Genomic DNA, 112064 nt, shown 5'->3' with positions numbered 1-112064 from the left:
AAGCGTCGATAAAAGCCCCGCTAAATGCGGGGCTTTTTCATGGCTCAAGGACTAGACGCTATGAAACTCAAGTGGTACATTCGGCCCCGCACTGGTTTCTCCATTGCCCCCTGCAAGCCGTCGCCGACGCACTCCTTATCGAATTAGTACGCGATCCTGTCGCCTTCTCTGCGGCGCGGCCTCATTAAGCCCAAAGCTTAATTTCCCTCCCCATAAATGATTACGTCATTCCTATATGAACCTGACTGAACTCAAGCAAAAGCCGATTACCGAACTGCTCGAATTGGCCGAACAGATGGGCATAGAAAATATGGCCCGTTCGCGCAAGCAGGACGTGATTTTCTCCCTGCTCAAAAAGCACGCGAAAAGCGGCGAGGAAATCTCCGGTGATGGCGTGCTGGAGATTCTCCAGGACGGCTTCGGCTTCCTTCGCTCCGCTGACGCCTCGTACCTGGCAGGCCCTGACGATATCTACGTCTCGCCTAGCCAGATTCGACGCTTCAACTTGCGCACCGGCGACACCATCGTCGGTAAAATCCGCCCGCCAAAAGAAGGCGAGCGTTACTTCGCACTGCTGAAAGTCGACACGATCAACTACGATCGTCCCGAGAACGCGAAAAACAAGATTCTCTTCGAGAACTTGACCCCGTTGTTCCCGACCGTACGCATGAAGATGGAAATCGGTAACGGTTCCACCGAAGATCTGACCGGTCGCGTGATCGACCTCTGTGCTCCGATCGGTAAAGGTCAGCGTGGTCTGATCGTTGCTCCGCCAAAAGCGGGCAAGACCATCATGCTGCAGAACATCGCGTCGAACATTTCGCGTAACAATCCTGAAGTGCACTTGATCGTTCTGTTGATCGACGAGCGCCCTGAAGAAGTAACCGAAATGCAGCGTACCGTTCGCGGCGAAGTGGTTGCTTCCACCTTCGACGAGCCACCAACCCGCCACGTGCAGGTTGCCGAAATGGTGATCGAGAAGGCCAAGCGCCTGGTCGAACACAAAAAGGACGTGGTGATCCTGCTCGACTCCATCACCCGTCTGGCCCGTGCCTACAACACCGTTATCCCGAGCTCCGGCAAGGTACTGACCGGTGGTGTCGATGCTCACGCCCTTGAGAAGCCAAAGCGTTTCTTCGGTGCTGCGCGTAACATCGAAGAAGGCGGCTCGCTGACCATCATCGCTACCGCGCTGGTTGAAACCGGCTCGAAGATGGATGAAGTGATCTACGAAGAGTTCAAAGGCACTGGCAACATGGAACTGCCTCTGGACCGCAAGATCGCTGAAAAACGCGTCTTCCCTGCGATCAACATCAACCGCTCCGGTACCCGCCGTGAAGAGTTGCTGACTGCAGACGACGAGTTGCAACGCATGTGGATCCTGCGCAAGCTGTTGCACCCGATGGACGAAGTTGCAGCCATCGAGTTCCTGGTCGACAAGCTTAAGCAGACCAAGACTAACGATGAGTTCTTCTTGTCGATGAAACGCAAGTAACACGGTTTCTCGCACAAAAATCAGGCGCCCCGCGAGGGCGCCTTTTTTTATGCCAAAAAAAAGGAAGGTTTGTGCTTAACTTCGGTCAATAAAAACAATGTATTAGCGAAATTGAGCGTATATGACTTCTCTTGTTTATCGCAGGGACATTGATGGCCTGCGAGCTGTTGCCGTGATTGCCGTAGTACTGTTCCACTTTGGTGTGCCGGGTTTTTCAGGCGGATTCGTTGGCGTCGATGTGTTCTTCGTCATTTCCGGTTATTTGATTACCTCGATCATCTGGCGCCAGCGTGAGGCGGCACGCTTCAGTTTTGTCGAGTTTTGGGCCCGTCGCGCGCGGCGAATCCTGCCGGCCTTGTTCGTGATGATGGCCGCCGTGCTGGCTGTGGGCTGGTTCCTGATGGCACCCAAGGACTACGAAGAGCTGGGGCGTTCGGTGCGCTACCAGGTGATGTTCGTTTCCAACCTGCTGTTTATGCGCCAGGAGGGCTATTTCGATGCGGCCAGCGATCTAAAACCGCTGCTGCATACCTGGTCGCTGGCGGTTGAGGAACAGTTCTATATTGTCTTTCCCTTGCTGCTGACCCTGCTGTCCAGCCGATTCAAGCACTGGCGGCTGGCTTTGTTCAGCCTGTTGCTGGTGTCGTTCGGGCTCAGCGTCTGGGCCGTGGCCCAGCATCCCGAGAAAGCGTTTTTCCTGTTGCCGATGCGGGCATGGGAACTGCTGGCCGGTGCCATGCTGGCGATTGCGCCTGCCAGCCAGAAGCGCCTGACCCCGGCGGCAGCGCAAGCTATCAGCCTGTTGGGCATGGGGCTGATTCTTGTTGCCGTGTTCGGCTATGACAACAGCACACCGTTCCCGGGTGCCGCAGCGTTGCTGCCCGTGCTGGGCGTGGTGGCCCTGATCTGGGCCAATGAGCATCAGAGCACCTGGGTCGGGCGTGTGTTGAGCACGCGGCTAATGGTCGGGCTCGGGCTGATTTCCTATTCCTGGTATTTGTGGCACTGGCCGGTTTTCGTGTTTGGCAGTTATGCCGGCGCGGAGGAGTTTGGTCCCGTGCTGACGGGCGGGTTGATTGCGCTGACGTTGATCCTCGGCTATCTGTCCTGGCGTTTTGTCGAAACGCCGTTTCGTGAGCGTCGAATATTGGCTGGCCGTCGTCAGATTCTCGTCGCGGCGGGCTTGGGCATTCTGGTGTTGGGTATCGCCGGCCAGGCGCTGCGCTGGACCGATGGCCTGCCGTCGCGTTTGTCCGAGCAGGCGTTGCAATATGCGCGGGCCAGCGAATGGCGACCTGAGCTGATGGCCTGCATCACCGATGACAAGAGCCCGGCCGACACGCCGTTCTGCCGTTACGGACAATCGCCCACCGCGCCGGCTCAGTTGCTGGTGTGGGGCGACAGCCACGCCACGGCCCTGATCCCGGCACTGGAAGAAAGCGCCCGCGAGCATGGCGTCAATGTGATGTTGGCCAGCTCGGCCGGTTGCCTGCCGCTTGAGGGGCTGGAGCACGGTACGCGGTGCGCCGATTACAACCGTCGTGTCGAGCGCACCCTGGCGACCGAGCCAGTGCGCGACATCCTGTTGGTAGCCCGCTGGAGCCTGTACTTGTATGGCGATGCCAAGGGCGATCACGGCCATGCGTTGCGCGATGGCAATGGCCACTATAACCGCGCGGTCGCCGAACAACGGTTGGCCGATGGCTTGCGGGCGAAGGTCGAGCAATTGCGCAAGGCCGGGTACCGCGTATGGCTGATGAAGGAGGCGCCGTTGCAACCGTTCAATCCGCCGTACCGCCTGAGCCGCCTGGCGATGCTGCACCAGCCAACCGCCGAAGTCGGCATGCCGGTTGAAGACCACCTCAGGCAAAAAGCGTTTATCAACCGGCTGTTTGCCGATATCGCGGCTGCTGATTCCAATGTGCAGGTACTGGACCCGACCCCGCAGCTGTGTGATGCCTCGGGGTTGTGCCGGGCCGAACAGGACGGTCATTCGTTGTATACCGATGACAATCACTTGTCCGAAATCGGCGCTCGCCTGGTTCTCCCGGCATTGGCCCCGCTGTTCGATGATCTGGCGTTGCGTGCCCCGGAGCAGGCCAATACCGCCCGCTGAGCAGCGATAAGCTGCCAGCGGCCGGCATAGCAGGTAGGATGTACGCCTATTTTAGGGGTGCCACCGTCAATGAAATTCAAGGATCTTCGGGATTTCGTGCAGCAGCTAGAGCAGCGCGGAGAATTGAAACGCATCCAGATTCCCGTTTCTCCAGTCCTGGAGATGACTGAAATCTGCGACCGCACGCTGCGTGCCAAAGGCCCGGCTTTGCTGTTCGAAAACCCGACTGGCCACACGATTCCGGTGCTCGGCAATTTGTTCGGCACGCCAGAGCGCGTGGCAATGGGCATGGGCGCCGAGTCTGTCAGCGAGCTGCGGGAAATCGGCAAGCTGCTGGCGTTCCTCAAGGAGCCCGAGCCGCCTAAAGGTCTGAAGGATGCGTGGTCCAAGTTGCCGATCTTCCGCAAGATCATTGCCATGGCGCCGAAAGTCGTCAAGGACGCGGTGTGCCAGGAAGTGGTCATTGAGGGGGATGACGTAGACCTCGCCATGCTGCCGGTGCAGCATTGCTGGCCTGGCGACGTGGCGCCCCTGATTACCTGGGGCCTGACCGTGACCAAAGGCCCTAACAAGGACCGGCAGAATCTCGGTATCTATCGTCAGCAGGTGATTGGCCGCAACAAGGTCATCATGCGCTGGTTGAGCCACCGAGGCGGTGCACTGGACTACCGTGACTGGTGCGAAAAACACCCCGGCCAGCCATTCCCGGTATCCGTGGCCCTGGGCGCAGACCCGGCGACCATTCTTGGCGCCGTGACCCCGGTGCCCGACAGCCTGTCGGAATACGCTTTTGCCGGCTTGCTGCGGGGCAATCGTACCGAACTGGTGAAGTGCCGCGGCAACGACCTGCAAGTGCCGGCCACTGCCGAGATCATCCTTGAAGGCGTGATCCACCCTGGCGAGATGGCGCCCGAAGGCCCGTACGGCGACCACACCGGTTACTACAACGAAGTGGACAGCTTCCCGGTGTTTACTGTCGAGCGCATCACTCATCGGGTCAAACCGATCTATCACAGCACCTACACCGGCCGTCCACCGGATGAGCCGGCAATTTTGGGCGTGGCGCTCAACGAAGTGTTTGTACCGATCCTGCAAAAGCAGTTCCCTGAAATCACCGACTTCTACTTGCCGCCCGAAGGCTGCTCGTACCGCATGGCCATCGTGACCATGAAAAAGCAGTATCCGGGGCACGCCAAGCGCGTAATGCTGGGTGTGTGGTCGTTTTTGCGCCAGTTCATGTACACCAAATTCGTTATCGTGACTGACGACGACATCAATGCCCGCGACTGGAACGACGTCATCTGGGCCATTACCACGCGTATGGACCCCAAGCGCGACACGGTAATGATCGACAACACGCCAATCGACTATCTCGACTTTGCCTCACCGGTTTCCGGCCTGGGTTCGAAGATGGGCCTGGATGCAACCAACAAATGGCCGGGTGAAACCACCCGTGAATGGGGTCGGGTCATCGTCAAGGATGAGGCGGTCACTCGCCGGATCGATGACATCTGGAATCAATTAGGAATAGATTGATGCGTGTAACCTTGCAGCCTTCAGGTGCGGTACTGGAAACCTTGCCTGGCGAGCGAATTCTGGATGCGGCGCAGCGTCTGGGCTATGAATGCCCGCAGAGCTGTCGCAATGGTAATTGCCACGTGTGTGCGGCCTTGCTGGTTGAAGGCCAGGTCGAGCAGGCGGGAGACGTGCGTGATCATGGCGAGTTTTATACCTGCCTGGCGGCCCCGCTTGAAGACTGTGTGGTGTTATGGGATGGCGTGCTTGCGTTGGGAGAATTACCGGTGCGTAGCCTGGCGTGTCAGTTGACCGAGTGTGTCGATATGGGGGGCGATGTGTGGCGGGTGCGCTTGCGCGCACCTGCGGGCAAGCCGCCGCGTTATCACGCCGGGCAATACGTGATGCTGGAGCGTGAAAACGGTGACAAGTCGGCATTCTCGCTGGCCAGCGCACCGCACTCGGGGCGCGACCTGGAGTTGCATGTACTGGTGCGTGAAGACAGCGCCCGCAAGCTGATCGAGCAGTTGCAGCGCAACAGGATGGTTCGCCTGGAGCTGCCGTTTGGTGACACGCACTTGTCTGAATTGCCGGACGGGCCGTTGGTGCTGATCGCGGCGGGCACCGGCATGGCGCAAATGCACAGCCTGATCGAACATTGCCGTGCCAAGGGTTTCAAGCATCCGGTGCATTTGTACTGGGGCGTGCGTCGCCCGGAAGACTTCTACACCCTGGATGAATGGGCTGAATGGGAGAAAACCCCCAACCTGTTCCTGCATAAGGTAGTGAGTGATTTGTGTGGTTGGGAAGGGCGCTGCGGCATGCTGCATGAAGCCGTGTGCGAAGACATCAGCGATCTGGCCAGTGTGCATGTATATGCCAGCGGTTCGCCAGCGATGATCTACGGTACTCTCGACGCGTTGGTAGCTGCCGGCATGGACGCGCACCAGATGCGTGCCGACGTGTTTGCCTACTGCCCACGACCTTAAAACCGCACGCCAGTGGTAATCATGGCGGCATTGAAGCCGAGCAACACCAGCTCGGCGGCTACCGGGCCGTAGTGGGCGCCGACTGAGGGAATGATCACCGGCGCAATGCCGAAGCGATTGAGGGGAATCTTGTTCTTGTACTCGCCGCGGTAACCTTGCAGCAGGCCGCCCGTCAACTTCAAGTAAACAGGATAAGTGTCGCTATCAAAGCGTTTGCCCGCGTAGGTGTAAAACGATCGCTGGCTGAATGAGTTGCGAAAGGTGGCCACTCCATAGACCAGCCCCGAATCTTCATTGCGTTCAATGCCAATCAAGTCCTGATTGTTGTTGTGCTTGGAGTCAGGTGAAAAGTGCCGGGTATACACGCTGGTTTGCAGATACCAGAACCCTTTGTCGTCCTGTGTTGTATTGTCTTGCGCCAGGGTTGTGCTGGCGTATGCAAGTATCGGTAAACAGTAGCAGAGAACTTTTTTTCGCATTTTGCACCTTCTGGTGGTTATTTGAAGTGTGCGTAGGGTGCACAGCTATCCAGAGGTACCTATCCTGTTTTAATTGGTGTAGGCAGTACCTAAGCAATGTCATATATGCTTGTAGGAATTTTCTTTTTCTTATTGGGTGTTTGTGCTTATTTGGCGCGTAACCGATTCTCGCCTGGTTTGAGTCGCTGGCTTGATTATCCTGTTTCGCGCCTGTCAGCAGCCTGTCCGGTTGGCCAGATCATTGAGTGTGCAGTGATATAAGATTGGTGGATTAGTTTCTGTTACGTCATGTTTGCAGGATCCATTTCCCCGTTATGACTGTTATTGAATCTGCTGGTTTAAACTCGATCTACCCCCCGCAGCTTGATCTCGGGGCACCGTTGACTCCAGAGCAACTGCTCAACTCCGTGCACAGCACCATGGCGCGCCATCAGGGCGGGCCGGTCTGGTTATTTGCTTATGGTTCATTGATCTGGCGCCCTGAGTGCACGGCGGTCGAGCGCGTGCGTGGGCGGGTGCATGGCTACCATCGCGGGCTGTATCTGTGGTCTCACGAGCATCGCGGCACACCGCAGTGGCCAGGTCTGGTTTTTGGTCTGGATCGAGGGGGGTCGTGCAGTGGCTTTGCCTATCGCTTGCCGGAAGAAAACCTGGACGCCTCACTGCATGCCTTGTGGCTTCGCGAAATGCCGGTGCCCTCGTATCGCCCGCACTGGCTGACGTGCAGACTGGACGATGGCAGTCAGGTGCAGGCCCTGGGCTTTGTGCTGGAGCGGCATTTACCCAGCTATGCGGGCAACCTGCCGGATGACGTGTTGAGCCAGGTGTTGGCCAACGCCAGCGGGCGCTACGGCACTACTCGCGATTATGTCGAGCAGACCGTAAGTGCCCTGCGCAGCCACGCCATGCCAGATCGAAACCTGGAGGCGCGGCTCAAGCGCTGCGTACCGATTGCGCCTTAAGCGGGAGCGGTTATCGCACGTTCTTCGCTGGCCTGGTTCTTGTGGCGCAGCGTCGGGATCATGAATGCGATGGCCAGCAGGCACGCGCTGATCAGCAGCACAAAGCCGCCATCCCAACCGAAGTGGTCAACCAGATAGCCCATGGCCGCACTGGCCGCCACCGAGCCACCCAGGTAGCCGAACAGCCCTGTAAAGCCTGCGGCAGTACCTGCGGCTTTCTTCGGTGCCAGTTCCAGTGCCTGCAAACCGATCAGCATTACCGGCCCGTAAATCAGGAAGCCGATTGAAAACAGCGCGATCATGTCCACGGTCGGGTTGCCTGGCGGGTTAAGCCAGTAAACCAGGGTTGCGACGGTCACCAGCGACATAAAGACAATGCCGGTCAGCCCGCGATTGCCGCGGAAAATCTTGTCTGACATCCAGCCGCACAGCAGCGTGCCCGGAATTCCCGCCCACTCGTAGAAGAAGTAAGCCCACGAGGTGGTGTCCACCGTGAAGTGCTTGGCTTCCTTCAGATAGGTCGGCGCCCAGTCCAGCACGCCGTAGCGCAGCAGGTAGACGAACACGTTGGCCAGGGCGATATACCAGAGCATTTTGTTACGCAGCACGTATTTGACGAAGATCTCTTTGGCGCTGAATTCGTCTTCATGGCTGGCGTCGTAACCCGCCGGGTAATCATTCTTGTACTGCTCGATCGGCGGCAAACCAACGGACTGTGGGGTGTCGCGCATGGTGACAAACGCAAACAGCGCCACCAGCAGCGCCACCGTGGCAGGCACATAGAAGGCCGCGTGCCAGTCGTTGAACCAGGCCATACCCAGTAAAAACAGCGGGCCGATCAGACCACCGCCCACGTTGTGGGCCACGTTCCACACCGATACCACACCGCCGCGTTCCTTCTGCGACCACCAGTGCACCATGGTACGGCCACTGGGAGGCCAACCCATGCCCTGCGCCCAGCCGTTGATAAACAGCAAAATGAACATCATGGTCACGCTGGATGTTGCCCAAGGTGCGAAACCGAAAATGAACATCACTCCCGCTGAGATCATCAAGCCAAAGGGTAAAAAGAAGCGCGGGTTAGAGCGGTCGGACACCAGCCCCATGAGGAACTTGGATAAGCCGTAGGCAATGGCAATCGCTGACATTGCTACACCCAGTTGACCTCGGGTGTAGCCCTCATCGATCAAGTAGGGCATGGCCAGAGAGAAGTTTTTGCGCAGCAGGTAGTAACCCGCATAGCCAAAAAAGATACCGGCAAAGATTTGCCAGCGAAGTCGTCGGTAAGTGCTGTCTATTTTTTCTTCAGGCAGAGGCGCCTGGTGTACGGCAGGTCGGAAAAAAGCAAACATTCAAGAGCTCCAAATTTCTTGTTATATCGGCGGTGCCGAACGTTACATTTTCGTTACTGAAAATGACAGGCCTTACCCTTTAGAGCTGAAGGAAAAATCCCACATGCGATTTTCGCTTATGAACATGTCGCTTGGGTATAAAACCCCATACAGGCTGGCTTCGCTGCTCGGGTCTATCTGAAAACTATCCACAGGCTCGGCGAATACAGCGGCAACAAATGTTTTCGTAGGGTTTAAATGCAAGTTCAATAGGAGCAATCCCACGCTGGAATCGGAGCTCCAGGACTGAGCTATTGGCCTGCACATCAATAGAATTTCCCCTTTGCAGCCCTATGGGGTGCGCCGCTGGGGAAGGCTATGAAGCTTGTGCTGGGGTTTGTGGCGTTTACTGCGTGGGCTGGCGAACCTGCGCCAGATATCAACAGTGTCACCTGCCTGAAGTTAAACCGGGAAATCAGGGGCTATATGCGTCGCGGGGTCGACCTGCCTCTGGCTGAGTTGACGCTGTTCAGGCAAACCCGCAACCGGTTGATTGAAGGGTTTGAGGACGGGCTGTATTCACGCGACCAGCTATCGACTGCCATGTACGAGCTATCAAGGGATGTGGAAAAGGTGGTCAAGACCTGCCGGCGCATAGGCAGTCGTCCATTTGTGGACATGTTGCCCGCGAGCGTTCAGAAACTGCTGATGGCAACCACAGGCACAAGTAAGTCACCCGCTGGCCGATAACGCTAGATAGGCCCTCAAGCAGCCCCGTATGCTTGCCTCCACACCGAATGAAGGAGCGAATTGTGAAAGCGTGGATCATGTTGATGCTGGCCCTGGCTTTGCCGATGGCGGCGGTCGGGGAAGAGGCGCAGGAAGGTGGCGACAAGGTCAGCTACATCAGTCTGAGCCCGCCATTTGTGGGTAACTACGGTCTGGATGGCAGTTCAAGGCTCAAGGTGTACAAGGCTGATATTTCCTTGCGCGTGACGGGTGCCGATGCAGCCAGGGCGGTCAAAGCCAATGACCCATTGATTCGTAATCAACTGGTGGGGTTGTTTACCCAGCAGACCAGCGAAACCCTGGGCAGTGTCGAGGCCAAGGAGAAGCTGCGCCAGGAAGCCTTGAAGCAGATCCGGCAGGTGATGAGCGATGAAACCGGCAAGCCGATGGTGGACGATCTGTTGTTCAACAATTTGATCGTTCAGTAAAGGCGCAGCTACGGGCTTGGCTTTTGTGTGGGAGCAGGCCTGCTCGCGATGCAAGCGCCTCGGTACTTCAGATACGTCGAGGTGAAGCTGTCGCGAGCAAGCCCGCTCCCACATAACCCGTGCCCGTGGTTACGACGCCAGACTCTTGCGAAACCGCGCCAGGGCAATGGCGAAGAACACCAGGCCGATGCCGGCCAGGGCCAGCAAGTCTGGCCACACTACGTTCACACCCGCACCGCGAAACAGTATCGCTGCGCTCAGGCTTACAAAGTGGGTCGACGGCGAGCACTGCATCACCCATTGCAACCACACAGGCATGCTGTCCAGCGGCGTACTGCCGCCCGAGAGCAAGAGCATCGGGATGATCACCGGGATGGCCAGCAAACCGAACTGCGGTGTTGAGCGGGCCAGGGTCGCAAGGAATATCCCCAGTGCGGTACTGGCAAACAGGTACAGCGCGGTAACCAGCAAAAACAGGGTCAGCGACCCCGACAGTGGCACGCCCAGCGCCCATTTCACGATGACTTCCAGCGACACCCAGGTGCACAGCACCACCACCAGCATGTTGCTCCAGATTTTTGCCAGCATGATTTCCAGCGCCGTCAGCGGCAGTACCAGCAAGTGGTCGAGGGTGCCGTGTTCGCGCTCGCGCAGCAACGCGGTGCCCGTCAGCACAATGGCCAGGATGGTAATGTTGTTAACGATCTGTATCACCGCCAGAAACCATCCGCCTTCCAGATTGGCGTTGAACAATGCCCGGCTGGAGATCAACGCCGGGGCTTTCGCCGCTGCGTCACCCTGGCCGGCATAGTTGAGCAGCTCACGCTGGAAAATCTGCCCGATATACCCTGCGCCCATAAAGGCCTGACTCATGGCGGTGGCATCGACGTTGACCTGCAGGCCGGGTTGGCGGCCTGCCAGCAAGTCGGCCTGGAAGTTGGCCGGTACATTGATCACAAAGGTGTATTGGCCGTTATCCATGGCCTGATCGAGCTGGTCATAAGGCAAGGCTTGTGGGGTTTTGAACTCCGGGGGCAGCAGCGATTCACTGAGCTTGCGTGACAGAGGGCTATGGTCTTCATCAATGATGGCAACGCTGGCGTTGTGCACGCCGATGATCGAGCTCGATGCTGGCATATAAATCGCCACGGTAAAGGCATAGAGCAAGAACATCAGCAGCACGCTGTCATGGCGCAGGCTGGTGAGTTCTTTAAGGCCAAGGCGCAGGATGTGCGAGAACTTGTGCATCAAACCTCCTGCTTCTTGAGCATGATCAGGCTCAACCCGGTAAACGCCACAAAAAAGCCGAACAACGCCAGGCATTGCGGCCACAGTTGGCGCAGGTCGAGCGCTTTGGTGAAGGTGCCTACTGCGATATCAAGGAAATGCCCGGCCGGGAACAGCATGCCCATTACCGCCGAGGCTCCTTCGAGTGAGGAGCGCGGCACCAGCAACCCGGAAAACTGAATGGTCGGCAGGCTGGTGATGATCATGGTGCCCAGGATCGCGGCGATCTGGGTGCGGGTGAAGGCGGAAATCAGCAGGCCCATGCTGGTAGTCGACAGTACATACAGCAGCCCGCCCAGCGCCAGGGTCAAGCCGCTGCCCTTGAACGGTACGCCAAACAGCCAGCGGTTCATGGCCACCAGCAACGCCAGGTTGACCAGGCTCACCGCCAGATAAGGCGCCTGTTTGCCCAGCAGGAATTCAAGGCGTGTCAGGGGTGTGGCGTAGAAGTTGGTGATGGAGCCCAGCTCTTTTTCTCGCACAATGCCCAGCGCGGTCAGCATGGCCGGGATAAACGCCAGGATTAGAGCCATGACGCCGGGGCCGATGGCATTGACGCTGATCACATCCTGGTTGTAGCGGAAACGGGTTTCCAGTTTGACTGAGGCTTGCCGGTTTTGTGCCTGGCTACTCAATGTGGCCAATTGTTCCAGGTTGGCCTGATGCACGGCCTGCACATAACTGCGGCTGGTTTCGGCGCGAAACGGCATGCCGCCATCAAGCCATGCGGCAACCGTGGGCTGGCGCCCGGCATACAAATCCCGGCCAAACCCCGGGGGGATTTCCAGGGCAATTTTTATTTCCGAGCGTTGCAGGCGTTTGTGCAACTCATCTGCACTGCGGATCGGCGTGTGTTCTTCGAAATACCGGGAGCCGCGGAATGCCTCGAGATAGGCGCGGCTTTGCGGGCTCTGATCCTGGTCGTAGACGGCGAAGGCGAGGTTTTCCACGTCCAGCGAAATGCCGTAGCCAAAAATCACCATCATGAACAGCGCGCCCAGCAAGGCAAAGGCCATGCGCACCTTGTCGCGCAGCAACTCTTTGGATTCGCGACTGGCCACGGCAATCAGCCGGGTCAGGCTGAAACCCCTTTTGCTGACCGGTGGCGGCGAATTGACCGCAGGCGTGGCGACAGGCTCGGGAGAAGAGGCCGCGCTGGCGTCCTGGTCGTTCTGGGCCTGTTCCAGGCAGGTGACAAACGCCGCTTCCAGCGTATCGCCGTGGAACTGGTGTTGTAGCGCATCGGGCGTGTCGCAGGCCAGCACCTTGCCGGCGTGCATCAACGAGATACGGTCGCAGCGCTGGGCTTCGTTCATAAAGTGTGTGGACAGGAAGATGGTCACCCCTTGCTCGCGGGACAACTCGATCAGCAAGCGCCAGAAATCATCGCGGGCGGCCGGGTCCACGCCCGAAGTGGGTTCGTCGAGGATCAACACTTCCGGGCGATGCAGCACAGCCACCGCCAGAGACAGGCGCTGGCGCAAACCCAGGGGCAACTCGCCGGACTGTTGTGTGGCCACGTCGCCGAGATCGAAACGCTCGATCAATTCTTCGATACGCGGCTCGCTTTCGGCCTTGGGCAAGTCAAACAGTTGTGCGTGCAGCACCAGGTTTTGGCGCACGCTCAACTCGCCGTACAGCGAGAAGCTTTGCGACATGAAACCCACGCGCTTGCGGGTGGCCAGATCCTTGGCGTTTACCGGGTTGCCCAGCAATTTGGCGCTGCCTTCGGTGGCCGGCATCAACCCGGTGAGGACCTTCATGGTGGTGGTTTTGCCGCAACCGTTAGAGCCCAAAAAGCCAAAAATTTCGCCCCGGCCAATGGCAAAGCTGACGTTGTTCACTGCGGTGAAATCGCCGAATTTCAGGGTCAGGTCGTGGGCTTCAATGGCGATATCACTGTTGTCGCTGGTGCGCGGTGGAATCACCAGTGGCTCGCTGCTGTGGCCGCTGTCACCCTGATAGTGGGTGAAGGCCTCGTCGAGCTTGCCGGTTGTGGTGACTGCCGCCAGTTCCTGGCTCAGACCGGTGGCAATCAACTTGCCGCGATCAAGCATCAGGCAGTGTTCGAACTGCTCGGCCTCTTCCATGTAGGCCGTCGCCACCAGCAGCGTCAGTTGCGGGCGCTGGCGGCGCACATCTTCCACCAGCTCCCAGAAGCGTCGGCGTGACAGCGGGTCGACACCTGTGGTGGGCTCGTCGAGGATCAGCAGGTCGGGCTCGTGAATCAATGCGCAGCACAGCCCAAGTTTTTGTTTCATGCCGCCCGAGAGCTTGCCCGCCGGGCGCTCGGCAAAACGCTCAAGGTCGGTGGCCTTGAGCAGTTCGGCCATGCGTTGCTCGCAGTCGTCTTTCGACAGGCCAAACAGGGTGCCGAAAAAGCGGATGTTTTCGCTGATCGACAGTTCCGGGTAAAGGTTGCCACCCAGGCCCTGGGGCATAAACGCGATCAGCGGGTACAGGGTGTTGCGATGCCGGCGGTTATCAATCGGGCCGCCGAGCACCTCAAGGGTGCCCTCCTGGAGCTTCTTGACCCCGGCAATCAGCCCCAGCAGGCTCGACTTGCCCGCGCCATCAGGGCCGATCAACCCGCAGCGCGTGCCTATGGGCAGGCTGAACGTGATGTCCAGCAGCGCCTGCTGGCTGCCGTACCTGTGGCTGATGCCACTGGCGTTTAGCGCCAGATCACTCATTGCAGATTAGCCGGCCATGGTACATCGGCGGTTCGCACATAACCGGCACCCGGCATGCCCGGTTTGGCCTGGGGCACGGCACCCGGGTCGGTGAGGCGCAGCTTTACCCGGAATACCAGTTTTTGTCGCTCGTCGCGGGTTTCAACTTCTTTGGGGGTGAACTGGGATTTGGCTGCGACAAAAGTGATTTTGGCCGGCAGCGCCCGGTCGGGCAGGGCGTCGAGCACGATGCGTGCCTCAGAACCCACAGTCAATTTGCCGACCACCGAAGCGGGCATGTACAGGTTCATGTACTGGTCGCCGGGGTCGATCATCATAAATACCCGGCCGCCCGAGCCGAGGACTTCGCCAGGTTCGGCCAGGCGCAGCTGGATCACGCCGTTGATCGGTGCGCGCAGGCTGCTGTCGTCAATTTCGCTGGTCAGCTGTGCGACCTGAGCCTGGGATGAACCAATCGCGGCCTTGGCAGCCGCTACCTGGGCCTGGGCGGCGACTACTGCTGCGTTGCTGGTGTCGAATCGGGCTTGTTGCTGATCCAGTTGCTGACCGCTGGCAAAACCGCGCTGGGACAGTTGGCGAAAGCGCTTGAGTTCCTGGCTGGCCAGCAGTTTTTCGCTCTGGCGCAGTTGCACGTTGGCTTCGTTGGCGGCCAGGGTCTGGCGGGCGCGCAGCACTTCGGCTTCAGCTTGCGCACGACTGGCTTCCAGGGTGCGGGTGTCCATGCGGGCCAGCAGTTGGCCCTGGGTTACCCGGTCGCCTTCGTCAACCAGCACTTCAGCCAGACGCCCGGGGATTTTTGCTGCGATTTGCACTTCTGTGGCTTCGAGGCGGCCGTTGCCCATGCTGATGCCTTCGGGGAGGCGGTCGTGCTGGGATTTCCAATAACCGAACCCGCCTGCTGCGATCAGCAAGACAGCCAAAGGGATAACGAAATAATGGGAAATACGGTGATTGCTAGACATGCCGACATCCTGTGTCACAGAGCGCTCTAGTTTGACGGTTTCAAGCCGATTGCGACTTGATGCCAGTCAAAGGAAGTCCAGAGCGTAGACGCTAAAATCGGATGCTGCTTGTCAGGTGCAGAGCCGGAGTGTTGTAGGAGCGGGCTTGCTCGCGATGGGATCGCTGCGGATCACCTTATAAACCACACCGTCTGAATCGAGAGCAAGCCCGCTCCCACACCAAGCCCTCTCCCACAGCGATTCGCTTTACAGCAACCCCATCACCACAGCCCATTGCTCGCCCGTCACTGGCATCACTGAAAGGCGGCTGCCTTTTTGCACCAGCGGCATTTCGGCCAGAGCGCTTTGCTGTTTGAGGTAGTCGAGTTTGATCACCCGGGGAAAGGTCTGCTCATGGGCGACCTGCAGTGCGCTCCACGGGTTTTTCTCGACGCTGGCCTTGGGGTCGAAGTAATGACTTTCAGGGTCCAGGGCCGTCGGGTCCGGATAAGCGGCCTGGACGATTCGGCCTACTCCGGCAATCCCTGGCTCGGGGCAACTGGAGTGGTAGAAAAAGAACAGGTCACCCACCGCCATGGCTCGCATGAAATTGCGCGCCTGATAGTTGCGCACACCGTCCCAGCGAGCTTCGCCGAGCTTTTGCAAATCCTTGATCGAAAATTCGTCAGGCTCGGATTTCATCAGCCAATAAGCCATCTTCTATACTCCAGAAACATGCTGTGATTATTTTGTCCGGCAACATTTTGCTAAACCGACAGTCGGTTGACGTCAGCGTTTGCTTGCGTGTGCGTGTTGCCGCAAAATGCCCGCCTTTTAAGCTTGACGCTGCTGCACGGCCTATAACAAAAACCGTTGCTGTCATCGTGTTGATTTGCCTGAAGGAGGGCAATCGATGAAACGCAAACCGGATTTACTGTGGATGCTGGTTATTTTGTTCGGTTTGGGTGTGGTTACAACAGGCTACGCGCAAAGTCTCTGGTCAAATTCGACAGACGCGCCGATTGAGCTGGCGCAACAGCAAGTACAACCCTTCAAACGCTAAAAACTGATTCCTGGGCATCGCTTTGTCAGTGATGCCTTGATTGTCAGTGGGCGACGTACCACTGCCTGTCCGAGACCGTGCCCTGCAAAGGGACATCCCAACTGGCCTGGTCCAGGCACGCCACTTTCTGACATTCGTGGGCCAGCCCCAACAGTGTCGGCTTGCGCCAGCTTTGGCGTCTTGCCTGATAGGCCAGGCTGCGGTCATAAAAACCGCCGCCCATGCCCAGCCGTCCCCCCGTCGCATCAAACCCCACCAGTGGTAGTAGCACCAGGTCCAGCGCCCAGACCTTGCGTTGGCGTGCGCGGTTGATGCGGGGTTCAAGAATGCGGAAACGGTTGGGGATCAGCTTTTCGCCGGGGGCGACCCGCTGAAAGACCATTTTAGTTTTCGGCCAGGCACTGAGAACCGGCAGGTAGGTGATTTTGCCCCGACGCTGAGCTTCGCGCAGCAGCAGGCGCGGATCGATTTCACCGTCAGTGGGCAGGTACAGCGAAATGTGTTTGGCGCGGCGAAACAGCGGGTGTTGCGCCAGTTGCCGGTACAGGCCACGGGCTGCCTGGCGTTGCTCGCAGGGCGACAGGTCGCGGCGGGCTTTGCGCAGGATTCGGCGAAGTTGCGGGCGGGAAGGCGGCGCAGGTTCGTTCATATGGCGTGCTGTTCAGGATCGAGACACCGGGTGGTGGCTCGTGCAAGCCAATGCCAGCAGTTGGCTGGCATTGCGCTAGGAAATCAGGCTCCCCGACGTACCGCTGTCGGCTTGGCCCTTGAACCCGAAAGTTCAAGGTGGAAGTTGCAGTAGACCTTAAGGCTTTCCGTCTAGCGGACATGCACACCGGCCCAACGTGCAAGCTCCAGGGTAGTGCGAATCGGCTCAGGGACATCGCTAACTGGCGAATACTCCAGGGAGTGGCGCGAGTATACCCCAAAGTAACGATTTGAATCAGCTTTGGCGTTCGTTCGGATCAGTGGCCAGCACCAGATCAACGCGATCGAGCAGGTCGCGTACCTGTTCTCGGGTAGTGCTGCTGGTCTGAACTTCGGCGACTTCCTGCTTGTGCAGCAGATCATGGGTAATATTCAGTGCAGCCATTACGGCGATACGGTCGGCGCCAATGACTTTGCCGCTGCTGCGAATTTCGCGCATTTTGCCGTCCAGGTAGCGGGCGGCGCTCACCAGGTTGCTGCGTTCTTCCTGGGGGCACATGATCGAATACTCTTTATCGAGGATGTGCACGGTGACGCTACTGCTTGAACTCATGAGTCTTGCTCCAGGGCTTTGAGGCGCGAAATCATCGATTCCACCTTGTTTCTGGCGATTTCGTTTTTTTCAATGAGGTGCGCGCGTTCCTCGCGCCAAGTCTTTTCCTGAGCAGTTAAGAGTGCGTTTTGACGGTTAAGTTGCTCGACTCGGCTAATCAGCAACTCGAGTCTAGCCATCAGTGCATGCAGGTCGGTGTCTTCCATTGTGTCCTACTGTGTATTTTCTGATGGGCGGTGACTGTCAAACGAGTTGACGCCTCGATGGTCTGGCACGGCTGCCGATGCTAGGATACAAGCCCTCCATTCTAGACATAGCGCCGCTTGGCGCCTAGCTGACCATGCCTATTCAGAATTCCCCGTATCAAGCCTTTGTAACCCTGCTGACCGCCAACGGCCACTCCGTCTCGCCTGCCGAACTGCATGGCCACCTGCTGGGTCGCAGCTGTGCCGGTGCCGGTTTCGATGCCGACGCCTGGCTGGTCGAAGCTGCCGAACTGTTGGCTGGTGAGCCACAAGACAACGTACGCAATGCCTTGATCGGATTGCAAGAGATGGTCAAGGGCGAGCTGACCAGTGACGACATGACCGTCGTGCTGTTGCTGCCGACCGACGACGCACCATTGACCGAGCGCGCTGCTGCCCTGGGCCAGTGGTGCCAGGGTTTCCTGTCCGGTTTCGGTCTGACCCGCCGCGCCTATTCGCTGAGCGATGAAGCCAACGAAGTGCTGCGCGACCTGGCCGCCATCGCTCAGGTGCAAGATGCCCTGGAAGAGTCTGAAGACGGCGAAAGTGACTATATGGAAGTGATGGAATACCTGCGCGTCGCGCCGCTGTTGCTGTTCACCGAAACCAAAAAAACTGCTGACGCCGCGCCAGCCAAGCCTTCGCTGCACTGATTGATCGACAAGAGGGAAACCGTCTGCCCATGATCCATATCCCGAAATCGGAATACGCACGTCGCCGCAAGGCACTCATGGCGCAGATGGAGCCCAACAGCATTGCGATCCTGCCCGCTGCGGCGGTGGCCATTCGCAATCGCGATGTCGAACATGTTTACCGCCAGGACAGCAATTTCCAGTACCTGAGCGGCTTTCCCGAGCCTGCGGCCGTGATCGTCCTGATTCCGGGCCGGGCACATGGCGAGTACGTGCTGTTTTGTCGCGAGCGCAACGCCGAGCGTGAATTGTGGGACGGCCTGCGGGCCGGGCAGGAAGGCGCAATTCGCGACTTCGGTGCTGACGATGCGTTCCCGATCACCGATATCGACGACATCCTTCCGGGGCTAATCGAAGGCCGCAGCCGGGTGTATTCGGCGATGGGCGGCAATCCCGAATTCGATCGCAATCTGATGGAGTGGATCAACGCGATCCGCTCCAAGGCCAGCCTCGGTGCCCAGCCGCCCAACGAATTCGTTGCTCTGGATCATCTGCTGCATGACATGCGCCTGTATAAATCGGCGGCAGAGCTCAAGGTCATGCGCCATGCGGCGCAAATTTCGGCTCGCGCCCATGTGCGTGCAATGCAGGCCAGCCGCGCCGGTTTGCATGAGTACAGCCTGGAGGCAGAGCTGGATTACGAATTTCGTAAAAGCGGGGCAAAAATGCCAGCCTATGGCTCGATCGTCGCCTCTGGCGATAACAGCTGCATCCTGCATTACCAGGAGAATGATGCACTGCTCAAAAGCGGCGATCTGGTGTTGATTGATGCTGGCTGCGAGATCGACTGCTACGCCAGCGATATAAGCCGTACGTTCCCGGTCAACGGCCGTTTTTCAGCGGAACAGAAAGCGATCTACGAGCTGGTTCTGGCTGCACAAGAGGCGGCATTTACCGAAATTGCCCCTGATAAACACTGGAATCAGGCCCATGAAGCCACAGTCCGGGTAATTACCGCCGGGCTGGTGGAGTTGGGGCTATTGCAGGGTGACGTTGACGAACTGATCGCCAGCGAGGCCTACAAGCCGTTTTACATGCACCGTGCTGGCCACTGGCTTGGGCTCGATGTGCATGACGTGGGTGAATACAAGGTCGAGGGTGAGTGGCGCGTGCTGGAGGCGGGCATGACCCTGACCGTCGAGCCGGGTATCTATATCAGCCCCGGCAACCTCGATGTCGCGAAAAAATGGCGCGGCATCGGCGTGCGAATCGAGGACGACGTAGTGGTCACCAAACATGGCTGTGAAATCCTGACGGGCGACGTGCCAAAAACTGTCGCCGAGATCGAAGCGTTGATGGCAGGCGCGGCATGAGCCGCGTCAATCTGGCCATCATCGGTGGCGGTCTGGTGGGGGCGAGCCTGGCGCTGGCGTTGCAGGCCGGGGCCAGGGCCCGTGGCTGGAAAATCGTATTGATCGAGCCGTTCGCCCCCGGCAACGCCTACCAGCCAAGCTACGATGCCCGCTCTTCGGCGCTCAGCTATGGTGCCCGGCTGATCTATGAACACTTGGGCCTGTGGCAGGCTATTGCTGAACGCGGTGAGCCGATCAAGGATATTCATGTATCCGATCGCGGGCGCTTCTCGACGGCTCGCTTGTCGGCCAGTGAAGAAGGCGTTCCGGCGCTGGGGTATGTGGTCGAAAACGCCTGGCTGGGCCAGTGCCTGTGGAAAAGCCTGGACCCGGACGTGATCAGCTGGCGTTGCCCGGCTGAAGTTATCCACATGCAACCGCTGGATGATGGCTATCGCCTGACCCTCAACGACGAAACCACGCTGGACTGCGATCTCGCCGTCCTGGCTGATGGCGGGCGTTCGGGCTTGCGCGAGAAACTGGGCATCCATGTGCGTCAGCAGCCCTACAACCAGAGCGCGCTGATAGCCAATATCACGCCGAGCCAGCCCCATGCTGGCATGGCGTTCGAACGTTTTACCGAAGAAGGCCCGATGGCTCTGCTGCCATTGCCTGACAACCGCTGCGCGCTGGTGTGGACGCGTTTGGGGATGGACGCGCAGCGTCTGGCAGCCCTGGATGAGCGCAGCTTTCTCAGCGAGTTGCAGGGCGTATTTGGCTATCGTCTGGGCACCCTCAAACAAGTGGGCGCGCGGCACCTGTATCCTTTGACGCTGATTGAAGCGCAGGAGCAGGTACGTCCTCATCTGGCGGTGCTGGGCAATGCGGCCCACAGCCTGCACCCGATTGCCGGACAGGGTTTCAACCTGTCCCTGCGCGATGCCCGGGCGCTGGCCGACGCCTTGTTGGGCAGTGACAAGCAACCCGGGGATTTCGCCACCCTGCTGAGTTATCAACAGGCGCAGCAACTCGACCAGCAACTGACCATCGGCTTCTCCGACAAGGTGACGCGGGTGTTTGGCAGTGAGCAGCCACTGGTGTCCTTTGGTCGCAACCTGGGCCTTCTAGGCCTTGACCTGTTGCCACCGGCCAAGCGCTGGTTTGCCCGTCAGGCAATGGGCCTGGGCACCCGCGCAGACAGTTGATCACGACCGGGGCGAGTTTGCCCCGTGTCGATCCATTTTTTCAGGTGCGGCGTACGCCGCTAGCGAGACAGGCTTAAAGCATGGAAATGCGCGCAGATCTGCTGATTGTTGGGGCCGGAATGGTCGGAAGCGCACTGGCGCTGGCGCTCAAGGACAGCGGGCTGAAAATCCTGCTGCTCGACGGTGGCCCGCTGAGCGTCAAGCCGTTTGCCAGCGAAGCGCCGTTCGAGCCTCGGGTCAGTGCCCTGTCGGCGGCCAGCCAGCGCATTTTGCAGCGTCTGGGCGCCTGGGACGGCATCATCCACCGCCGTGCCAGCCCGTACTCGCATATGCACGTGTGGGATGGCAGCGGCACCGGGCAGATCCACTTTTCGGCAGCCAGCGTGCATGCGGACGTGCTGGGCCATATCGTCGAGAACCGTGTGGTGCAGGACGCACTGCTGGAGTGCTTGCAGGGCAGTTGTATTGAAATGCTGGCCAATGCACGCCTGGAGCAGATGCGCCGTTCCGGCGACGACTGGCTGCTGACCCTGGCCGATGGCCGCACCTTGCGGGCGCCGCTGGTGATTGCCGCTGATGGCGCCAACTCGGCCGTACGTCGCCTCACCGGCTGTGAAACCCGTGAGTGGGATTACCAGCACCACGCTATCGTCACCAGCGTACGGTGTGCAGAACCGCACCAGCAGACCGCCTGGCAGCGTTTTACCGACCAAGGGCCGCTGGCATTCTTGCCGCTCGAGCGTGACGGTCAGCAGGACTGGTGCTCGATCGTATGGTCGACCACCCCCGAACAAGCCCAATACCTGATGACGCTGGATGACGCAGCGTTCAGTCGTGAGCTGGAGCTGGCTTTTGAAGGTCGTCTTGGCAGTGTGCTGAGTGCCGATCCACGGGTATGCGTGCCACTGCGCCAGCGCCATGCCAAACGCTATGTCGCCGAAGGCCTGGCGTTGATCGGTGATGCGGCGCACACCATCCACCCGCTGGCCGGGCAGGGCGTGAACCTGGGCTTCCTGGATGCAGCAGTGCTGGCCGATGTGCTGATGCACGCGGTGGACCGTGGCGAACGTTTGGCGGATGTGCGTGTGCTGAGCCGTTTCGAGCGGCGGCGCATGCCCCACAACCTGGCGCTGATGGCGGCGATGGAGGGCTTTGAACGCTTGTTCCAGGCCGACTCCCTGACCGCCCGCCTGTTGCGCAACACCGGTTTGAAATGGGTGGATAAAATGCCCGAGGCCAAGGCCTTGTTTGTGCGTCAGGCACTGGGCCTGAGTGGCGACCTGCCGCCGTTGGCCAGGCCGTAACATCTGGTAACTCCTCCGGGGCGAGTTAGGTTGAGATGGCAAATGTGATTCACTACCATTTACGCCCGATTCGCATTAAGAGAGACCGCCCCTCATGTTGGCACGCAAGCGTCTACTGACTGCCCTGGCCCTGACCGTTTTTGCGAGCGGTGTTTCTGCTGCCGATGAGGTGGTGGTTTACTCCTCGCGTATCGACGAACTGATCAAACCGGTATTTGATGCCTACACCGCGAAAACCGGGGTCAAGGTCAAGTTCATCACCGACAAGGAAGCGCCGCTGATGCAGCGCATCAAGGCCGAGGGGCAAAACGCCACCGCCGATCTGTTGCTAACCGTGGATGCCGGTAACCTTTGGCAAGCTGAGCAAATGGGCATCCTGCAACCGTTCACCTCCGAGGTGATCGACAAAAATATCCCGCCGCAATATCGCTCTTCTTCTCACGAGTGGACTGGTCTGAGCCTGCGCGCACGGACTATCGCCTATTCGACGGACCGGGTTAAACCAGAAGAACTGTCGACCTATGAGGCTTTGGCCGACAAGAACTGGGAAGGTCGCTTGTGTCTGCGCACTGCCAAGAAGGTTTACAACCAGTCGCTGACCGCCACCATGATCGAAGTGAATGGCGCCGAGAAAACCGAAGAAATCCTCAAGGGCTGGGTCAACAACCTGTCCACAGACGTGTTCTCGGATGACATCGCCGTGCTTGAAGCCATCAACGCCGGGCAATGTGACGTGGGCATCGTCAACACTTACTACTACGGTCGCCTGCACAAGCAGAAGCCCGATCTGGCGGTGAAGCTGTTCTGGCCCAACCAGGCGGATCGTGGCGTTCACGTCAACTTGTCGGGTATTGGCCTGACCAAGTACGCGCCGCATCCTGAAGCGGCCAAGGCATTGGTGGAGTGGATGACCACCCCTGAAGCCCAATCGATTTTCGCTGGCGTAAACCAGGAATTTCCGGCCAACCCAAGCGTTCCACCTTCGGCGGAAGTGGCGAGCTGGGGTAGCTTCAAGGCCGATGCACTGCCGGTTGAAGTGGCAGGCAAGCGCCAGGCTGAAGCGATCCGCATGATGGACCGTGCTGGCTGGAACTGATCAAAATCTGAAGTAATACCTGTGGGAGCGGGCTTGCTCGCGATAGCATCGCCGGGGTTTCATTGGAAACTGCGGTGTTTGCATCGCGAGCAAGCCCGCTCCCACATTTGTTTTCACGTCGTCCCATCCACCTCCGAGAGTTTTTCGTGGCCCATCCTGCCCAACGTCGCTGGTACCCGCTGGTTTTTGTCATTGCTGCCCTGGTGCTGCTGCCGCTGAGCGTGTTGCTGCTGTCCTGGCAAAGCATTGATGCCCAGATCTGGAGCCACTTGTGGGACACGCAGATGCCGCGCCTGCTGGGCAACACCCTTACACTGATCGTCGGTGTGGGCATCGGCGTCACGCTGTTGGGCGTAAGCCTGGCCTGGTTGACCAGCCTCTGTGAGTTCCCTGGCAGGCGCTGGCTGGACTGGGCGTTGATGCTGCCGTTTGCGATTCCCGCCTATGTGCTGGCGTTTGTGTTTGTGGGCTTGCTGGACTTCGCCGGGCCCATACAGACCCTGCTGCGCGAGTGGTTCGGCATGGGCTTGCGGCTGCCTCGGGTGCGCTCAACCGGGGGGGTGATCACCGTGCTGATTCTGGTGTTCTACCCCTATGTCTACCTGCTGGCGCGCACGGCGTTTCTGGCCCAGGGCAAAGGCCTGATGGAAGCGGCACGGGTGCTGGGGCAAAGCCCGTGGCAGGCATTCTGGCGCGTGGCATTGCCGATGGCGCGCCCGGCAATTGGTGCCGGCGTAGCGCTGGCCTTGATGGAAACCCTGGCTGATTTCGGTGCTGTGTCGGTGTTCAACTTCGACACCTTCACCACGGCTATTTACAAGACCTGGTACGGTTTTTTCAGTCTGTCGACGGCAGCACAACTGGCCAGTTTGCTGTTGCTGGTGGTCATGCTGGTGCTCTACGGCGAGCGCCGCGCCAGGGGGGCCAGCCGTGCCAGCAACGAGCGACCACGGGTCACTGCCCTTTACCACCTGAGCGGGCCCAAGGCATGGCTGGCCAGTGGCTGGTGTCTGCTGGTGTTTGCCTGTGCATTCGTGATCCCGATGTTGCAACTGGTGGTGTGGTTCTGGCAGCGCGGGCGCTTTGATCTGGACGAGCGTTATGTCGGTTTGATCGTGCATACCCTGTATCTGGGGGCAATGGCGGCGCTGATTACCGTCAGCGTGGCGCTGGTGCTGGCCTTTGCCCGACGCCAGGCGCCAACCCCGGCTATCCGTGCCGGGGTCAGCCTGGCGAACCTGGGCTATGCCTTGCCGGGTTCGGTGCTGGCGGTGTCGATCATGCTGGCGTTCAGTTATCTGGACCGCGAACTGGTGATCCCTGTTTCGGGGTGGCTGGGCGGTGCGGGCAAACCGTTGCTGCTGGGCAGCCTGTCGGCCCTGTTGCTGGCGTATCTGGTGCGATTTATTGCCGTGGCCTATGGGCCGCTGGAAAACAGCCTGGCGCGGATTCGTCCGTCTTTGCCCGAAGCCGCCCGCAGTTTGGGCGTCAGTGGCCCGCGACTGTTTTTCAAGGTGTATCTGCCATTACTGCTGCCGGGCACCTTGAGCGCTGCGCTGCTGGTGTTTGTTGATGTGCTCAAGGAGATGCCGGCGACCTTGCTGATGCGCCCGTTTGGCTGGGATACGCTGGCCGTACGCATCTTCGAGATGACCAGCGAGGGTGAGTGGGCGCGGGCTTCGCTGCCGGCCTTGACCCTGGTACTGGTCGGTTTGTTACCGGTCATCGGTTTGATTCGACGCTCGGCCCATCGCATCGGTTAGGTGTCAGTCCTCCTGCATGCGGCTACAATGCGCGGCATTCGGTGCGGTCTGTCTGTCAGGCCAGGTTTCTGCGTGATGTAAAAAAGCCGCTTGTTTGGCTTGAAATGCTCCGCAGCCTGTCCGCACCTTCGCCAAGCCCGGAAGGAGAAACCCATGGGACAGCGTACGCCTCTGTATGACCTGCATCTCGCCCTAGGCGCGAAGATGGTCGATTTTGGCGGTTGGGATATGCCTTTGCATTACGGCTCGCAGGTTGAGGAGCACCATGAGGTGCGCCGCGACTGTGGGGTTTTTGATGTCTCGCATATGACCGTGATCGACATCACCGGGCTTCAGGCCAAGCAATGGTTGCAGTATTTGCTGGCCAACGATGTCGAACGACTGAACACCCCCGGTCGCGCCTTGTACAGCGCCATGCTCAACGAGCAGGGCGGCGTGGTCGACGACATGATCGTCTACCTGATGCCTGGCGGTTATCGGCTTATCGTCAACGCCGCCACTCGCGATCAGGATCTGGCCTGGATGCAGGCTCAGCTTAAGGGCTATGACGTGCAACTGCAGGAGCGTCCAGAGTTGGCCCTGCTGGCCATTCAGGGGCCACAGGCGCGACATAAGGTCGCCGAACTGGTGAGCCAGGCCCGTGCCCAACTGATCCAGCAGCTCAAGCCCTTTGAAGGGCAGAGCTGTGGCGACTGGTTTATTGCCCGCACCGGCTACACCGGCGAAGACGGCCTTGAAATCGTGCTTCCGGCCGATCAGGCCCCGGCTTTTTTCAACGATCTGGTCGGCGCCGGTATTTCACCGATCGGCCTTGGCGCCCGCGACACCTTGCGCCTGGAAGCCGGCATGAACCTCTACGGGCAGGATATCCACCTGTCGGTGTCCCCCCTTTGCGCCAATATGGCCTGGACCATTGCCTGGGAGCCTGCTTCACGCAAGTTCGTGGGGCGCGAAGCGCTGGAGGCCGAAAAGGCCGGTGGCGTGCAGCTCAAACTGGTGGGTTTGGTGCTTGAAGAGCGGGGTGTTTTGCGCGCCCATCAGGTGGTTCGCATCGCCAATGTTGGCGAAGGAGAGATCACCAGTGGTAGTTTCTCTCCCACGCTAAGCAAATCGATCGCTCTGGCGCGAGTTCCGATGGCAACGGCTGACCGTGCCGAGGTTGAGATTCGTGGCAAGTGGTACCCGGTTCGCGTAGTCAAACCGACTTTTGTTCGTCTTGGCAAAGCCTTGATCTAACGTTTACTGGCGGGCGTGCACAGAGTGCATGCCGCTGACATTTATACTTGAGGACACTGAATATGAGCCTGATCCCTGCCGAGTTGCGCTTTGCTGAAAGTCACGAGTGGGCCCGTCTGGAAGCAGATGGCACGGTTACCGTAGGCATCAGCGATCACGCTCAGGAAGCCTTGGGGGATGTGGTGTTTGTTGAGCTGGCTGAAGTTGGCAAAGTATTCGCTGCTGGCGATACCGCGGGTGTTGTGGAGTCGGTAAAAGCCGCTTCCGACATCTACTCGCCGGTGTCGGGCGAAGTGATTGCCGTCAATGAAGCGCTGGCTGACAGCCCTGAGTCGCTGAACAGCGAGCCGTACACCAGCTGGATTTTCAAGCTCAAGCCAAGCAACACCGCCGAGCTGGAAAAACTGCTGGACGCTGCCGGCTACAAGGCTGCAATCGGCGAGTAACGAGCAAAAGAATATCAACTGTGGGAGCGAGCCTGCTCGCGAACAAGCTTCGCGAGCAGGCTCGCTCCCACAGGGAGGTCAGGCGTTTTGCAGAACTGCTTTCACCGCTGCCACCGAACGCTCTACATCGGCCTTGGTCATCGCCGTAAACATCGGCAATGATACGATCAGGCGCCCGACACGTTCGGCCACCGGGAACATCCCTTCTTTAAAGCCCTGCGCGCGGTACAGGCTGAGCAAGTGAATTGGCGGGTAGTGGTAACCGATGCCCACGCCCAATGCCTGCATTTCTTTCATAAAGGTCGCCCGCGCCGGTTGACCATCCTTGCGCTCAGGCAGCACGAGCTGGAACAGATGCCAGTTGGTGTTGTTGAAATCCGCCACCGGCAGTTGCGCGCCGTATTCCGCTTCAAAATCCGACCCGAAGCACTCAAAGTAATGCTTGGCCAGCGCCCGACGATGGGCGGTGATGGTTTCGATATGGGCGAACTGGCCCAGACCAATCGCAGCCGCAATGTCGGTCATATTGAACTTGCCACCCAGCACGTCGACATCCAGGCCGTCGAAACCGGTACGGGTAACGCCTTGCAGGCGGTATTTTTCGGCCAGCCGCGCTTCTTCTTCATTGTTCAGTACCAGGCAACCACCTTCGGATGAGGTGATGTTCTTGTTGGCCTGAAAACTGAAAGAAACGAAATCGCCGCGTGCGCCAATGCGCTCACCTTGCCAGCTGGAGCCCAGGGCCTGGGCCGCATCTTCAACCACGCGCAGGTTATGCTTTTTGGCAATTGCGTAGAGCGCGTCCATGTCCACTGGCAGGCCCGACAGGTACACCGGAATGATGGCCTTGGTGCGCGGGGTAATGGCTGCTTCGAGCTTGTTAAGATCGATATTGCGGGTTACCGGGTCGATATCGGCAAACACCGGCGTGGCACCGACTTCGATAATCACATTGGCAGTAGCGACCCATGAAATAGGCGTGGTGATGACTTCATCGCCGGCTCCGATTCCGGCAATGCGCAGAGCGATTTCCATGGTGCAAGTGCCGGAGTTGAAAGTGCGCACCGGGCGCCCGCCAAAATACTCGGACAATTGTGCTTCGAATGCCTGCACCTTGGGCCCGCTGGTGATCCAGCCCGAGCGCAACACGTCGCCCACGGCAGCAATGGTGGCTTCATCAATGGTGGGTTTGGAAAACGGCAGGAAAGGCAGCGAGCTCATAGAGGCATGACGTCCGATGTGAGTGAATTTGAGTAACCAAAGAGCAACAGCATAGCGCTCAAGATCATACCCGCAGGATCACTCACAGCTGGTGAAAATTCTGTATGGCGGCTGAATGAGCAAGGGCCGTATTGCGTAGCAGCTGCTTTCGGCAGCTGCTACAGGAAAACTGCAACTGTGGGAGCGAGCCTGCTCGCGAAGGTCGTTCGCGAGCAGGTTCGCTCCCACAATAAGGCTTGACCTGCAACAGAGAATCCACAGATGGAGGTGTTTACTCAGCCGTGGCGTTTTTAACCAGAATCGCGTTAGCCAGGTCCATATCGCTGACTTTCAGGTTCGGGTTATCGGCGCGCACTTGTTGCATGGCCGACTCCAGGTACGGGCCACGAATTGATCCGTTACTGGCGACAAAACTGCCGGCGTCATCTTGAGCTGCGATGACTTTGCGGTCTTTTTTGAAGGTCAGGTAAGTGGACCCGGTGGTTGCGCCGGAAGACAGCACATTACGCCAGAAGCTGTCGGCCATGGCCGAACCAACAGGCAGGGACAGCAAGGCGATAGCGGCAACAGCATATTTGAGACGCATGACGGTGACTCCGGATAGATTAGCTATAGTATTTGATTGCCAATAGTGCGCAGGAGTTCCGTAACCTTACGGCACAATTTCTACGCTCAACACGGCTCCGTTTTGTTCGGTTACGCGTACCGATGTTCCCACCGGAGCGTCAGGCCCTACTGCCATCCATACGCTGTCCCCTACCTTGATTTTGCCCCGCCCTTCGACAATCGCCTGTTGCACGATAAAAGTACGACCGATCAGCTCATGACCGCGGCGGTTGAGGTTCGGCTGGTCGCCACTCTCCCCAGTGCCACGTTGGCGCCGCCACCAGAATACCGCCGTGAGGATCGCCAGCACGCCAAACAGCGGCAATTGCAGTGTCTAGGGCAGCTCCGGGGCCAGGAACGTCAAGCCGCCCACAATAAGGGCAGCAAGGCCCACCCACAGCAGATAACCACCGGCGCCGAATACCTCCAGAATCAGCAGTACCGTGCCAAGAGCCAGCCAGTCCCAGAAGTTCAGGTCTTGCAGAAACTCCCACATGTATCAGGCCTTCCTGGTATCAAAGGTGGCTTTGACGATTTCGCTGATGCCTCCCACGGCGCCGATCACCTGGCTGGCTTCCAGCGGCATGAGGATGACCTTGCTGTTGTTGGCAGAAGCCAGTTTGCCCAGCGCATCGATATATTTTTGTGCAACAAAATAGTTGATCGCCTGTACGTTGCCTGAGGCAATGGCTTCCGACACCACTTGTGTGGCGCGGGCTTCGGCTTCGGCCTGGCGTTCGCGGGCTTCGGCTTCGAGGAACGCTGCCTGGCGGCCCCCTTCGGCTTCGAGGATCTGTGCCTGTTTTTTGCCTTCGGCGGTGAGGATTGCTGCGGCCCTTAGCCCTTCAGCTTCAAGAATTTGCGCACGCTTGATACGTTCGGCTTTCATTTGCCCGGACATGGCGGCCATCAGGTCGGCCGGCGGGCTGATGTCCTTGATCTCGATACGGGTGATTTTGATGCCCCACGGTGCCGTTGCTTCATCGACTGTGCGCAACAGTTTTTCATTGATGCCGTCACGCTGGCTGAGCATGGCATCCAGCTCCATGGAACCCAGCACGGTGCGGATGTTGGTTTGCAGCAGGTTGCGAATGGCATGCTCGAGGTTGTTGACCTCATAGGCGGCTTGCGCCGTGTTGACCACCTGGAAGAAACACACGGCATCGATTTGTACTGTGGCGTTATCGGCGGTAATCACTTCTTGTGGGGGGATATCCAGCACGCTTTCCATGACGTTGATCTTGCGTCCGATACGATCCATCACCGGGATGATGATATTCAGGCCCGGCTTGAGGGTATTGGTGTATCGCCCGAAGCGTTCCACCGTCCATTGATAACCTTGCGGCACCACCTTGAAGCCCATAAAGAGCACGGCAATGGCCAGGGCGACAAATAACAGGATCACAGTACCCACTTGCATAACCATTCCTTGTTTTTGAGGTGTAAGAAACAAACGAGCGTGAAGCGTAGCGATCTAGAAAATTGTCCAACTCCCTGGATTTTAGTCAAAACAACTCAAGCATGCGGGGTGACTCGCAGTGCTTCTTGCAGTGAGGTCACCCCGTCTGCAACTTTTAGGGCCGCAGCAAGCCTGAGGCTGAGCATTCCTTGTGCACCCGCCTGGCGACGAATGGCGTTGAGGTCGGTATCGCGGCCAACCAGCTCCCTGAGTTTTTCGCTTATGACCATGACTTCGTAAACTCCGACCCTCCCGGTGTAACCGGTTTCGCGGCACTGCGCACAACCAACGGCCCGGCAGATTGTGTCCGGTGCTGCCCCGGCCCAGGCCGGGGCAAAATCCTGCCATTCGTCGGGAGCCGGCGGATGTTCGGTCTTGCACTCCGGGCACAAGGTTCTGACCAGTCGCTGGGCCATGACACCCAGCAATGTGGCCTTTATCAGATAGGGCGCTACCCCGAGTTCTTGCAGGCGGCTGATGGCGCCGGGAGCGTCGTTGGTATGCAGGGTCGAGAGCACCAGATGCCCGGTGAGTGCAGCCTGAACAGCCACTTCGGCGGTTTCCAGATCACGTATCTCACCGAGCATGATGATGTCCGGGTCCTGGCGCAGCAGCGCCCGCACACCGTTGGCGAAGGTCAGGTCAATGTTGGTCTGAACCTGCATTTGATTGAACGCCGGCTCGATCATTTCGATGGGGTCTTCGAGGGTGCACAGGTTGATTTTGGGGGTGGCCAGTTGCTTGAGCGTTGCATACAGGGTGCTGGTTTTGCCCGAGCCGGTGGGGCCGGTAATCAAAATAATGCCGTTGGGCCGGGTGGTCATGTGCTGCCAGCGTTGCAAGTCGTTCGGGGAGAGGCCCAACTGGTCGAAATCTTTGAGCAGGACCTGCGGGTCAAAAATACGCATCACCATTTTTTCGCCAAAGGCCGTGGGCAGGGTGGCGAGCCTCAGTTCCACTTCAGCACCCTGGGGCAGGCGGGTTTTTATCCGGCCGTCCTGGGGTTTGCGTTTTTCGGCAACATTCATCCGGCCCAGGCTCTTGAGGCGACTGACAACGGCCATCGTTACCTGTGGCGGGAAGTGGTAAACATCATGCAGCACGCCGTCGATCCGAAAGCGCACGCAACCCTGCTCACGGCGGGGCTCCAGGTGGACATCGCTGGCGCGTTGTTCAAAGGCGTACTGAAACAGCCAGTCGACGATATTGACGATGTGAGCATCGTTGGCATCCGGTTCCCGCTCGCCTGCGCCCAAGGTCAGCAGTTGTTCGAAATTGGCCGGCGGGCTGGTCTTCTGATCGTTGAGTACAGCCCCAGTGACCGATTTGGCCAGCTGGAAAAACTCTACGTTGAGGCGCTGGATTTCCAGGGGGTTGGCAATGACACGTCTGATAGGGCGCTTGAGCGACTGGCGCAAATCGGCCTCCCAACTGCTGACCCAGGGCTGGGTGTTGGCAACTGTGATGGCTGAGGCATCGGCCGCCACCGCGATGATTCCATGCCGCTGGGCGAAGGCAAAGGACATTGCTCCGGTCACGGTGGCGACATCGACCTTGAGCGGATCAAGGCGCAGGTAGGGTTGCCCTGCATGGTTGGCGAGCCAGGCAGTGAGGGTTTCAAGATCGAGAATCCTGCCTCCCCGATCGGGATCGCAGAATTGTTGCTGCGCAAGAAATACCAGGGGGTGGAGGGTGGCACTGGACGCTTCGCGACTGCGTACCATTGCCTGCGTGGCGCAGCTTTGCTGGATACGATTTTGCGCCAACAGCGCGGATAACAGATTGTTGAGGTTCAGCCACCGGTCATGGGACGGGGTGATGCGCATAACGGCTCCTTGAGGCATCGGCGCAGACAGGTCCTTGTCTGGCCATGTACCTGATAAAGCCTAGTTGCGCCGTGTTGGCCCGCCTGCCACCAATGGTTGCGAACTATTACCCGCAAGCTTGCATTGCCGGGTCCTTGGCGGCCTGCACGGGTTGCAGCTGCATGTCGAAGACGCTGATCAGGCTGCGCAGTTTTTCGCCGATGATCCGGGCACGGTGCCAGCTCTGTTCGTGACTGCGGATGTCAATGCTCAAGGTGTCCCCGTCACGTACCACATCCACTTGCTGCGGGATCAGTTGCTGCAGGGCAAACAGATTGAGCACCCGGCACAGCACGTCGGCATCGGCTTCGGCCTGGATACGGAAAAGCACCTGGCAAGGGGCTGCATTGCTGGCCCATACGTCGGGGCGAGGGGCGTGGGTAATGACTTCAAGATGCGGCATGCAATGGCTCCTGTTCAGACTGGAGAAATATTTACACGTCGCGGGAGAATTTTTTTATCTAAGATGTTTTGAATTGACGATAAATAGACTCGAACAAGTCTCAGCTTATTCATTAATGGGTATTTTTATGCAAAGCGAGCTGGATGCTTACGACCGACGCATATTGGCGCTGCTGCAAGAGGACGCTTCGCTGTCCAGCGCGCAGATCGCGGAGAAGGTGGGGCTTTCGCAATCGCCCTGCTGGCGGCGGATCCAGAAGATGAAGGACGAGGGCATCATTCGTGGCCAGGTCACCTTGCTCGATCGCAAGAAAATCGGCCTCAATACGCAAATTTTTGCCGAGATCAAACTCAATGCACACGGTCGCTCAAACTTCACCGAGTTTACTGACGCGATCCGCGGTTTCCCCGAAGTGCTGGAATGCTATGTGCTGATGGGAGCGGTAGATTTTCTGCTGCGTATCGTGACGGCTGATATCGAAGCCTACGAGCGGTTTTTCTTTGAGAAACTGTCGATGGTGCCGGGCATTCAAGAGGTAAATTCGATTGTGGCGTTGTCCGAGATCAAGTCCACCACCTGCCTGCCGGTCTGAATCCCGGAAAACAAAACGGCCTTCTCAAGGAAGGCCGTCGGCTGGGTTTGCGCACTGTTATCAGTGAACAAACAACGCAATCAGAATAATGATCGGAATTGGAATACCGAGGAAAAACAGCAGAAGTGAGCGCATTTTATTCTCCAGTCAACGAATAGCCCGGGTTAAACCAGCGGGGTTGTGGTGGTGGGGGTCAGATACGTCACGGCATCGCGGCGACGGCCGCCGAAGGTGGCGCACAGGCTGGCAAAGAAAGCGCCGATCAGCAGTGTGATAAACATCCACAAGGTGGACCAGGCGGCGACCTTGGCAGCGGTATCAGCGGCTTCCTTGGCTTTTACCTTGGCCTCTTCAACAGCCTGATGGGCCTTGGCGTAGACCTGGTCGACCCGTTGTTCGGCTTCAGGTTGGCTGAGGTTGGTGCGCTGGGCGATGATTTGGGCCAGGTAGGTACGGTCTTCACTGCTCAATTGGCCGTCATTGGCCAGGCTGTGGGCGAAGATGCGGGCCACGGTGCCATGGGCTGCGTCTTCGCTGACAGCGGTGCCGCGGTCATCGCGAAACAGGCTGTCGATAAAATAGTCCGAACCTTTGTCGCCATTGTTGGCTGCGGCACTGCCGGCTGCACTGCTGATCGCCGTTGCGGCACCTGAAGCCACGCTGGCCCCGGCTTGAACGCCGCTGCCGATCACGCTGCTGACCGAGCCTGCAACCAGGGTAGCGGTTACCAGCGTGGCCACGGCCCATGCCAGAAAACCATGGGCGGTGTCGCGAAAGTAGGCTTCATCGCCATGCAGGTTGGTCCATTTGACCCGCAAACGACCGGCCAGATAACCGCCCATGCCGGAAGCAATGATCTGGGTAACGGCCAGCCAGACGATGGCGGTAATACCCAGGCCTTTGGCGCCCACCCCTTCATTGGCCCACGGAGAAACCGCAGAAAACCCAAGCCCCGCCCCCAGCATCAGCAGCAGCAGGGAGAGGACGGCAGCAGTGGCGGCGCCGGCAAAGATGGCGGCCCAGGAAACACCGGATTGACCGGAGGAATCTTGCAGGGCTGCGGGATAGTGTTCAGTTGTCCCGATCATTGTTGTTGTGCTCCTGAATGGTAGGAAGTGCAGCGTTCATTCAGGTAATTGCAGGGGATGTGCCAACCCTGTGTTGCAGGTAATTCCATATCTTTCAATGGCTTGCAAATGGTTGGTTTTTTCGGTGCATGCAGATTGCATGATCAGGGGCAAAACAGGCGGGCGTAATGCATTGAAACAATTTGCCCGGAGCAGGCGCAGGTAAAAAAAACGGGAGCCTTTCGGCTCCCGTTGTACGCATCAGTCGTGACGATGCTTGTTTTTGCGATGGCCATACGCGTGGCCACGGCCGCGATGGTCGTCGCGGTAGTAGCGACGGTTATCGCGGTCACGATAGCGGCGATCGTCGCTGTCGCTTTTATTGCCCATATAGTTGCCCAGCGCGCCACCGGCACCACCGCCAGCGGCCGAGCCTACCAGTGCGCCTGTGCTGCCGCCGACACTGCGGCCCAGCACGTTACCGCCTGCCGCACCCAGTGCGCCGCCAATGGCGGCTTCACCACGGCTGCGTTTGTCGGCACCTACGGCACTACCTGCCGCACCACCCACACCTGCACCAATCGCAGAACCGGTCGAGCCGCCGAGCTGTTGGCCAACAACGGCGCCAAGAACCCCGCCTAATGCGCCGCCTACACCGGCTTCGGTGGTGCCACCGGCCGAGGCTACGCCACTGACCAGGCCAAGGGACAACAAGAGAATCGAGGTGAGCTTCATGGATGAGCCTCAAAGAGATGACGGCGCGATCCTGAGGCTGCAAGCGGTTGGTGACAATCGAAATCCGACGAGTAGCACGAGTTGTACACAATTCTATAAGTTGTTGTTTTTACTAGGGAACTTAATCTGTTTTCGAGGGTCTGTTAGCTAGTTCGGTTAGGTCGTTTTCGTAGGAAAACGGCCTTTTTTGTGCCTGAAATTTGAAGAGCCCCTAGCCCTCTCACGGAGGGATAGGGGCTTGATCGTACGCGTCCTTAAGCGCTCTACAGAGAGCGCTTTTGACTTATCCCGCTTTGGCCATGATCAGCGTTGACGGGCTGGCTGCCTCCAGGCAAATCGCCACGAACTTGGACGTAGGCGTATGGCTGCCATCGCCCGTGCTTTCCAGAGGCACCAGCGGGTTGACCTCCGGGTAGTACGCCGCAGCTTGCCCGGCAGGAATATCAAACGCCAGCAGGGTGAAATTTTTCACCCTGCGCTCGTGCCGGTCATCCCAGATCGAAACGATATCGACCTTCTGCCCCGGCTTGAAGCCCAGGCGGATGATGTCGGCTTCGTTGACGAACAGCACATCACGCTGGCCCTTGACCCCGCGATAGCGGTCATCGAGGCCATAGATAGTGGTGTTGTACTGATCGTGAGAGCGCATGGACTGCAAGATCAGGTCGGGCAGCCGGCCTGTGGCGCGGGTGCGGGCATCTACCAGGTCTTGAGGCAGTGCGTTGGGGCGGAAGTTGGCGCGCCCGGACGGCGTGTTCCACCGTCGCGCACCGGCCGAGTTGCCCAAATAGAAGCCGCCCGGGTGTTCGATGCGCGTGTTGAAGTCCTTGAAACCGGGAATGGTGTCGGCAATCAAGTCGCGAATGCGTCGGTAGTCAGCGACGACCCAGTTCCAGTCAATCGGGTGGGTGCCCAGTGTGGCCGCAGCAATGCCGGCAATGATTGCGGGCTCCGAGCGCATCTGCCTGGACAGTGGCTGCAACTGGCCATTGGAGGCGTGGACCATGCTGAACGAGTCTTCCACGGTCACCGCTTGCGGGCCTTCTGCCTGAATGTCGATATCGGTACGGCCCAGGCATGGCAGGATCAGCGCTTGTTTGCCGTGCATCAGGTGGCTGCGGTTGAGCTTGGTGCTGATCTGTACAGTCAGGGCGCAATTGCGCAGGGCCTGTGCGGTGCGCGGGCTGTCTGGAGTGGCCTGGGCGAAGTTGCCGCCCAGGCCGATAAACACCTTGGCTCGGCCTTCAAGCATGGCGTGGATGGCTTCAACCACGTTGTGGCCGTTTTCACGGGGCACCTTGAACTGGAAGCGACGCTCCAACGAATCGAGGAAGGCCACCGGCGGACGTTCGTTGATGCCCATCGTGCGGTCGCCCTGTACGTTGCTGTGGCCGCGTACCGGGCACAGGCCGGCGCCGGGGCGGCCTATATTGCCGCGCAATAGCATCAGGTTGGCGATTTCCTGGATGGTCTGCACCGAATGACGATGCTGGGTGATGCCCATCGCCCAGCACATGATTACGTTCTTGCCCTTGAGGTACATGCGTGCGGCGCGTTCGATATCAACAAGGGTCAGGCCCGATTGCTCCACGATATGGTCCCACGAGGTGTCGTCGAGGCTGGAGATGTAATCGAGAATGCCCGCAGTGTGCTCATTCAAAAATGCATGATCGAACACGGCCGGTTCGCCTGCGGCCTGGGCATCGCGCTCCCACTGCAGGAGGAACTTGGCCATGCCGCGCAACAGCGCCATGTCGCCGCCCAGTGCCGGGCGCAGGTAGGCCGTGTTGGTCGGACGGTCGCCGTTGGTGAGCATTTCCAACGGATGCTGCGGGTGCTGGAAACGTTCCAGCCCGCGCTCCTTGAGCGGGTTGACGCACACTACCTGGGCGCCGCGCTTGACCGCCTCGCGCAGTGGTTCGAGCATGCGCGGGTGGTTGGTGCCGGGGTTTTGCCCCAATACAAAAATCGCATCCGCGTGCTCGAAATCATCAAAGGTCACGGTGCCTTTACCCACGCCGATGCTTTGCGCCAGGGCCACGCCGCTGGCCTCGTGGCACATGTTCGAGCAATCCGGGAAGTTGTTGGTGCCAAACGCGCGCACAAACAGTTGGTACAAATACGCCGCTTCGTTGCTGGCCCGGCCTGAGGTGTAGAACTCGGCTTCGTTGGGGCTGGCCAGGTTGAGCAAGTGCCTGGCGATCAAGGCGAAGGCGGCATCCCAGCTGATGGGGACGTAGCGGTCGGTTTCCGGGTCATAGCTCATGGGCTCGGTCAGGCGGCCCTGATATTCGAGCCAGTAATCACTTTGCTCCAGCAGCGCGCTGACGCTGTGCTTGGCGAAAAACGCCGCATCGACCCGGCGCTTGGTAGCTTCCCAGTTCACTGCCTTGGCGCCGTTCTCGCAAAACTTGACCAGGCCGCTTTCCGGCGAATCACCCCAGGCGCAGCCCGGGCAGTCGAAGCCGCCGTTCTGGTTGGTTTTGAGCATCATGCGCAGGTTTTTCAGTGCGTTGTCGCTGGTCAACCAGGCTTGCGCCACACTGATCAGCGCGCCCCAGCCACCGGCCGGGCCTTTGTAGGGCTTGTAGCGGGGAGTTGGGGTTTTGTCGGCTTGATGGTGTGTGCTCACGGTTGTTTCTCCTGCGCGGGGCTGTAGACCCTGGGCGCGCTTTTTTGTGGCAGATGAATAAGGTTGAGGTTGTGCCGCCGCGCCCATTGCAGCGCCAGGCCCGTGGGCGAGGACAGGCTGATCAGGGTCTGGATGCCGGCGCGCAGCACTTTTTGAATCAGTTCCAGGCTGCAACGGCTGGTGACGATTGCTGTGCCACCCGTCAGATCGATTTGCTGGCGTACCAGAGCACCGATCAATTTATCGAGGGCGTTGTGCCGGCCTATGTCTTCACGACCCAGCAGCAGCTGGCCCTGGCCGTCCATATAGACTGCAGCGTGTACGGCGCCGCAGTGCTGGCCCAAGGGTTGAAAGTCGCTGATGCGCTGGCGCAGGCCTTCCAGCCACTGCGCCGGTGGCAAAGGCGCGCCGGGCAATACCTGGAGATCCGGCAAGGCCTGCTCCACCGCTTCCACCCCACACAGCCCGCACCCACTGGTGCCGGCCAGTTGGCGGCGTTGCTGCTTGAGGTTCCAGAACGCCCGGCTGGCGATTTCGACCTGAGCGTATTGGGCAGACCCTGCACCGGTCAGTTTGAGGTCGTAGATTTCGCTGGCGTCTTGAATGATGCCGCTGCCCAGGCTGAAACCGACGATAAAGTCCTCAAGGTCAGTGGGTGTGACCAGCATCACGGCCTGACTGATGCCGTTATAGGCAATCGCCAGGGCGACCTCTTCGGCCAGTGCAGTTTGCGCACCACCACTGTGGTCCAGGTTGACGTAGTCATAGCTCTGGCTGGCAGCAGGCGCGGGCGTGACAGAAGCAGGCGCCGCGCACAGAGGGCGCTTGGCGTTCATAAGGCAGTACCGACAATCAATTGAGCTCTAAGCCTAGGCGCGACACAGTGTCGCGTCTAATCGCTAGTGCTGATCTATTGATAGATGGCGTCGATCAAGAAGAGCTTGGTGATTTCTGATAAAGCGCGAAACAGGCTTCGGCCAGCGCTGAGCGCGGTGCCTCACGACGCATGATCAAACCCAGGCGGGCCAAGGTGCGTGCATCTTCTATGGGGTGCAGGCGCAGGTGGTCGGTCAGGGCTTCCAGCCCGCCCTCAAGGGGCATCACCGCGCAACAAAGCCCGCCGTGGACAGCTTGTAACAGTTGATGAACGGCATCGGTTTGCAACAGGGGTTGTGGCGTAAGCCCCCGGCTGTGGAAGTTGTGGTCGATGGACTGGCGAAAGTGCATGCCGCTGCTGAGCAGGCCCAGCGGCAAGCTGGTCAGCGCCTCCCAGCTAAGCGGCTGGTCACCGAAGTTGAAATACCGCTGGTCGTATAGCAGGCCCATGCGGGTTTCGCCCAGGGCCAGGGAGTCAAAACGTTCCTGGTCAAGGCGTTCAAGATAGGAGACACCCACGTCCAGCCGGTTGCTGGCCAGTTGCTCAAGGATTTGTTCCGAGCTCAGTGCTGACAATTCGAAGCGCAGATCGGGATGTTCCTGATGCAGACGCTGCAACAGCGGCAGGGGGTCAAAACTCGACAGCGGCACCACGCCCAGGCGCAGAGTACCGATCAGGTTACCGCGACAGGCAGCGGCTTCGGCCTGCAAACCGTCGTAGGCGGCCAACACGGTACGGGCCCAGGCCAGCACCCGCTCGCCAGGTGCGGTAAAGCTTTCGAAGCGCTGTCCGCGATTGACCAGTTGCAAGTCCAGTTCCTGTTCAAGGCTGCGCAAACGCATGGACAGGGTGGGCTGCGTGATATGGCAACGCGCGGCGGCCTGACCGAAATGTCGGGTTTCGTCGAGGGCAATGAGGAATTTCAGCTGTTTGATGTCCATCGTCGCTCCGGGTGCAATTCAGCGGGCGATTCTAGCGCGCTTGCACATGGCGTAGATGGTCTACGCTCTTGAGTCTGGATCTTCCAACCTAGGAGCGTGATGTATGAGTATTTTCAGCTTTGTGAAAGAAGCCGGCGAAAAATTGATCGACCTGCTGACACCGGGCAACGCCAATGCGGGCGAGGAGCTCAAGAAGCACGTACAGGAAGTGGGCTTGGGCAATCCGAACATCACCGCTACCGTGGAAGGCGACAAAGTGACAGTCAGCGGTGAAGTGGCCACCCAGGAAGAGAAAGAAAAAATCATTCTGGCGGCGGGTAATATCGCAGGCGTGGCCAGTGTTGAAGACAAGATCACCGTGACCGGCCCGGCTGTTGTGGCTTCGCGTTTTGTCGTGGTGAAAAAGGGCGACACCCTGAGCGCAATTTCGCTGCAGGTGTACGGCAACGCCAATCTGTACAACAAGATTTTCGAAGCCAACAAACCGTTGCTCAAGGACCCGAACAAAATCTATCCGGGCCAGACGCTGCGTATTCCTGAGTAAACCGTTTTTACCCTGTGGGAGCGAGCCTGCTCGCGAATGCACTTCGCGAGCAGGCTCGCTCCCACGGGTTCAGAGATTCACAGCCCTTCCAGCAACTCGCGATAGTCCCCCAGCGCAGCAAATTCTGCAGTGTCTTTCGGGCCTTTTTGGCTGTCGGGCTGTTTCACTGCCAGCAAGTGAGCCACCCCAAAATCACGGGCACTGCGCAAGATCGGCAGGGTATCGTCGATAAACAGGCTGCGGGCTGGGTCAAAACCGATATCCGCTTGCAGGGCATCCCAGAACGCCGGGCTTTCCTTGGGGTAACCGTAGTCGTGGGAGCTGATAAGCCGCTCGAAATACGGGGCCAGCTCAATGCGCTCCATTTTCAACGACAGCGAATCACGGTGCGCGTTGGTGATCATGATCACCCGCTTGCCAGCTTTGTTGATGGCTGCCAGAAAAGTATCGGCATCGGGGCGCAAGGCAATCAGATGAGCGGTTTCGAGTTTGAGTTCGCGCACCGGGATCTTCAGCTCGCGGCTCCAGAAATCCAGGCAGTACCATTTCAACTGGCCCGCGTTGCCTTCAAATAGCGGCGTCAGTTCCAGATCCGCCATCGCCCGGCTGATGCCATGCAGCTCGGCATAGCGTTGGGGCAGGTGCTCCAGCCAGAAATGGTTGTCGTAGTGCAGGTCGAGCAGCGTGCCGTCCATGTCGAGCAGCACGGTATCAATGTCGCGCCAAGGTAAAACGGTCATGCAAAACTTCTCCCACAGGTAAAAATTTCCGACACAGACAATCGGAAAAGCCGGGGTATAGTACCCCGTTCATATTGAGGAGCCGCTATGCGCCAAAAACCCACCGTACTTGCCCGTGAAATTGTTGCCAGTAGCCGATTGTTTCGGGTTGAAGAAGTGCAACTGCGCTTCTCCAATGGAGTAGAGCGCACTTACGAACGGTTGGTGGGGCGCGGCAACGGTTATGGCGCAGTGATGATTGTGGCCATGATCGATGCTGAGCACGCGATTCTGGTTGAAGAATATTGCGGCGGCACTGATGAATACGAAGTTTCGCTGCCCAAGGGCCTGATCGAGCCGGGCGAAGATGTGTTGGCTGCGGCTGAACGAGAGCTCAAGGAGGAGGCCGGTTTCGGTGCTCGCCAGCTCGAGCATTTGACCGAGCTGTCCCTGTCCCCCGGCTATATGAGTCAAAAAATTCAGGTGGTCCTGGCTACCGATCTTTACGAAGAGCATCTGGAAGGCGACGAACCTGAGCCGATGCGCGTTGATCGGGTCAACCTGCGTGAGCTGTCGAGCCTGGTGCTTAACCCGCAATTCAGCGAAGGTCGTGCCCTGGCCGCGCTGTATCTGGCCCGCGATCTGCTGACCCAGCGTGGAGCATTCCAGCCGTGAGTGTCTTGCCCCATCCTTTGCTTGAAGGCGTGATCAAACTGGCCCATGCCGCTGGCGACGCGATTTTGCCGTTCTGGCGAGCGGGCGTTGAAGTCAGTGCCAAGGCCGATGATTCGCCAGTCACGGCCGCTGATCTGGCCGCCCATCACATCCTGCTTGATGGCCTCACCGCGCTGGCCCCGAGTATTCCGGTACTGTCGGAGGAAGACGCCAATATCGCGCAAGACGTGCGCGCGGGTTGGACGCGCTGGTGGTTGGTTGACCCGCTGGATGGCACCAAGGAATTCATTTGCGGCAGTGAAGAGTTCACCGTCAACATTGCGTTGATCGAGCAGGGTCGTGTGGTGTTTGGCGTGGTATCCATGCCCACCAGCGGTCGTTGCTACTACGGCGGCGCGGGCCTGGGGGCCTGGCGGGCGGAGGGTGATGAACCTGTGCCCATCAGCGTGCGAAACACACCGCCTGCGGGTGAGGCGTTGACCGTAGTCGCCAGCCGCCGCCATTCCAGTCCTGAGCAGGAGCACTTGCTGGCCGGGCTGAGTGAGCATCTGGGCGAATTGAAGTTGGTCAGCGTGGGCAGTTCCTTGAAGTTCTGTTTGCTGGCTGAAGGAGCGGCTGATTGTTATCCACGCCTGGCGCCGACTTCGCAGTGGGACACGGCGGCGGCTCAGGGTGTGCTGGAAGGGGCTGGTGGTGTGGTGCTGCAACTGGATGGTGAACCGTTCAGTTATCCGGCCCGTGAGTCGCTGCTCAATCAGTCGTTTCTGGCGTTGCCGGCGCAGGCGCCTTGGCGCGAAAAATTGCTGGATCTGGCGCAACGCTAATCCAACCCTGTGGGAGCGGGCTTGCTCGCGATGCAAGCGCTGCGGTCTTTCAGCCAGACCGCGCTGCGGCCATCGCGAGCAAGCCCGTTCCCACAAAAATCGAGTTAGCGGTGTAACACGTACTGCCCGCTAAACCTCACCGCATCTTCCCCGCCCTGAACATTGACTACCCGCGTTTCCAGGGTCAGCCGCGCGCGGCCGTAGCGTTTGTACATGGCCAAAAACCTGTTCCATTGCGCATCATCTGGCGCATCACATACCGCAATGGCGTCCTCGGTCACGGGCAGCGGGTAGCTGATATGACCTTCCTGAATCACGATATGCCCGTCTTCGATTCCCGCTTCGCGCAGGCTCAAATGCAGCCAGCCCCAGCCCGCCAGCACTGCGCCGCAGTACAGGCTGCCGCCGAACATGGTGCTCTTGTGATTGATATTGGCTTCAAGCGGCAACTGCAGACGCAACTGCCGGTCTTGCCAGCCCAGTACCTTGAGACCCATTTCCTGGGTCAGCGGGATGTCGTGATGAAGAACTGACTCCAGATAACGACTGTCGCGGTTCATGCTGCGGCCTCTTTAATCAAGTTCATCTGGATGTGGATGGCTGGCGCTGTCGAAGTTCAGCCCGTGCTTGCGCAGCTTGTCGTGCAGGGTCTTGCGCGGCACACCCAGTGCCTCGGCCAGGCTGCGCATGGAGCTGTGGGTGCGTTCAAGCTCGGCGGCGATCAGGCTTTTCTCGAAGTGCTCGACCTGCTCGCTCAAGCCGCCAGCTACTTCATTGCCCGCTGCTGGCTGGCCTTCAGCGGAGTTATCCAGAGCCAATTCAAGGCCAAGGGCAAAGCGCTCGGCGACGTTTTGCAGTTCGCGCACGTTGCCAGGCCAGGTGTGGCGCAACAATAAAGCCCGCTGCGCCGGTTGCAGCACGTTGGGCGTCAGGTCATGGCGCACACTGGCTTCGCCGGCAAAATAATCGAACAACATCAGCACATCTTCACCCCGCTCACGCAGGGGGGCGATGCGCAGGGGCGCTACGTTGAGCCGGTAATACAGGTCGGCGCGGAAGCGGCCCTGATCGGCGGCCTGGCGCAGGTCTTCCTTGGTGGCGGCGATCACCCGGATATCCAGCGGGATCAGCTGGTTGCCACCCAGGCGCTCGACCACGCGCTCTTGCAGCAAACGCAGCAATTTGACCTGCACGTCCAGGCTCATGCTCTCGATTTCGTCGAGGAACAGGGTGCCGCCATTGGCGAACTCGAACTTGCCAATGCGCCGCTTCTGCGCGCCGGTAAAGGCCCCAGGCTCATGCCCGAACAGTTCGCTCTCAACCACGGATTCAGCCAGTGCCCCGGCATTGATCGCCACAAACGGGCCGTTACGCCGCGCCGATAAATCATGCAGCGCCCGTGCAACCACTTCTTTGCCCGAGCCGGTCTCGCCGAGGATCAGCACATCGGCCTTGGTGGCGGCCAGAGCGCCGATTTGCTCGCGCAAGCGCAACATGGCCGGTGATACCCCCACCAGCCGCGAGCTCAGCAACTGGCGATCGCTCAGAGCCAGGCGCAGGCTGCGGTTGTCCATAACCAGGGCGCGCAAGGCCAGAGCACGACGCACGCTGTCGAGCAGGGCGTCACTGGCAAAGGGCTTTTCGAGAAAGTCATAGGCACCTGCACGCATGGCCTGCACCGCCAGCGGCACATCGCCGTGACCGGTAATCAGCAGCACCGGCAGTTCCGGGTCCTGGCCATGCAGTTGCGCCAGCAGCTCAAGACCGTCCATGCCCGGCATGCGGATATCGCTGACTACCACACCCGGCCAGTCCCGGCCGATACGCTCGGCCAGGCCGTTGGCTTCGGCCAGTGGCAGCACCTTGAGCCCGGCCAGGTCCAGGGTCTGATACAAAGCCTGGCGCAGATGCGGGTCATCATCGATCAGGATGACCTGAACGTGCGGATCGATGGGCTGGCTCATGACCTGGAGTCCTCTGAAGCTTGCAAGCTCACACCTGGCGCACCTGCGCGCAGGCGTAAGGTAATTAAGGCGCCGCCTTCTTTGTGGTTGGCGAACAACAATTCGCCACCAAAGGCGCGGATCAGTGTGTCGCAAATGGCCAGCCCCAGGCCCAGCCCCTGAGTACGGGTCTTGGTGGTATAGAAAGGCTCACCGGCGCGGCCCAGCGCTTCCATGCAAAAACCCGGGCCGTTGTCGCGAATGTACACAGTGACGCCTTCCGGCGTGGATTGGGCACTTAGCCACAAGCGCCGGGGCGGGCCTTTTTCGGTCAAGGCATCGAGGGCGTTGGCCAGCAGGTTACCCAGTACCTGACGCAGGCGTGTTTCACCGGCTTCAACCCAGAGCGTGGCGGCGGGCAAGTCACGGATCAGTTCGACTTCCATGCTGCGTCGACGCTTGGCCAGCAACGCCAGGGCATCGTCCAGCGCCGGTTGCAGGGCGACGCTTTCCGGTGCGTGGCGATCGCGGCGGGCGAAGGCGCGCAGGTGGGCAATGATGGAGGACATGCGGCCGGTCAGTTCGTTGATCAGCTTGAGGTTGCCGCGGGCATCGTCGATACGTTGGTGGTCGAGCAACACTTCGGCGTTTTCGGCATAACTGCGGATAGCCGCCAGCGGCTGGTTGAGTTCGTGGCTGATGCTGGCCGACATGGTGCCCAGCGCCGACAGCTTGCCTGCCTGCACCAGATCGTCCTGGGCGCGCACCAGTTCCTGTTGCGCATGTTCGCGCTCCAGTACCTCTTCACGCAGACGCCGGTTTAGCCCTTCAAGGTCGCTGGTGCGCTCTGCCACACGCATTTCCAGCTCGCGGCGGGTCTTGGCTTCAAATGCAATGCGATCCAGGTAATGACGCCGACGCTGCATCATCAAACCGATCAACAGCATGACCACCAGCAAGGTGGCGCCGCCGATGGCCAGCACGGTGCGCACCGAGCGGTCGATCAATGTGCGAGGGGCAAGAATGTTCGCCTGCCAGCCGGTTTCGTCGATGGTTTGTGTCTGTACCAGCCAGGCACTGGGGTCGAGCGCCAGGGGCTTGGGGTCGCTGGTGGGGTAGGGGAGAATGGCGAAAATGGCCTGACGTTCTTCCTCAGACAGATCACGGGTGGACCTGAAGCGCCATTCAGGGCGCGAAGTGAGAATGACCACCCCATTGCTGTCGGTCAGCAACAGTTGTTCCGGTGTTTTGCCCCAGAGTCGCTCGGTGTGGTCGAGGTCGACCTTGACCACCAGTACGCCAAGCTTTTGGTTGTCTACCTCAACCGGTGCTGCGAAGTAGTAGCCGCGTTTTCCGGAGGTCGTGCCCTGGCCGAAGAAGCGCCCGAGCTTGCCTTGCATTGCTTCGCTGAAATAGGGGCGGAAGGCAAAGTTACGTCCGATAAAACTATCGCTTTTATTCCAGTTCGACGTCGCAATAGTGTCACCATGAGCATCCACCAGGTACATGACTTCAGCGCCGGTCTGGCTGGTGATTTCACTGAGCAACTGATTGGCTTTACTCAGGGCTTGCGGGCTTTCCGGGTCAGCCAGCAGCTCGCGCAGGTCAGGCAACTGGCCCAGAATCTGCGGCAGCACCTCATAGCGATGCAGCGTGCCCAGCAGGTTGGCCACGTACAGGTCGAGCGTCTGGCGGTTTTGCCCGGCCAGTTCGCTGCGGTAATAGCGCTCGGCCAGGTGTTGCAGCGGCCACAGCAAAGGCGCCAGGCACAGCGCCAATAAGGCCAGGCTACGCCAGCGGGGTCTGCGAGGAACTGAGGAAGAGGTGATCATCGTTGAGCTGCGCTGCAAGAATACGTTGCAGTATACCCAACGAACCCTGTGGGAGCGGGCTTGCTCGCGATGCAAACGGCGCGGTTTGTCAGGCAGACCGCAGTGATGTCATCGCGAGCAAGCCCGCTCCCACAAGGGGATTGGCGTTAGCGTGGTTGCTCGGCCACGCAATCGCTCAGCGCGGCGGTCCATTCGGGTTGGGTGACTTGCCATTCGCGGGCCAGCTTGCTGCAATCCAGGCGCGAGTTTTGCGGCCGTGCTGCGGGTGTCGGGTAGGCGCTGGCAGGAATGGGTTCCAGCGTCGCGCAGGCCTTGCCCTGGGCGCTCAGGTGCGCGGCGATGGCCTGGGTAAAGCCAAACCACGAAGTTTCACCCTGAGCAGTCAGGTGGTAGGTGCCCCATGCCCCGGTTTCACCGGCTTGCCAGCGCTCGATCAATGCCCGCGTGCTTCGGGCTATGGTGCCGGCCCAGGTCGGTGCGCCAATCTGGTCAGCCACTACGCGTAATTCCGGGCGTTCTTGCAGCAAGCGCTGCATGGTCAGCAGGAAGTTTTTACCATGGGTCGAGTACACCCAACTGGTGCGCAGGATCAAGTGTCGGGCACCGCTCGCCGCGATGGCCAGTTCTCCCGCCAGCTTGCTTTTGCCGTATACGCCGAGCGGGTTGGTGGCGTCGTCTTCGGTGTAGGGCGCAGGTTTGCTGCCATCAAACACGTAGTCGGTGGAGTAGTGAATCAAGGGGATGCCCAGGGCCGCCGCTTCTTCAGCAAACACACCCGGTGCGGTGGCGTTGATGGCAAAGGCCAGTTCCGGCTCGCTTTCAGCCTGATCCACGGCAGTGTGAGCTGCGGCAATGATGATCAAGTCCGGCTTGTGCGCCCGCACCTGGGCACGGATTTGCTCGGGCTGGCTCAGATCGAGTACATCGCGGCCCAGCACAATCAGGTTGCCCAGACCGGCAAGGTACTTTTGCAACTCAACGGCAACCTGGCCGGTTTTGCCGCTGATAAGGATGTTCAACGGCGTTTTAAGGTCAGTCACGCGATCAGGTCCCTGGGCTCGGTGAAACCCAGGCGCTGGCCCTGATAGCTACCGTCTTGCACGCGCTGGCACCACTCCAGATGGTCCAGGTACCACTGCACGGTTTTGCGCAGGCCGGTTGCGAAAGTTTCTTCGGGCACCCAGCCCAGCTCGCGTTCAATTTTGCCGGCGTCGATCGCGTAGCGCTGGTCGTGGCCCGGGCGGTCCTGGACGAAGGTGATCAGGTCGGCAAACTGCGCGACGCCCGCCGGACGCTCGGGCGCCAGTTCTTCGAGCAGGGCGCAGATGCTGCGCACCACGTCGATGTTCTTTTGCTCGTTATGCCCGCCGATGTTGTAGGTCTCGCCTACGACACCTTCGGTCACGACTTTCAGCAGGGCGCGGGCGTGATCCTCGACGAACAGCCAGTCACGCACTTGCAGGCCATTGCCATACACCGGCAGCGGTTTGCCGGCGAGGGCGTTGAGGATCACCAGCGGGATCAGTTTTTCCGGGAAGTGGAACGGCCCGTAGTTGTTCGAGCAGTTGGTCAGCAACACCGGCAAACCGTAGGTACGGTTCCAGGCGCGGACCAGATGGTCGGACGCTGCCTTGCTGGCCGAGTACGGCGAGCTTGGCGCGTAGGGGGTAGTCTCGGTGAACAGATCGTCGACGCCGTGCAGGTCGCCATACACTTCGTCGGTGGAAATATGGTGGAAGCGAAATGCGCTTTTTTCCGGCTCAGGCAAGGTCAACCAGTAAGCGCGGGTGGCTTCCAGCAGGCTGTAGGTACCGACGATATTGGTCTGGATAAAGTCCGACGGGCCATCGATGGAGCGGTCAACGTGTGACTCGGCCGCCAGGTGCATGATCGCCTGCGGCTGGAAACGCGCAATGATCGCGCTGACCGCTGCCTGATCGACAATATCGGCCTGCACGAATTCGTAGCGGGTATCGGTGGCAATGCTTTGCAGCGATTCCAGGTTCCCGGCGTAGGTCAGCTTGTCGAGGTTGAGCACTTCATGCCCGGTATTTTTGATCAGATGACGGATCAACGCTGAACCAATAAAACCGGCGCCGCCGGTGACTAAAATGCGCATGTGGTGATTCCTTATTCCCTGAAGGCACTTAAACGTATGAGGTATAGCTTGTGGGGATGCGGCGGGGGGTGCAAGTGGGAGCTGTCGGGAAAATAGCGGTAGGGATAAAAATGCAGATTAATATCTGTTTATTCACGGTTTAAATACGCGTTGAAACTTATAAAGTGTTTTTGTTGTCGATATTTATCGGCTATAAGTGTGCTCGCCGTTGACGCAAAGCTGAGCTGCGTCCACTGTCCTGTTTGTTTCGCACTCAAAACCCAAGACGTTTTCCAGGAGTCCAGATGACCACTTTGCACAGTTCGCCGCGCGCTGACGGCTTTTACATGCCTGCCGAATGGGCTGCGCAGACCCAGACGTGGATGATCTGGCCTGAACGTCCGGACAACTGGCGCCTGGGCGGCAAGCCGGCACAGGCGGCGCACGCGGCTGTGGCCAAGGCCATTGCGCGTTTTGAACCGGTGACCGTCGGGGTGTCGGCAGCCCAGTACGAAAACGCCCGCGCTCAGCTCGATGTGCCGAATATTCGTGTGGTCGAAATATCCAGCGACGATGCCTGGGTACGCGACAGCGGTCCGACCTTCGTGATCAACCGCAGTGGCGAAGTGCGCGGCGTAAACTGGGATTTCAACGCTTGGGGCGGCTTCGACGGTGGTTTGTACTTCCCGTGGAACCGTGACCAGCAAGTGGGCAGCAAGGTACTGGAAATCGAACGTTGCCCGCGTTACTACACCGAAGGTTTTGTGCTTGAAGGCGGCTCAATCCACGTCGATGGTGAAGGCACGCTGATCACCACGGCCGAATGCCTGATGAACCGCAACCGCAACCCGCATCTGTCACGTGAAGAAATCGAAGACGTGCTGCGCTCGCATCTGGCTGTGGACAAGATCATCTGGCTGCCGGACGGCCTGTTCAACGACGAAACCGACGGCCATGTGGATAACTTCTGCTGCTACGTTGCTCCGGGTGAGGTATTGCTGGCCTGGACTGACGACGAGCGTGACCCTAACTACGTGCGCTGCCATGCGGCGATGAAGGTGTTGGCGACCAGCACTGACGCCAAGGGGCGGCCGTTTGTGGTGCACAAAATGCCGATCCCGGGGCCGATGTATGCGACCCAGGAAGAGTGTGACGGTGTTGATAAAGTGGCTGGCAGCCAGGACCGTAATCCGACTGAGCGTCTGGCCGGTTCCTATGTGAACTTTCTGATCGTCAACGGTGGCATCATCGCACCGAGCTTTAATGACCCTATGGATGCGCAGGCAAAAGACATTCTGCAGAAAATTTTCCCGCAGCACGAAGTGGTGATGGTGCCGGGTCGTGAGTTGTTGCTGGGTGGCGGCAATATCCATTGCCTGACTCAGCAACAGCCTGCGCCGTACAAAATCTGAGGGATGTGGGAGCGGGCTTGCTCGCGATAAATGCGCTGCGGTCTGTCTGACATACCGCAGTGATTCAATCGCGAGCAAGCCCGCTCCCACAGGGTCAGTACTTATTCAGAACTTGTACGTCCCCGTCATCACCAGGCTGCGCGGCTCGCCCGGCATGATCTGCGCGGCGCTGGTGGCCGACGCATAGTAGTAACGGTCGGTCAGGTTGGTCAGCGCACCGCTCACATCCCAGTCTTTTTCGCGATACCCCGCCAACGCATCCCAGCGCCCGTAGCCCGGCAATACCACGGTGTTCTGGTTATCGGCATAACGCTGGCCCACCAGGGTCAGGCCCGTTTCGGCGTACCAGCCCATCTCCGGCTTCCAGGTAATAAACAGGCTGCCATTGTGCTTGGCCACGCCATTGATGCGTTTGCCCTCAAGCCCGTTGTTGTCCTTGACCACCGTTGCATCCTGCACACCCACGCCGCCGCGCATGTACCAGTTGCCGCCCAGCTTGCCGCTGGCGGTCAGTTCGATGCCGCGTGAGCGTTGCAGGCCGGAGAGCAGGGTGATGGTCGGGTCGTCCGGGTCCTTGGTGCGGCGGTTGTAGAGTTCCAGCTCATACACCGCCAGGGTGGTGCTCAGACGCTCGTCCAGCCAGTCGCTTTTGACGCCGATTTCCTTTTGCTTGGTCAGCTCCGGACTCAGGTCGTTGGTGTTGCCTGCAGCACCGGGGGTGATGCCGATCAGGCCGCCGCCCACCGGTGAGAAGGTCTTGGTCCACGAGGCGTAGAACGAGTGGTTTTGCAGCGGCGTCCAGACCACGCCAAGGCGCGGGCTGGTGCTGTGGCTTTGGCGTTCTTCGGTCGGGATCAAGGGCCTGAGATGGTTGGTGGTCTCGACGTTAAAGCGGTCGTAACGCAAGCCGGCCAGTACCTGCCATTGATCGTTGAGGCGAAGCTGGTCCTGGACATACAGGCCCTGGCTCTCGACTTCGGTGTGGTTGTCGCTGGAAATTACCATCGGCCCGGTCGGGCGCAGGCTACGATCGGGGTTGTACACATCTACTGGCGGTACGCCCCCGGCTTTGTAGAGTTTGGGGTCGCGGCGCTGGCTGCCGAGTTCCAGCCCGGTCAGCAGGCGGTGCTCCAGGCCAAAGGTGTCAAAGCCGCCTTCGATTTCGAGGTTGTTGAAAATATTGCGGGTGGTCATGTCCTGCTGCCAGCTCTGGCGGTTGACCTTGTTGATTTTCGGGTCGTAGCCGGTCAGGTAGGTGTTTTCAAACTGGCTGTCGAGCTTGAACACGCCCAGGGTATGGCGCAGTTGCCAGTTGTCGCTCAGTTCATAGCTCAGGCGCGAGCGCAGGTTCTGGACTTTATCGTCGATAAAATCGTTTTGCCCGCCGTAGGTGGTGCCACGGCTGACATCCGCCGGGCGCCCGTCGATGCTCGGAATGCCGCGATCCGGGGTACGGTTGTAGCGGTTGTATTCGTATTGCACCAGCCAGTTCAGGTCGGGGGTAATTTGCCAGCTCATCGATGGCGCGAACAGCTGACGGTTACCGCTGACGTGATCGCGAAAGCTGTTTTTGTCTTCGTTGCCCATGTTCAGGCGCAGGCTCACGGTGTCACTCGGGTCAGCGCTAAGGTCGGCATACAGGCTGCGCAAATCCTCGCTGCCGCCCTGGGCCTGAATGCTCGACTGGCGGCCGGACTGGGGCATCTTGCTGACGCGGTTGATGATCCCGCCCTGGCTGCCACGGCCATACAGCACGGCCGCAGGGCCCTTGAGCACTTCAATACGCTCGATATTGTGCAGGTCGCGTACGTATTGGCTGTCGTCGCGAATACCGTCCAGATAAAAGTCGTTGCTGGCGTCAAAGCCGCGGATGCGCAGGCTGTCAAAACGGGTGTCGGCAGTGCTGCTGACGTTGGGAATCCCGCTCAGGGCTTCGCCGATGCTGTTGATGCCGTAATCGAGGACGTTGCTGGTTTTTACCGAGTCGATGGCTTGCGGCACATAACGCGCCGGAGTCGAGGTGCGAGTCGCGGTGGTGACATCCTTGACCCGTGGGTCATCGGCCTCAGCTTCGCTGGCGCTGATCGACAGCTCCGGGAGCACAGTGGTGGCGTTACTGAATCCGGCGTACAGCAAGGCACACAGCCCCAGATTCAAGGGTGTTAAACGGCAGGGGGAGAGCATGGTTGAGGGGTGTCCGGGCGGTTGAGAGGGTCGTTATATTTTTAGGGCGTGAATGGTAATGGTTCTTGTTGCCTTATGTTAAGAATTACCAATAGCGCGCCCTGCAAATATGTTTCTGTTTGTTTCTCTGCCCTGCAGCCCTTACAGCACCTGATTCGCCCGGTTCGCGCAACACACTAAAAGGCATACCGATGTTTTTCCCCTGGCCCTGCAAGACTAGGCTGGCGTTCTGTTTTAGTGATGACCCGGAGCCCTACATGACCGCTACACCTGTCCTGCATTACATCTACGACCCCCTGTGCGGCTGGTGCTATGGCGCCAAGCCGCTGATCGACGCCGCGCGCGATATTTTGCCGGTCGTGGCCCACGGTGGCGGGATGATGGCAGGCGCACATCGCCGAGCTGTGTCGGCGCAACTGCGCGATTACGTGATGCCCCATGACCAGCGCATTGCCCAATGCACCGGGCAACCATTTGGCGAGGGGTACTTCGAAGGCTTGCTGCGCGACACCACGGCAGTATTCGATTCGGCGCCGCCGACCACCGCCGTGCTGGTTGCCGAACAATTGGCCGGGCGCGGCCTGGAGCTGTTGGGGCGCCTGCAAACGGCGCATTACGCAGAAGGGCGGCGGATTGCCGATAAAGACGTATTGCTGGCAGTGGCGACCGAAATGGGCCTGGATGTCGATGCATTCCGCGCCGCTTACGCTGCGATGAGCGGCGATGTAACGCAGGCCCACTTCAAGGCCAGCCGGGCATTGTTGTCCCGGGTTGCTGGGCAGGGCTTTCCGACTGTTGTACTGGAGCAGTCCGGCCAGTATCAGGTGATCGACCTTGGGGAGTATTTGGGCAAGCCTGAAGCTTTTGCTGCCTGGTTGCGCCAGTGCGCTGGCGTCACCGGTACAGACACAATCGTTTCAGCGCCAGCCTGTGGCCTGGATGGTTGTCAGTAACAATTTCTGACACTTCGGTCAAAGCTTTGAAAAGCCTTGGCAATTAACAAATTTTTCACGAAATTGACACCTCGCCTTCACGGCAGCTAGGATCCCTGCCAACGCCTGTGGCGATAAGCCATACACCAACTTTTCGAAAGACCTGCACACAGTCTTCGTGCGGGTCTTTTTGTTTATGTGAAGCAACCACCACTCAATGTTTCAGCTTGAACCCCACAGCGCGCTTCTATTCAGAAATAAGGAAAATAATATGTTGAACAAACGGATAGGTCTTCTCGCTCTGGGCGTACTCAGTGCTACCCAGGCTATGGCTAACGATCAAGCTGACGCAAAAGGTTTTGTAGAAGACAGCCACCTCAATGTACTGGCGCGCAACGCCTACATCAGCCGTGACTACAAAAACCACCAACAAGACAAAGCTGAATGGGGCCAGGGTTTCCTCGGCACATTCACTTCGGGCTTCACCCAGGGCACCGTAGGTGTGGGTGTGGATGCTTTCGGCATCTACGCACTGCGTCTGGATGGCGGTCGCGGCAACAGCGGCGCGGGCGGTATCGATTTCTTCAAGCAGGGCGCCAGCGGTAAAGCGGCTGACGACATCGCCAAGGCTGGCGCTGCGGTGAAGGTTCGCGTGTCCAACACTGTGCTCAAGTACGGCGATCAAATGCCTGCGCTGCCGGTGTTGATGTATGACAACTCGCGTCTGATGCCGGAAAGCTTCACCGGTACCCTGTTGACCTCCAAGGAGATCAACGGTCTGGAAATCAACGTCGGTCGCTTCACTGCAGAGTCGCGTAAAAGTGCTGAAGCACGCGACAGCGGTGACTTGAAAAGCATCAACGTGTTCGGCGGTAGCTACAAGTTCACCGACAACCTGTCGGCGTCCCTGTACGGCTCCGAGATGGAAGACGAGCTGAACAAGCAATACGTGGGCGTAACCTACGCAATCCCGCTGCAAGACAAACAGTCCCTGACGTTTGATTTCAACGGCTACCGTACTCACGTAAAAGAAGACTACGCCCGTGACGTGCTGAAGGTTGACGGCCAGGACAACAAGATCTGGAGCCTGGCAAGCACCTACGCTTTCGGCGCGCACACGGTGACCCTGGCGTACCAGAGCAGCACCGGCGAAATCGGCTACCCGTACGGCGGCTATCGCAACGCAGGCGGCGTGGGCGACGGTGGCAACACCATCCTGCTGGCCAACTCCTACTGGTCCGACTTCAATGCCAAGGACGAACGTTCGTGGCAGCTGGGTTATGGCTTCGACTTCGGTGCCGTTGGTATTCCGGGTCTGACCTACAACATCGCCTACGTGCGCGGCACCAACATCGACGACGGTTCCGACCGTGGCCGTGGTACCGAGCGCGAAATCTTCAACCAGGCCAAGTACGTCGTACAAAGCGGCCCGGTCAAAGACCTGAGCGTGCGTCTGCGTGGCTCGTGGTTGCGCGTATCGAACAACGCCAGCGAGTACAACGTGGGCGGCAACGAAGTACGTGTATTTGTTGATTACCCGATCAGCATTTTCTGATGCTACCGACCTGTTGAACAGGTTGGACATCTGAATAAAAACGCCCCGACTGGTTCGGGGCGTTTTTTTTGGCCGCGATTAACCGCGGCGTGAGGAACGCATCCGGATGAAACCATCACTCACACTTGGGTTGGACCGAGAACTAGTTGGCCATTATCTGAAGTGTTTAAGATTATTCCCTTGAGATTATATTCCTTTGGTGGAATATTTTGAGCATGACATGGAACGTTGAGTACACCGACGAATTTGGCCTATGGTGGGAAACGCTCAGTGAAAAGGAACAGGTCAGCGTGGCGGCCAGTGTCAAATTGCTAGAGCTGCTCGGTCCGGCCCTGCGCTTCCCCCATTGCAGCGATATCAAGGGGGCGCGCTACGGTAACCTTCGCGAACTACACGTGCAGCATGGAGGTCACCCCTACCGGGTGCTTATGCCTTTGACCCACGCCGCTGCGCCTTGCTGTTAACGGGCGGTCACAAGACCGGTCACGACCGATGGTATGAAGAGAATGTCCCTTTGGCGGAAATTCTCTACGAAGTCCATTTGCAGACACTGATTGAAGAGGGCCAGGAAAATGGCTAAAAAATTTGCCGAGCTTGAAGCGCGCATGTCCCCAGAGGCGCGTGAGCAAACCCAGGCTTTATACCATCAGCATTTGCAGGAAATGCCTTTGCACGAGTTGCGCAAAGCTCAGGCGCTGAGCCAGGAGACACTGGCCAAAGCGCTGAATATCAACCAGGCGGCAGTTTCCAAAATGGAGCGGCGCACTGACATGTATATCAGTACGTTGCGTAATTACATTCAAGCCATGGGTGGCGAGCTGGAAATCATCGCGACTTTCCCGGATGGTCAGGTAAAAATAGAAAACTTCGCGCACAAATAACGCGTTCTAAAATACCCAAACCGCCAATGCCATTGAAGGCCCTGCAACGGCCAGCGGCACGATCAGGCGCGGCCGGTATGTCAGCAATATCACCAGCCCGCCAGCCGCAACGCTGAGCACTGCCGCCCACAAGGCGATACCCACTGACGGGCCCAGTTCGATAACGCCGGGGATCACCGCGCCAACCAGCAGCAGCCAGCCCAGCAGGCGCAATAGCTGGCGCTTGAACGGGCTGCCTTTGTCTGCAAACACCTGCCCATGATGGCGCTCGGTACTCAGGCTGAGTGCGCTGAAACCACTGAAACTCAACGCCAGGCATATCCAGATCATGCTGCGCTCTCTTGTCGGGTGTTGACCGTACGCGGTTGGCGCTGTGGCCGTTGCAGCGGTTGATGGCGGTTGAGTTTCCAGGCCGCGTAGCCAAGCAGCGCTGCACTGGCGAGCAAGGTCAGGTCCATGCCCGCCAGCAACCATTGGCCCTGTGCAAGGCTGGCCAGCAGATGGCTGTGTGCAAGGCCGAAACTGAACAGCGGCAAGGCTGCAAATAACCCTGCAGCTACCCAGAGCTGTTCAAGCCAGGCTCGTTTGTGGCTGCGCAGCAGTGGATGAACCAGGCACAGCAACCAGATGATAAAGAAGCTGCGAATTTCCCAGGCGCTGCGCTGGGTCATGTCCACGGGTAATAACCGATTAGCCCAAAAATAGGCGGCAATGGCCAGCGGCAGACCCGCAACAATGCCGACATTGAGCACCTCCACCAGACGATGGCCGATGGGTGTGCGCCCCAGTTTCTGCCGTTCCGGCAGGCGTTTGACCACCCATAGCACCAGCCCGGTGGCAATCATTGCCGTACCCACGACCCCGCTGATAAAGAAAAACCAGCGCAGCGGAGCACCGGCAAAGCGGATCAGGTGCAGGCTGGACAACACGTTATAGATCGCGTTGGGCGTGCTGATCGCAGGGGCGGGTGGGCTGTTCAACAAAGCACCACTCACACCGTCAAAACGCAGCCGTTCGCTGTTGCCCCGGTCGATCAGGCTGTCGCCACCGCGTTCACGCAGTTCGATGACGGCATCCGATGTGCCGGGCCGGGTCACGCTGATGCTGCTGACTCCTCGGGGCCAGCGCTGCTCGGCCTGGGCCAGCAGGGGGGCAACGTCCGTCAGTGGCACCTGCTCGCCCAATGGCTGATCGCCTGCACCCATTGCTGGCGCAGTACGGGCACCGCGTCCGCCGCTTTCGTTGAAGAACTTTTGGGTATCACCGCGATAGGCGCTTTCAACGCCCCAGGGCATCAACATAAACATCAGCAGCAACAAACCGCTGTAAGTGATCATCAAGTGAAACGGCAGGGCCAGCACTGCAGTGGCATTGTGCGCGTCCAGCCATGAGCGTTGTCCCTTGCGTGGGCGAAAAGTGAAGAACTCCTTAAAGATTTTTTTGTGGGTGATCACCCCGCTGACAATCGCCACCAGCATCACCATGGTCGCAATACCGACGATCCAGCGCGCCAGCACTCGCGGCATGCCGTACAGCTCAAAGTGAAAACGATAAAGAAAACCGCCGCCACGGGTTTCCCGCGGGGTCACCGGTTCGGCCGTGCCCGCATCCAGGGCCACGCTTTGGCCGCCCCTTTTGACGACCGGCTGGCCGATGTCGAACCACTGTGCCTGCGCCCCGGCATTGCGTTCGCCGGGCAGGGTGAGGGTCCATTGCGCAGCGTTGGGCGCCAGGCTTTGCATGGCTTGCGCAAGGCGCTGCGCGGTCTGGTTGTCGGGCACAGAGGCGTGCAGTTCAGGTTTCATCCAGAACGTGATTTCTTCCTGAAAAAAACTCAGGGTACCGGTCAGGAACACGGCATACAGCAACCAGCCGAGTAACAGCCCGACCCATGTGTGCAGCCAGGCGTTGGCCTGACGAAAACCGAGGGCCTTCATGGCATGACTTCCCGCAGCAGCAGGTGGAGGGCCGGCGGCACGCAGCAAGCCAGGGCAACAAGCCAGGCCCGGATTGCAGATGCGGCGCTAAATGCCCAGATTGCCATCGCGCAATACAGCGCAAAGGCCAGCATGGTGGCGCTCAGCACTGCCTGCGCCCGAGGCCCGGGCAGCAACAGACTGAGGCTCGCCGCCGCCAAGGCGGCAAACAGGTAACTGCCAAAAATGGCCAGTACGGTGCGTGCGGCAATGGCCAGACGGTAGGCCGTCTGCGGCGCAGGATTAAGGGCATCGCTCATATGAATACCTTGGGCGCGCAGCCCGGTTCAGGGTCAGAACGTATAGTTGGCTTTGACCCAAAAGCGTCGGCCGTCTTCGGCATAGGAATAATCGGAGTCCACATCCTGCTCCCTGACCTGATTGGTCAGGTTATAGCCGACCAGGCTCAAGGACAGATCCTGGGTAGCTTGCCAGGTGGCGCCCACATCCACGGTAGTGATGGCTTGCTCGCTTTGTGACACGGCGCCGCCCTGACCCCAGGCAATGCTGGTTTCTTCACCGCGATAGCTGACGGTGGCGAAGCTGGAAACCGAGTCGATGATTTGCCAGTCCAGCGTCGCGCTGCCAGAGTGCTTGGGCGTGGCTACCAGAGGCTGGCCCTCGGCCAGTGGGTAGCCAAAGCCTAGAATGGTTGCCTCGCCGCTCGACACTTTGGAGTGCAGGTAGGTGTACTCGCCCTTGAGCTGCACCCGGTCGTTGAAGCGATAACGGGCAGCGGTCTCGATGCCGCGCACCGTGGCACCGGTGATATTGAAATAGGTGCTGTAGATGCGCCCGGTGATCGGGTCTGCGGGTACCGGGCTGCCGTCCGGGTAGTACAGCTGGCGGGTGCCGGTGTTGGCGATCTTGTTTTCGTAGTCGGTGTCGAACAGCGTGACATTACCGCTGAATTTTCCACCGGCGTCGTAGTAAAGGCCGATTTCGCGGTTTTCGCTTTCTTCCGGTTTCAAATCCGGGTTGCCCCAGGTGTAAGCACCACCGCGTTGCGGCAGGCCGATATTGGGGTTGGTCTGGGTGATGGTCGGCGACTTGAAGCCCTTGGCCACGCCGCCTTTTAGCGTCCAGTCCGGATTGAGGCGCCATACGCCGTAAAAGCGTGGTGTCCAATGGCGACCGAAGAACTCGTTGTCGTCCATGCGAATACCGGTGGTCAGGCTGAAGCTGTCAGTCACGCTCCATTCGTTCTCGGCGAACAGCGATTTTTCTGTCATCGAAGTGCCAATCCCAGCACCCTGCGGGCTGGCGTAATAACCGTCTGCCTCCAGCTCGTCTTTTTTCCACTGGGCGCCGGCAACAAAGACGTTGCGGTCAAACGGCAGGCTGATTTTGCTTTCGAATACCGAGTTGGTGACTTCAGGCGTGACGCTCTGATTGCCGGTCTGGACATCGCTGGCGCGGGTCGCTTCTTCGCGATACAGGCTGATATCGGTAGTACCGAAATCCCAGTTGCCGGTGTGGGCCAAAACATAAGTATCGCGGGTGTACTGGTTGTTGTTTTTCGCGGCTGTGGGCGCCAGGCTTTTGCCCGGGTTGTTCCAGAACTCCTGCTCGGTGCGGCCGGCTTCGAGCATGAACTCCTGTTGCTCATCAGGGGTCAGCCACAGGCGTGCGGTGCCGCTGTGGCGGGTCGATTTGGAGAAGCCGTTGAGGATTTTGTCCTCGTCGCGTTGCTTGTCGTAGCCCCAGAGCTGAATGCCGAGACGGTCTTCGACCAGCGGACCGGACACGTACCCGTCCAGTTGCGTGCTGTCACCTGCTTTGGAGCTGTCCTGGAAGGTGTGGTCCGCGGATACCGACCCTGACCATTGCCGCGCCACTTTGCGAGTGATGACGTTGATCACCCCGCCCAGTGCTTCGGAGCCGTAGAGCGTGGACATCGGGCCGCGCACCACCTCAATACGATCAATCGCTTCGACGGGCGGTATCCAGTTCATGCCCAGGCCTTCGGAGGTGCCGCCCTTGAGCGTGACCTGGCTGGTGTTCTGGCGACGACCGTCAATCAGGATCAGGACGTGGCTGGACTCCATGCCGCGAATGGAAATCTCGCCCTTGTCACCGCCGATGATGCTCACGCCTTCAACATTGCGTACCGCATCGGCGAGCGAGCGGAACTGCTTGTTTTCCAGCTCTTCGCGGGTGATGACCGAGATACTGGCGGGGGCATCGCGCACGTCCTGGCTGAAGCCCGAAGCTGTAACCACCGTTGAGCCGACCTCCAGTGGCGCGGCATTGGCCGTTGCCCCGGAAGGTTGTTCTTCTTCATCGGCGCAAACTGCCGTCAGGGGCAGGCCAAGGCTGACCAGTGCGGTAAAAATAGCCAGAGGCTTGCGGGCAAAAGGAGAGGGGGGCAACGGTGCTGCGGCGGTGGCAGTTCATAAACAGCGTTCCTGGGATTCTTGCTATTGCGCAAATGAAAATAATAAGCTGTCTCAGTTGCGTTTCTTGTTTGCGAATGTTGCCAGCTCAACCTGACCGGAACCTGACGAGCCCCTGTTGATTTCCCCCTGCGCCGTTTTTTATCGTTGTGGCTGACCTTTTTGTGGATTGAAGTAAATGAAAGTGCTGGTTGTTGAGGATCACCGGGCACTGCGCGGTTTGCTGATCGAGCATCTGGTGCAGGCCGGATTTGCCGTGGATGGCGCCGAAGATGGGCGCACGGCCCAGGCTTTGCTGGAAGTCGGCAGCTATGACGCGATGATCCTGGATCTTGGCTTGCCGGACATGGACGGCATGTCACTGCTGGCCATGCGTCAGCACAGCGCCAATGCCGATTTGCCGTGCATCATCCTGACTGCGCGGGATGCCCTGCAAAGCCGGGTCAACGGGCTGAATGCAGGCGCGGACGACTACATTCTCAAACCCTTCGACATGCAGGAACTGGAGGCGCGATTGCGCGCAGTCTTGCGTCGCCCCGGCAGTCGTGTGAGTACCCTGTTGCGTTGCAACAACCTGGCATTCGAACCTGAAACCCGGCACTTGAGCGTTGATGGCAACACCCGGATAACGGTGCTGGCCCGGCGCGAAGCCATGTTGCTGGAAGAAATGCTGCGCATTGCACCGCGTATCGTGATCAAGGAGCAACTCGAAGAGCGGCTTTATGCTTTCAATGAGCCGGTGACCCTCAACGCCATCGAAGCGCTGGTCTCACGGTTGCGCCGCAAGCTCAGTGAGGCGGGCGCCCATAGCCGCATCGAAACGGTTCGCGGCTTGGGTTATCGCCTGCTCAGCGTCGATAATCGGGCATGATTAAACGCAGCCTGCGCTGGCGCCTGTTGACCGCGTTGCTGTTGGTCTTTGCTCTGGGTTTCGGCAACCTGGCGATTTACCTGTACGGCACCCGCGACGAATTGCGCCGCGGGGTAATGACTATTGAAGCGCAGGTGATTGCCGATGGTTTTCGGGTGGACAGCGACCCTGCCAGCCTGCCGCGCCAGTATGCCGGTGGCGAACTGTCTTATTCGTTGTATTCGGCCGATGGTCGATTGTTGTGGAAGTCCGAAAACCTCAAACATCCCCGTCGGCTCAAGCAGCCAGGTGCGGACCCGGGCTGGATGCGCTGGAGCGCTTTCAGCGGGCGGGTGGTCAGCGTGCCCGTGGAGTTGCCCGAAGGTGCCATATTGATGGTGGCCAAGCAGGGTAATCTTGAGCGCGAATTGATTGGCAACCTGCTGGCGGCCCGCTTGCGCCAGAGCCTGGTGATGATGGTACCCATCGGTTTGCTGTCATTGGGTCTGATCCTTTTATTGCTGCACTGGACCTTGCGTCCAGTGCGGGTGGCGGCCAAGTTGGCGCGCAGTATCGGGCCGGCAAACCCAGAACAACGTATCCCGCTGGACAACCTGCCGAGTGAAATCCAGCCCCTGGCGGCTGCGGCCAATACGGCGCTTGATCGTTTGGCTGCGGCCTACACTGCCGAACGGCGTTTCGTGGCCGACGCAGCCCATGAACTGCGCACGCCGTTGACCGTGCTGGATTTGCGCTTGCAAGCAGCCCGGCGCACAGGGCAGGTCGAGTGGCCTGCGCTGGACATGGAAATGCGCCAGATGCGCCGTTTGGTGACTCAGCTACTGGAACTGGCGCGTCAGGAAGGCGAGGCCGCCCAAGGCCATAACGGGCAGCAGCGCACCCATCTCTCGCGTCTCACTCGCGAAGTCTGTGCCGCGCTGTTACCGCTCTTTGAGGCCAGTGCTCGGGTAATCGAGGTGGATATCACCGCAGGTTGCGAATGCCGGGGCAATCCCGATCAGTTGCGTGAAGCTTTGGGCAACCTGCTGGAAAACGCGCTGGTCCACGGCATGGGCACTGTTCAGGTGACCCTGCGCAAGGTGGCCGGGCACTTGCAGTTGGAGGTCAGCGACCAGGGGCAGGGTATTGCGCCAGAGGAGCGCGAAGCCATGTTCCTGCGCTTTCGCAAGGGCCGGCAAAGCAGCGAAGGTACCGGGTTGGGGCTGGCGATTGTACGTCAGATCGTGCAAAACGCAGGTGGTCATGTAGCGTTCGTACAGGCGCCAAACACCACCATCAGGGTCAGTTTGGCCGTTGCTCAATCGTCTGTTCCTGAGCGCACATGTGCAGCCAGTTCATAAACACCTGCAAGCGCTTGGGCACCACATTGAGCGGTGGGTGCACCAGATAATAATCATAGTGACCGTACTGCCTGAAACCGCCAAAAGGCAGCACCAGTTCGCCGCGATCAACACGTTTTTGCACCAGTTGCTGGCGCCCGATGGCGATCCCCGCGTGGCTCATAGCGGCCGTGACGCACAGGTCCGAACGGTCGAAGGTCAGGGTACGTTTGGGCAGTGCCGCGAGCAGGTTGTGTTGTTCGGCCCACAGGGTCCACTCGGCATCATAGGCGGCATGGTCCCAGGCCAGGGAGTCGTGCAGGGTGGTGCAGTTGCTCAGGTTTTGCGGGTTTTCGTGCAGACGGTGACGCTGCGCATATTCCGGGCTGCACACCGGCGCCATGCATTCGCGCATCAGCCGCTGGCTGGTGAGGCCGGGGAATTCGCCGTTGGCGTAGTACAAGGCCAGATCTATTTTGCGTGTGCGAAAGTCGACATTGTCATTGCCCACCCGCAGGTCCAGTGAGACCAGCGGATAGCGCTCGATAAAGTCGGCCAGCCGGGGCACCAGCCAGCATTGGGCCACCGATGGCCTGGCATAGAGCGCAATGGCTCCGGCAATTTCTGGCTGTGACGAGCGTTCAAGGGCTTCGGACAATTCCCCCATCGCACTTTGCAGTATTTCGAAAATTCGCTCGCCTTCGTCAGTCAGGCTGACCTGGCGGGTAAGACGCTGGAACAGCTTCATATTCAACGCCGTTTCCAGCCGGCTGATGCGGTGGCTTACGGCGCTGGCGGTCAGGCAAAGTTCCTGCGCAGCGCGGGCAAAACTCAGGTGTCGGGCGGCCACCAGAAAGGTATGAAGGTTGGCGAACTGGCTGCTGTTGAGCCGTGAGCTGATGCGGGGAGGAAGATTAAGCACGGTAGTTTGCCCTCAAGCCAAAGGCCGACTTCTTGCAGAATGTGGCAATGAGTCCATCTTGCCACATCCGCTTTACGCCTGAGTCAGCCCAGTAACTCACGACCCTTGGCCAGATAGGCGTCCATCTCGGCCGCAGGCACCATATTTCCTCCCGTTGCCCACACCAGGTGGGTGGCGTTGGCCATGGCCTGCGGGCTCAGGCCAGCGCGGGCCAGATAGCCTTGCTGCTCGCCCAGTACCCGGGCAATACCTGGCACACCTGCCAGTGCGGAAGGCTCAAGGCGCAAGCCTTCACTGCGTTCCATCAGGGCCAGCAGGCTGTACATTTCCTCGTCGCTGACGGTGTAGAAGCCGTCGAGCATGCGCTGCATGGCCTTGCCGACAAAGCCGGAAGCGCGGCCCACGGCGAGGCCGTCTGCGGCGGTGACGTTATCGATGCCGAAATCCTGCACGCTGACTTCGTCGTGCATCCCGGTGTACACACCCAGCAGCATGCAGGGCGAGTGGGTCGGTTCGGCGAAGATGCAATGCACTGCATCACCAAAGGCCAGCTTGAGGCCGAAAGCCACGCCGCCGGGAGCGCCCCCCACACCGCAGGGCAGGTACACAAACAGGGGATGCTGGGCATCCACGGTGATTTGCGCCGCCGCGAACTGCTGTTTCAAACGCTCGCCGGCCACTGCGTAGCCGAGGAACAGATTGACCGAGTTTTCATCGTCGACAAAATGGCAACTCGGGTCGGACTCAGCCTGCTGGCGACCCTGGGCCACGGCCACGCTGTAATCACTTTCGTACTCCACCACAGTAACGCCGTGGGAGCGCAGCTTGTCTTTCTTCCATTGCCGGGCATCGGCTGACATATGCACGGTCACTTGAAAGCCCAGCGCAGCACCCATGATGCCGATCGACATGCCGAGATTGCCGGTGGAGCCGACGGCGATTTTGTACTGGCCAAAAAAGGCCCGGGCCTTGTCGCTGTGCAGCAGCGCGTAGTCGTCGTCGAGCTTAATCAGGCCACCGGCCAGGGCCAGGTCTTCGGCATGCTTGAGCACTTCATAGATCCCGCCGCGGGCCTTGATCGAGCCGGAGATGGGCAGATGGCTGTCGCGCTTGAGCCACAGCGCGCCATTGAGGCTTTGCCCGTAACGTTCGCCGAGCAACGGCTGCAAATGCGTCAGGGGCAGAATGTCCGACTCGATAATGCCAGCACTGCCCTCTGTCTCAGGGAAGGCAACCCGCAGGTAGGCAGCAAACCGCCCAAGGCGTGCGCTGGCATCGGCCACGTCGGCACTGGTCAGGCCTGTATCGCCAAGCGCCTGCGCCACCGGTGCCACCCCGGGGTTGAACCAGGTGGTTTCTTGCAACGCGACCAGTTCGCGGATCAGCGGGAAGCTGGCGCACCAGTTTTCAAGTGTTCTGCCCAAAATCATGGCGGGGTCCTTTAAACGATAAGTCTGAATATACGGTTTGAATCAAACAAAGCGCGACAGCAGCAGGGTCAGCCCCAGCGCGATCGATGAAGCCAGTACGGTGGCGGTGGTAAAGGTTTTCAGGGCGTCGGTCAGGGATACACCCAGGTACTCCTTGACCACCCAGAAGGCCGAATCCGTGACGTGGGTCCAGCCCATGGCTCCGGCACCGATGGCGATGCAGATGATCTCCTTGCTCACGGTCGGGTGAGCTCCCAGCATAGGCAATACCATGCCTGCGGCGCTGATCATGGCCACTGTTGCCGAGCCGACCGCGAAGTGCATCAAACCGGCCACCAGCCAGGCCAGCACGATGGGGTTCATATTCAATTGGGTCAACGAGGCGGACAGCGCGCTACCCACGCCACTGTCGATCAGAATGCCATTGAATGCCCCGCCGGCACCGATGATCAGCAGGATACTGGCCAGCGGCGGAAAACTCTTTTGCGTGTAAGCCAGCAGGTCGGCCATGGTCAAACCGCGGCGCAAGCCCAGTGCCCAATAAGCGAATACCACGGCAATCGACAGTGCGATCAGCGGGGTGCCCATAAACGAAATCACGCTGAATGCGGTGGATTCATGGGGCAGACCGGCAGCGAAACTTTTACCGACCATCAGCAGCAACGGCAGGGCGATGGTCAGCAGGGTGACGCCAAGGCCTGGCAGGTCGCGGGTTTTGCTGTCATCGCAATGCTCGTTCAAAAAAGCTTCCTGAGTGGCTGGTGCTTCGGTCTTGCACACCAGTTTGACCCACAGCGGCCCGGCAATCATGGCGGTCGGCAGCGCGACAATCAGACCGTACATGATTACTTTGCCGACATCGGCGCCCAGCATCCCAGTGATCGCCATCGCAGCAGGGTGTGGCGGCAACATGCAATGCACTGCCATCAGCGACACCGCCAGAGGTACGCCCAAGTACAGCAGGTTGATGCGAGTCTCTTTGGCCACTACATAAATCAGCGGAATCAGAAGCACGAACCCCACCTCGAAAAACACCGGGATGCCTGCGATAAATCCGACGAGCATCATCGCCCACGAAGCGCGGTCCTTGCCCAGGGTGTTCAACAGCGTCTGAGCGATGCGCTCCGCACCGCCGGACTCCTCCAGCATCTTGCCCAGAATCCCGCCCAGGCCAATGATCGTTGCCAGAAACCCGAGGGTTCCGCCGACACCGGCTTCATACGACGAAGCAATTTTTACCAACGGCATGCCTGACCCGATTCCCACCACAAAGCTCGCAGCGGTCAAGGCCAGAAAGGCATGAACGCGGACTTTGACGATAAGGAAAATGATCAGCGCGATGGCGCAAAACAACACCAGCAAAAGAGTGGGACCGCTGTGCATGGGAGGTGCTCCGGGAAGCGCTTTTATTGTTGAAATAAGTGATCGTCGTCACTTTGCTTCCGGCAATTAGAGGTTACATCTCCGTAGGCTGACAAAGGATGGTTTTTCATGGGACAGATGATGTGGTGTCATCTGTTGGAGGGTAAAACAGGTGGGAGCGAGCCTGCTCGCGAAGGCTTTAAGAGTTTCGCGAGCGGGCTCGCTCCCACAATTGGATATGCGTGTCAGAAATCCCAGCGAGTGGTCAGCATAAAGTTGCGCGGCTCGCCATAAATCGCCGAGTTATAGAACCCGATATTGGTGTAGTAATACTTGTCGAACACGTTGTTGACGTTAAGCGTGGTCGACAGGTTTTCCGTGAATTGATAACGGGTCATCAGGTCCACCACCCAGTAGGGCTTTTGCGAGAAGTCTTCGTACCTGTCCTTGGGGCCGTTGAACATCTCTTGCCAGGCCGTGCTCTGCCAGCGTGCGCCACCGCCCACGGAGACTTTGTTGAGGTCGCCCTTCAGTTTGTAGATGGTGTAGAAGCTCAGTTGGTCTTCGGGTTCGAAGGTCGAGATCTTTTTACCGTTGTCATCGCGTACCACCTTGTGCGTGTAACCGGCCTGCAGGCTCCAGCCCGGGCTCAGCTCGCCGGATATCTCCAGCTCGTAGCCCTTGGTTTTAGCCGCAGTGCCCTTGAAGGCATAGTTGGGCGGGGTGGGTTGCAGGTTGTTCCAGGCATCGTCGGGGATGGGACGGTTGCTTTCCTTGACCTCAAAGTACGCCAGGCTGGCGTTCAGACGGCCATCGAAGAACTCGCTCTTGAGGCCGATCTCGTAGTTTTCACCCTCGTCTGGGTCAAGCATTTTGCTGTTGCGATCCAGGTTGTAGAACTCCTGGGGCATGAATACATCGGTGTAGCTGGCATAGGCCGTCAGGTAATCGGTCAGGTCATAAGTAATGCCCGCATAGGGAATCAAGCGTCCTGTTTCGCGATAGGTATTGGTGGTGCCCGTAAGGGTGTAGTCGACCACCCGCCCGCCCAGAAACACTTTCAGCTCATCTGTGACATTCAGACGCGTGGTTGCATACATGCCGGTCTGGCGCACGGTGTCATCGCTGATTTGAGATGCGTTGCCCCAGTCAGGTTTGGCCAGATGGCCGTCCCAGTTGAAGTAATCCACCAGATTGGGGGTGGAGAAGGTCACGTCCCAATAGCCTTTGCCTTTCCAGTTGGCGGTACTGATGGAGCCACCCAACACCAAATCGTGTTCACGGCCGAGAAATTCGTAGGGGCCGCTGACATAGAGGTCGGCCGCGTCGCTGGTGGTTTCGCCTTTGTAACGTTGAGCATTGATATTGGCGGTGCCATCAGCCGCAGGCTGGTTGAACTGAATCGCTCCCAGCTGGGCATCGTAGCCATTGATCTTGTGGTCCAGTTGCAGCTTGCCCACCCAACCACTGCCCAGGTCCTGTTCCAGGGTCGCGAACACCGTGCGGGTGTATTGCTGCCAGCTGCTCCAGTCGGTGGCGTTGCTGAATGAGCGTTTGGCGCTGTTGATCTCGCCCGCGTAGTTGTACAGCGGGAAGCTCCCCGACCAGGTGGAGCCCTGGGGTTTGTTGTCCTGATAATCGGCGCCCACGGTCAGCAAGGTGTCTGGCGTCAGGTCGACTTCGAGGATGCCGTAGAACACCGAACTCTGGTTGGAGTAGCGGTCGATATACGATTGCCGGTCCTGATAGGCCGCTACCGCACGACCGCGCACATTACCGGTTTCGGTCAATGGGCCGCTGAGGTCTACTTCAGTCCGGTAGTTGTCCCACGAGCCTGCGCCTGCGGTGATATGGCCGTGAAAATCATGGGTGGGTTTTTTACGCACCAGATTGATGGTGCCGCCCAGGGACCCTGCCCCGCTGAGCAAACCTGAAGCGCCCTTGAGTACCTCGATACGGTCATAAATAGCCATGTCGCTCAGGGTATTACCCGCTGAATAGGCAACGTTGCGTACGGCGGAGGGGATGCCGTCGTACTGGAAGTTGTTGATCGAAAAACCACGCGAGTAGTAGTTGGTGCGGTCCGTGTCGTAGGCCGAGACGGTAATGCCCGGGGTATGGCGCATCACGTCGTCGACATTGTCGAGGGCGAAGTCATCCATATGCTGGCGGGTGATTACGCTGATCGATTGCGGCGTTTCCCGCGGTGTGAGCACCAGGCGAGTGGCCGTGGCGATAGCGCCCGGCGTGTAGGAACCGGTGCCTTCGGTAACGGTACCCAACTGGTTGGTGACAACTTGAGTGGCCCCCAGCTCCAGCGCGGCCTCACTGTTGCTGGCGACCAGTACATAACCCCCGTTGCTCTGGCGCTCGGCTTGCAACCCGCTATTGGCAAGCAAGCGCTCCAGGCCTTCCTCGACGCTGTATGAACCTTCAAGCCCGCCGGTCTTGAGGTGACGGGCCTGTTCGGTATCAAACGAAATCGTAACCCCAGCCTGCACACCAAACCGGGTCAGGGCGCTGCCCAGAGGGCCAGGGGCAATCTGGTACTGCGCCTGGCTTTGCGCTGCGGCCTGGGCCGGTAGCAGCGCCAGACCGGACAGGCTGGCGAGGGACGCGCCAAATACCGCCAGGCGCACAGCGCGGGCTATTTTGGTGGTGGTATTGAGGGGGAGCGGGGGCATTCGATGATCCTTGCGTGGTCATGGCACAAACGCGCTGTAGTCGCGGCTTATGTCATTGACGGATGAGAATCTAAATCAGCAAGGTTAAAGTTCAAACCATTTGCACCTGAGCTTATGCCGGTTCGATGCTGGCCCAGTAGCGGGTGAAGAAGCGAACGTTGACTGGCAGGGTTTTACCCAGATTCTCCAGCACCGTATCGGTGTCATCGATACGAAAGGCCCCCGAGATGCGTAAATGCTGAACGGCTGTTGCACAACGCAGCACGCCCGGACGATAACGGCCCAACTCCTCGATAAAATCGCCCAGGCGCCAGTCGTCCACGCTCAACATGCCCTGTACCCAGGCGGTTGAGGCCGCAGGCAAAGGCTGAACCCTGCCGATTGCATTGCTATCGAAAGTGACTTGTTGTCCGGTCTCCAGACGCAGGGGCTGATGGATCAGCTCAAGCGGGCGAATTTCCACGGCGGATTGCAGCACCCCGACTCGTGTGTGCTCGGGCAATTGGCGCACGCTGAAACGGGTGCCAAGGGCGCGCACGCTGCCGTCCTCGGTCTGCACGATAAAGGGACGCTGCTCAGGATCCTTGGCGGTCTGAATCAAGATTTCACCCTGGTGCAGACGAATCACACGCTGTTTGGCGTCGAAGTGGATATCCAGCGCAGTGTTGGCGTTCAGCTCCAGTTGTGAGCCATCCTCAAGGCGCAGCGAACGCCGCTCACCGACGCCGGTACGCTGCCCCGCAAGCATCGAGCGATAGGGCACCTGCTCGGCCGCCAGCCAGGTACCGCTGCCAACGGCCAGCAGCATGCCAAGGATTTTCAGCACATCACGGCGTTGGGTTTTTGCGGCGTCGAGGCTGGAGAGAGCGGCCTCCTGGGGCATCAATGCCCATTGGCGCTGGAACCTCTCAAGCCGTGCCCAGGCCGCTTCATGTTGTGGGCAGGCTCTCAACCAGGCCTGCCAGTCCCGGGTGCGAGCCTCGTCGGTGGTGCCGTCATTAAGTTGTACATACCAGGTGGCAGCAGCCTCCAGCGCCTTGAGATCCGGGGCAGGGGACATCAATTGTCGACCAGCAACAGGCAGCGGGTCATGGCGCGAATCAAATGATTTTTCACCGTGGTAACCGACACCTCGAAACGCTCGGCGACGGCAACATAACTCAAGCCTTCGAGCTGCACGGCGAGGAAAATTTCCCGCGTTCTGGGGCCCAGCTCATCGAGCAGGCTGTCGATCGAAATCAGCGTTTCGATAATCGACAGGCGTATTTCTGGCGAAATATCCACAGGCTCGGGCTTGAGTGCCAGCGCCTGCAGATAGGCTTGCTCGATGGTGCGGCGGCGCACTTTGTCGATCAACAGCGAGCGGGCAATGGCGCTCAGATAACCACGGGGCTCCCGAATGGGTGTGTCATGGCGTGCAGTCATGACCCGCAGGAACGTGTCCTGGGCCAGGTCGCAGGCATCCGCCGTATTGCCCAGGCGCACGCGCAACCAGCCCTTTAGCCAACTGTTGTGATCGCTGTACAACCGATGAAGAGCTGAAGGGTCGAGCGCCGACATAATGATGCAACCAAAATGTAATTGGTAATCGATCGCATTATTGTGATGGGACAGTATTTATGCAAGGGGGAGGTTCATTGGAGGGGGGGGGCGGACAGCGATAATACTGCTGGAGATAGAGTCGTTCGGGTGCACAGGGTGTAACACAACTCTAAGCCGATCGCGTTTTTTGGTGTGTAGTGTGTGTATTTTACGATTGCACCATTTTTCAATGGTGTGTAGCGTACACACAATGCGTGGTGATCAAGTGCGAAGTCGTGAGCTTATTGAATAATTGGTGGCAGATGGATGGTTTGAGATCGCAATCAAGGGAAGTCACCATCAGTTCAAGCATCCAGCCAAAGCGGGTCGGGTAACGGTTCCACATCCCAAGTCAGAAATTGCCATAGGGACGCTGCACAACATTCTCAAATCCGCAGGTCTCAAGGGAGAGTTACGGTCATGAAATTTCCAGTGGTCATACATAAAGACGCAGATTCCGAATTCAGCGTAACGGTGCCTGATGTGCCAGGCTGTTTTTCTGCCGGGAGCACTTTTTCGCAAGCGCTGGATAACGTGCAGGAAGCATTGGCTTTGCATCTGGAAGGCATTGTTGCGGACGGCGGCGAGCTGCCGCAGGGCAAGGACGTGGATGCCTACCTGGAGAACCCGGATTTTGTCGGTGGAATATGGGCAATCGTTGACTTCGATTTGACGCCTTACCTTGGCAAGTCGGTTCGGTTCAACGCTTCTTTGCCAGAAAACCTGTTGCAGCGCATTGATGAACGAGTGAGCAGGGACCACCGCTATGCATCCCGTTCGGGGTTTCTAGCAACAGCTGCATTGCGCGAGCTGAGCGTTCAGAATTTTTAATCGGCTCAAGACCATCACCATGTGGTGCTCTTGAGTCTTCTCCAAACCCTGAAAACAAAAAAGGCCCACCTTTCGGTGAGCCTCTTCTGGTGTTGCGTATGGTGCCGGCACCAAGAGTCGAACTCGGGACCTACTGATTACAAGTCAGTTGCTCTACCAACTGAGCTATACCGGCGTTATGGGCGACGAGTATACCCGGATGTTTGGGCTTGTAAACCCCTGATAACAGACTATTTTCACGTTTCTGACCGGCGCTCGGTGAAGGAGGGGGGCAAGCGCTCCGTCGTGACCCGATTTTTCGCCGAATTGGTCAGCGCCGACACTTCGTCGCACCGCCGCGCCCACAGGAAAACTAAAAAGGTTATTGAGCAAACCCCAGTTCAAACAGCGTGCCGCTGGTATCACTGACCACCCGCACCTGGCCGCCATGCAATTGCATGATCGAATGCACAATCGCCAACCCGAGCCCGCCCGAGTCCCCCGGTTGGGCCCGTGAAGGATCGACCCGGTAAAAACGGTCAAACAACTTGCCCAGATGCTGCGCCTCAATCGGCGGGCCAGGGTTGTGCACACCGATCCAGCAAAACCCGGCATCGTCATGGCGCTGCAAGCGTACGGTAGAGCCCGGTTGAGCATGGCGCACGGCATTGGCCAGTAAATTGCCCAGTGCCCGCTGCAGCAGCTGTTGATCGGCCATCAGCGAGCCGCTGAGCTGATTGTCCAACTGCAGCTGCCGGTCCTCAGCCAGTGCTTCGAAGTAATCGCACAGCTCGTCGCCCACCTCACCAAGGTCCAGCACTTGCAGCTGCAACGGGCGCTGGCCGTGTTCGGCGCGGGCGAGAAACATCAGGTTTTCGGCCATACGGTTGAGCCGCTCGTACTCTTCGATATTCGACGCAAGTACTTCCTGGTACTCAGTCGGGCTGCGTGACTGGTTCAGTGCCAGGCTGTTGCTGCCCAGCAGGTTGTGCAACGGCGTGCGGATTTCATGGGCCAGGTCGGCGGAGAACTGTGACAGCCGCGCAAAGCTGTCTTCCAGGCGTGTCAGCATGGCGTTGAGAGCCTGCACCGGCTCCTTGAGTTCGGCAGGCACGTCATGTGTGGCCATGCGCTGGTCAAGGCTGCGCGGATCGATGCCAGCCATGGCGTGGGCCAGCTCACGCAAAGGCTCAAGGCCGCGGCGCAACAGCAGCAGGCCAAGGCCGAAAGCCAGCAGCGCGCCCAGGCCCACGGCGCCATATAAACGCATACGGTAGCTAGCGAGCATTTGCTCACGCTCATCCAGGCGTTTGCCTACGGTCACCCTGAGGATTTCATCGGCCGGGCCTCGGGCCATGCCGGCGAGCAGCACCGTCTGGTCCAGTGTCTGGATATCGGCACGCTGTGGCGCCCGGTCCTGAGCAATGGGCGGTATATCAGGCAAGTCCTGCCGGTGCGGGTTAATGGCGATAAGCGGGCTGCCATCTGCCCGCTTGACCAGTAGCACACTGTCCAGGTTGCCCAGCATGTTCTGGTAGAGGCGCGGGCGTTCTTGCAGGGCTTCGAGGCTATCGCTGTCATGCAGCAGGGCGCGCACTTGTTCAAGGCGCCCGAGCAGCGCCTGGTCATCACGAAACGCCAGTTCCGAGGCCAGGGAGCGATACAGGAACACCCCGATCACACTCAGTACCAACGCGCAGGTCATGGCGATCGCCAGCGCCAGACGCCAGGCGATGGATTTACTCATCGGGTGCTTCCAGTTGATAACCAACGCCGCGCACGGTGTGGATCAACTTGGGCATGTAGGGATCGTCGACCTTGGCCCGCAGGCGACGCACGGCGACTTCGACCATATTGGTGTCGCTGTCGAAATTGAGGTTCCACACTTGGGAGGCGATCAGGGTGCGGGACAGCACCTCGCCCTGGCGGCTGGCCAGCAGTTGCAGCAGGGCGAATTCCTTGTTGGTCAGGCTGATGCGCTGGCCACCCCGGCTGACCCGGCGGCGCAGCACGTCGATTTCAAGATCGGCGATGGCATACGACTCGGCCTCGCGTAGCGGGCCGCGACGCAGCAGCGTGCGTACCCGGGCGAGCAACTCGGCAAAGGCGAAAGGTTTGAGCAGGTAATCGTCGGCGCCTAGCTCCAGACCGCGCACGCGGTCTTCGATAGCATCCCTGGCGGTCAAGAACAGCACCGGTGTGGCGCCGCGCTGGCGAATCAGTTGCAGCAGTTGCCAGCCATTGAGCCCCGGCAGCATCACATCAAGGATGATCAGGTCGTATTCCTGCTGTTCGACAAAATAGCGCCCGTCCAGGCCGTTGAGTGCCACATCCACGGCAAAGCCGGACTCCTTGAGGCCCTTGGCCAGGAAGTCGGCGGTCTTGGCTTCATCTTCAACCACTAGCAAACGCATCGCACACCTCGATCAATCGTCTGCACAGGCTAGGCGCCTTCGTCGGTGTTGCCTATTACAAACTTGTAATGCAACTGACGGGGTTCTGACGAGGAGCGCTGGTTAAGGTGGGCCCATTCGTACAGGAGCTTGCCCATGATGTTGAAAACCTTGTTGTTGTGGACTGCCGTTGGCGTTGCCGGCGTGGCCCAGGCGGCGCCGAATCTGGCGCGCCATGCCGATCTGGACCTGGCCACCGCCCGCCAGTTGGCCGACGCGACCTTCAAGCACTGCACCGGGGCGCTGAGCGTGCTCGACCGGGGTGGCAACGTGCTGATGGCGCAGCGTCCGGAAGGCGTTGGCCCGCACAACCTGCTGGCGAGCCAGCGCAAGGCGTATACCGCGCTGTCGACCAAAACCCCGACCCGGCTGTTTGCCGAGCGTGCGCGTAACAACCCCGAGGCCGCCAATCTCAACTCCATTGCCGAGCTGTTGCTGCTGGGCGGCGGTGTGCCGTTGTTCGCCGAAGGTGAACTGGTGGGCGCGCTGGGCGTGGCCGGGGCGGGCGGTGCTGAGCAGGACGAAGCCTGTGCGATCAAGGCTGCCGGGCAAGTTGGCCTGACCATTCAACGTTGATCAGATTTTAACCACTGAGGACTTACCATGAAATCGTTGCGAATCACCCTGGCGGCTTTAAGCCTGAGCGCTGTGTCGAGCCTGGCGCTGGCTGCCGGCAATCCGTTGAGCGTGCATGTGCTGAATCTTGAAAACGGTCTGCCGTCCCCGGGGGTCAATGTGACCCTGGAAAAGCATGTGGGCAAGGATTGGCAGCCGCTGGCGCAAGGCGTGACCAATGAGCAGGGACGTATTGGCGAGTTGTTCCCGGGCAAGCAGGCGTTCGAGGCGGGGGAGTACCGGGTGGTATTCAAGACCGGCGATTATTTCAAGAAGGCAGGGCGTGACACGTTCTTCCCGGAAATCCCGGTGATTTTTGAAGTGAAGAATGTGGATCAGCATTACCACATCCCGTTGTTGCTCAGCCCTTATGGTTTTTCGACATATCGCGGGTCGTAGTCCTGCGAAACCCTTTGTGGGAGCGGGCTTGCTCGCGATGAGATCGCTGCGGATTAACTGTCAGACCGCAGCGCCTGAATCGCGAGCAAGCCCGCTCCCACAGGGTTACCCACAGCGCTGCGCAAGCACCATCAAATTGCGCGGCGTCAGCTGGCTGTCGCAGAACTCGCCAACCTGCACTGCATAGCCGTTCTCCTCCAGGTAGAGCGCCCGATCGAGCACCAACCACAGCTCCAGCGGGCGGCGAAACAGCCCGCGCACCAATTCCAGGTTGCGCACCTGCGCCAACCTCTCCCAGCCTGCGGCTTCCAGCGCCGGCCAGTCTTCTTCGCCACTTGTGGATAAGTTCTTCAGCGCCGCCAAGTCCGAGCAGTACTCGGCAAACGGCTTGTTCAGCCAACTGCTGGGCAGCGAGGGTGTGGATAAGTACTCATCACACTGACGGCGCTGGCGCTGCCACAGATCAAAACCCAAGCGCCGTGCCATCGACTGGTCACGCTGAAGGCGCACGCGGGTGCCGGCGGTCACGGTTTCGCTCATGGGCAGGCTCAGGTCCTCCAGTGACAGTTGCAGGGAAGATGCCTTGGCGGCTGTGGATAACGCTTGATAGTGCGACCCGCCGATGCGGTTGTAGCAGCAGGGGGACACGGCAAGTTGTGCACAACCCGCCGCGCTGGCCAGTTGCAGCAGGCGCACATGCAAATCGCCGCAGGCGTGCAGCGCCACGGGTGTCATTTGGGGTGTGAGCTGCCGGGCTGCTGCTTCAGCGAGCACATCTTGCTGAACATGACGGGCCGCCAGTTGATGACGCTGGCTCAGGTGTTGGCCGGATTCGATCAATGCCGGATCATATTCCAGGCACGTCAGTTGTTGCCCGGCACTTAACAGCCGGCGCCCCAAATGCCCCTTGCCCGCACACCAGTCCAGCCAGTGGGTTGGCGCTTGTGCAAAGGTCAGGCTCTGGGCGAAGGCCTCGATCTGTTGCCATTTGCGCCCGGGTACATCCACTTGTAAGCGCGGGTTTGCGGGCGCAAGGGCTTGGGCCGCTAGTCGTGGCACTGCGCTCAGGGCAAGGGAAGTCGCCGCCAGTTCAGGGAACGGCGCAGGGGCGGGCAGGTGTTGGGGGTGGTTGTGGCTGGCTTCGGCGTCTTGCAGCGAACGCTGGCGCAACCACTGCGCCAGTTTCGGGTGTTGCGCTTCCCACGGCACGTTCAACTGAGTGAAGGGCCGTGGGCGCCAGAGGTGCTGGTGGTTTTGCAGAAACCCGTCCAGCGCCTCGAAGCGGGCAAGCAGGTCAGCGCCCTTGGCAGGCATCGACGCGCAACCAGCGCTCCAACAGTTTGAAGCCCTGGATCAGCACAAACGACATGACCAGGTAAATTGCCCCGGCAGCCAGGAACATGTCCACGGTCTGGTAGTTGCGGGCAATGATGGTGCGGGTCATGCCGGTCAGTTCCAGCAGGGTCACGGTACTCGCCAGCGAGCTGGCTTTGAGCATCAGGATCACTTCGTTGCTGTAGGCCGGCAGACCGATGCGTGCAGCGCGTGGCAGGACGATATGCACCAGGGTCTTGAAACGCGACATGCCCAGGGCCCGTGCTGCCTCGATTTCACCTGGCGGGATGGCCTGGATCGCGCCGCGCAGGATCTCGGCAATGTAGGCAGCGGTGTGCAGGGTCATGGTGATGATCGCGCACCAGAACGGGCTGCGCAGGTACGGCCACAACGCGCTATCACGCACCACATCGAACTGCGCCAGGCCGTAATAGACCAGAAACAGCTGGATCAGCAACGGCGTGCCGCGGAAGAAAAAGATGTAGGCGTAGGGCAGTGAGCGCACATACCAGAGCTTGGATGAGCGGGCGATGCCCAACGGGATGGCCACGATCAGACCGGCGATCACCGAGATGGCGGTCAGCTCCAGGGTCAGGGTCGCACCCTGCATCAGCTTGGGCAGCCACTTGAGGATTACTTCCCACTCCATTACGTCCTCCTCACGAAGCCGCGCGCTGCGCGTTTTTCAAGCACGTGCATGGTGCCCATGGCCAGTACGGTAAGGCCCAGGTACATCACGGCTGCCACCATGTAGAAGGTGAACGGGTGTTTGGCGAAGGTCACGGCGTTTTGCGCCTGACGCATGATTTCTTCAAGGCCGATGACCGACACCAGCGCGGTGTCCTTCATCAGGATCATGAACAGGTTACCCAGGCCGGGCAGGGCAATACGCCACATTTGCGGCAGCACCAGCTTGGTGAAAATCCGCGGTTTGGACAAGCCCAGTGCCATGCCCGCTTCGCGGTGGCCCTTGGGAATGGCCAGGATGGCACCGCGGAACACTTCGGTGGCATAGGCACCAAAGCACAGGCCCAGCGCGAGTACACCCGCCGCAAAGGCGCTGAGGGTGAGGTCGGGCATGCCGATGTATTCGCCGATGGTGCGCACCAGGTTCACGCTGCCAAAGTAGATCAGCAACACCCAGAGCAGTTCGGGCACGCCGCGAACCAGGGTCGAATAGGCGCCGCCCAACCATCTAAGCGGTTTGAAGGGGGAGGTCTTGGCCAAGGCACCGAGCAATCCGAGCACCAGGCCCAGACACAGCGCGGTAAGTGCCAGTTTGACGGTCATCAGCGCGCCAGCGGCAAGCGCCGGGCCGAATCCGTATAAATCGATAGTCATGGGGTAGGCAGGCTTTGCTAGGGACCGGCGCGCCTACAGGCGCACCGGTCAGGCAGGTCAGTAGATGCTGAACGGGAAGTACTTGTCGTTGATCTTCTTGTACGTGCCGTCTTCAACGATTTGCTTGAGGGCCAGGTTCAGCTTGGCACGCAGTTCGTTGTCGCCTTTGCGCAGGGCGATGCCGACCTTGTCGTCTTCGTTGACCGGTTCACCCTTGAACTCGTATGCCTGGCCAGCCGGGCTTTTCAGCCAGTCGTAGTTGGCGTACTTGTCAGCCAGCAGCGCGTCTACACGGCCCGAAGTCAGGTCGAGGTAGGCGTTTTCCTGAGTGTCGTACAGGGAGATGGTGGCGTCGGTACCCAGGTTGTCATCCAGCCAGGTCGCAGCCTGGGTTGAACGCTGAGTGCCCAGGGCCTTGCCCTTGAGGGACGCGAGGTCGGTTTTGAAGTCGACTTTTTTCGGCGCGATGAACTGCTGCTTGTTGGAGTAGTACGGGTCGGTGAAGTCCACCGCCTGCTTGCGTTCGTCAGTGATCGACAGCGACGACACGATGAAATCGTACTTTTTGGCGTTCAGTGCCGGGATGATGCCGTCCCAGTCGGAGGTGACGATTTCACACTCGGCTTTCATCTTGGCGCACAGGGCCATGGCGATATCCGGGTCGAAGCCCACGACTTCACCACTGGCGTTCTTGTTGTTGAACGGTGGGTAAGCGCCCTCAATGCCGACTTTGTACTTGTCTGCAGCCAAGGCGTTGGCGCTGAAAACCAGTGTGGCGGCAGCGGCCATGAGAAGCTTTTTATAGTTCTGCATTCGTGTTGCTCCGTTAGCGGTTGCTGGACATGAATTGTTTACAGCGCGCCGAAACCGGGTTGTCGAACACCTGTTCTGGCGACCCTTGCTCTTCGATCAGGCCCTGGTGCAAAAACACTACTTCGCTGGACACCTGACGGGCAAAGCCCATTTCGTGGGTGACCAACAGCATAGTGCGACCTTCTTCGGCGAGTGCGCGGATCACACTAAGTACTTCTTGAACCATTTCCGGGTCAAGTGCCGATGTCGGTTCATCGAACAGAATCACTTTGGGCTGCATGGCCAGGGTGCGGGCAATCGCTGCGCGTTGCTGCTGGCCACCGGACAATTCGGACGGATAGGCATGGCGTTTTTCGGCAATGCCGACTTTGGCCAGCAATGCTTCGGCCACTTCGATGGCCTCGGCCTTGCTTTGCCCCAGTACGCGACGTGGCGCCTCGATAATGTTGTCGAGGATGGTCATGTGCGGCCACAGGTTAAAGTTTTGAAACACAAAACCCAGTTCGCTGCGCATGCGGTTGATCTGCTTGCCGTCGGCCGCGATCAGTTCGCCATTTTTGGCTTTCTTGAGTTTGAGCTCTTCCCCGGCGACCACGATCTGGCCTTCGTGGGGGTTTTCCAGAAGGTTGATGCAGCGCAGCAGAGTGGACTTGCCGGAACCGGAAGAACCCAGGATCGAGATCACGTCGCCGTCGCGTGCGGTCAGCGAGATACCCTTGAGTACCTCAAGCTCGCCGTAGCGTTTGTGCAAGTTGCGGATTTCAAGCGCGGGCGTGGCCAAAGCCATGTGCGTTCCTCTTTGTGTTCGGGTGCGATCCTGCTGTTGGGCGGCCTTCCTGGCGCAGGCCAAGCTAGCATAGGGTTGCAGAGGCAACCAGCCGCCCTGAAGACACAAAAGGCGCGAGGGTGGCAGTTTGTCGCATCGCTACAGCAGAGTGTCGCGCCGACAACAACCGACCCTGTAATTCGCCGTTCGGCCAGACAGGTGTCGCTTAAAAAAGGTCGCGATGTTGCCAGCTTTGGCCCGGTGTTGGAAGCGCGAACCTACTAAAGGTTAAAGATGTGCACTGCTTTTGGGCCATATGGGGTGTTTTGGGTATTTTTGGTGCGTCGAGACCCTTGTAGCTGAGTGTTTCGGTAACGACTTGGCGAAATGCCATTGCGCTCAATGGCTTGCAATGTCTGTTGCAAATCGTTGCAGCCCGCGGAAACCGTGCATATGTCACATTCTGGCTCAGTTATTGCGTCAAGGATTCTAAACGCCCCGTTGGTTACTTTTTACGAAAGTCAACGCGGGTGCTCGGAATGGCTTCAATGAAAGGTAGTCCCAATGAGCAATACGCAATCCTCTAGCGGCCTGGAACAAGGGCTCAAACCACGGCATGTGACCATGCTGTCGATTGCCGGTGTTATCGGCGCCGGTTTGTTTGTCGGTTCCGGACACGCGATTGCCCAAGCGGGCCCTGCCGTGTTGCTGGCTTATGCCGCAGCAGGCACCTTGGTCGTGCTGGTGATGCGCATGCTGGCCGAAATGGCCGTTGCCTCGCCTGATACCGGTTCGTTCTCCACTTACGCCGACCGTGCCATCGGGCATTGGGCTGGTTTTACCATTGGCTGGCTGTACTGGTGGTTCTGGGTCCTGGTGATCCCGCTGGAAGCTGTCGCCGCAGGTACCATCCTGCATGCCTGGTTCCCGGGTACGGCGATCTGGGTGTTTACCCTGGTCATCACCCTGTTGCTGACCGCCACCAACCTGTTCAGCGTCAAGAACTACGGTGAGTTCGAGTTCTGGTTTGCGCTGGTCAAGGTGCTGGCGATTATTGGCTTTATCATTTTGGGTCTGCTGGCCATTTTCGGCTATCTGCCTACCAGCCAGGTCAGCGGTGTCGCGCATCTGTCCGATACCATCGGCTTTATGCCCAATGGCATGGGCGCTGTTCTGGCTGCCATGCTGACCACCATGTTCTCGTTCATGGGCACTGAAATTGTCACCATCGCGGCGGCGGAATCCAAAGATCCGAGCAAGCAGATCACCAAGGCCACCAATTCGGTGATCTGGCGTATTGGCCTGTTCTATCTGGTATCGATTTTCATCGTTGTGGCCCTGGTGCCGTGGAACGACCCGAGCCTGGCGCAGTTGGGTTCCTACCAGACCGTACTTGATCGCATGGGCATCCCGAATGCCAAGCTGATCGTTGATATCGTGGTACTGATCGCCGTAACCAGCTGCCTGAACTCGGCGCTCTACACCTCTTCGCGCATGCTCTACTCCCTGAGCAAGCGTGGTGATGCACCGGCTGCGGCCAAGCGCACCAATGCTGCGGGCACGCCTTACTGGGCGGTGATGATGTCCACGGGTGCAGCTTTTGTAGCGGTATTTGCCAACTATGTGGCGCCGGCTGCCGTGTTCGAGTTCCTGCTGGCCAGCTCTGGCGCGATCGCGCTGCTGGTGTATCTGGTGATTGCCGTGTCGCAACTGCGCATGCGCCAGAAGCGTACGGCCCTGGGCGAGAACATCTCGTTCAAGATGTGGCTGTTCCCGGGCCTGACCTATGCGGTAATCGTCTTTATCGTGGCTATTCTGACGGTCATGCTGTTCCAGGAAGCGCATCGCGTTGAAATCATGGCGACCGGTATGCTGAGCATTCTGGTGGTGGTGGCAGGCCTGCTGGTGGCACGCCGTCGTCGCATTGAGAAGTTGGGGGCACCGGTACTCAACTGAGGCCAGGACGGTTCTCGCGGTTGAATACCCAGAAAAGCCGTCATCCTTCGGGATGGCGGTTTTTTTGTGCCTGTAAGGGGGGCAATTTGCGACCGCTGATCACTATCTGGCGGTTTTTTCCCATTCAGTGGGAATCGAATTTCAGCTAATGGGAAACACCGTGCACCATGCAGGCAAGAGCATGGGGCCGATAATGAACTACAACACGCCAACTGATCGCTTGCTGCAAATCCTCGTCAGCCTGGGGCAATCCGCCGAGGCGATCTCCGCCAAGGCGCTTTCCGAGCAACTGGGGCAACCGCTGAGCAGCACCTATCGCCACCTCAACACCCTGTTGCGTTGGGGCCTGGCCGAAGAGAACGGCCAGGGCCGCTATCTGCCAGGGCCAGCCTGTTTGCAGCTGGCGAAAAAATTTGACCGCGAAGCGGTGCTGGTAACGCTGGCCAAACCTGAACTCAAGCGTCTGGCCGAGCAAAGCCAGGAGAGCGTGGCCTTGATGGTGCCGAGCAACGGTCAGGCGATTTGCATTGAGCTGGTCGACAGCCCGCAGCCGCTGCGCTGCTGTTACCAGAAGGGGCTGGCCCAGCCGCTGCTGGTCGGCGCTTCTGCGCGGGTGCTGCTGGCGTATATGGATGAAGCGCACAGTGTGTCGGCGCTTCTGGCGCAAGGCGTCGAGCCTGAAGAAGTTGCCACCTATCAGCGCAGCTTTGCCCAGATCCGTGCTGCCGGTTATGCCGTGAGTGTGAGTGAGATCGACGACGGTATCTGGGGCATCAGCGCGCCGTTGCTCGACAGCCGCAATCGCCTGCAAGGCGCCATCAGCCTTATGGCCCCGGCTACCAGGGCACACACCCGCAGTGAACGCCTGATCCGCTGGACCCAGGACGTTGCCCTGCGCCTGAGCGCCCGGCTCGACTGAATTTGACTGGAGTTTCAAACATGACGGTTGTACCCGACATGTCCTTGTGGACAGGCCGTATTGATGCCGCTGAAGGGCAGGGCGCGTTGCGCTGGCATCAATGGGTCAAGCCTGTGGCCGATGGCCTGCCAGCGGGGGCTGCATTGATTGGTTTGGCCAGCGATGAAGGGGTCAGGCGCAATCAGGGCCGTACCGGTGCCCGCAAGGGGCCGGTGGCCTTGCGCAAGGCCTTGGCCAATCTGGCATGGCACGGTCACGCGCCGCTGTACGACGCCGGTGATGTGAGCTGTGCGGGCGATGATCTGGAGGGCGCGCAGCAAGGCTATGGCCAACAGGTCAGCCATTTGCTCGACCAGGGGCATTTACCGCTGGGCCTGGGTGGCGGGCACGAAATCGCCTTTGCCAGTTTCAGTGGTCTGGTTGATCACTTGCGCCGCAAGCACCCGCAGCCACGCATTGGCATTCTCAATTTCGATGCGCATTTCGATTTGCGCCACGCCGAACAAAGCAGCTCAGGCACACCCTTCCGGCAGATTGCCGAGGCTTGCCAGCGTTTCGATATGCCGTTCACCTATTGCTGCCTGGGTGTCAGCCAGTTGAACAATACCCAGGCCCTGTTTGAACAGGCCGGGCGCCTGAATGTGCGTTACCGCCTCGACCGGCAAATGAACAGCTGGGACATCCCCGCCTGCGAAGCGTTGATCGATGATTTTCTGCAAGACGTCGATCACCTCTACATGACCCTTTGCCTTGATGTCCTGCCCGCCAGCCAGGCCCCCGGCGTCAGTGCGCCGTCTGCCCATGGGGTGGACATGCAGATCGTCGAGCACCTGGTACGCCACGCCAAAGCCAGCGGCAAATTGCGCATGGCCGACATCGCCGAGCTCAACCCGAGCCTGGACATCGACAACCGAACCGCCCGCATTGGCGCGCGTCTGCTCGCCAGCCTGATTGATTAAGTTTTGCGCAAATCCCTGAAACCGCTTGTTGAATCATAAGAAAAAGAGAAATTCGCCATGCTGACATTCGAACTGGATGCGCTGAGCACCCTTGCTCTCGCGTTGCTCCTGCTGGGCCTGGGTGCCCAACTGAAAAAGCGCAGCTACTGGCTGCGTCAATTGTGTGTTCCTGCACCGGTCATCGGTGGTTTTGGGTTTGCCTTGGTGATCTGGTTATTACGGGATCAGCAACTGCTCAACCTGAGCCTCGACACCAGCCTGCAAACCCCGCTGATGGTGGCGTTCTTCACCACCGTGGGTTTGGGTGGCAGCCTGGGGTTGTTGCGCAAGGGCGGCAAGCTGCTGTTTATCTATCTGGGCGCGTGCTGGGGCCTGGCGCTGGTGCAAAACGTGGTGGGAGTGAGTGTGGCCAAGCTGCTGGGCATCGACCCGCTGCTGGGGATCATGGCCGGGGCGGTGTCACTGGAGGGCGGCTTTGGTGCGGCGGCAGCCTTTGGGCCGATTGCTGAAAACCTGGGGGCGGTCGGGGCTACGACTGCCGCGCTCGCCGCTGCAACCTTTGGCATGGTGGCCGGCGGTTTGCTCGGCAGCCCGCTGGCGCGCTGGTTGATCGAGCGCAACAAACTGGTGGTCAAGGCCGAAGCCGCGGGCAGTCTCAAGGCGTTCGAAGACGTGGTCCACACCCCTGTGGCCGCGCTGGATGCCGCAACCCTGCTGCGTTTGCTGACCTGCATTGTGGTGATCATGGTGCTGGGGTTCTGGCTGGGCTCCAGCTTGCAGCAGCATCTGGGTATCGTCTTGCCGAGCTATGTGGGGGCCATGTTCGTCGCGATCATCCTGCGCAACCTCAATGACCGGGCCCAGCTGATCGAGGTGCCCGACCATGCCGTCAGCACTATCGGTGATGTGTGCCTGGGCATGTTCCTGACCATGGCCATGATGAGCTTGAAGTTCTGGGAGCTGGAGAAGCTCGGCTTGCCGTTGCTGGTGATTCTGGTGGTGCAGGTGGTGATCATGATCCTGCTGTGCGTGTTCGTCCTGTTCCGCCTGTTTGGCCGCAACTACGACGCCGCGGTCTTGTGCGCTGGTTTCATGGGGCACGGGCTGGGCGCGACGCCCAATGCCGTGGCCAATATGGGGGCCATCTGCGATCACTACAAAGTCTTCTCGTACAAGGCCTTTATCATCGTGCCGCTGTGTGGGGCGGTGCTGATCGATATCGTGGCGATCCCGATGATCACCTGGTTTATCAACGCCTTCAGCTGACGGGTTGAATGTAAAACGGCCGCTCTCCCGTCAAGGAGGCGGCCGTTTTTATGCATCATTCAGGTGTGATAGCTGCAGGGCATTGTGCTGTTAACCATCAGACCATTCTTGGGACCGTGAAGCGAAACTCGCTGCCTTCTCCCGGTGTACTTTCGGCCAGTAGCTGGCCGCCATGGGCCTTGATGATGCCCTGGGAAATGTACAGCCCCAGGCCCGTGCCCAGCGCGTTGCCTTCTTTAGCCGTCCAGTAGCGGTCGAAGATATGGGGCAGCTGCTCGGGGGCTATGCCCTTGCCCGAATCTCGCACGCTGAACACGATATTGTCCCCGTTGGACATGGCTGCTACGCCGATCTTGCCCTGTGCGGGGGTGAACTTGATCGCATTGCCGATCAGGTTGGAAAGCACCTGGAACAGGCGTTCGGGGTCGGCGCTGATTTTCAGGTCGGGCTCGGCGTGGAAAGTCAGTTCCACGGCCTTGTCCAGCGCCAGCGGCGCGAGCAACGACAGTGCCTCTTCAAAAATCTGGCTGACTTCCAGTGGCTGCGGGCTGATGGTGTAGCGACCGGCTTCGATTTTCGAGGTGTCGAGCAAATCGTCGAGCAGCACGTTCATGCGGCTGCTGGCCTGCTGCATGGTGTCGATGGCCGAGGTGATGCGTCGCGATGTGTGCGGGCCGTCGCTACTGAAGGCCTTTTGCATCATGCCGCAGAGCATCGAGATGATGGTCATGGGGTTGCGCAGGTCGTGGGAGACCACCGCCACCAGCTCGTCGCGTGCGCGCACGGCCTGTTGCTCGCGCAGCACCTGGCGCGACAGGTCGTTTTCCAGGGCCGAGCGGCGCAGGTCATTGGCAGCAAACAGATCGCCGTGGCTCCATTTGCTGGAGATGCCGTCCATCTCGACTTTCCAGATTTCGAACGAGGTGCGCGGGCTCAGGCGCAGGCCGTTGCTGCCGGCTTCCAGGTTCAGCGGTTTATTGGGGTCGCCGCTCCACTGGATGCTTTCTTTGACTTCGCGGCGAAACCACAGCACGGCGTTGTCCACAGGCTTGGGCAGGGTCATGGCCAGCAGGCCGCTGGCGATGTCCTTGTACTGTGCTGCCGGGGCGTGCAGGGTGCTCAGGTTGTGGCTGGAGAAGACTGGCTGGCCGCTGTCCTTGAACCATTGGTACAGCGCGCGAGTGTCTTCCGGGGAGGGGCACTGACCATAACGGTGCAGCACCTTGTCTTCCAGAATCGCCACGCCGCTGGCGCCAGTCAGATCCATCAAGGCTTCGGGCATTTGTGCCAGGCCTTCAAACACGGCTGCGGTGCTTTGCACCATGGCGGCGTTGAGGCGCACCAGGGCATCCATCTTGGCTTCGCGCTGACGGCTGATTTCCAGGGTTTGCAGGGCGCTGATCTGCAGGGACAGCACCTGACCGATGGTCTGGCAGGCCATGCGCAGTTCATGGGGGACATGCAGCGTCTGGCGATGCCCGCAACTGATGAGTCCCCACAGGCGCTCGCCATCCATCAGCGAGATGCTCATGGACGACAGCACGCCCATGTTCTTCATGTACTGGCAGTGAATCGGAGACACGCTGCGCAATACGGCCCCGCTCAGATCCAGTGCCTCGCCGGTGTCCGGGCGCAATGTGGGAATCAGCGGCACAGGTTGGTAATCGGCGTTCGGAATAATGCGCAGCCAGTGGGTGCGGTACAGCTCGCGGGCTTGTTCAGGGATGTCGGAGGCAGGGAAAAACATGCCGTTGAACAATTCCATCGCTGGCGAGGAGGCTTCCGCGATGACCTGGCCGTGGCCTTCATCCTGAAAACGGTAGATCAGAACCCGGTCGTAGCCCGTCAGTGCCTGGATCTCGCGCACGCAGATTTCATACAGTGCGGTGAGGGTCTTGGCCCCTTGCAGGCGTTGCAGCATACGGCTCAGGTTGCGCACCTTGCCCATGGTGCTGTGAATTTCTGAGTCATCGGGTTTGAGTTCCAGCTCCAGAACCAGAATGCCCTGGTCACGGTGCAGCAGGCCTTCGTATTCACGCCCCAGCAGGTTCAGGGCCAAAGGCGGAGCATCGGCCAGGGTGGTGTAGACGGCGGCCTGCTGCACTGCGTTGGCGGCTTCGGAGCCGCTGAGGGCGGCCAGTGGCAGGCCCAGCAGTGATTCGGCACTGACGCCGAACAGGGTCAGCACATTGGCACTGACCTGCTGGATCTGCAGCCCCGGCTCCGTCAGTGTCACGAGCAGGCCGTGGGGCTGGATCGCCCCGGGAAAGCGAATGGGTTCATCAGCACAATTGGCCAGCAAGCGTTCAAAGGCTTGAGGGTCCTGTGGGGTCATAATAAAACCTCCTGACGTTCGAGCCAGTGCTCGAAACAGCTAAATGTTGAGCTGGCAGCCTGTACGGCCTGGTCTCGCGCTTGGGCGTCCAGGGGCACGCTGCCCAGAAACTCCAGGAATGCCTTCCATTGCCGCCCGGTGGCCTCGCCGTACACGTAAAGGAAAGCGCAGCCGTTGTGTCCCTCCAGGCCCAGTCGTTGCGACATCTGCTTGCGCAGCACGTTGCCGCCCAGAGTGGCGCCTTCCAGCACATACAACACACCCAGTACGCAGGCGGGGCTGTGCAATGCCGGAAGGGTTTCGCACAGTGCAAGCGACTGGATGCTGACCCCCAGGGCCTGCAGATCCCGACGCAGCGCGGGTGTTTTGAGTCGTGCCTGCAGGTCGAAATCGTGGGTCATCCAGGGGCTGTGTTGCAGTCGCTCCTCCAGCTCGTGATAGAAGCCGTAGTAAGCGCTCAACAGGCGCGTGTAGCGTTCAAGGTCGAGTGTATTGCTGAAGAACGGCAGGCGTTTTTCAAGGGCTACATGGCGTGTATGAGTGCCAGCGCGTAGCTCGTGCAGAACGGGCGATACCGCTGATAAAGGTTGGTCTTCTGACATGCCTTGTAAGACGGCTCTCTGTGTGGCGCGTGAATTAGGCGCTCCTAACTGTAGGAGGTCATGGTAATAAAAAAGTGCAATTATTTTGCTACAAAACCGGGCAGAACAGTGGTTGTTTGAGTGCGCCCAGGCTCGACTTCTCCCCGTAGCAGGATGCTTATTGGGTAGGCTCAATTCGTGACACGCTGCGTCACAGCTTCTAAGGTTTGCAATGGCGAGGATGTGTATCGCAGGTCGGATACATTTAGGCCATTCCCGAATTCAGCTCTCTTGGCTTAGATCGGGGTTGGTTTTTCGTGGGAAGCGTCTTAAATGTAAAGATGAAAATTACCGGTTCAATGTGAGGTGCTTATGCTCGAATTACGCCCCAATTGCGAATGCTGTGATTGCGATTTGCCGCCAGATTCAGCACAAGCGCGGATTTGCTCATTCGAGTGCACCTTTTGTGCGACGTGTACGGAGCAGCATCTAGGTGGTCTTTGCCCCAATTGCGGGGGCGAGCTGTTGGTCCGGCCGCGTAGACCGGTGAGCAAGTTGGCGAGCAATCCGCCGTCCAGTGAGCGGGTGTACAAACCTGAAGGCTGTGCTGCGCGTTGATTTAAAGCCCCTCACCCTGGCTCTCTCCCGAGGGAGAGGGTGCTTTTACAGAGACTGTCTGCCCCGGGACATCCCCGTTCAATTCCCCGCGTTGCAACCACTGCAAGGCAATCGGCCATAGGCTGTCCTGAAAGCGGCTATGGAAAAACGCGAAATGACCTATGGCTGTTTCGCCAATGTCTTGCGGCTGGATACGCAGATGCGTACGCGAGCTGGCACTGAAGTAGTTCAGCAGGCGTTCGATGGCCGCGACAGTACCGAAAGGATCGTCAGTGAAGCTGATGGCGAGGGTTTTGGCCGTAACCGAGCAAAAGGGCAGGGCAGCGAAGCTTCGGGCGCTGGGGAGTTTTTCGTAGCGGGTACTGAAGGCGCCCCAGTCCTTGACCACCCCCGCCGGGGTATCTTCGAGCCAGCCCAGGCGCTTGCCGGGGAAGTAGCCGCACATGCGGGTCAGCAACGGCATGACCCCGTGCCATTTGGCGAGCATCTGCCAGCGCTGTGCGGGTGCGTAGTCGCGCCAGTGGGCATATTGCGCGCCGACTGTGACCAAATGGCGAATCGCCGGCCCGGAAGCCGCCAGGCCCGCCGCACAACCGCCAAAGCTATGGCCCACCACGTTGATCGGCTGGCCGGGGTACTCGCGCTGTGCGCGCTTGAGCACCGCTTCTGCGTCCAGCGTGCCCCAGTCCGACCAGGAGGCCGTAAAACCGCGCAACGATCCGCTGCGTGAGGCGCCGATGCCGCGGTAGTCGAACAGCATCACGTCCATGCCCTGGCGGAACAGGTATTCGGCAAACCGCGAGTAATACTGGCAACGCACCGAGGTGGCGGCGTTGATGATGATCACTGCTCGCGTGCTGTCCGGTATGCGCTGGCGCCATTCGAAACCGCCCAGCAGGTAACCGTCAGCAGCAGGCTCGGTGAACGCCCGGCTGACAGGTTCGGGCAGGGCTGCTGTCAGTGCGCGCTCCGGGCGTTGCGTTCTGTCAGTAGCCGTGAAGCTTCGACGTAGGCTTTCTGGAATGCCGGGGTTTCGATCCAGGTCACGGCGCTGTCTTCATCATCGCCATGTACGGCAACGCGGTATTCGATCAGCAAGCCCATCAGAAAATCGGTGGCCGGCTCTTCCTCTTCTTCCGAGATCACCAGTTCCAGTACCGGGTACTGCAGGAATACTGCACACAGGGTTTGCAGGTTGATGGCTTCGGCGGCTTTCATGGCCTGGAACAGGTCATCGTAGTCAGCGGGGTCAAAACCGTTGTCGAGGATGTCCTGGAAGTTGAAGGTGCTGAGGTCGATTTTCACGTCATCGAACGGGTTGTCGATCAGGGCGCCAGCCGAGGCTTTGGCCGGTTTGCCCACGCGATTCTGCTTGGCCTTGGTTTTGGCCCGCTGCGCGTTTTTTTGCTGCTTTTTTGGCGATGACATGAAGGTGTGTCCTTTGCAGGCTGATGAGAGGATTGAACCCCATCTCTTTGCAATCGCCAAGAGAGGTGGCGCCGCCGGGTATAAATAACGGCCAAAAAAAAACCCGCACTAGGCGGGTTTTCTTTGTTTTGGCGTGGTGTGAACACCACATCAAAACTGAATGTGGTGCCCAGAGACGGAATCGAACCGCCGACACGGGGATTTTCAATCCCCTGCTCTACCGACTGAGCTATCTGGGCAACGGGGCGCATTAGAAGCCTTTTTCGATAACCCGTCAAACACTTTTTTGAAAAATATTTAATTATTACCGTCGCTTACGGATCAAAGCCTTTAAAACCGGGGTTTATTCGGTTGGCGGAACGTAGCCTTCGGCTTGTGCGTATTCCTCGCCGCTGAAGAACTTGTCCATTTCGCCCTGCAAATATTTACGGTCTTCGGCGTTCATCATGTTCAAGCGCTTTTCGTTGATGAGCAGGGTCTGGTGTTTTTGCCAGTCAGCCCAGGCTTTGGCCGAAACGTGGTCAAAAATGTCCTGGCCTTTGGCGCCCGGAAACGGAGCGCGCTCAAGGGCAGGCAGTTCTTCTTTGTACTTGCGGCAAATGATGGTGCGGGTCATGACGTCTCTCCAGCGTTCAATAGGTCGGCTGCGCGTTTGAGCAGCTTCTTGACCGGGGCGGCAAGGCCCAGGCGCGGCGGGGTGGCGAGGTTATACCAGAGCCAGTCGGCCTCGGCCACGTGATGGCCGGACTCCTTGACGTGGATCAGCCAGGGTTCGATGGCCAGTTGGAAATGGCTAAAGGTATGGGTCAGGCCGGTCAGTTCGTGTTGCGCGCCCAGGGCCAGCGAGTGTTGCAGCGCCAGATGCTCGATGTCCTGCAGGTCATCGAGCTCGGGCAGGCTCCACAGGCCGCCCCACAAGCCGGTCGACGGACGGCGGTAAAGCAGGATTTCGCCCCCGGCATTGGCCAGCATTGGCATCAGCGTGCGCTTTTGCGGGATGACCTTGCGCGGTTTGGGGATCGGGTAGCGGGTTTCCAGGCCCAGCAAGTGCGCTTTACAGCCGCTTTCAAGCGGGCACAACAGGCAGCTGGGCTTGCTGCGGGTGCAGAGCGTGGCGCCCATGTCCATCATCGCCTGGGTGTAGGCGTTGACGCGGTCGTGGGGGGTGAAGCGCTCGGCAGTGGCCCACAGCTGTTTGGCCACCTTGGGCTCGCCGGGGTAGCCCTCTTGCGCCGTGTAGCGCGCCAGTACCCGCTTGACGTTGCCGTCCAGAATCGGCGCCCGCAGACCCATGCTCAGGCTGGCAATCGCACCGGCTGTGGATAAACCGATACCGGGTAACTCGACCAGTTTTTCCACATCCCGCGGAAATTGGCCGTCATATTCGGCGACAACGATTTTGGCGGTCTTTTGCAGGTTGCGCGCACGGGTGTAGTAGCCCAGGCCGGTCCACAGGTGCAGTACTTCGTCTTCCGGTGCAGCGGCCAGGGCCTCGACCGTCGGCAGTGAAGCCATAAAACGGTCGAAGTAGTTCAGCACGGTACTGACCTGGGTTTGCTGCAGCATGATTTCCGAGACCCATACCCGATACGGGGTGATGCCCTGTTGCCAGGGCAGGTCGTGGCGACCGTGCTGGTCATACCAGTCCAGCACCGCGGTTGAAAACTGCTCATCTCTCATCGGTTGAAAAGCCCTTTGAGCGCGTTCTTGAGCTCGGGGCTGACCTTGTCGCCGAGTTTCTCTTCGAGTTTGTCAGTGAGCTTGTTGCCCGCCACTTTGGCGGCAACCTTGCCCAGCCCTTCCTTGTCCAGACGGCAGGCCTTGGCCCCCAGCTCCAGCGGGCCACGGCAGCGTAATGGCAGCTCGATGCCGACAAAGTTCTTGCCGACCTGGCAGGCCGGGTCCGGCATGGCGCGGGTGTCGCCTTCGATGATGATGCCGATGCGGTAATCCATGCCCAGTACGCGCAGGTCGATGTCGCCATCGCCTTTGACGCTCAGGCCGGGGATGCGCACGATCATGTCCGGGTTGCTGGCCACACCGTTGCGGAACACCAGGGTGCCCTTGAGCTCCTTGAATGGCGTGTCTTTGCCCATGGGCGCGCCGCTCAGGGTTTTGCGGTTGAGTACCGAAATACCCTTGCACAGCTGTTGCTCAAGGTTGGCGTTGAGCAGCACACCATCGTTAAGCATAAAGCTGGCGGTGCCGTTGAGGCTGGAAATCAGCTCGCTCTGGCTGTTGCCGCTGCCAGTGACGTTGCTGTTGAGGGTCAGCAGACCGGTCACCGGTGGTTTTTGCCCCTGGCTTTGCAGGATTTTTTCCACCGGCACATTGGTAATACGGGTCTGCAGTTTGACCACCGGTAGCATGGGTTGTACGTCCAGGCTGCCATTGGCGGCAAAGCTGCCTTTGTAAAGGTTACCGCTGAGGTTTTCCAGGGTCAGGACACCGGCTTTGCTGTTGGCCTTGAGCACCGCGTTTTGTATCGGCAGTTTGCTCAGGGTCAGTTGGCCAAAACTGATATCAGCATTCAGGTCGAGCGCCTTGAGGCGGGTGACCGGAATGATCCTGGCGGTGCTCCAGCCGCTTTTGGTCGGTGCCTCCGGCAGCGGCGTATCGCCCGATGCGGCCAGGGCGCCGGCTTCGCTGCTCTGTACTTCAGCCTTGCGCGCAACGCTGGCGCTGCTGGCTTCGGCCGACTTGGGCGGCATGTAGCGATCAGCGTCGAATGTGTCGCCTTTGAGCTGAATACGTACGGCTTGTTTGGCGAAATCGTCAATGGCCACGAGGCCGGTGAAGGTGCTGTCGTCGACTTTCAGGTTCAGCTCGTCAAAGGTCACGCTGCTGGGCGTGCCCGAAAGGCGACTGACCAGTTCGACCTTGCTCAGGCTGTTCGGCGCCATGGCAGGTAGCGGGTGGCCGATGCTGTCGAGGAACCGGGCCAGATCAAGCTGGGCAATCGACAGGCCGCCACTGATTTGCGGAGTGGTATCGAGGCTGTTGGCCTTGAACTCACCCAGGGCGCGCAACTGGTTGGCTGAAATCTTCAGGCTGCTCCATTCGGCGACGTTCGCAGCCAGATCAACCAGAATTTGCCCCTGTGCGGCGAACGTCATGGTCTTGCCCTGCAGCGGCTCACCGGAGGCTTCGCCGGTGACCTTCATGTCTTCAAACTGATAGCGCTTGAGTACACGGTCAAAGCGCAACTTGCCGTCAACTTCGGTCTTGACCCGCATCACCGGCTGGTTGGTGCCCAGGAAGGCGGTCAGCTTGACCGGGATACTGGTAGCTTCGTGAACCGGGCCGGTGCTCAGCTGGATGCTCTCGGCGCTGAACTGCTTGCCGCTTTGCTCGTCGTTATATTCAACCCGGGCGTTGTTCACGGTCAGGCTGTCGATATCGAGCTTGAGGGGCTGGCCAGCGCTTTCAGGCTTGTTGCTCGCAGCGGGCTCGGTGCCGGTGGTTGGCGCGGCGGCGGTGGCCGGCTTGCCGATGTCCTGCCAGTTGCCGTGGCCGTCCTTGTCGCGGGTCAGGCGCAGGTTCAGGCCTTCGACACGCACGTCGCTCATCTGCACTTCTTTGCGCAGCAGCGGCAGTACGCGCACGGACAGGCCGAGCATCTGAAGATCGGCGAAAGGCTGGGTCGGCGCTGCGAGAGTGGCAACGCTGGCGTCGTGCAGTTCCAGGCCAAGCCAGGGGAAGAGGCTCCAGCCGATGTCGCCATTGAGGGTCAGCTCAATGTGGGCTTTGTCACGGGCTATCTGGCGGATCTCGTCTTTATAGTCGTTGGGATCGAACAGATGGCTGAGGGCAAAGCCCAGGGCCACGATGATCAGCAACAATCCGAGAAGCACCAGACCCAGGATTTTGCCGAACGCTTTCATGGGCGAGTCCTTGTAAGTCTGTGTGAGAGTAAGTTTTAAATTCAGCCGCAGAGTATAGCGCCACGCGCATGCCGACTGGGGGGTGGATAGTAGCGGATCAGTTGCTTGGCCAAAGACCACATCAGGTTAGGGCCAGGCTGGCGATCAAATGGTAATCTTTGCTTGTTTTTCGGGCCTTCTGCGGCACATTGCCGCGTCTCGATCCAATAAAAACGACTGTGTGCCACAGAGCGCCAAAGTCAGGGAGCGAGCGTGCCGGGGAAATAACTTCATTACCTGGGGGAAACACCTATGAGTATCAGCATTGCTGCGGGCAGTTCTGCTTCGCCGCCTGCGTTCCTGTCCAAGGAGCGCATCATCGCCAAACCCGGCTTCAACCGCTGGCTGGTGCCGCCAGCTGCTCTGGCCATCCATCTGTGCATCGGCATGGCCTATGGCTTTTCGGTGTTCTGGCTGCCGTTGTCCAAAGCCCTGGGCGTGACTGCACCTGTGGCTTGTGCGCCAGACATGAGCTTTATCGCGCAAGTGTTTTCGTCGCAATGCGACTGGCCGATTTCGATGCTCGGCTGGATCTACACCCTGTTCTTTATCTTCCTCGGTTGCTCGGCCGCGGTATGGGGCGGCTGGCTTGAGCATGCCGGGCCACGCAAGGCCGGTGTGGTGTCGGCTTTGTGCTGGTGCGGCGGTTTGCTGATTTCTGCATTGGGTATTTATACCCATCAGATCTGGCTGATGTGGCTGGGTTCTGGGGTTATCGGCGGTATCGGCCTGGGGCTGGGTTATATCTCGCCGGTGTCGACACTGATCAAGTGGTTCCCGGACAAGCGTGGCATGGCTACGGGCATGGCGATCATGGGCTTTGGTGGCGGGGCAATGGTGGGCGCACCGTTGGCTGCCGCATTGATGAACCATTTTGCCGGGCCGGACGGTGTGGGCGTGTGGCAGAGCTTTGTCGCAATGGCGGCGATTTACTTCGTGTTCATGATCGGCGGCGCGTTGTCTTATCGCGTACCACCGACCGGCTGGAAGCCTGAGGGCTGGAAGGCGCCGGCAAAAAAAGCGGCCAACGCGATGATCACCCAGCGCCATGTACACGTAAGTGTGGCGTGGAAAACTCCGCAATTTGCGCTGGTATGGCTGGTTCTATGCCTTAACGTATCGGCCGGTATCGGCATTCTGGGCATGGCCTCGCCATTGCTGCAGGAAGTCTTCGCGGGCAAGTTGCTGGGCAATGATCTGACCTTCAGCCAGCTGGATGCAGCGCAGCTGGCGCAGATCGCCGCGATTGCAGCAGGGTTCACCGGTTTGCTGAGTCTGTTCAATATTGGCGGGCGGTTTTTCTGGGCGTCGTTCTCGGATTACCTGGGCCGCAAAAACACCTACTTTGTGTTCTTCGCCCTGGGTTTTGCGCTGTACGCGATGATTCCGAACCTGGGCCATCTGGGCAACGTATCGCTGTTCGTGGCGGCGTTCTGCATCATTCTGTCGATGTACGGCGGCGGGTTTGCCACAGTGCCAGCGTATCTGGCCGATCTGTTCGGTACGCAGATGGTCGGCGCGATCCACGGTCGCCTGCTGACCGCCTGGGCGGCGGCGGGTGTGCTGGGGCCGGTGCTGGTCAACTACCTGCGCGAGTATCAGTTGAGCATCGGTGTGGAGCGTGCGGCGGCGTATGACATCACCTTGTACATCCTCGCCGGTCTGCTGGTGTTGGGCTTTATCTGCAACCTGCTGGTACGCCCGGTGGCCGACAAATACTTCATGACCGACGCCGAGCTGGCCGCCGAACAGGCGCTGGGGCACGACAAGGGCGCGGACGCCAGTACGTCGCTGGAGTGGAAAGCCGCACCGGGCAGTCAGCCATTGGTGATTGCAGCCTGGCTGGCCGTGGGCATTCCCTTGTTGTGGGGCGTGTGGGTAACGGTGCAGAAGACGGCGGTGTTGTTTCACTGATTGACGTGTTGAGTCAGCGCTGACGCCATCGCGAGCAAGCCCGCTCCCACAGACGGATTGCGTCTCTGTGGGAGCGGGCTTGCTCGCGATTCAGGCGGCGCGGCCTGTGCGTCAACGCGCATTACGTCAGCCACCGCACCCTTAATGTTTCTGTTTGCCTGACCCGTGCCTATAATGGCCACCTTTTTCGCCCAATGATTTTGCGGAGCTGGTGATGGCCGAACGTAAGGCGTCAGTCGAGCGCGATACTCTGGAAACCCAGATTAAAGCCTCGATCAACTTGGATGGTACCGGTAAGGCCCGATTCGATATCGGTGTTCCTTTTCTTGAGCACATGCTCGACCAGATCGCCCGACATGGGTTGATCGACCTGGACATCGAGTGCAAAGGCGACCTGCATATCGACGATCACCATACCGTCGAAGATGTCGGCATTACCCTGGGTAAAGCCTTCAGCGAAGCAGTCGGCGATAAAAAAGGCATGACCCGCTACGGTCACGCTTACGTCCCGCTGGACGAAGCGCTGTCCCGTGTAGTCATCGACTTTTCCGGTCGTCCTGGTCTGCAAATGCATGTTCCCTACACCCGCGCCACCGTCGGCGGCTTCGATGTTGACCTGTTTCAGGAGTTCTTCCAGGGCTTCGTGAACCACGCCAATGTCAGCCTGCACATCGACAACCTGCGCGGCACCAACACCCACCACCAGATCGAAACCGTGTTCAAGGCTTTCGGCCGCGCGCTGCGCATGGCCGTTGCACTGGATGAGCGGATGGCCGGGCAAATGCCTTCTACCAAGGGCGTGCTCTGATGCAGACAGTGGCGGTAATCGATTACGGCATGGGTAACCTGCACTCGGTGGCCAAGGCGCTGGAGCACGTTGGCGCCGGTCGGGTGCTGATTACCAGCGATGCCAGCGTGATTCGCGAAGCCGACCGCGTAGTGTTCCCTGGTGTGGGTGCGATCCGCGATTGCATGGCCGAAATCCGTCGCCTGGGTTTTGACTCGCTGGTGCGTGAAGTCAGTCAGGATCGTCCGTTTCTCGGTATTTGTGTCGGCATGCAAGCCTTGCTCGACAGCAGCGAAGAGAACGGCGGTGTTGATTGCATCGGCCTGTTCCCGGGCGCCGTGAAGTTCTTCGGCAAGGACCTGCACGAAGACGGCGAGCATCTCAAGGTGCCGCACATGGGCTGGAACGAAGTGCAGCAAAAAGTCGATCACCCGCTGTGGCACGGCATCCCCGACCTGGCGCGTTTCTACTTTGTACACAGCTACTACATTGCGGCGGGCAATCCTCGCCAGGTAGTCGGTGGCGGGCATTACGGCGTCGATTTCGCCGCAGCGCTGGCCGAGGGCTCGCGCTTCGCGGTGCAGTTCCACCCGGAAAAAAGCCATACCCACGGCTTGCAGCTGCTGGAAAACTTTGCGGCCTGGGATGGCCGCTGGTAATGGCGCCGCGCAAAAAGCCGCCGATTCTTACGCTCACCCCTGAGCAAGAGAACGAAGCCAACAGCAAGATCAAACGCTTTATGGAAGACCGCTTCGAACTGGACCTGGGTTCGTTCGAGGCGGCTGAAATCCTTGAGCTGTTCACCCGCGAAATCGCCCCGCATTACTACAATCGGGCGATTTTCGATGTGCAGGCGCACCTCAAAGAGAGGTTCGAGAGCATCGAAAGCGACCTGTGGGCGCTCGAGAAGAACTGATTTCCGAGTCTCAGACTCCCGAATTTGAAGGTTTGCCACATGCTGATTATTCCCGCTATCGATCTTAAAGACGGTGCCTGTGTACGTCTGCGCCAGGGCCGCATGGAAGACTCCACGGTATTTTCCGATGACCCGGTGAGCATGGCTGCCAAATGGGTAGAGGGCGGTTGCCGCCGTCTGCACCTGGTCGACCTCAACGGCGCCTTTGAAGGCCAGCCGGTCAACGGCGAAGTGGTCACTGCCATTGCCAAGCTGTACCCGCACCTGCCGATCCAGATCGGCGGCGGGATTCGCTCCCTGGAAACCATCGAGCATTACGTCAAGGCGGGCGTGAGCTATGTGATCCTGGGCACCAAGGCAGTGAAAAACCCTGAGTTCGTGGCCGAGGCCTGCCGTGCGTTCCCGGGCAAGATCATTGTCGGCATGGATGCAAAAGACGGCTTTGTGGCCACTGACGGCTGGGCTGAAGTGAGCACCGTGCAGGTCATCGACCTGGCCAAACGATTTGAAGCAGACGGCGTGTCGGCCATCGTTTATACCGACATTGCCAAGGACGGCATGATGCAGGGCTGCAACGTGAGCTACACCGCCGCATTGGCCGCTGCCACCAGCATTCCGGTGATCGCTTCGGGCGGCATCCACAACCTGGGTGACATCAAGGCCCTGATGGACGCCAAGGCGCCGGGCATCGTGGGCGCCATTACCGGTCGCGCCATCTATGAAGGCACGCTGGATGTGGCCGAGGCGCAAGCCTTCTGCGACAGCTACAAGGCCTGAGGAGAGACCCATGGCGCTGGCCAAACGCATCATCCCTTGCCTGGACGTGGATAACGGCCGGGTCGTAAAGGGCGTCAAGTTCGAGAACATTCGCGATGCCGGCGACCCGGTAGAGATCGCCCGTCGTTACGATGAGCAGGGTGCTGACGAGATTACCTTTCTCGATATCACTGCCAGCGTCGATGGGCGCGACACCACGCTGCATACAGTCGAACGCATGGCCAGTCAGGTGTTTATCCCGTTGACCGTAGGTGGCGGGGTGCGCTGCATCCAGGACATACGCAACCTGCTGAATGCCGGTGCCGACAAAGTCTCGATCAATACCGCAGCGGTGTTTAACCCGGAGTTTGTGGGCGAAGCGGCGCAGCATTTTGGCTCACAGTGCATTGTGGTCGCCATTGATGCCAAGAAAGTCTCCTTGCCGGGCGAAACCCCGCGCTGGGAGATTTTCACCCACGGCGGGCGCAAGCCAATCGGGCTCGACGCGGTCGAGTGGGCTATGAAGATGGAAGGCCTGGGCGCCGGCGAAATCCTGTTGACCAGCATGGATCAGGACGGCATGAAAAATGGCTTCGATCTGGGTGTTACCCGCGCAATCAGTGATGCACTGGGCATTCCGGTGATTGCCTCGGGCGGTGTCGGTAACCTCCAGCATCTGGCTGACGGCATTCTGGAAGGTCACGCCAGTGCAGTGCTGGCGGCGAGTATTTTCCACTTTGGTGAATACACGGTGCCAGAGGCCAAGGCGTACATGGCAGAGCGCGGAATCGTGGTTCGCTAAGGCCAAAGGCTACTGGACAGCATGGCGTGCCCACGGCACTCTTGAGCACGCCATGGATTCAGGTCGCCTGTCATGTTTAAACGCTTTGTGCCTATTCTCGTCAGTTCCACCATGTGGCTGGCGAGTACCGCTTTTGCGGCTGATACGTCGAACTCATCGATCGTGTTACTGACTGAAAACTTCCCGCCGTACAACATGGCCAAAAACGGCAAGAATTTTGCGCAGAACGATAATATTGAAGGTATCGCCGTCGATATCCTGCGTGAAGCCTTCAAACGTGCCGGCATCCCCTACAGCATGACCCTGCGTTTCCCTTGGGAGCGTATCTACCACCTTGCCCTCGAAAAACCCGGATACGGTGTGTTTGTCACCGCCCGCGTGCCCGAGCGTGAAAAGCTGTTCAAGTGGGTCGGCCCTATTGGTCCTGATGACTGGGTGTTGCTGGCCCGAGGGGATAGCCCGATTACCCTGACGTCCCTCGAACAGGCCCGCCAGTATCGGGTGGGCGCTTACAAGGGCGACGCCATTGCCTTGTCCCTAGAGAAGCAGGGGCTGGCGCCGGTGATTGTGCTGCGCGATCAGGACAACGCCCGCAAGTTGCAGGCCGGGCAAATCGACTTGTGGGCCACAGGTGCTCCAGCTGGCCAATTTTTGGCGCGTCAGGTAGGGATTTCAGGGTTCAAGACGGTGTTGCGTTTCAATCAGGCCGAGCTGTTTTTGGCGCTGAACAAAGACGTGCCGGACGAGGTGGTGAGCAAGTTGCAGAAGGCGCTGGATGAGTTAAAGGCAGAAGGCGTGGATGAGAAAATCCGCGCAAAGTACCTGTAACACACAGAGCGTGTAGCCGCTGACGAGGAACGAAGGCTGCGCTCCTCAGCGGCTACAAATGGCACGGGTCTCAGCGATAAACCCCATCCTTCCCATGCCCGACCATCGCCTTGTTGCTGCGCACGCCGATCATTTGCCTGATATCGATCCAGTCAATGCCCTGGGCCTTGAGCTTGGGCAGCTCCCGTTCAAGCACGGCGAGGGTTTGCGGGTAGGGATGGCCGATCATCACCGCCGAACCTTGCTTGCGCGCCAGATTGATAGCGGTGTGCAGTTGTGTGCTGATCGCCTGCTCGGTGCGTACGTCATCGAGAAACACATCCCGCGAAACACTGGCCAGGCCGATTTTTTGCGCCTCGGCCGCCGCGACCGTCTGCGCGCTGGTGCGGCTGTCGACAAAGAATTTGTGACGTTGCTGCAAGTTGCCCATCAGCCAGGCCATCGCTTGTGGCTGGGAGGTCATGCGGCTGCCCATGTGGTTGTTGATACCGCTGGTGTAGGGCACTGCCTTGAACGCGGCGTTGAGGCGCTTTTCAAGTTCGTCGACAGGCAGGTCCGGGTGCCAGGCAAAGGGCCCGGTGGCCGGGTCCATTGGCATGTGCAAAATGACGATCTTGCCGGCCTTGTGGGCTTCGCGAGCAAATTCGGCAGCATGGGGGGTGTCGGGCATCACGGCGGTGGTGACCGGGCCGGGCAGCGCCAGCACGCGGCGGTCCCGGGGCAGGTTTTGCCCAAGGTCATCGATAATCAGGCTCAGGTAAGCCTTGTGCGGTGTGGCGGGCGCGCTGACCGGTGCCGCGTGGGCGGTACCGGTCAGGCAGCAGAGCAGGGTGAGGGCCAGGGAAAGACGCACCTCAGTTGCCGCGTGTGATGCTCAAGCCTTTAAGCAGGCTCAGGGCCTGGCTCAGCTGGAAGTCATCGTCCTGGGGCATCGGCTTGGCTTTGGGGCCGGAGCCGGTCGGCTTGTCGGCACCGCCGTTACCATTGCCGAGGTGACCTTGCAGGTCGGCCTCTTTGTAGTACTCGGTGTCTTGCTCGCGGGTGATCCTGGCGCGGCTGACTTCGATATCCGGAACAATGCCCTGGGCCTGGATCGAGCGCCCGTTCGGAGTGAAGTACAGCGCTGTGGTGATCTTCAGCGCGCGGTCATTGTTCAACGGCAGTACGGTTTGCACCGAGCCTTTGCCGAAGCTGGTGGTGCCCATCACCACACCACGCTTCTGATCCTGCAAGGCACCGGCGACGATCTCTGACGCCGAGGCGCTGCCGCCGTTGATCAGTACCACCAATGGCACGCCTTCGCTCAGATCCTTGCCGGTAGCCGAGAAACGCAGCTCAGAGTTGGCGATACGGCCCTTGGTATAGACGATCAGACCTTTGGTGATGAAATGGTCTACCACTTCAACTGCCGACTGCAGCACGCCGCCCGGGTTGTTGCGCAGGTCAAGGATGATGCCCTTGAGGCGCTTGTTGCCGTTTTCCCTGCGCAGTTTGGACAGCGCAGCGGCCACTTCTTCGCCAGTCTTGACCTGGAACTGGGTAATGCGGATGTAGCCGTAGCCGTCTTCAAGCAGCTGGGCCTTGACGCTCTTGACCTGGATATTGGCCCGGGTCAGGGTTACGTCAAACGGTGCGCCACCGTTGCGTACCAGGGTCAGGGTGATTTTCTGACCGATCTTGCCGCGCATTTTGTCTACGGCCTCGGTCATGCTCAGGCCACGGGTGGGCTGACCATTGATCTTGACGATTAAGTCACCGGCCTGGATGCCGGCTTTGCTGGCAGGGGTGTCGTCGATCGGCGAGACGATCTTGATGTTGCCGTCTTCAGTGCCGACTTCAATGCCCAACCCGCCAAATTCGCCGCTGGTGCTTTCCTGCAGCTCGGCGAAATCTTCCGGCCCCAGATAGGCAGAATGCGGGTCGAGGTTGCTGAGCATGCCCTTGATGGCATTCTCCAGCAGGGTTTTGTCGTCTACCGGCTCAACATAGGCGGCCTTGATCCGATCCATGACCTCGGCAAATGTGCGCAGCTCTTCCAGAGGCAGCGGTGCCTTGGCGCTGGTAGCAGCCCCGGCTGGCGGAATGCTCGGCTCGGCAGCAAATGCCAATGGCGAGCCGATCAGCAGAGCGATCGTCAGGGCCAGCGAGTTGAGGCGGGACAAATGCGGCATGTTGAGCGAACTCCTACGTATTAAAGGTGATGGACTCATCCCTGAGTGCGACACCATTGTGCAGGGTCGCTTGGGCGTCCCTGCTGACGAATAGCAAAATACAGTGCTGGCGTGGCCTGCCCACCGCTGTTGCCCACGGTGGAAATCACCTCACCGGCTTTTACAACGTCGCCGGCAGACTTGAGCAACGTCTGATTGTGGCCATACAAGCTTAAGAAACCATTACCGTGGTCCAGAATCACCAGTTGGCCAGCGCCGCGCAGCCAGTCGGCAAACACCACGCGCCCGCCGTGTACGGCGTGTACCTGGGTGCCGGCACCGGCGCTGATCATCACGCCGTCCCACTTGGTGCGCGAGTCGTCGCCACGGGTTTCACCGAAACGTGCAAGCAGTCGACCATCAACTGGCCATGGAAGTTTGCCCCGGGCTTGAGAAAAAGCACCGCCGTAAGACGCACCTGCGCTGGAGACCAATGGCCCCGGTGTGGATTGCACCGGTTTTCGCGGGGCATCGGTAACGACCGATGCAGCCTCGCGCTGGCGTTTTTTCTCGGCTTCCTGCTGCGCAATCAGGGCTTTTTGCCGCGCCTGCTCGGCTTCGCGGGCCTGGCGGGCGAGGGTTTCTTCGATGGTCTTGAGGACTTTAGCCAGATCGGCCTGATCCTGCTCGCGGGCCTGCAACTTCTGGTCGCGGTCCTTTACGTCGGTATTGAGCTTGGCCAGGACTTGCTGGCGCTCTGCACGCACCTTGTCGAGCTCGGCGCGCTGGGTGTCCAGGCTGCTTTTCTGGGTCAGCAGTTGCGCTTGCTGCAAGTTGATATCGGCCTCGACATTGGCCAGTTGGCGCAGTGTCTCGTTGAAGCCTTTGAGCTGGGCCAGACGGGCTTCGCTCAAGTAGTCGTAATAAGTGAGGGTTCGGGCGAACTTCTCGGGGTTTTGCTGGTTGAGCAACATCTTCAGGTATTCCTGACGCCCACCCTGATAGGCGGCGCGGGCCTGAATGGCGATCAGGCGTTGCTGTTCAAGTTTTGCGCTGTGGAGTTTTTTTTTCTCGCTATCTAGGCGCAGCAGCTCGCCTTCACTCTTTTTTAGTTCTTGTTGCAGGGTTTCAACCTGCTTCTCCAGCTTGCCGATTTCGGTTTCGGTACCGCGCAGGTCTTTCTGCACGCCGGACTTTTCTTCCTGCAGCTTGCCCAGGAGCTTTTTCAGCTCGCTGATATCCTGGCGCGTGGCATCCAGCTGCTGTTGGGTTTGCGCGCGCTCGTCGGCAAACGCCGGTTGGAGCATGCATGCGAGGGTCAAGGCTATAAGGGCGCGAAGCATGGGGCGGGCGACACCTGGGGAACGGGACGGCCTAGTATGCCCGCCCTCGTCACCTATAAGAAATGGATGAAGGTGAAATTGTAGCCGTTGATCCTGTGGGAGCGGGCTTGCTCGCGATAGCATCACCACGCAATGCCTGATGCACCGCGTCGCCGGTATCGCGAGCAAGCCCGCTCCCACAGGCATTGCGTTGTTTTAAGCGTCGACCAGAATCGATTTGCCGGTCATCTCTTGCGGCTGTGGCAGCCCCAGCAGTTTGAGCATGGTGGGTGCCACGTCGGCCAGCACGCCGCCTTCGCGAACTTTGAGCGAGCGCTTTCCTACATAGATAAACGGCACGGGCTCACAGGTGTGGGCGGTATGCGCCTGGCCTGTGGACTCGTCTTCCATCTGCTCCACGTTGCCGTGGTCAGCGGTGATCAGGGCTTCGCCGCCGACCTTGTCCAGTGCTTCCACGATACGGCCCACGCAGGCATCCAGGCATTCAACTGCCTTGACGGCTGCGTCGAATACGCCGCTGTGGCCAACCATATCGCCATTGGCGTAGTTGACCACGATCACGTCATAACGCTGGTTTTCGATGGCATCGACGATATGGTCGGTGACTTCGGGGGCGCTCATTTCCGGTTGCAGGTCGTAGGTGGCGACTTTCGGCGACGGCACCAGAATGCGCTCTTCACCCGGGAACGGCTCTTCACGGCCGCCCGAGAAGAAGAAGGTCACATGGGCATACTTCTCGGTTTCTGCAATGCGCAACTGGGTTTTGCCGTTTTTGGCCAGGTAATCGCCCAGTACGTTTTCCAGGCTGCCGGGCGCGAATGCGCTGGGTGCCGGGATACTGGCAGCGTATTGGGTCAGCATCACGAAACCGGCCAGTTTTGGCTGGCGGGCGCGGGCGAAGGCGTTGAAATCATCTTCAACGAATACGCGGGTCAGCTCGCGGGCGCGGTCGGCGCGGAAGTTCATAAAGACCACGGCGTCGCCGTCTTCCACTTTCACCGGCTCGCCGATGGTCGTGGCTTTGACGAATTCGTCGCTTTCGCCACGTGCGTAGGCAGCTTCCAGGCCTTCCTGGGCGGTAGCGGCGTTGAACTCGCCCTTGCCGTCGACGATCAGGTTGTAGGCCTGCTCTACGCGGTCCCAGCGATTGTCACGGTCCATGGCGAAGTAACGGCCGATCAGGCTGGCGATACGGCCTTTGCCCAGGTCCTTGAACGCTTCGTCCAGCAGTTCAATGGAAGATGAGGCACTTTTTGGCGGGGTGTCGCGGCCATCAAGGAAGGCGTGCAGGTAGATTTTTTCTGCGCCGCGCTTGAATGCCAGCTCGGCCATTGCGATCAGGTGGTCCTGATGGCTGTGAACACCACCATCGGACAGCAGGCCCAGGATGTGCACGGCCTTGCCTGCAGCCACGGCCTTGTCGACCGCGGCGCAAATGGTCGGGTTTTCAAAGAACTCGCCATCGCGGATGGATTTGGTGACACGGGTGAAATCCTGATACACCACGCGGCCGGCGCCCAGGTTCATGTGGCCGACCTCGGAGTTGCCCATCTGGCCGTCAGGCAGCCCGACATCCATGCCCGAACCCGAGATCAGGCCGTTCGGCATGCTCGCGCAAAGACGATCCAGCACCGGTTTCTTGGCCGAATAAACGGCGTTGTATTCGTGACTTTCACTGTGACCGAAGCCATCCAGGATGATCAGGACCAAAGGTTTAGGCGTGGTAGTCATAGATCCCACTCGTGGCTGGTTTATAAGAAGGTATACAGAGGACGCGCAGTTTAAAGCGAAGTTCATGTGGCGTCACCGCCGGGCGGGGTTTGGCCGACCAAGGTGGCTGTGTATACTGGCCCACATTTTACGACCCTGGAACCTTCTGATGGTTGAGCACCTGATTGCATTTGCGACTTCCCACTACCTGCTTGTAGGCGCGTTTGTCATCCTGCTGGCGCTGTTGATCGCCCACGAGATGAGCCGTGGCGGGCGCAGCATCAGCACGGGCGAACTGACCGGCCTGGTCAATCGCGACGAAGGTGTGGTGATTGATATTCGCCCGGCCAAGGATTTTGCCGCCGGCCACATCGTGGGTGCTATTAATATCCCGCAAGACAAACTGATGGCGCGCATTGCCGAGCTGGACAAGCACAAGGGCAAGACCATCATTCTGGTCGACGCTGCCGGCCAGCACTCGGGCGGCCATGCCCGTGAGCTGCTCAAGGCTGGTTACAATGCTGCCAAGCTGTCTGGCGGCATTTCCAGCTGGCGCGCTGACAACCTGCCAGTGGTGAAGTAACTATGTCCAAGGTCATCGTTTACTCCAGCGACTATTGCCCTTATTGCATGCGTGCCAAGGCTCTGCTTGAGAACAAGGGTATTGCCTTCGAAGAGATCAAAGTCGACGGCAAGCCACAGGTACGTGCCGAGATGGCTCAGAAGGCAGGCCGCACGTCGGTTCCGCAAATCTGGATTGGCGACAAGCATGTTGGCGGATGCGATGACCTGTTTGCTCTGGAGCGCGCAGGTAAATTGGATGCGCTGCTGAACGTCTGACTCTCATTCTCTATAAGCCCCAAGATCAACAAGGATCTGTGATGACTGACCAACAGAACACCGCTGCTGTTAGCGATGAAGACACCGCTCCACAATTCTCCCTACAGCGCATCTACGTGCGTGACCTGTCGTTCGAAGCGCCGAAAAGCCCGGCGATCTTCCGCCAGCAGTGGGAACCGAGCGTTGGCCTGGACCTGAACACCCGTCAAAAGCCGCTGGAAGGCGACTTCCACGAAGTGGTTCTGACCCTGTCGGTTACCGTTAAAAACGGCGACGAAGTGGCTTTTATTGCTGAAGTGCAACAGGCTGGCATCTTCCTGATCAAAAACCTTGATCCAGCGTCGATGAACCATACCCTGGGCGCGTTCTGCCCGAACATCCTGTTCCCGTATGCCCGCGAAACCCTGGACAGCCTGGTGACACGTGGCTCGTTCCCTGCGTTGATGCTGGCTCCGGTGAACTTCGATGCCCTGTACGCGCAAGAACTGCAGCGCATGCAGGAAGAAGGCAGCCCGACTGTTCAATAAACAGCCGATTGCCAAAAAAAAGCGCCTGAGGGCGCTTTTTTTGTGTGTGGGAGCGGGCTTGCTCGCGATTGAATCGCTGCGGTGCAACAGGTACATCGCGTAGCTTTCATCGCGGGCAAGCCCGCTCCCACAGGGTGTGTGTTTACTTGAAGCCTAGCTGGCGCCAGGCCTCATACACGGCGACCGCTACGGTGTTAGACAGATTCAGGCTGCGGCAGCCTTCGCGCATAGGCAGGCGCAGGCGGTGATCGCCGTCCAGGCTGTCGAGCACTTCGGGCGACAGGCCACGGCTTTCAGGGCCGAAGAGAAAAGCATCGCCCTCGGCAAACTGCACGTCGTGGAACGGCCTGGAGCCTTTGGTGGTAAAGGCGAACAGGCGCGGATGGCCCAGGCTTTCCAGGCAACTGGCCAGGTCGGCATGACGCTTGAGCGGCGCATACTCGTGGTAATCGAGCCCGGCACGGCGCAAGCGCTTGTCGTCCAGCTCAAAACCGATAGGCTCGATCAAATGCAGGTGGCAGCCGCTGTTGGCGCACAGCCTGATAATGTTGCCGGTATTCGGCGGAATTTCTGGTTGAAAAAGGATGACGTGAAACATGCACGGCTCCGAACTTAAAGATGGACAGCATTCTACGCTTGAAGAGGACCCGCGACCGAAACTATGGCCACGGGTTTTAGGTTCTTTGGCGATAGTCGGTGTGATGGTGGGGATGATGATCGGTCGATTGACCGCGCCAAACCCTGTGGAGCTGCAGCAGGTGGACGTGCTGCCCGGCGGCCTGGTGGTGTGGTTCAGCGCCGAGCCCAAGCTGCATGGTGAGCTGGTCGACGGCACGCTGGGGTTGCTGTTTGATGCCAGGGGCAAGGTGCAGAGCGGCCAGTTGACGTTTAACGGCAAGAGCGTGAACTGGCGGGTGCGTGATACGGATGGCGGGTTGCTGCTGACCCTGGTGGCGGCCCGTGCCTTGAAGGGCGACTGGGCCGGGGCGTCGCAAGATGGACGCTGGCGGTTGCAGGTAAACCTGCGAGAGTAATAAAAGAGGGAATTCCAGCCTGCCTGTACCGGGTTCCCCAAAAGCGCTGTGCGCGTTGATGCAAAAGGCATCAAGGCTGCGGTGTAAAAGTGGGGAGTCTTGACCTGCCTGTATCAAGGTCCCCTAAAGCGGTGTTGCGTGTAATAGGTATTGCAGGGCGCGTGCCAGTTTTTGATTTTTTGTAAAAATTGCCCCTTGAGTACGCAAAAGCCCCGGAATCCGGGGCTTTTGTTTGGGGGCTGATTTTGTTCCCGGGTTTGGCGAAAACCCTTGAGCTAGAGCTGTGCACGATATTGGGGCGGGTTGCTTGAGGGTGGTGCGGTCAGATCAAGAGCCCCTAACCCTCTTCCGCAGGGAAAGGGGACTAAAGGCAAAAGCAGATTTATGAAACACCACCCATCAGCTCCCTCTCCCTCCGGGAGAGGGTTGGGTGAGGGCGCTTTTGAACGGCTTCAAGCCTCGTCGCCCTCATCCTCGTCGCCATCGATCTTCATGCCCAGTTCCTTGATCTTGCGGGTCAAGGTATTGCGGCCCCAGCCCAACAGCACGGCAGCGTCGCGACGGCGGCCTGCGGTGTGCTTGAGCGCCGTCTCGATCATGATCCGCTCAAAGGTCGGCACTGCACTGTCGAGCAGGTTGGACTGGCCACGCCCCAGCGCCTGGTCAGCCCACTGGCGCAGTGCCTGCTCCCAGTTGGTGACAGGGGAGGCGTCCTGTTGCAGGTTGAGCAACTCGGGAGGCAGGTCGCCGATATGCACTTCGCGACCCGAAGCCATCACCGTGATCCAGCGGCAGGTGTTCTCCAGCTGGCGCACGTTGCCTGGCCAGGGCAGGTTTTTCAGGTACTGCTCGGTCTCGGCCTTGAGCAGTTTTGGCTCTACGGACAGTTCTTGCGCGGCGCTGCTGAGAAAGTGCCGGGCCAGGGTCGGGATGTCTTCGCGGCGGTCTGACAGGCGCGGAATATGGATGCGGATTACGTTCAGACGGTGGAACAGGTCTTCACGAAACTTGCCGGCCTGCACCAGGGTTTCAAGGTTCTGGTGTGTGGCTGCGATGATGCGAACATCGACCTTGACCGGCGTGTGCCCGCCAACCCGGTAGAACTCGCCATCGGCCAGTACCCGCAGCAACCGGGTTTGGGTGTCCGCCGGCATGTCGCCGATCTCATCGAGGAACAGGGTGCCGCCATCGGCCTGCTCAAAACGGCCCCGGCGCAGGTTTGCAGCGCCAGTGAAAGCGCCTTTTTCATGGCCGAATAGCTCGGATTCCATGAGGTCCTTGGGGATCGCAGCCATGTTCAATGCGATAAATGGCGACGCGGCCCGCGGGCTGTGGCGGTGCAGGGCGTGGGCCACCAGCTCTTTGCCGGTACCTGATTCACCGTTGATCAGCACCGTGATGTTGGAGTGGCTCAGGCGGCCAATGGCACGAAACACCTCTTGCATCGCCGGGGCTTCGCCGATGATTTCCGGCGTCGGGGCCAGCGTCGGCGCCACGGCCAGGCCTTGCTGTTCCTGGGCGTGCTGGTTGGCGCGCTTGACCAGAGACACGGCGTCATCGACATCAAACGGCTTGGGCAGGTATTCGAATGCGCCGCCCTGATAGGACGCTACCGCGCTGTCCAGATCGGAATGAGCGGTCATGATGATGACCGGCAGGCGCGGGTGCTGTTCGCGGATTTTGGCGAGCAGGTCCAGACCGCTGGAGCCGGGCATGCGGATATCGGAAATGATCACGTCAGGCTGTTGGCGAGCCAGTCGGCTCATGACCCCATCGGCACTGTCGAAACTTTGTGTGGTCATGCCTTCCTGTTGCAAGGCTTTTTCCAGTACCCAGCGGATTGAACGGTCGTCGTCGACGATCCACACGGTTTCACTTCGGCTCATGTCGATGCGGCTCCTTGTTCCAGTGGTAGAAAGATCGAGAAGAGTGTGTGGCCGGGGTGGCTTTCACACTCGATCAACCCCTGGTGCTGACTGATGATGTTTTGCGTGATGGCCAGGCCAAGCCCGGTACCGTCCGGGCGGCCGCTGACCATCGGGAAAAACAGGGTGTCTTGCAGCTCGAACGGTATGCCCGGGCCGTTGTCGATAATTTCGATTTTTGTCACCAGCCGGTGGCGTATGTGGCCAATGGTGAACTGGCGCATGGCGCGGGTGCGCAGGCTGATGCGGCCCAGGCGCAGCTCATTCTGGCTGCCGATGGCCTGCATGGCGTTGCGCACGATATTGAGTACTGCCTGGATCATCTGTTCACGGTCGATCAGCAGGTCAGGCAGGCTGGGGTCATAGTCACGCACCAAAGTGATGCTGCCCTGGGTCTCGGCCTCGACCAGGTTGCACACGCGCTCCAGTACTTCGTGGACGTTGGTCATGGCCAGCGACGGCAGTTTGTTGGAACCCAGCATCCGGTCGACCAGATTACGCAGGCGATCTGCTTCTTCGATGATGACGTTGGTGTAGTCGCGCAGGTTTTCGTCGGGCAATTGCCGGGCCAACAGCTGGGCCGCACCGCGAATGCCTCCCAGAGGGTTCTTTATCTCGTGGGCCAGGCCGCGCACCAGCATCTTGCTGGTTTCTTGCTTGGACAGCTGGGCTTCTTCTTTGGTGATGCGCAGCAGACGGTCGCGGGGGTGTACCTCAAGCAACAGCATGGTGCCGCCATTGCTCAAGATGGGCGTTACGGCATAGTCCACCGTCAGGTTCTGGCCCGTCAGCGAGGTCAGCATGGCTTCGCGTTTGGTAAACGGGTGCGCTTGCTCAACTGCCTGGCGCAGCGAGTGCAGAGCCTCGGTGGACTCCGTAAAGAGCTCGCTGATGAACTGGCCGTGACTGCGTTGACCGCTGATCGCCAACAGCATCTCTGCCGCCGGGTTCATGTACTCAAGGCGCAAATCAGCATTGAGTAAAAGCGTGGCAGTGGTCAGGTTGTCGAGTAACAGTCGGTGCAGGGCGTCACTGATGGTCATGGGCCGATCCCGGATTGCGTGCGCGGTGAAGCGCTGGTGCAAGGAAAATGCAAAAACCAAACCAAGGCTCCGAAAAGAAGCGTCGCTCCCCTGAAATAGGCGTTTACAAGCTGGGCGCATATCGCCGCAGCCCGGCATGCGAGTGTTTATGAACCAAATTGGGCTGGTAAGTGCACTATCAAACTATAGTCGCACCAATATAGTGCAATTTAGATGAATGGATTCAGTTGCCTGAAAATGTGCGCTGGATATTTGCTATGGGTGCAGCCAGAGGTTGTGTGCCGCGTTCGAGCGCACACCGGTCATAAGCCCCGAGTGCGCGATGCGACACAGGCAGCGCCCACTCTGAGGTGACCACCGTTTTGCGTTTCGAACGCAGCTTCCGGTACCTGCTACGGGCCTTGCGTGGTTAATGGGACAGTGGCATGCCGGGCGTGCCTGCATAGAACACGATCAGTTCTACCGGGGCCTTGCCGCTGGTGCCTCGATGGGAAGTATTGACCATCTCGGGCAGTACCTGGCCAGGTTTGAGCGTGGTTTTGTGCATGCCGTCTTCGGTTTCGACCAGCAGTTCACCAGCGACCACGTAGGCGATATTGGGCATGGGGTGCGTGTGCCATTTCAGTGCGGTGTTGGCCGGGAGTGTGATTTTGACCACGGTGAATTCCGGCTTGCCGTCCGGCCAGGTGTAAGGGGTGCCTGTCCAGGATTGGCCTGTCTTGAGCAGTTGTTCGACCGTTACCGCAGTAGGTGAACTGTTGCAGCCCAGCATGAGCAGGCAGGCGCATGCCAGCAGCAGGGTTTTGAGGGCGAGTAAGGGGTGCATGTCAGTCTCCATTGGTTGAGTGGCGACAAACTACCGGTCACTCAGCAGGGTGGCTGTCAGGTGCAGGCACGAATCCAGAAGCTCTGATCCGATGCTTGTGTAAGACGGCGCCCACAAAAAAGCCTCCCGAAGGAGGCTTTTTCAAATCACGCCGCTTGCGCAGGCGTCACCGGATTAGCAGCTGTAGTACAGCTCGTATTCCAGTGGGTGTACGAAGGTACGAACCTGGATTTCTTCTTCGCTTTTCAGGGCGATGTACGCGTCGATGAAGTCGTCGCTGAAAACGCCGCCTTTGGTCAGGAACGCGCGACCTTTGTCCAGTTCCTCCAGGGCCTCTTTCAGGCTGCCGCACACTTGCGGGATCTCTTTGGCTTCTTCAGGCGGCAGGTCATACAGGTTTTTGTCCGCTGCGTCGCCAGGGTGGATCTTGTTCTGGATACCGTCCAGACCAGCCATCATCAGTGCCGCGAAGCACAGGTACGGGTTGGCTGCCGGATCCGGGAAGCGTGCTTCGATACGGCGAGCTTTAGGGCTGGACACGTAAGGAATACGGATCGAAGCCGAACGGTTGCGAGCCGAGTAGGCCAGCATTACCGGTGCTTCGAAGCCTGGTACCAGACGCTTGTAGGAGTTGGTAGCCGGGTTGGTGAAGCCGTTCAGGGCCTTACCGTGCTTGATGATACCGCCGATGAAGAACAGGGCAGTGTCGGACAGGCCGGCATAGCCTTCGCCTGCGAAGGTGTTCTTGCCATCTTTGGAGATGGACATGTGAACGTGCATACCCGAGCCGTTATCGCCGTACAGAGGCTTTGGCATGAAGGTAGCGGTACGGCCGTAGGCATCTGCCACGTTGTGTACGCAGTATTTCAGGGTCTGAACTTCGTCAGCCTTTTTCACCAGGGTGTTGAACTGCACGCCGATTTCGTTCTGGCCAGCAGTTGCCACTTCGTGGTGGTGAACTTCGATAACCAGGCCCATCTCTTCCATGGCGTTGCACATGGAGGTACGGATTTCGTGGTCATGGTCGAACGGCGGAACCGGGAAATAACCGCCTTTGACGCCAGGACGGTGGCCTTTGTTGCCGCCTTCCACGTCCTGGTCGGACATCCACGAACCCTGTTCGGAGTAGATCTTGAACATGGAGCCGGAAATGTCGGACTTGAACTTCACCTGGTCAAAGATGAAGAACTCTGGCTCCGGGCCAACGAAAACGGTGTCGCCGATACCGGTGGACTTCAGGTATTCCTCGGCACGGGTAGCGATGGCGCGTGGGTCGCGGTCATAGCCTTGCATGGTCGACGGTTCGATGATGTCGCACACCAGGATCAGCGTAGGCTGTTCGGTGAACGGGTCCAGAACAGCCGTGCTGTCGTCTGGCAGCAGGATCATGTCGGACGCTTCGATGCCTTTCCAGCCAGCAATGGAGGAGCCGTCGAACATTTTGCCGTCGGTGAAGAAGTTTTCATCCAGCGCATCACGGGCCGGCATGGTCACGTGGTGCTGAGTGCCTTTGGTATCAGTGAAGCGCAGATCAATCCACTTGACGTCATGATCTTTGATGAGTTGAACCGACTTCGACATAGTGTCCTCCGGGGTGGCTTAGGGCTGGTAGTGGAATGCCCTTAATAAGTGGTTGATGCCGGCGCGAATACTCTGCCAAGGCAACCTGCCTCACAAGGGAGCAAATTGCATGCCAGTGCCCCGACTTGGGCGTAATGCGCCAATCTCAAGCAGGTAAGCGGGGCAGACTACCGATTAGCCGCGTTTATCGCACCCAAATGAAGCGAAATCTGGCGTTTATGTTCTATTTTGGTGCGATGAAAACCGTTTGTACGATAACTGGTTAAACCTTGAGCAATTTCCGCTATAATCCGCGCCCCCCTTTTTTGGCAGGCTGCTCGCGCGCTGTTTTCATGAAACTAATCGTTAAAGTCTTCCCCGAAATCACTATCAAGAGCCGTCCGGTTCGGATGCGTTTCGTCCGTCAATTGGCCAAAAACATCCGTACTGTGCTCCGCGATCTGGACCCGGCTGTGGTGGTGACGGGCGTGTGGGACAACATCGAGCTGCAAACGCGCGTAAGTGACCCTAAAGCCTTGAAAGAAATGACCGAACGCCTGAGCTGCATGCCGGGCATCGCGCATTTTCTGCAGGTTGACGAGTACCCGTTGGGCGACTTCGACGACATCGTTGAAAAGTGCAAATTGCACTTCGGCGATGCGCTGGCGGGCAAGATCTTTTCGGTGCGTTGCAAGCGCGCCGGCAAGCACCCGTTTACCTCGATGGAAGTCGAGAAATACGTCGGCAGCAAGCTGCGTCGTGAGTGCGGTGCGGCCGGAATCGAGCTGAAAAAGCCAGAAATCGAAGTTCGAATTGAAATTCGCGACCAACGGTTGTTTGTGATTCACAACCAGCACGACAGTATTGGTGGCTACCCGTTGGGTTCGCTCGAGCAGACCCTGGTACTGATGTCCGGTGGTTTCGATTCTACCGTGGCGGCCTACCAGATCATGCGTCGCGGCCTCATGAGCCATTTCTGCTTCTTCAACCTGGGCGGACGTGCCCATGAACTGGGCGTGATGGAAGTCGCGCACTATATATGGAAGAAGTACGGCAGCTCCCAGCGCGTGCTGTTTGTGAGCGTTCCGTTCGAAGAAGTTTTGGGCGAAATTCTCGGCAAAGTCGATAACAGTCATATGGGCGTCATTTTGAAGCGTATGATGTTGCGCGCTGCAACGCGTATTGCCGAACGCCTCGATATCGAAGTGCTGGTGACCGGTGAAGCGATTTCCCAGGTGTCGAGCCAGACGCTGCCCAACTTGTCGCTGATTGATTCGGCTACAGACAAGCTGGTGTTGCGCCCGCTGATCGCCAGCCACAAGCAGGACATCATCGATCTGGCAGAAGAAATCGGTACGGCCGACTTCGCCAAGCATATGCCTGAATATTGCGGGGTGATTTCGGTCAACCCCAAGACCCA

The 112064-nt window shown here is 59.2% G+C and carries 107 protein-coding genes, 2 tRNA genes, 1 other RNA gene and 2 pseudogenes (2 of these 112 running past the window's edge); 49 read left to right on the top strand and 63 right to left on the bottom strand.

What is annotated here, in order from left to right:
• The 5 genes from trxA to HBN79_RS02220 all read left to right on the top strand — a co-directional run.
• Positions 1-2, top strand: partial view of a thioredoxin TrxA gene (gene trxA / locus HBN79_RS02240; RefSeq protein ID WP_016783018.1) — a 2-nt sliver only. It extends 328 nt beyond the left edge of the window; just 2 of its 330 coding nucleotides fall inside the window; its start codon lies beyond the left edge, outside the window; the stop codon is cut by the window's left edge — 2 of its three bases fall inside, at positions 1-2.
• A 233-nt stretch (positions 3-235) separates the two neighbouring features.
• Complete coding sequence (rho, locus tag HBN79_RS02235; RefSeq protein ID WP_016783019.1) at positions 236-1495, top strand: transcription termination factor Rho; 1260 nt, start codon at positions 236-238, stop codon at positions 1493-1495.
• A 121-nt stretch (positions 1496-1616) separates the two neighbouring features.
• Entirely contained in the window at positions 1617-3611 is a 1995-nt protein-coding gene (locus HBN79_RS02230; RefSeq protein ID WP_169916180.1) for an acyltransferase family protein, read from the top strand.
• A gap of 69 nt (positions 3612-3680) precedes the next feature.
• The gene (ubiD, locus tag HBN79_RS02225; RefSeq protein WP_095000701.1) at positions 3681-5147 is read left to right on the top strand and encodes a 4-hydroxy-3-polyprenylbenzoate decarboxylase; all 1467 of its coding nucleotides are present in this window, start codon (positions 3681-3683) and stop codon (positions 5145-5147) included.
• Positions 5147-6115: a CDP-6-deoxy-delta-3,4-glucoseen reductase gene (locus tag HBN79_RS02220; protein WP_095000702.1), complete on the top strand. Its 969-nt coding sequence runs from the start codon at positions 5147-5149 to the stop codon at positions 6113-6115. The genes ubiD and HBN79_RS02220 overlap by 1 nt, the downstream gene beginning before the upstream one ends.
• On the opposite strand, the gene HBN79_RS02215 is transcribed toward HBN79_RS02220, so the two are convergent.
• Positions 6112-6594: a sn-glycerol-3-phosphate transporter gene (locus HBN79_RS02215; protein WP_095025175.1), complete on the bottom strand. Its 483-nt coding sequence runs from the start codon at positions 6592-6594 to the stop codon at positions 6112-6114. The genes HBN79_RS02220 and HBN79_RS02215 overlap by 4 nt on opposite strands.
• A gap of 314 nt (positions 6595-6908) precedes the next feature.
• On the opposite strand from HBN79_RS02215, the gene HBN79_RS02210 reads away from it, so the two are divergent.
• Positions 6909-7556 (top strand): gamma-glutamylcyclotransferase, encoded by a 648-nt coding sequence (locus HBN79_RS02210; RefSeq protein WP_095000704.1) that lies wholly within the window; start codon positions 6909-6911, stop codon positions 7554-7556.
• Here the strand turns inward: HBN79_RS02210 and glpT are convergent.
• Positions 7553-8908: a glycerol-3-phosphate transporter gene (gene glpT, locus HBN79_RS02205; protein WP_095020106.1), complete on the bottom strand. Its 1356-nt coding sequence runs from the start codon at positions 8906-8908 to the stop codon at positions 7553-7555. The genes HBN79_RS02210 and glpT overlap by 4 nt on opposite strands.
• Positions 8909-9265: 357 nt before the next feature.
• On the opposite strand from glpT, the gene HBN79_RS02200 reads away from it, so the two are divergent.
• Together HBN79_RS02200 and HBN79_RS02195 are read left to right on the top strand one after the other, a co-directional pair.
• Positions 9266-9637 (top strand): hypothetical protein, encoded by a 372-nt coding sequence (locus HBN79_RS02200; RefSeq protein WP_240882209.1) that lies wholly within the window; start codon positions 9266-9268, stop codon positions 9635-9637.
• Positions 9638-9699: 62 nt separating this feature from the next.
• On the top strand, positions 9700-10104 hold the full coding sequence (locus tag HBN79_RS02195; protein ID WP_095000707.1) for a flagellar basal body-associated protein FliL: 405 nt from the start codon (positions 9700-9702) through the stop codon (positions 10102-10104).
• A 129-nt stretch (positions 10105-10233) separates the two neighbouring features.
• Here the strand turns inward: HBN79_RS02195 and HBN79_RS02190 are convergent, their stop codons facing one another.
• From HBN79_RS02190 to HBN79_RS02175, 4 genes are all read right to left on the bottom strand, one after another.
• Positions 10234-11352 (bottom strand): ABC transporter permease, encoded by a 1119-nt coding sequence (locus HBN79_RS02190; RefSeq protein ID WP_095000708.1) that lies wholly within the window; start codon positions 11350-11352, stop codon positions 10234-10236.
• A complete protein-coding gene (rbbA, locus tag HBN79_RS02185) occupies positions 11352-14084 on the bottom strand; it encodes a ribosome-associated ATPase/putative transporter RbbA (protein WP_169916179.1) in 2733 nt (910 codons plus the stop codon). Before rbbA ends, HBN79_RS02190 begins: the two co-directional genes overlap by 1 nt.
• Positions 14081-15046 carry an HlyD family efflux transporter periplasmic adaptor subunit gene (locus HBN79_RS02180; protein WP_095000710.1) on the bottom strand — a complete coding sequence of 322 codons (966 nt, stop codon included), beginning with the start codon at positions 15044-15046 and terminating at the stop codon, positions 14081-14083. Before HBN79_RS02180 ends, rbbA begins: the two co-directional genes overlap by 4 nt.
• 246 nt (positions 15047-15292) lie before the next feature.
• The gene (locus HBN79_RS02175) at positions 15293-15742 is read right to left on the bottom strand and encodes an EVE domain-containing protein (protein ID WP_095000711.1); all 450 of its coding nucleotides are present in this window, start codon (positions 15740-15742) and stop codon (positions 15293-15295) included.
• Positions 15743-15938: 196 nt separating this feature from the next.
• Here HBN79_RS02175 and HBN79_RS02170 point away from each other — a divergent pair, with 196 nt between their 5' ends.
• On the top strand, positions 15939-16088 hold the full coding sequence (locus HBN79_RS02170) for a hypothetical protein (protein WP_095000712.1): 150 nt from the start codon (positions 15939-15941) through the stop codon (positions 16086-16088).
• Between the two features lie 43 nt (positions 16089-16131).
• Here the strand turns inward: HBN79_RS02170 and HBN79_RS02165 are convergent, their stop codons facing one another.
• From HBN79_RS02165 to HBN79_RS02150, 4 genes are all read right to left on the bottom strand, one after another.
• Entirely contained in the window at positions 16132-16737 is a 606-nt protein-coding gene (locus HBN79_RS02165) for a 5-formyltetrahydrofolate cyclo-ligase (RefSeq protein ID WP_095017791.1), read from the bottom strand.
• 85 nt (positions 16738-16822) lie between these two features.
• Positions 16823-17000: non-coding RNA, 6S RNA (gene ssrS, locus HBN79_RS02160), on the bottom strand.
• 31 nt (positions 17001-17031) lie between these two features.
• Positions 17032-17349 carry a cell division protein ZapA gene (locus tag HBN79_RS02155; RefSeq protein WP_095000714.1) on the bottom strand — a complete coding sequence of 106 codons (318 nt, stop codon included), beginning with the start codon at positions 17347-17349 and terminating at the stop codon, positions 17032-17034.
• Entirely contained in the window at positions 17346-17555 is a 210-nt protein-coding gene (locus HBN79_RS02150) for a TIGR02449 family protein (RefSeq protein ID WP_095000715.1), read from the bottom strand. The genes HBN79_RS02155 and HBN79_RS02150 overlap by 4 nt, the downstream gene beginning before the upstream one ends.
• Before the next feature lie 134 nt (positions 17556-17689).
• Between HBN79_RS02150 and HBN79_RS02145 the strand changes: the two genes are divergently transcribed.
• From HBN79_RS02145 to gcvH, 8 genes are all read left to right on the top strand, one after another.
• A complete protein-coding gene (locus HBN79_RS02145) occupies positions 17690-18247 on the top strand; it encodes a YecA family protein (protein ID WP_095017790.1) in 558 nt (185 codons plus the stop codon).
• 29 nt (positions 18248-18276) lie between these two features.
• A complete protein-coding gene (gene pepP / locus HBN79_RS02140; protein WP_095000717.1) occupies positions 18277-19599 on the top strand; it encodes a Xaa-Pro aminopeptidase in 1323 nt (440 codons plus the stop codon).
• On the top strand, positions 19596-20783 hold the full coding sequence (gene ubiH, locus HBN79_RS02135) for a 2-octaprenyl-6-methoxyphenyl hydroxylase (protein ID WP_095017789.1): 1188 nt from the start codon (positions 19596-19598) through the stop codon (positions 20781-20783). The genes pepP and ubiH overlap by 4 nt, the downstream gene beginning before the upstream one ends.
• Positions 20784-20869: 86 nt before the next feature.
• Positions 20870-22087 carry a 2-octaprenyl-3-methyl-6-methoxy-1,4-benzoquinol hydroxylase gene (locus HBN79_RS02130; RefSeq protein WP_169916203.1) on the top strand — a complete coding sequence of 406 codons (1218 nt, stop codon included), beginning with the start codon at positions 20870-20872 and terminating at the stop codon, positions 22085-22087.
• A 94-nt stretch (positions 22088-22181) separates the two neighbouring features.
• A complete protein-coding gene (locus tag HBN79_RS02125; protein WP_095000720.1) occupies positions 22182-23183 on the top strand; it encodes an extracellular solute-binding protein in 1002 nt (333 codons plus the stop codon).
• Between the two features lie 146 nt (positions 23184-23329).
• Positions 23330-24946, top strand: a complete 1617-nt coding sequence (locus tag HBN79_RS02120) for an iron ABC transporter permease (protein WP_095000721.1) — start codon at positions 23330-23332, stop codon at positions 24944-24946.
• A gap of 153 nt (positions 24947-25099) precedes the next feature.
• Complete coding sequence (gene gcvT / locus HBN79_RS02115) at positions 25100-26182, top strand: glycine cleavage system aminomethyltransferase GcvT (protein ID WP_095000722.1); 1083 nt, start codon at positions 25100-25102, stop codon at positions 26180-26182.
• Positions 26183-26244: 62 nt separating this feature from the next.
• The gene (gene gcvH / locus HBN79_RS02110) at positions 26245-26628 is read left to right on the top strand and encodes a glycine cleavage system protein GcvH (protein WP_095000723.1); all 384 of its coding nucleotides are present in this window, start codon (positions 26245-26247) and stop codon (positions 26626-26628) included.
• A gap of 78 nt (positions 26629-26706) precedes the next feature.
• Here the strand turns inward: gcvH and HBN79_RS02105 are convergent, their stop codons facing one another.
• The 6 genes and pseudogenes from HBN79_RS02105 to HBN79_RS02080 form a co-directional block, all read right to left on the bottom strand.
• Positions 26707-27849, bottom strand: a complete 1143-nt coding sequence (locus tag HBN79_RS02105) for a DegT/DnrJ/EryC1/StrS aminotransferase family protein (protein ID WP_095017787.1) — start codon at positions 27847-27849, stop codon at positions 26707-26709.
• Between the two features lie 271 nt (positions 27850-28120).
• On the bottom strand, positions 28121-28435 hold the full coding sequence (locus HBN79_RS02100) for a DUF2388 domain-containing protein (RefSeq protein ID WP_095000725.1): 315 nt from the start codon (positions 28433-28435) through the stop codon (positions 28121-28123).
• Positions 28436-28501: 66 nt separating this feature from the next.
• Positions 28502-28951: pseudogene (locus tag HBN79_RS02095) on the bottom strand (NfeD family protein).
• A 3-nt stretch (positions 28952-28954) separates the two neighbouring features.
• Complete coding sequence (locus HBN79_RS02090) at positions 28955-29875, bottom strand: SPFH domain-containing protein (protein WP_095000727.1); 921 nt, start codon at positions 29873-29875, stop codon at positions 28955-28957.
• Positions 29876-29970: 95 nt separating this feature from the next.
• The gene (locus HBN79_RS02085; protein ID WP_169916178.1) at positions 29971-31740 is read right to left on the bottom strand and encodes a GspE/PulE family protein; all 1770 of its coding nucleotides are present in this window, start codon (positions 31738-31740) and stop codon (positions 29971-29973) included.
• Between the two features lie 106 nt (positions 31741-31846).
• Entirely contained in the window at positions 31847-32182 is a 336-nt protein-coding gene (locus HBN79_RS02080) for a hypothetical protein (RefSeq protein ID WP_095000729.1), read from the bottom strand.
• 127 nt (positions 32183-32309) lie between these two features.
• Here HBN79_RS02080 and HBN79_RS02075 point away from each other — a divergent pair, with 127 nt between their 5' ends.
• On the top strand, positions 32310-32774 hold the full coding sequence (locus HBN79_RS02075; protein ID WP_095000730.1) for an Lrp/AsnC family transcriptional regulator: 465 nt from the start codon (positions 32310-32312) through the stop codon (positions 32772-32774).
• 164 nt (positions 32775-32938) lie between these two features.
• Here HBN79_RS02075 and HBN79_RS02070 read toward each other — a convergent pair whose 3' ends face one another.
• The 5 genes from HBN79_RS02070 to HBN79_RS02050 all read right to left on the bottom strand — a co-directional run bounded on the left by HBN79_RS02070 (position 32939) and on the right by HBN79_RS02050 (position 39026).
• Entirely contained in the window at positions 32939-33862 is a 924-nt protein-coding gene (locus tag HBN79_RS02070) for a hypothetical protein (RefSeq protein WP_095000731.1), read from the bottom strand.
• Positions 33863-34102: 240 nt separating this feature from the next.
• Positions 34103-34576: a glycine zipper domain-containing protein gene (locus tag HBN79_RS02065; protein ID WP_095000732.1), complete on the bottom strand. Its 474-nt coding sequence runs from the start codon at positions 34574-34576 to the stop codon at positions 34103-34105.
• Between the two features lie 283 nt (positions 34577-34859).
• On the bottom strand, positions 34860-37208 hold the full coding sequence (locus tag HBN79_RS02060; protein ID WP_169916177.1) for an FdhF/YdeP family oxidoreductase: 2349 nt from the start codon (positions 37206-37208) through the stop codon (positions 34860-34862).
• On the bottom strand, positions 37205-38044 hold the full coding sequence (fdhD, locus tag HBN79_RS02055; protein WP_095020114.1) for a formate dehydrogenase accessory sulfurtransferase FdhD: 840 nt from the start codon (positions 38042-38044) through the stop codon (positions 37205-37207). Before fdhD ends, HBN79_RS02060 begins: the two co-directional genes overlap by 4 nt.
• A 94-nt stretch (positions 38045-38138) precedes the next feature.
• Entirely contained in the window at positions 38139-39026 is an 888-nt protein-coding gene (locus HBN79_RS02050) for a LysR family transcriptional regulator (protein ID WP_095000735.1), read from the bottom strand.
• A gap of 103 nt (positions 39027-39129) precedes the next feature.
• Between HBN79_RS02050 and lysM the strand changes: the two genes are divergently transcribed.
• Positions 39130-39570: a peptidoglycan-binding protein LysM gene (gene lysM, locus HBN79_RS02045; protein WP_095000736.1), complete on the top strand. Its 441-nt coding sequence runs from the start codon at positions 39130-39132 to the stop codon at positions 39568-39570.
• 77 nt (positions 39571-39647) lie between these two features.
• Here the strand turns inward: lysM and yrfG are convergent, their stop codons facing one another.
• On the bottom strand, positions 39648-40310 hold the full coding sequence (gene yrfG, locus HBN79_RS02040) for a GMP/IMP nucleotidase (protein WP_095000737.1): 663 nt from the start codon (positions 40308-40310) through the stop codon (positions 39648-39650).
• An 87-nt stretch (positions 40311-40397) separates the two neighbouring features.
• Here yrfG and nudE point away from each other — a divergent pair, with 87 nt between their 5' ends.
• Positions 40398-40964: an ADP compounds hydrolase NudE gene (nudE, locus tag HBN79_RS02035; RefSeq protein WP_095000738.1), complete on the top strand. Its 567-nt coding sequence runs from the start codon at positions 40398-40400 to the stop codon at positions 40962-40964.
• On the top strand, positions 40961-41788 hold the full coding sequence (cysQ, locus tag HBN79_RS02030) for a 3'(2'),5'-bisphosphate nucleotidase CysQ (protein WP_095000739.1): 828 nt from the start codon (positions 40961-40963) through the stop codon (positions 41786-41788). Before nudE ends, cysQ begins: the two co-directional genes overlap by 4 nt.
• A 104-nt stretch (positions 41789-41892) precedes the next feature.
• Here the strand turns inward: cysQ and HBN79_RS02025 are convergent, their stop codons facing one another.
• The 5 genes from HBN79_RS02025 to rfbB form a co-directional block, all read right to left on the bottom strand.
• Positions 41893-42348, bottom strand: coding sequence for a thioesterase domain-containing protein (locus HBN79_RS02025; protein WP_095024214.1), 456 nt, complete (start codon positions 42346-42348; stop codon positions 41893-41895).
• 12 nt (positions 42349-42360) lie between these two features.
• Positions 42361-43752 (bottom strand): sigma-54 dependent transcriptional regulator, encoded by a 1392-nt coding sequence (locus HBN79_RS02020; protein WP_095000741.1) that lies wholly within the window; start codon positions 43750-43752, stop codon positions 42361-42363.
• Complete coding sequence (locus HBN79_RS02015; RefSeq protein ID WP_169916176.1) at positions 43749-45563, bottom strand: cache domain-containing protein; 1815 nt, start codon at positions 45561-45563, stop codon at positions 43749-43751. Before HBN79_RS02015 ends, HBN79_RS02020 begins: the two co-directional genes overlap by 4 nt.
• Before the next feature lie 146 nt (positions 45564-45709).
• Positions 45710-46582 (bottom strand): dTDP-4-dehydrorhamnose reductase, encoded by an 873-nt coding sequence (rfbD, locus tag HBN79_RS02010; protein WP_153327188.1) that lies wholly within the window; start codon positions 46580-46582, stop codon positions 45710-45712.
• A gap of 17 nt (positions 46583-46599) precedes the next feature.
• Positions 46600-47682 carry a dTDP-glucose 4,6-dehydratase gene (gene rfbB / locus HBN79_RS02005; protein ID WP_095000743.1) on the bottom strand — a complete coding sequence of 361 codons (1083 nt, stop codon included), beginning with the start codon at positions 47680-47682 and terminating at the stop codon, positions 46600-46602.
• 284 nt (positions 47683-47966) lie between these two features.
• On the opposite strand from rfbB, the gene aguA reads away from it, so the two are divergent.
• Positions 47967-49073 (top strand): agmatine deiminase, encoded by a 1107-nt coding sequence (aguA, locus tag HBN79_RS02000; RefSeq protein ID WP_095000744.1) that lies wholly within the window; start codon positions 47967-47969, stop codon positions 49071-49073.
• Between the two features lie 105 nt (positions 49074-49178).
• Here aguA and HBN79_RS01995 read toward each other — a convergent pair whose 3' ends face one another.
• Positions 49179-51257, bottom strand: coding sequence for a TonB-dependent siderophore receptor (locus HBN79_RS01995; protein ID WP_169916175.1), 2079 nt, complete (start codon positions 51255-51257; stop codon positions 49179-49181).
• Between the two features lie 257 nt (positions 51258-51514).
• Here HBN79_RS01995 and HBN79_RS01990 point away from each other — a divergent pair, with 257 nt between their 5' ends.
• From HBN79_RS01990 to HBN79_RS01975, 4 genes and pseudogenes are all read left to right on the top strand, one after another.
• Entirely contained in the window at positions 51515-52210 is a 696-nt protein-coding gene (locus tag HBN79_RS01990) for a DsbA family protein (protein WP_095000746.1), read from the top strand.
• Positions 52211-52460: 250 nt separating this feature from the next.
• Positions 52461-53744 carry an OprD family porin gene (locus HBN79_RS01985; protein ID WP_095000747.1) on the top strand — a complete coding sequence of 428 codons (1284 nt, stop codon included), beginning with the start codon at positions 52461-52463 and terminating at the stop codon, positions 53742-53744.
• A gap of 215 nt (positions 53745-53959) precedes the next feature.
• Positions 53960-54324: pseudogene (locus tag HBN79_RS01980) on the top strand (type II toxin-antitoxin system RelE/ParE family toxin).
• Positions 54317-54625 (top strand): XRE family transcriptional regulator, encoded by a 309-nt coding sequence (locus tag HBN79_RS01975; protein WP_095017778.1) that lies wholly within the window; start codon positions 54317-54319, stop codon positions 54623-54625. Before HBN79_RS01980 ends, HBN79_RS01975 begins: the two are co-directional and overlap by 8 nt.
• A 6-nt stretch (positions 54626-54631) precedes the next feature.
• On the opposite strand, the gene HBN79_RS01970 is transcribed toward HBN79_RS01975, so the two are convergent.
• Genes HBN79_RS01970 through HBN79_RS01955 form a run of 4 tightly spaced genes read right to left on the bottom strand, consistent with a single transcriptional unit; the run spans position 54632 to position 58973 of the window.
• Complete coding sequence (locus HBN79_RS01970; protein ID WP_095000750.1) at positions 54632-54955, bottom strand: DUF3325 domain-containing protein; 324 nt, start codon at positions 54953-54955, stop codon at positions 54632-54634.
• Entirely contained in the window at positions 54952-56562 is a 1611-nt protein-coding gene (locus tag HBN79_RS01965) for a PepSY-associated TM helix domain-containing protein (protein ID WP_169916174.1), read from the bottom strand. Before HBN79_RS01965 ends, HBN79_RS01970 begins: the two co-directional genes overlap by 4 nt.
• The gene (locus tag HBN79_RS01960) at positions 56559-56861 is read right to left on the bottom strand and encodes a hypothetical protein (RefSeq protein WP_095000752.1); all 303 of its coding nucleotides are present in this window, start codon (positions 56859-56861) and stop codon (positions 56559-56561) included. Before HBN79_RS01960 ends, HBN79_RS01965 begins: the two co-directional genes overlap by 4 nt.
• A gap of 33 nt (positions 56862-56894) precedes the next feature.
• A complete protein-coding gene (locus tag HBN79_RS01955; RefSeq protein WP_222931183.1) occupies positions 56895-58973 on the bottom strand; it encodes a TonB-dependent receptor in 2079 nt (692 codons plus the stop codon).
• A gap of 202 nt (positions 58974-59175) precedes the next feature.
• On the opposite strand from HBN79_RS01955, the gene HBN79_RS01950 reads away from it, so the two are divergent.
• Entirely contained in the window at positions 59176-59868 is a 693-nt protein-coding gene (locus tag HBN79_RS01950) for a response regulator transcription factor (protein ID WP_095000754.1), read from the top strand.
• Positions 59865-61208, top strand: a complete 1344-nt coding sequence (locus HBN79_RS01945; RefSeq protein WP_169916173.1) for a HAMP domain-containing sensor histidine kinase — start codon at positions 59865-59867, stop codon at positions 61206-61208. Before HBN79_RS01950 ends, HBN79_RS01945 begins: the two co-directional genes overlap by 4 nt.
• Here the strand turns inward: HBN79_RS01945 and dsdC are convergent.
• The 6 genes from dsdC to HBN79_RS01915 all read right to left on the bottom strand — a co-directional run bounded on the left by dsdC (position 61150) and on the right by HBN79_RS01915 (position 69145).
• A complete protein-coding gene (gene dsdC / locus HBN79_RS01940; protein WP_095000756.1) occupies positions 61150-62109 on the bottom strand; it encodes a DNA-binding transcriptional regulator DsdC in 960 nt (319 codons plus the stop codon). The two genes, HBN79_RS01945 and dsdC, sit on opposite strands and share 59 nt — an antisense overlap.
• Positions 62110-62192: 83 nt before the next feature.
• A complete protein-coding gene (gene dsdA, locus HBN79_RS01935; RefSeq protein WP_095025190.1) occupies positions 62193-63539 on the bottom strand; it encodes a D-serine ammonia-lyase in 1347 nt (448 codons plus the stop codon).
• A gap of 42 nt (positions 63540-63581) precedes the next feature.
• Positions 63582-64922, bottom strand: a complete 1341-nt coding sequence (locus HBN79_RS01930) for a gluconate:H+ symporter (RefSeq protein ID WP_169916172.1) — start codon at positions 64920-64922, stop codon at positions 63582-63584.
• A 224-nt stretch (positions 64923-65146) separates the two neighbouring features.
• Positions 65147-67585, bottom strand: a complete 2439-nt coding sequence (locus tag HBN79_RS01925) for a TonB-dependent siderophore receptor (RefSeq protein ID WP_095025192.1) — start codon at positions 67583-67585, stop codon at positions 65147-65149.
• Positions 67586-67697: 112 nt separating this feature from the next.
• Positions 67698-68645 carry a FecR domain-containing protein gene (locus HBN79_RS01920; protein ID WP_095025193.1) on the bottom strand — a complete coding sequence of 316 codons (948 nt, stop codon included), beginning with the start codon at positions 68643-68645 and terminating at the stop codon, positions 67698-67700.
• Positions 68645-69145, bottom strand: coding sequence for a sigma-70 family RNA polymerase sigma factor (locus HBN79_RS01915; protein WP_095000762.1), 501 nt, complete (start codon positions 69143-69145; stop codon positions 68645-68647). Before HBN79_RS01915 ends, HBN79_RS01920 begins: the two co-directional genes overlap by 1 nt.
• 274 nt (positions 69146-69419) lie before the next feature.
• Here HBN79_RS01915 and HBN79_RS01910 point away from each other — a divergent pair, with 274 nt between their 5' ends.
• Together HBN79_RS01910 and HBN79_RS01905 are read left to right on the top strand one after the other, a co-directional pair.
• Positions 69420-69590 carry a type II toxin-antitoxin system HicA family toxin gene (locus tag HBN79_RS01910; protein ID WP_257010163.1) on the top strand — a complete coding sequence of 57 codons (171 nt, stop codon included), beginning with the start codon at positions 69420-69422 and terminating at the stop codon, positions 69588-69590.
• Positions 69587-69997 (top strand): type II toxin-antitoxin system HicB family antitoxin, encoded by a 411-nt coding sequence (locus HBN79_RS01905; protein ID WP_169916171.1) that lies wholly within the window; start codon positions 69587-69589, stop codon positions 69995-69997. Before HBN79_RS01910 ends, HBN79_RS01905 begins: the two co-directional genes overlap by 4 nt.
• A 99-nt stretch (positions 69998-70096) precedes the next feature.
• Here the strand turns inward: HBN79_RS01905 and HBN79_RS01900 are convergent.
• From HBN79_RS01900 to HBN79_RS01890, 3 genes are all read right to left on the bottom strand, one after another.
• Positions 70097-70172 (bottom strand) — tRNA-Thr (locus tag HBN79_RS01900).
• Positions 70173-70358: 186 nt separating this feature from the next.
• Positions 70359-71723 (bottom strand): heavy metal sensor histidine kinase, encoded by a 1365-nt coding sequence (locus tag HBN79_RS01895; protein WP_095025195.1) that lies wholly within the window; start codon positions 71721-71723, stop codon positions 70359-70361.
• Complete coding sequence (locus tag HBN79_RS01890; RefSeq protein WP_095000765.1) at positions 71716-72390, bottom strand: heavy metal response regulator transcription factor; 675 nt, start codon at positions 72388-72390, stop codon at positions 71716-71718. The genes HBN79_RS01895 and HBN79_RS01890 overlap by 8 nt, the downstream gene beginning before the upstream one ends.
• Before the next feature lie 135 nt (positions 72391-72525).
• Here HBN79_RS01890 and HBN79_RS01885 point away from each other — a divergent pair, with 135 nt between their 5' ends.
• Both HBN79_RS01885 and uraH read left to right on the top strand, forming a co-directional pair.
• Positions 72526-73005, top strand: a complete 480-nt coding sequence (locus HBN79_RS01885; RefSeq protein WP_169916170.1) for a heme-binding protein — start codon at positions 72526-72528, stop codon at positions 73003-73005.
• A 27-nt stretch (positions 73006-73032) separates the two neighbouring features.
• Positions 73033-73443, top strand: a complete 411-nt coding sequence (gene uraH / locus HBN79_RS01880) for a hydroxyisourate hydrolase (protein ID WP_095017768.1) — start codon at positions 73033-73035, stop codon at positions 73441-73443.
• Positions 73444-73548: 105 nt separating this feature from the next.
• Here uraH and HBN79_RS01875 read toward each other — a convergent pair whose 3' ends face one another.
• From HBN79_RS01875 to HBN79_RS01855, 5 genes are read right to left on the bottom strand one after another with little or no spacing between them, the layout of a single operon-like run.
• On the bottom strand, positions 73549-74757 hold the full coding sequence (locus HBN79_RS01875; RefSeq protein ID WP_095017767.1) for a methyltransferase: 1209 nt from the start codon (positions 74755-74757) through the stop codon (positions 73549-73551).
• A complete protein-coding gene (locus HBN79_RS01870; protein WP_095000769.1) occupies positions 74738-75427 on the bottom strand; it encodes an ABC transporter permease in 690 nt (229 codons plus the stop codon). The genes HBN79_RS01875 and HBN79_RS01870 overlap by 20 nt, the downstream gene beginning before the upstream one ends.
• Positions 75427-76119 carry an ABC transporter permease gene (locus HBN79_RS01865; protein ID WP_095000770.1) on the bottom strand — a complete coding sequence of 231 codons (693 nt, stop codon included), beginning with the start codon at positions 76117-76119 and terminating at the stop codon, positions 75427-75429. Before HBN79_RS01865 ends, HBN79_RS01870 begins: the two co-directional genes overlap by 1 nt.
• A gap of 57 nt (positions 76120-76176) precedes the next feature.
• Positions 76177-76932, bottom strand: a complete 756-nt coding sequence (locus tag HBN79_RS01860; protein ID WP_095000771.1) for an ABC transporter substrate-binding protein — start codon at positions 76930-76932, stop codon at positions 76177-76179.
• 13 nt (positions 76933-76945) lie between these two features.
• On the bottom strand, positions 76946-77719 hold the full coding sequence (locus HBN79_RS01855) for an ABC transporter ATP-binding protein (protein ID WP_095017766.1): 774 nt from the start codon (positions 77717-77719) through the stop codon (positions 76946-76948).
• 543 nt (positions 77720-78262) lie between these two features.
• Between HBN79_RS01855 and gabP the strand changes: the two genes are divergently transcribed.
• The 4 genes from gabP (at position 78263) to gltS (ending at position 82798) form a co-directional block, all read left to right on the top strand.
• On the top strand, positions 78263-79654 hold the full coding sequence (gabP, locus tag HBN79_RS01850) for a GABA permease (protein ID WP_095017765.1): 1392 nt from the start codon (positions 78263-78265) through the stop codon (positions 79652-79654).
• Positions 79655-79847: 193 nt separating this feature from the next.
• A complete protein-coding gene (locus HBN79_RS01845) occupies positions 79848-80573 on the top strand; it encodes an IclR family transcriptional regulator (protein ID WP_095000773.1) in 726 nt (241 codons plus the stop codon).
• A 20-nt stretch (positions 80574-80593) separates the two neighbouring features.
• Entirely contained in the window at positions 80594-81532 is a 939-nt protein-coding gene (hutG, locus tag HBN79_RS01840; protein WP_095000774.1) for a formimidoylglutamase, read from the top strand.
• A gap of 57 nt (positions 81533-81589) precedes the next feature.
• Positions 81590-82798 carry a sodium/glutamate symporter gene (gene gltS, locus HBN79_RS01835; protein ID WP_095000775.1) on the top strand — a complete coding sequence of 403 codons (1209 nt, stop codon included), beginning with the start codon at positions 81590-81592 and terminating at the stop codon, positions 82796-82798.
• 97 nt (positions 82799-82895) lie between these two features.
• Here gltS and HBN79_RS01830 read toward each other — a convergent pair whose 3' ends face one another.
• Together HBN79_RS01830 and HBN79_RS01825 are read right to left on the bottom strand one after the other, a co-directional pair.
• The gene (locus HBN79_RS01830; RefSeq protein ID WP_169916169.1) at positions 82896-85133 is read right to left on the bottom strand and encodes an ATP-binding protein; all 2238 of its coding nucleotides are present in this window, start codon (positions 85131-85133) and stop codon (positions 82896-82898) included.
• Entirely contained in the window at positions 85130-85735 is a 606-nt protein-coding gene (locus tag HBN79_RS01825; RefSeq protein ID WP_095017762.1) for a biliverdin-producing heme oxygenase, read from the bottom strand. The genes HBN79_RS01830 and HBN79_RS01825 overlap by 4 nt, the downstream gene beginning before the upstream one ends.
• A gap of 351 nt (positions 85736-86086) precedes the next feature.
• Between HBN79_RS01825 and HBN79_RS01820 the strand changes: the two genes are divergently transcribed.
• Positions 86087-86332, top strand: coding sequence for a DUF1272 domain-containing protein (locus tag HBN79_RS01820; RefSeq protein ID WP_095000778.1), 246 nt, complete (start codon positions 86087-86089; stop codon positions 86330-86332).
• A gap of 1 nt (position 86333) precedes the next feature.
• Here HBN79_RS01820 and HBN79_RS01815 read toward each other — a convergent pair whose 3' ends face one another.
• From HBN79_RS01815 to HBN79_RS01790, 6 genes are all read right to left on the bottom strand, one after another.
• Complete coding sequence (locus HBN79_RS01815; RefSeq protein ID WP_169916201.1) at positions 86334-87230, bottom strand: alpha/beta fold hydrolase; 897 nt, start codon at positions 87228-87230, stop codon at positions 86334-86336.
• A gap of 59 nt (positions 87231-87289) precedes the next feature.
• Positions 87290-87760, bottom strand: coding sequence for a hypothetical protein (locus tag HBN79_RS01810; RefSeq protein ID WP_169916168.1), 471 nt, complete (start codon positions 87758-87760; stop codon positions 87290-87292).
• A 163-nt stretch (positions 87761-87923) separates the two neighbouring features.
• Positions 87924-87999: transfer RNA gene (locus tag HBN79_RS01805), tRNA-Phe, on the bottom strand.
• A 104-nt stretch (positions 88000-88103) separates the two neighbouring features.
• On the bottom strand, positions 88104-88376 hold the full coding sequence (locus tag HBN79_RS01800; protein WP_003438557.1) for an oxidative damage protection protein: 273 nt from the start codon (positions 88374-88376) through the stop codon (positions 88104-88106).
• Positions 88373-89440 carry an A/G-specific adenine glycosylase gene (gene mutY / locus HBN79_RS01795; protein WP_095020137.1) on the bottom strand — a complete coding sequence of 356 codons (1068 nt, stop codon included), beginning with the start codon at positions 89438-89440 and terminating at the stop codon, positions 88373-88375. The genes HBN79_RS01800 and mutY overlap by 4 nt, the downstream gene beginning before the upstream one ends.
• A complete protein-coding gene (locus tag HBN79_RS01790) occupies positions 89437-91644 on the bottom strand; it encodes an AsmA family protein (protein ID WP_138738727.1) in 2208 nt (735 codons plus the stop codon). Before HBN79_RS01790 ends, mutY begins: the two co-directional genes overlap by 4 nt.
• A 291-nt stretch (positions 91645-91935) precedes the next feature.
• Between HBN79_RS01790 and HBN79_RS01785 the strand changes: the two genes are divergently transcribed.
• The 7 genes from HBN79_RS01785 (at position 91936) to HBN79_RS01755 (ending at position 97686) form a co-directional block, all read left to right on the top strand.
• Positions 91936-93597 (top strand): OFA family MFS transporter, encoded by a 1662-nt coding sequence (locus HBN79_RS01785; RefSeq protein WP_095023763.1) that lies wholly within the window; start codon positions 91936-91938, stop codon positions 93595-93597.
• Positions 93598-93811: 214 nt separating this feature from the next.
• The gene (gene hisB, locus HBN79_RS01780; protein WP_016783108.1) at positions 93812-94405 is read left to right on the top strand and encodes an imidazoleglycerol-phosphate dehydratase HisB; all 594 of its coding nucleotides are present in this window, start codon (positions 93812-93814) and stop codon (positions 94403-94405) included.
• Positions 94405-95043, top strand: a complete 639-nt coding sequence (gene hisH, locus HBN79_RS01775) for an imidazole glycerol phosphate synthase subunit HisH (RefSeq protein WP_016783109.1) — start codon at positions 94405-94407, stop codon at positions 95041-95043. Before hisB ends, hisH begins: the two co-directional genes overlap by 1 nt.
• Positions 95043-95300: a DUF2164 domain-containing protein gene (locus HBN79_RS01770; protein ID WP_095000784.1), complete on the top strand. Its 258-nt coding sequence runs from the start codon at positions 95043-95045 to the stop codon at positions 95298-95300. The genes hisH and HBN79_RS01770 overlap by 1 nt, the downstream gene beginning before the upstream one ends.
• A 39-nt stretch (positions 95301-95339) precedes the next feature.
• Entirely contained in the window at positions 95340-96077 is a 738-nt protein-coding gene (gene hisA, locus HBN79_RS01765) for a 1-(5-phosphoribosyl)-5-[(5-phosphoribosylamino)methylideneamino]imidazole-4-carboxamide isomerase (RefSeq protein ID WP_088378464.1), read from the top strand.
• Positions 96078-96087: 10 nt separating this feature from the next.
• Positions 96088-96858, top strand: a complete 771-nt coding sequence (gene hisF, locus HBN79_RS01760; protein WP_169916167.1) for an imidazole glycerol phosphate synthase subunit HisF — start codon at positions 96088-96090, stop codon at positions 96856-96858.
• 72 nt (positions 96859-96930) lie between these two features.
• Complete coding sequence (locus HBN79_RS01755; RefSeq protein WP_095017757.1) at positions 96931-97686, top strand: ABC transporter substrate-binding protein; 756 nt, start codon at positions 96931-96933, stop codon at positions 97684-97686.
• 70 nt (positions 97687-97756) lie between these two features.
• Here HBN79_RS01755 and HBN79_RS01750 read toward each other — a convergent pair whose 3' ends face one another.
• From HBN79_RS01750 to gpmI, 4 genes are all read right to left on the bottom strand, one after another.
• The gene (locus HBN79_RS01750; RefSeq protein WP_169916166.1) at positions 97757-98539 is read right to left on the bottom strand and encodes a divergent polysaccharide deacetylase family protein; all 783 of its coding nucleotides are present in this window, start codon (positions 98537-98539) and stop codon (positions 97757-97759) included.
• Position 98540: 1 nt separating this feature from the next.
• Positions 98541-99857, bottom strand: a complete 1317-nt coding sequence (locus tag HBN79_RS01745) for a S41 family peptidase (RefSeq protein ID WP_095000787.1) — start codon at positions 99855-99857, stop codon at positions 98541-98543.
• A 35-nt stretch (positions 99858-99892) separates the two neighbouring features.
• Positions 99893-101179, bottom strand: a complete 1287-nt coding sequence (locus HBN79_RS01740) for a murein hydrolase activator EnvC (RefSeq protein WP_095000788.1) — start codon at positions 101177-101179, stop codon at positions 99893-99895.
• 195 nt (positions 101180-101374) lie between these two features.
• A complete protein-coding gene (gpmI, locus tag HBN79_RS01735) occupies positions 101375-102910 on the bottom strand; it encodes a 2,3-bisphosphoglycerate-independent phosphoglycerate mutase (protein WP_095017755.1) in 1536 nt (511 codons plus the stop codon).
• A gap of 148 nt (positions 102911-103058) precedes the next feature.
• Here gpmI and HBN79_RS01730 point away from each other — a divergent pair, with 148 nt between their 5' ends.
• From HBN79_RS01730 to secB, 3 genes are read left to right on the top strand one after another with little or no spacing between them, the layout of a single operon-like run.
• Positions 103059-103472, top strand: a complete 414-nt coding sequence (locus tag HBN79_RS01730; protein WP_086799305.1) for a rhodanese-like domain-containing protein — start codon at positions 103059-103061, stop codon at positions 103470-103472.
• 2 nt (positions 103473-103474) lie between these two features.
• Positions 103475-103729, top strand: a complete 255-nt coding sequence (gene grxC, locus HBN79_RS01725; protein ID WP_095000790.1) for a glutaredoxin 3 — start codon at positions 103475-103477, stop codon at positions 103727-103729.
• A gap of 41 nt (positions 103730-103770) precedes the next feature.
• Positions 103771-104256, top strand: coding sequence for a protein-export chaperone SecB (gene secB, locus HBN79_RS01720; RefSeq protein ID WP_003438592.1), 486 nt, complete (start codon positions 103771-103773; stop codon positions 104254-104256).
• A 142-nt stretch (positions 104257-104398) separates the two neighbouring features.
• On the opposite strand, the gene HBN79_RS01715 is transcribed toward secB, so the two are convergent.
• Positions 104399-104854 (bottom strand): tRNA (cytidine(34)-2'-O)-methyltransferase, encoded by a 456-nt coding sequence (locus HBN79_RS01715; protein ID WP_169916165.1) that lies wholly within the window; start codon positions 104852-104854, stop codon positions 104399-104401.
• Here HBN79_RS01715 and HBN79_RS01710 point away from each other — a divergent pair.
• The gene (locus HBN79_RS01710) at positions 104853-105290 is read left to right on the top strand and encodes a hypothetical protein (RefSeq protein ID WP_169916164.1); all 438 of its coding nucleotides are present in this window, start codon (positions 104853-104855) and stop codon (positions 105288-105290) included. The two genes, HBN79_RS01715 and HBN79_RS01710, sit on opposite strands and share 2 nt — an antisense overlap.
• A 452-nt stretch (positions 105291-105742) precedes the next feature.
• Here HBN79_RS01710 and ntrC read toward each other — a convergent pair whose 3' ends face one another.
• From ntrC to glnA, 4 genes are all read right to left on the bottom strand, one after another.
• Positions 105743-107176 carry a nitrogen regulation protein NR(I) gene (ntrC, locus tag HBN79_RS01705; RefSeq protein ID WP_088378458.1) on the bottom strand — a complete coding sequence of 478 codons (1434 nt, stop codon included), beginning with the start codon at positions 107174-107176 and terminating at the stop codon, positions 105743-105745.
• Positions 107173-108258, bottom strand: coding sequence for a nitrogen regulation protein NR(II) (gene glnL, locus HBN79_RS01700; protein ID WP_095000793.1), 1086 nt, complete (start codon positions 108256-108258; stop codon positions 107173-107175). The genes ntrC and glnL overlap by 4 nt, the downstream gene beginning before the upstream one ends.
• Before the next feature lie 409 nt (positions 108259-108667).
• Entirely contained in the window at positions 108668-109084 is a 417-nt protein-coding gene (locus HBN79_RS01695) for a cupin domain-containing protein (protein ID WP_095023767.1), read from the bottom strand.
• A gap of 174 nt (positions 109085-109258) precedes the next feature.
• Positions 109259-110665, bottom strand: a complete 1407-nt coding sequence (gene glnA, locus HBN79_RS01690) for a glutamate--ammonia ligase (RefSeq protein ID WP_095000795.1) — start codon at positions 110663-110665, stop codon at positions 109259-109261.
• A gap of 332 nt (positions 110666-110997) precedes the next feature.
• Here glnA and thiI point away from each other — a divergent pair, with 332 nt between their 5' ends.
• A protein-coding gene (thiI, locus tag HBN79_RS01685; protein WP_169916163.1) for a tRNA uracil 4-sulfurtransferase ThiI crosses the window boundary here: on the top strand, positions 110998-112064 show its 5' portion. Its footprint extends 388 nt past the window's final position; the window shows 1067 of its 1455 coding nt (coding positions 1-1067); it begins with the start codon at positions 110998-111000; its stop codon lies off the right edge, out of view.

It is taken from the genome of Pseudomonas sp. WS 5051 (assembly GCF_012985715.1).
GTDB lineage: Bacteria > Pseudomonadota > Gammaproteobacteria > Pseudomonadales > Pseudomonadaceae > Aquipseudomonas > Aquipseudomonas bubulae.
This window is presented reverse-complemented; position numbering and strand designations above follow the sequence as displayed.

What these genes read in the sequence shown, in the direction of transcription:
- rho (WP_016783019.1), top strand. Translation starts at nt 236, where the DNA reads ATGAACCTGACTGAACTCAAGCAAAAGCCGATTACCGAACTGCTCGAA.
- HBN79_RS02230 (WP_169916180.1), top strand. Translation starts at nt 1,617, where the DNA reads ATGACTTCTCTTGTTTATCGCAGGGACATTGATGGCCTGCGAGCTGTT.
- ubiD (WP_095000701.1), top strand. Translation starts at nt 3,681, where the DNA reads ATGAAATTCAAGGATCTTCGGGATTTCGTGCAGCAGCTAGAGCAGCGC.
- HBN79_RS02220 (WP_095000702.1), top strand. Translation starts at nt 5,147, where the DNA reads ATGCGTGTAACCTTGCAGCCTTCAGGTGCGGTACTGGAAACCTTGCCT.
- HBN79_RS02215 (WP_095025175.1), bottom strand. Translation starts at nt 6,594, where the DNA reads ATGCGAAAAAAAGTTCTCTGCTACTGTTTACCGATACTTGCATACGCC.
- HBN79_RS02210 (WP_095000704.1), top strand. Translation starts at nt 6,909, where the DNA reads ATGACTGTTATTGAATCTGCTGGTTTAAACTCGATCTACCCCCCGCAG.
- glpT (WP_095020106.1), bottom strand. Translation starts at nt 8,908, where the DNA reads ATGTTTGCTTTTTTCCGACCTGCCGTACACCAGGCGCCTCTGCCTGAA.
- HBN79_RS02200 (WP_240882209.1), top strand. Translation starts at nt 9,266, where the DNA reads ATGAAGCTTGTGCTGGGGTTTGTGGCGTTTACTGCGTGGGCTGGCGAA.
- HBN79_RS02190 (WP_095000708.1), bottom strand. Translation starts at nt 11,352, where the DNA reads ATGCACAAGTTCTCGCACATCCTGCGCCTTGGCCTTAAAGAACTCACC.
- rbbA (WP_169916179.1), bottom strand. Translation starts at nt 14,084, where the DNA reads ATGAGTGATCTGGCGCTAAACGCCAGTGGCATCAGCCACAGGTACGGC.
- HBN79_RS02180 (WP_095000710.1), bottom strand. Translation starts at nt 15,046, where the DNA reads ATGTCTAGCAATCACCGTATTTCCCATTATTTCGTTATCCCTTTGGCT.
- HBN79_RS02175 (WP_095000711.1), bottom strand. Translation starts at nt 15,742, where the DNA reads ATGGCTTATTGGCTGATGAAATCCGAGCCTGACGAATTTTCGATCAAG.
- HBN79_RS02170 (WP_095000712.1), top strand. Translation starts at nt 15,939, where the DNA reads ATGAAACGCAAACCGGATTTACTGTGGATGCTGGTTATTTTGTTCGGT.
- HBN79_RS02165 (WP_095017791.1), bottom strand. Translation starts at nt 16,737, where the DNA reads ATGAACGAACCTGCGCCGCCTTCCCGCCCGCAACTTCGCCGAATCCTG.
- HBN79_RS02155 (WP_095000714.1), bottom strand. Translation starts at nt 17,349, where the DNA reads ATGAGTTCAAGCAGTAGCGTCACCGTGCACATCCTCGATAAAGAGTAT.
- HBN79_RS02150 (WP_095000715.1), bottom strand. Translation starts at nt 17,555, where the DNA reads ATGGAAGACACCGACCTGCATGCACTGATGGCTAGACTCGAGTTGCTG.
- HBN79_RS02145 (WP_095017790.1), top strand. Translation starts at nt 17,690, where the DNA reads ATGCCTATTCAGAATTCCCCGTATCAAGCCTTTGTAACCCTGCTGACC.
- pepP (WP_095000717.1), top strand. Translation starts at nt 18,277, where the DNA reads ATGATCCATATCCCGAAATCGGAATACGCACGTCGCCGCAAGGCACTC.
- ubiH (WP_095017789.1), top strand. Translation starts at nt 19,596, where the DNA reads ATGAGCCGCGTCAATCTGGCCATCATCGGTGGCGGTCTGGTGGGGGCG.
- HBN79_RS02130 (WP_169916203.1), top strand. Translation starts at nt 20,870, where the DNA reads ATGCGCGCAGATCTGCTGATTGTTGGGGCCGGAATGGTCGGAAGCGCA.
- HBN79_RS02125 (WP_095000720.1), top strand. Translation starts at nt 22,182, where the DNA reads ATGTTGGCACGCAAGCGTCTACTGACTGCCCTGGCCCTGACCGTTTTT.
- gcvT (WP_095000722.1), top strand. Translation starts at nt 25,100, where the DNA reads ATGGGACAGCGTACGCCTCTGTATGACCTGCATCTCGCCCTAGGCGCG.
- gcvH (WP_095000723.1), top strand. Translation starts at nt 26,245, where the DNA reads ATGAGCCTGATCCCTGCCGAGTTGCGCTTTGCTGAAAGTCACGAGTGG.
- HBN79_RS02105 (WP_095017787.1), bottom strand. Translation starts at nt 27,849, where the DNA reads ATGAGCTCGCTGCCTTTCCTGCCGTTTTCCAAACCCACCATTGATGAA.
- HBN79_RS02100 (WP_095000725.1), bottom strand. Translation starts at nt 28,435, where the DNA reads ATGCGTCTCAAATATGCTGTTGCCGCTATCGCCTTGCTGTCCCTGCCT.
- HBN79_RS02090 (WP_095000727.1), bottom strand. Translation starts at nt 29,875, where the DNA reads ATGCAAGTGGGTACTGTGATCCTGTTATTTGTCGCCCTGGCCATTGCC.
- HBN79_RS02085 (WP_169916178.1), bottom strand. Translation starts at nt 31,740, where the DNA reads ATGCGCATCACCCCGTCCCATGACCGGTGGCTGAACCTCAACAATCTG.
- HBN79_RS02080 (WP_095000729.1), bottom strand. Translation starts at nt 32,182, where the DNA reads ATGCCGCATCTTGAAGTCATTACCCACGCCCCTCGCCCCGACGTATGG.
- HBN79_RS02075 (WP_095000730.1), top strand. Translation starts at nt 32,310, where the DNA reads ATGCAAAGCGAGCTGGATGCTTACGACCGACGCATATTGGCGCTGCTG.
- HBN79_RS02070 (WP_095000731.1), bottom strand. Translation starts at nt 33,862, where the DNA reads ATGATCGGGACAACTGAACACTATCCCGCAGCCCTGCAAGATTCCTCC.
- HBN79_RS02065 (WP_095000732.1), bottom strand. Translation starts at nt 34,576, where the DNA reads ATGAAGCTCACCTCGATTCTCTTGTTGTCCCTTGGCCTGGTCAGTGGC.
- fdhD (WP_095020114.1), bottom strand. Translation starts at nt 38,044, where the DNA reads ATGAACGCCAAGCGCCCTCTGTGCGCGGCGCCTGCTTCTGTCACGCCC.
- HBN79_RS02050 (WP_095000735.1), bottom strand. Translation starts at nt 39,026, where the DNA reads ATGGACATCAAACAGCTGAAATTCCTCATTGCCCTCGACGAAACCCGA.
- lysM (WP_095000736.1), top strand. Translation starts at nt 39,130, where the DNA reads ATGAGTATTTTCAGCTTTGTGAAAGAAGCCGGCGAAAAATTGATCGAC.
- yrfG (WP_095000737.1), bottom strand. Translation starts at nt 40,310, where the DNA reads ATGACCGTTTTACCTTGGCGCGACATTGATACCGTGCTGCTCGACATG.
- nudE (WP_095000738.1), top strand. Translation starts at nt 40,398, where the DNA reads ATGCGCCAAAAACCCACCGTACTTGCCCGTGAAATTGTTGCCAGTAGC.
- HBN79_RS02025 (WP_095024214.1), bottom strand. Translation starts at nt 42,348, where the DNA reads ATGAACCGCGACAGTCGTTATCTGGAGTCAGTTCTTCATCACGACATC.
- HBN79_RS02020 (WP_095000741.1), bottom strand. Translation starts at nt 43,752, where the DNA reads ATGAGCCAGCCCATCGATCCGCACGTTCAGGTCATCCTGATCGATGAT.
- HBN79_RS02015 (WP_169916176.1), bottom strand. Translation starts at nt 45,563, where the DNA reads ATGATCACCTCTTCCTCAGTTCCTCGCAGACCCCGCTGGCGTAGCCTG.
- rfbB (WP_095000743.1), bottom strand. Translation starts at nt 47,682, where the DNA reads ATGCGCATTTTAGTCACCGGCGGCGCCGGTTTTATTGGTTCAGCGTTG.
- aguA (WP_095000744.1), top strand. Translation starts at nt 47,967, where the DNA reads ATGACCACTTTGCACAGTTCGCCGCGCGCTGACGGCTTTTACATGCCT.
- HBN79_RS01995 (WP_169916175.1), bottom strand. Translation starts at nt 51,257, where the DNA reads ATGCTCTCCCCCTGCCGTTTAACACCCTTGAATCTGGGGCTGTGTGCC.
- HBN79_RS01990 (WP_095000746.1), top strand. Translation starts at nt 51,515, where the DNA reads ATGACCGCTACACCTGTCCTGCATTACATCTACGACCCCCTGTGCGGC.
- HBN79_RS01985 (WP_095000747.1), top strand. Translation starts at nt 52,461, where the DNA reads ATGTTGAACAAACGGATAGGTCTTCTCGCTCTGGGCGTACTCAGTGCT.
- HBN79_RS01975 (WP_095017778.1), top strand. Translation starts at nt 54,317, where the DNA reads ATGGCTAAAAAATTTGCCGAGCTTGAAGCGCGCATGTCCCCAGAGGCG.
- HBN79_RS01970 (WP_095000750.1), bottom strand. Translation starts at nt 54,955, where the DNA reads ATGATCTGGATATGCCTGGCGTTGAGTTTCAGTGGTTTCAGCGCACTC.
- HBN79_RS01965 (WP_169916174.1), bottom strand. Translation starts at nt 56,562, where the DNA reads ATGAAGGCCCTCGGTTTTCGTCAGGCCAACGCCTGGCTGCACACATGG.
- HBN79_RS01960 (WP_095000752.1), bottom strand. Translation starts at nt 56,861, where the DNA reads ATGAGCGATGCCCTTAATCCTGCGCCGCAGACGGCCTACCGTCTGGCC.
- HBN79_RS01950 (WP_095000754.1), top strand. Translation starts at nt 59,176, where the DNA reads ATGAAAGTGCTGGTTGTTGAGGATCACCGGGCACTGCGCGGTTTGCTG.
- HBN79_RS01945 (WP_169916173.1), top strand. Translation starts at nt 59,865, where the DNA reads ATGATTAAACGCAGCCTGCGCTGGCGCCTGTTGACCGCGTTGCTGTTG.
- dsdA (WP_095025190.1), bottom strand. Translation starts at nt 63,539, where the DNA reads ATGATTTTGGGCAGAACACTTGAAAACTGGTGCGCCAGCTTCCCGCTG.
- HBN79_RS01930 (WP_169916172.1), bottom strand. Translation starts at nt 64,922, where the DNA reads ATGCACAGCGGTCCCACTCTTTTGCTGGTGTTGTTTTGCGCCATCGCG.
- HBN79_RS01925 (WP_095025192.1), bottom strand. Translation starts at nt 67,585, where the DNA reads ATGCCCCCGCTCCCCCTCAATACCACCACCAAAATAGCCCGCGCTGTG.
- HBN79_RS01920 (WP_095025193.1), bottom strand. Translation starts at nt 68,645, where the DNA reads ATGTCCCCTGCCCCGGATCTCAAGGCGCTGGAGGCTGCTGCCACCTGG.
- HBN79_RS01915 (WP_095000762.1), bottom strand. Translation starts at nt 69,145, where the DNA reads ATGTCGGCGCTCGACCCTTCAGCTCTTCATCGGTTGTACAGCGATCAC.
- HBN79_RS01905 (WP_169916171.1), top strand. Translation starts at nt 69,587, where the DNA reads ATGAAATTTCCAGTGGTCATACATAAAGACGCAGATTCCGAATTCAGC.
- HBN79_RS01895 (WP_095025195.1), bottom strand. Translation starts at nt 71,723, where the DNA reads ATGAGTAAATCCATCGCCTGGCGTCTGGCGCTGGCGATCGCCATGACC.
- HBN79_RS01890 (WP_095000765.1), bottom strand. Translation starts at nt 72,390, where the DNA reads ATGCGTTTGCTAGTGGTTGAAGATGAAGCCAAGACCGCCGACTTCCTG.
- HBN79_RS01885 (WP_169916170.1), top strand. Translation starts at nt 72,526, where the DNA reads ATGATGTTGAAAACCTTGTTGTTGTGGACTGCCGTTGGCGTTGCCGGC.
- uraH (WP_095017768.1), top strand. Translation starts at nt 73,033, where the DNA reads ATGAAATCGTTGCGAATCACCCTGGCGGCTTTAAGCCTGAGCGCTGTG.
- HBN79_RS01875 (WP_095017767.1), bottom strand. Translation starts at nt 74,757, where the DNA reads ATGCCTGCCAAGGGCGCTGACCTGCTTGCCCGCTTCGAGGCGCTGGAC.
- HBN79_RS01870 (WP_095000769.1), bottom strand. Translation starts at nt 75,427, where the DNA reads ATGGAGTGGGAAGTAATCCTCAAGTGGCTGCCCAAGCTGATGCAGGGT.
- HBN79_RS01865 (WP_095000770.1), bottom strand. Translation starts at nt 76,119, where the DNA reads ATGACTATCGATTTATACGGATTCGGCCCGGCGCTTGCCGCTGGCGCG.
- HBN79_RS01860 (WP_095000771.1), bottom strand. Translation starts at nt 76,932, where the DNA reads ATGCAGAACTATAAAAAGCTTCTCATGGCCGCTGCCGCCACACTGGTT.
- HBN79_RS01855 (WP_095017766.1), bottom strand. Translation starts at nt 77,719, where the DNA reads ATGGCTTTGGCCACGCCCGCGCTTGAAATCCGCAACTTGCACAAACGC.
- gabP (WP_095017765.1), top strand. Translation starts at nt 78,263, where the DNA reads ATGAGCAATACGCAATCCTCTAGCGGCCTGGAACAAGGGCTCAAACCA.
- HBN79_RS01845 (WP_095000773.1), top strand. Translation starts at nt 79,848, where the DNA reads ATGAACTACAACACGCCAACTGATCGCTTGCTGCAAATCCTCGTCAGC.
- hutG (WP_095000774.1), top strand. Translation starts at nt 80,594, where the DNA reads ATGACGGTTGTACCCGACATGTCCTTGTGGACAGGCCGTATTGATGCC.
- gltS (WP_095000775.1), top strand. Translation starts at nt 81,590, where the DNA reads ATGCTGACATTCGAACTGGATGCGCTGAGCACCCTTGCTCTCGCGTTG.
- HBN79_RS01830 (WP_169916169.1), bottom strand. Translation starts at nt 85,133, where the DNA reads ATGACCCCACAGGACCCTCAAGCCTTTGAACGCTTGCTGGCCAATTGT.
- HBN79_RS01825 (WP_095017762.1), bottom strand. Translation starts at nt 85,735, where the DNA reads ATGTCAGAAGACCAACCTTTATCAGCGGTATCGCCCGTTCTGCACGAG.
- HBN79_RS01820 (WP_095000778.1), top strand. Translation starts at nt 86,087, where the DNA reads ATGCTCGAATTACGCCCCAATTGCGAATGCTGTGATTGCGATTTGCCG.
- HBN79_RS01810 (WP_169916168.1), bottom strand. Translation starts at nt 87,760, where the DNA reads ATGTCATCGCCAAAAAAGCAGCAAAAAAACGCGCAGCGGGCCAAAACC.
- HBN79_RS01800 (WP_003438557.1), bottom strand. Translation starts at nt 88,376, where the DNA reads ATGACCCGCACCATCATTTGCCGCAAGTACAAAGAAGAACTGCCTGCC.
- mutY (WP_095020137.1), bottom strand. Translation starts at nt 89,440, where the DNA reads ATGAGAGATGAGCAGTTTTCAACCGCGGTGCTGGACTGGTATGACCAG.
- HBN79_RS01790 (WP_138738727.1), bottom strand. Translation starts at nt 91,644, where the DNA reads ATGAAAGCGTTCGGCAAAATCCTGGGTCTGGTGCTTCTCGGATTGTTG.
- HBN79_RS01785 (WP_095023763.1), top strand. Translation starts at nt 91,936, where the DNA reads ATGAGTATCAGCATTGCTGCGGGCAGTTCTGCTTCGCCGCCTGCGTTC.
- hisB (WP_016783108.1), top strand. Translation starts at nt 93,812, where the DNA reads ATGGCCGAACGTAAGGCGTCAGTCGAGCGCGATACTCTGGAAACCCAG.
- hisH (WP_016783109.1), top strand. Translation starts at nt 94,405, where the DNA reads ATGCAGACAGTGGCGGTAATCGATTACGGCATGGGTAACCTGCACTCG.
- HBN79_RS01770 (WP_095000784.1), top strand. Translation starts at nt 95,043, where the DNA reads ATGGCGCCGCGCAAAAAGCCGCCGATTCTTACGCTCACCCCTGAGCAA.
- hisA (WP_088378464.1), top strand. Translation starts at nt 95,340, where the DNA reads ATGCTGATTATTCCCGCTATCGATCTTAAAGACGGTGCCTGTGTACGT.
- hisF (WP_169916167.1), top strand. Translation starts at nt 96,088, where the DNA reads ATGGCGCTGGCCAAACGCATCATCCCTTGCCTGGACGTGGATAACGGC.
- HBN79_RS01755 (WP_095017757.1), top strand. Translation starts at nt 96,931, where the DNA reads ATGTTTAAACGCTTTGTGCCTATTCTCGTCAGTTCCACCATGTGGCTG.
- HBN79_RS01745 (WP_095000787.1), bottom strand. Translation starts at nt 99,857, where the DNA reads ATGCCGCATTTGTCCCGCCTCAACTCGCTGGCCCTGACGATCGCTCTG.
- HBN79_RS01740 (WP_095000788.1), bottom strand. Translation starts at nt 101,179, where the DNA reads ATGCTTCGCGCCCTTATAGCCTTGACCCTCGCATGCATGCTCCAACCG.
- gpmI (WP_095017755.1), bottom strand. Translation starts at nt 102,910, where the DNA reads ATGACTACCACGCCTAAACCTTTGGTCCTGATCATCCTGGATGGCTTC.
- HBN79_RS01730 (WP_086799305.1), top strand. Translation starts at nt 103,059, where the DNA reads ATGGTTGAGCACCTGATTGCATTTGCGACTTCCCACTACCTGCTTGTA.
- grxC (WP_095000790.1), top strand. Translation starts at nt 103,475, where the DNA reads ATGTCCAAGGTCATCGTTTACTCCAGCGACTATTGCCCTTATTGCATG.
- secB (WP_003438592.1), top strand. Translation starts at nt 103,771, where the DNA reads ATGACTGACCAACAGAACACCGCTGCTGTTAGCGATGAAGACACCGCT.
- HBN79_RS01710 (WP_169916164.1), top strand. Translation starts at nt 104,853, where the DNA reads ATGCACGGCTCCGAACTTAAAGATGGACAGCATTCTACGCTTGAAGAG.
- HBN79_RS01715 (WP_169916165.1), bottom strand. Translation starts at nt 104,854, where the DNA reads ATGTTTCACGTCATCCTTTTTCAACCAGAAATTCCGCCGAATACCGGC.
- ntrC (WP_088378458.1), bottom strand. Translation starts at nt 107,176, where the DNA reads ATGAGCCGAAGTGAAACCGTGTGGATCGTCGACGACGACCGTTCAATC.
- glnL (WP_095000793.1), bottom strand. Translation starts at nt 108,258, where the DNA reads ATGACCATCAGTGACGCCCTGCACCGACTGTTACTCGACAACCTGACC.
- HBN79_RS01695 (WP_095023767.1), bottom strand. Translation starts at nt 109,084, where the DNA reads ATGCACCCCTTACTCGCCCTCAAAACCCTGCTGCTGGCATGCGCCTGC.
- glnA (WP_095000795.1), bottom strand. Translation starts at nt 110,665, where the DNA reads ATGTCGAAGTCGGTTCAACTCATCAAAGATCATGACGTCAAGTGGATT.